This window comes from Pseudomonadota bacterium, from assembly GCA_018817425.1.
GTDB lineage: Bacteria > Desulfobacterota > Desulfobacteria > Desulfobacterales > RPRI01 > RPRI01.
Genome location: JAHITX010000063.1, coordinates 1 through 81,543, shown reverse-complemented (window position 1 = coordinate 81,543; position 81,543 = coordinate 1). Strand labels below are relative to the sequence as shown.

70 protein-coding genes and 2 pseudogenes are annotated in these 81,543 nt (G+C 40.4%); 34 read left to right on the top strand and 38 right to left on the bottom strand.

The genetic code is table 11. From position 1 onward, the window contains the following. The first annotated feature begins 424 nt into the window (after positions 1-424). Both KKC46_11270 and KKC46_11265 read left to right on the top strand, forming a co-directional pair. Entirely contained in the window at positions 425-2,011 is a 1,587-nt protein-coding gene (locus KKC46_11270; protein ID MBU1054394.1) for a peptide chain release factor 3, read from the top strand. 7 nt (positions 2,012-2,018) lie between these two features. Then, the gene (locus KKC46_11265; GenBank protein ID MBU1054393.1) at positions 2,019-2,723 is read left to right on the top strand and encodes a ubiquinone/menaquinone biosynthesis methyltransferase; all 705 of its coding nucleotides are present in this window, start codon (positions 2,019-2,021) and stop codon (positions 2,721-2,723) included. Positions 2,724-2,733: 10 nt separating this feature from the next. Here KKC46_11265 and KKC46_11260 read toward each other — a convergent pair whose 3' ends face one another. From KKC46_11260 to KKC46_11250, 3 genes are all read right to left on the bottom strand, one after another. Further along, entirely contained in the window at positions 2,734-3,624 is an 891-nt protein-coding gene (locus tag KKC46_11260) for a hypothetical protein (GenBank protein ID MBU1054392.1), read from the bottom strand. A gap of 135 nt (positions 3,625-3,759) precedes the next feature. Continuing rightward, on the bottom strand, positions 3,760-5,223 hold the full coding sequence (locus tag KKC46_11255) for a hypothetical protein (GenBank protein MBU1054391.1): 1,464 nt from the start codon (positions 5,221-5,223) through the stop codon (positions 3,760-3,762). Between the two features lie 481 nt (positions 5,224-5,704). Next, positions 5,705-5,983: a hypothetical protein gene (locus tag KKC46_11250; GenBank protein ID MBU1054390.1), complete on the bottom strand. Its 279-nt coding sequence runs from the start codon at positions 5,981-5,983 to the stop codon at positions 5,705-5,707. 821 nt (positions 5,984-6,804) lie between these two features. Here KKC46_11250 and KKC46_11245 point away from each other — a divergent pair. The 8 genes from KKC46_11245 to KKC46_11210 all read left to right on the top strand — a co-directional run bounded on the left by KKC46_11245 (position 6,805) and on the right by KKC46_11210 (position 14,625). Then, on the top strand, positions 6,805-7,332 hold the full coding sequence (locus KKC46_11245; protein MBU1054389.1) for a hypothetical protein: 528 nt from the start codon (positions 6,805-6,807) through the stop codon (positions 7,330-7,332). Positions 7,333-7,385: 53 nt separating this feature from the next. Further along, positions 7,386-8,627, top strand: a complete 1,242-nt coding sequence (locus KKC46_11240) for a tellurite resistance protein (GenBank protein MBU1054388.1) — start codon at positions 7,386-7,388, stop codon at positions 8,625-8,627. Positions 8,628-8,653: 26 nt separating this feature from the next. Next, on the top strand, positions 8,654-9,301 hold the full coding sequence (locus tag KKC46_11235) for a DUF4178 domain-containing protein (GenBank protein ID MBU1054387.1): 648 nt from the start codon (positions 8,654-8,656) through the stop codon (positions 9,299-9,301). Positions 9,302-9,337: 36 nt separating this feature from the next. Next, the gene (locus tag KKC46_11230) at positions 9,338-9,685 is read left to right on the top strand and encodes a hypothetical protein (GenBank protein ID MBU1054386.1); all 348 of its coding nucleotides are present in this window, start codon (positions 9,338-9,340) and stop codon (positions 9,683-9,685) included. Positions 9,686-9,706: 21 nt separating this feature from the next. After that, the gene (locus KKC46_11225; GenBank protein MBU1054385.1) at positions 9,707-10,255 is read left to right on the top strand and encodes a DUF2617 family protein; all 549 of its coding nucleotides are present in this window, start codon (positions 9,707-9,709) and stop codon (positions 10,253-10,255) included. Further along, on the top strand, positions 10,252-11,826 hold the full coding sequence (locus KKC46_11220) for a hypothetical protein (GenBank protein MBU1054384.1): 1,575 nt from the start codon (positions 10,252-10,254) through the stop codon (positions 11,824-11,826). The genes KKC46_11225 and KKC46_11220 overlap by 4 nt, the downstream gene beginning before the upstream one ends. Before the next feature lie 72 nt (positions 11,827-11,898). Further along, a complete protein-coding gene (locus KKC46_11215) occupies positions 11,899-12,750 on the top strand; it encodes a DUF350 domain-containing protein (protein MBU1054383.1) in 852 nt (283 codons plus the stop codon). Between the two features lie 183 nt (positions 12,751-12,933). Continuing rightward, complete coding sequence (locus tag KKC46_11210) at positions 12,934-14,625, top strand: polyamine aminopropyltransferase (GenBank protein MBU1054382.1); 1,692 nt, start codon at positions 12,934-12,936, stop codon at positions 14,623-14,625. A gap of 620 nt (positions 14,626-15,245) precedes the next feature. Here KKC46_11210 and pgi read toward each other — a convergent pair. From pgi to KKC46_11175, 7 genes are all read right to left on the bottom strand, one after another. Next, a complete protein-coding gene (pgi, locus tag KKC46_11205; GenBank protein MBU1054381.1) occupies positions 15,246-16,862 on the bottom strand; it encodes a glucose-6-phosphate isomerase in 1,617 nt (538 codons plus the stop codon). 213 nt (positions 16,863-17,075) lie between these two features. Next, positions 17,076-17,723 carry a membrane integrity-associated transporter subunit PqiC gene (locus KKC46_11200; protein MBU1054380.1) on the bottom strand — a complete coding sequence of 216 codons (648 nt, stop codon included), beginning with the start codon at positions 17,721-17,723 and terminating at the stop codon, positions 17,076-17,078. A 28-nt stretch (positions 17,724-17,751) separates the two neighbouring features. Then, entirely contained in the window at positions 17,752-18,729 is a 978-nt protein-coding gene (locus KKC46_11195; protein ID MBU1054379.1) for an MCE family protein, read from the bottom strand. Between the two features lie 18 nt (positions 18,730-18,747). Continuing rightward, positions 18,748-19,500, bottom strand: coding sequence for an ATP-binding cassette domain-containing protein (locus tag KKC46_11190; protein MBU1054378.1), 753 nt, complete (start codon positions 19,498-19,500; stop codon positions 18,748-18,750). Positions 19,501-19,511: 11 nt separating this feature from the next. Next, positions 19,512-20,657, bottom strand: a complete 1,146-nt coding sequence (locus KKC46_11185; protein MBU1054377.1) for an MlaE family lipid ABC transporter permease subunit — start codon at positions 20,655-20,657, stop codon at positions 19,512-19,514. 46 nt (positions 20,658-20,703) lie between these two features. Further along, positions 20,704-20,892, bottom strand: a complete 189-nt coding sequence (locus KKC46_11180) for a hypothetical protein (GenBank protein ID MBU1054376.1) — start codon at positions 20,890-20,892, stop codon at positions 20,704-20,706. A gap of 725 nt (positions 20,893-21,617) precedes the next feature. Continuing rightward, a complete protein-coding gene (locus KKC46_11175; GenBank protein ID MBU1054375.1) occupies positions 21,618-22,022 on the bottom strand; it encodes a hypothetical protein in 405 nt (134 codons plus the stop codon). Between the two features lie 291 nt (positions 22,023-22,313). Between KKC46_11175 and KKC46_11170 the strand changes: the two genes are divergently transcribed. Beyond that, positions 22,314-24,266: an ATP-dependent helicase gene (locus KKC46_11170; protein ID MBU1054374.1), complete on the top strand. Its 1,953-nt coding sequence runs from the start codon at positions 22,314-22,316 to the stop codon at positions 24,264-24,266. Positions 24,267-24,378: 112 nt separating this feature from the next. Here the strand turns inward: KKC46_11170 and KKC46_11165 are convergent, their stop codons facing one another. From KKC46_11165 to KKC46_11155, 3 genes are read right to left on the bottom strand one after another with little or no spacing between them, the layout of a single operon-like run. Then, positions 24,379-24,609 (bottom strand): zinc ribbon domain-containing protein, encoded by a 231-nt coding sequence (locus tag KKC46_11165; GenBank protein ID MBU1054373.1) that lies wholly within the window; start codon positions 24,607-24,609, stop codon positions 24,379-24,381. 29 nt (positions 24,610-24,638) lie between these two features. After that, positions 24,639-26,537 carry a SurA N-terminal domain-containing protein gene (locus tag KKC46_11160; protein ID MBU1054372.1) on the bottom strand — a complete coding sequence of 633 codons (1,899 nt, stop codon included), beginning with the start codon at positions 26,535-26,537 and terminating at the stop codon, positions 24,639-24,641. 49 nt (positions 26,538-26,586) lie between these two features. Next, on the bottom strand, positions 26,587-26,832 hold the full coding sequence (locus tag KKC46_11155) for a cytoplasmic protein (GenBank protein MBU1054371.1): 246 nt from the start codon (positions 26,830-26,832) through the stop codon (positions 26,587-26,589). A gap of 271 nt (positions 26,833-27,103) precedes the next feature. Between KKC46_11155 and KKC46_11150 the strand changes: the two genes are divergently transcribed. The 6 genes from KKC46_11150 (at position 27,104) to KKC46_11125 (ending at position 35,520) form a co-directional block, all read left to right on the top strand. Next, positions 27,104-27,460, top strand: a complete 357-nt coding sequence (locus tag KKC46_11150; protein ID MBU1054370.1) for an STAS domain-containing protein — start codon at positions 27,104-27,106, stop codon at positions 27,458-27,460. Next, complete coding sequence (locus KKC46_11145; GenBank protein MBU1054369.1) at positions 27,447-28,169, top strand: MBL fold metallo-hydrolase; 723 nt, start codon at positions 27,447-27,449, stop codon at positions 28,167-28,169. Before KKC46_11150 ends, KKC46_11145 begins: the two co-directional genes overlap by 14 nt. A gap of 33 nt (positions 28,170-28,202) precedes the next feature. After that, a complete protein-coding gene (locus KKC46_11140) occupies positions 28,203-29,474 on the top strand; it encodes a putative porin (GenBank protein MBU1054368.1) in 1,272 nt (423 codons plus the stop codon). 292 nt (positions 29,475-29,766) lie between these two features. Further along, positions 29,767-32,307, top strand: coding sequence for a DEAD/DEAH box helicase family protein (locus KKC46_11135; protein ID MBU1054367.1), 2,541 nt, complete (start codon positions 29,767-29,769; stop codon positions 32,305-32,307). Positions 32,308-32,320: 13 nt separating this feature from the next. Continuing rightward, a complete protein-coding gene (locus tag KKC46_11130) occupies positions 32,321-33,001 on the top strand; it encodes a four helix bundle suffix domain-containing protein (GenBank protein ID MBU1054366.1) in 681 nt (226 codons plus the stop codon). An 8-nt stretch (positions 33,002-33,009) separates the two neighbouring features. Then, positions 33,010-35,520, top strand: coding sequence for an N-6 DNA methylase (locus tag KKC46_11125; protein ID MBU1054365.1), 2,511 nt, complete (start codon positions 33,010-33,012; stop codon positions 35,518-35,520). Positions 35,521-35,618: 98 nt separating this feature from the next. On the opposite strand, the gene KKC46_11120 is transcribed toward KKC46_11125, so the two are convergent. The 9 genes from KKC46_11120 to KKC46_11080 form a co-directional block, all read right to left on the bottom strand. Further along, positions 35,619-36,614, bottom strand: a complete 996-nt coding sequence (locus tag KKC46_11120; protein MBU1054364.1) for a DUF4065 domain-containing protein — start codon at positions 36,612-36,614, stop codon at positions 35,619-35,621. 23 nt (positions 36,615-36,637) lie between these two features. Continuing rightward, on the bottom strand, positions 36,638-37,000 hold the full coding sequence (locus KKC46_11115; GenBank protein MBU1054363.1) for a type II toxin-antitoxin system MqsR family toxin: 363 nt from the start codon (positions 36,998-37,000) through the stop codon (positions 36,638-36,640). Positions 37,001-37,424: 424 nt separating this feature from the next. Continuing rightward, positions 37,425-38,081 (bottom strand): phosphate signaling complex protein PhoU, encoded by a 657-nt coding sequence (gene phoU, locus KKC46_11110; protein MBU1054362.1) that lies wholly within the window; start codon positions 38,079-38,081, stop codon positions 37,425-37,427. A 15-nt stretch (positions 38,082-38,096) separates the two neighbouring features. Then, complete coding sequence (locus KKC46_11105) at positions 38,097-38,876, bottom strand: phosphate ABC transporter ATP-binding protein (protein ID MBU1054361.1); 780 nt, start codon at positions 38,874-38,876, stop codon at positions 38,097-38,099. Positions 38,877-38,907: 31 nt separating this feature from the next. After that, positions 38,908-39,807 (bottom strand): phosphate ABC transporter permease PstA, encoded by a 900-nt coding sequence (gene pstA, locus KKC46_11100; protein ID MBU1054360.1) that lies wholly within the window; start codon positions 39,805-39,807, stop codon positions 38,908-38,910. Positions 39,808-39,827: 20 nt separating this feature from the next. Continuing rightward, positions 39,828-40,721, bottom strand: a complete 894-nt coding sequence (pstC, locus tag KKC46_11095) for a phosphate ABC transporter permease subunit PstC (GenBank protein MBU1054359.1) — start codon at positions 40,719-40,721, stop codon at positions 39,828-39,830. A gap of 12 nt (positions 40,722-40,733) precedes the next feature. After that, complete coding sequence (locus tag KKC46_11090) at positions 40,734-41,549, bottom strand: phosphate ABC transporter substrate-binding protein (GenBank protein ID MBU1054358.1); 816 nt, start codon at positions 41,547-41,549, stop codon at positions 40,734-40,736. A gap of 1,148 nt (positions 41,550-42,697) precedes the next feature. Next, entirely contained in the window at positions 42,698-43,495 is a 798-nt protein-coding gene (locus KKC46_11085) for a PEP-CTERM sorting domain-containing protein (protein ID MBU1054357.1), read from the bottom strand. A 418-nt stretch (positions 43,496-43,913) separates the two neighbouring features. After that, the gene (locus tag KKC46_11080; protein ID MBU1054356.1) at positions 43,914-44,630 is read right to left on the bottom strand and encodes a PEP-CTERM sorting domain-containing protein; all 717 of its coding nucleotides are present in this window, start codon (positions 44,628-44,630) and stop codon (positions 43,914-43,916) included. Positions 44,631-46,146: 1,516 nt separating this feature from the next. Here KKC46_11080 and KKC46_11075 point away from each other — a divergent pair. Continuing rightward, positions 46,147-46,896, top strand: coding sequence for a heme-binding protein (locus tag KKC46_11075; GenBank protein MBU1054355.1), 750 nt, complete (start codon positions 46,147-46,149; stop codon positions 46,894-46,896). Between the two features lie 43 nt (positions 46,897-46,939). Here KKC46_11075 and KKC46_11070 read toward each other — a convergent pair whose 3' ends face one another. After that, positions 46,940-47,107 (bottom strand): hypothetical protein, encoded by a 168-nt coding sequence (locus KKC46_11070; GenBank protein ID MBU1054354.1) that lies wholly within the window; start codon positions 47,105-47,107, stop codon positions 46,940-46,942. Beyond that, complete coding sequence (locus KKC46_11065; protein ID MBU1054353.1) at positions 47,100-48,821, bottom strand: helix-turn-helix domain-containing protein; 1,722 nt, start codon at positions 48,819-48,821, stop codon at positions 47,100-47,102. Before KKC46_11065 ends, KKC46_11070 begins: the two co-directional genes overlap by 8 nt. Positions 48,822-49,396: 575 nt before the next feature. On the opposite strand from KKC46_11065, the gene KKC46_11060 reads away from it, so the two are divergent. From KKC46_11060 to KKC46_11020, 9 genes are all read left to right on the top strand, one after another. Beyond that, complete coding sequence (locus KKC46_11060) at positions 49,397-50,719, top strand: DUF1329 domain-containing protein (protein ID MBU1054352.1); 1,323 nt, start codon at positions 49,397-49,399, stop codon at positions 50,717-50,719. A gap of 100 nt (positions 50,720-50,819) precedes the next feature. Further along, positions 50,820-52,451, top strand: coding sequence for an FAD-binding protein (locus KKC46_11055; protein MBU1054351.1), 1,632 nt, complete (start codon positions 50,820-50,822; stop codon positions 52,449-52,451). A 15-nt stretch (positions 52,452-52,466) separates the two neighbouring features. Then, positions 52,467-52,913 (top strand): SRPBCC family protein, encoded by a 447-nt coding sequence (locus KKC46_11050; GenBank protein MBU1054350.1) that lies wholly within the window; start codon positions 52,467-52,469, stop codon positions 52,911-52,913. A 39-nt stretch (positions 52,914-52,952) separates the two neighbouring features. After that, positions 52,953-54,947, top strand: a complete 1,995-nt coding sequence (locus KKC46_11045) for an FAD-dependent oxidoreductase (GenBank protein ID MBU1054349.1) — start codon at positions 52,953-52,955, stop codon at positions 54,945-54,947. Positions 54,948-55,016: 69 nt separating this feature from the next. Then, the gene (locus tag KKC46_11040; protein ID MBU1054348.1) at positions 55,017-55,505 is read left to right on the top strand and encodes a VOC family protein; all 489 of its coding nucleotides are present in this window, start codon (positions 55,017-55,019) and stop codon (positions 55,503-55,505) included. Positions 55,506-55,516: 11 nt separating this feature from the next. After that, complete coding sequence (locus KKC46_11035; GenBank protein ID MBU1054347.1) at positions 55,517-55,909, top strand: nuclear transport factor 2 family protein; 393 nt, start codon at positions 55,517-55,519, stop codon at positions 55,907-55,909. A gap of 37 nt (positions 55,910-55,946) precedes the next feature. Next, the gene (locus KKC46_11030) at positions 55,947-56,711 is read left to right on the top strand and encodes a glucose 1-dehydrogenase (GenBank protein ID MBU1054346.1); all 765 of its coding nucleotides are present in this window, start codon (positions 55,947-55,949) and stop codon (positions 56,709-56,711) included. Between the two features lie 110 nt (positions 56,712-56,821). Then, positions 56,822-58,324 carry an FAD-dependent oxidoreductase gene (locus tag KKC46_11025; protein MBU1054345.1) on the top strand — a complete coding sequence of 501 codons (1,503 nt, stop codon included), beginning with the start codon at positions 56,822-56,824 and terminating at the stop codon, positions 58,322-58,324. Positions 58,325-58,378: 54 nt separating this feature from the next. Further along, entirely contained in the window at positions 58,379-58,534 is a 156-nt protein-coding gene (locus tag KKC46_11020; GenBank protein MBU1054344.1) for a 4Fe-4S binding protein, read from the top strand. Here the strand turns inward: KKC46_11020 and KKC46_11015 are convergent, their stop codons facing one another. The 5 genes from KKC46_11015 to KKC46_10995 are packed head-to-tail and all read right to left on the bottom strand — an operon-like array spanning position 58,535 to position 61,520. Then, complete coding sequence (locus KKC46_11015; GenBank protein MBU1054343.1) at positions 58,535-59,701, bottom strand: TraB/GumN family protein; 1,167 nt, start codon at positions 59,699-59,701, stop codon at positions 58,535-58,537. 8 nt (positions 59,702-59,709) lie between these two features. Continuing rightward, on the bottom strand, positions 59,710-59,982 hold the full coding sequence (locus KKC46_11010) for a Smr/MutS family protein (protein ID MBU1054342.1): 273 nt from the start codon (positions 59,980-59,982) through the stop codon (positions 59,710-59,712). Further along, complete coding sequence (locus KKC46_11005; protein ID MBU1054341.1) at positions 59,979-60,869, bottom strand: DUF1848 domain-containing protein; 891 nt, start codon at positions 60,867-60,869, stop codon at positions 59,979-59,981. Before KKC46_11005 ends, KKC46_11010 begins: the two co-directional genes overlap by 4 nt. Positions 60,870-60,908: 39 nt before the next feature. After that, on the bottom strand, positions 60,909-61,286 hold the full coding sequence (locus KKC46_11000) for a type II toxin-antitoxin system VapC family toxin (protein MBU1054340.1): 378 nt from the start codon (positions 61,284-61,286) through the stop codon (positions 60,909-60,911). Continuing rightward, positions 61,287-61,520, bottom strand: a complete 234-nt coding sequence (locus tag KKC46_10995; GenBank protein ID MBU1054339.1) for a type II toxin-antitoxin system prevent-host-death family antitoxin — start codon at positions 61,518-61,520, stop codon at positions 61,287-61,289. 190 nt (positions 61,521-61,710) lie between these two features. Here KKC46_10995 and KKC46_10990 point away from each other — a divergent pair, with 190 nt between their 5' ends. Continuing rightward, positions 61,711-62,595, top strand: a complete 885-nt coding sequence (locus KKC46_10990) for a DUF4384 domain-containing protein (protein ID MBU1054338.1) — start codon at positions 61,711-61,713, stop codon at positions 62,593-62,595. A 28-nt stretch (positions 62,596-62,623) separates the two neighbouring features. Here KKC46_10990 and KKC46_10985 read toward each other — a convergent pair whose 3' ends face one another. The 8 genes from KKC46_10985 to KKC46_10950 all read right to left on the bottom strand — a co-directional run bounded on the left by KKC46_10985 (position 62,624) and on the right by KKC46_10950 (position 73,226). Further along, positions 62,624-64,012 carry an MATE family efflux transporter gene (locus KKC46_10985; GenBank protein MBU1054337.1) on the bottom strand — a complete coding sequence of 463 codons (1,389 nt, stop codon included), beginning with the start codon at positions 64,010-64,012 and terminating at the stop codon, positions 62,624-62,626. Between the two features lie 94 nt (positions 64,013-64,106). After that, positions 64,107-65,243 carry a S1C family serine protease gene (locus KKC46_10980; protein MBU1054336.1) on the bottom strand — a complete coding sequence of 379 codons (1,137 nt, stop codon included), beginning with the start codon at positions 65,241-65,243 and terminating at the stop codon, positions 64,107-64,109. 87 nt (positions 65,244-65,330) lie between these two features. Continuing rightward, positions 65,331-65,729: a TM2 domain-containing protein gene (locus KKC46_10975; GenBank protein MBU1054335.1), complete on the bottom strand. Its 399-nt coding sequence runs from the start codon at positions 65,727-65,729 to the stop codon at positions 65,331-65,333. Positions 65,730-65,750: 21 nt separating this feature from the next. Then, positions 65,751-66,671 (bottom strand): MBL fold metallo-hydrolase, encoded by a 921-nt coding sequence (locus KKC46_10970; GenBank protein ID MBU1054334.1) that lies wholly within the window; start codon positions 66,669-66,671, stop codon positions 65,751-65,753. Positions 66,672-66,753: 82 nt separating this feature from the next. Continuing rightward, positions 66,754-67,611, bottom strand: a complete 858-nt coding sequence (locus tag KKC46_10965) for a hypothetical protein (GenBank protein MBU1054333.1) — start codon at positions 67,609-67,611, stop codon at positions 66,754-66,756. 227 nt (positions 67,612-67,838) lie between these two features. Continuing rightward, entirely contained in the window at positions 67,839-72,425 is a 4,587-nt protein-coding gene (locus KKC46_10960) for a hypothetical protein (GenBank protein ID MBU1054332.1), read from the bottom strand. 295 nt (positions 72,426-72,720) lie between these two features. Beyond that, on the bottom strand, positions 72,721-73,014 hold the full coding sequence (locus KKC46_10955; GenBank protein MBU1054331.1) for a type II toxin-antitoxin system RelE/ParE family toxin: 294 nt from the start codon (positions 73,012-73,014) through the stop codon (positions 72,721-72,723). Next, positions 73,011-73,226 carry an addiction module protein gene (locus tag KKC46_10950; GenBank protein MBU1054330.1) on the bottom strand — a complete coding sequence of 72 codons (216 nt, stop codon included), beginning with the start codon at positions 73,224-73,226 and terminating at the stop codon, positions 73,011-73,013. Before KKC46_10950 ends, KKC46_10955 begins: the two co-directional genes overlap by 4 nt. A gap of 392 nt (positions 73,227-73,618) precedes the next feature. Here KKC46_10950 and KKC46_10945 point away from each other — a divergent pair, with 392 nt between their 5' ends. From KKC46_10945 to KKC46_10920, 6 genes and pseudogenes are all read left to right on the top strand, one after another. Further along, positions 73,619-73,972, top strand: a complete 354-nt coding sequence (locus KKC46_10945) for a hypothetical protein (GenBank protein MBU1054329.1) — start codon at positions 73,619-73,621, stop codon at positions 73,970-73,972. A gap of 32 nt (positions 73,973-74,004) precedes the next feature. Then, complete coding sequence (locus KKC46_10940) at positions 74,005-74,826, top strand: helix-turn-helix domain-containing protein (GenBank protein MBU1054328.1); 822 nt, start codon at positions 74,005-74,007, stop codon at positions 74,824-74,826. A gap of 270 nt (positions 74,827-75,096) precedes the next feature. Further along, positions 75,097-75,406, top strand: a pseudogene (locus KKC46_10935) (hypothetical protein). A 345-nt stretch (positions 75,407-75,751) separates the two neighbouring features. Continuing rightward, positions 75,752-76,510 carry a hypothetical protein gene (locus KKC46_10930; GenBank protein ID MBU1054327.1) on the top strand — a complete coding sequence of 253 codons (759 nt, stop codon included), beginning with the start codon at positions 75,752-75,754 and terminating at the stop codon, positions 76,508-76,510. Positions 76,511-76,734: 224 nt separating this feature from the next. Further along, a complete protein-coding gene (locus KKC46_10925) occupies positions 76,735-78,639 on the top strand; it encodes a sulfatase-like hydrolase/transferase (GenBank protein ID MBU1054326.1) in 1,905 nt (634 codons plus the stop codon). Between the two features lie 264 nt (positions 78,640-78,903). Next, a complete protein-coding gene (locus KKC46_10920; protein ID MBU1054325.1) occupies positions 78,904-81,189 on the top strand; it encodes a CHAT domain-containing protein in 2,286 nt (761 codons plus the stop codon). Positions 81,190-81,319: 130 nt separating this feature from the next. Here the strand turns inward: KKC46_10920 and KKC46_10915 are convergent. After that, positions 81,320-81,429 (bottom strand): annotated as a pseudogene (locus KKC46_10915) (PEP-CTERM sorting domain-containing protein). Positions 81,430-81,543: the final 114 nt, after the last annotated feature.

Genomic DNA, 81,543 nt, shown 5'->3' with positions numbered 1-81,543 from the left:
CAGTTTCAAAACGCCCCATTTTGGCCGATCTCTGCGTTGGGCTCAAATTTCAATCCTCGAAATACTCAATGTATTCCTGCGGTTGAAATTTTCGCCCGCCTTGAGCTTGACCAAACTGAAACGTTTTGAAAGTGGCTCAGTGTTTTGAAAAAAGTTATTTTTTGTGCTGATGATAAGGTACGTTCAAAATTCGGCTGCAACACGTCAATAAATGTGGATGTCTTGCTAACCTGATGAAGTTGGTTTTTAAGTTTATTCAAATGTCCATATGCAACAACTAATAATGAGATGCCTTTTTTATTTGTTTAAACCATATTCAAGGTATAAAATCCTGCGATAAATATTAAAAAACCTTCCATCCAGCATGTTCAATAATAAACATCGGAATCTTTTTACGACTTTATAAGGTTATAAAATAATTTTTATGAACAAACAGCATAAAAAAGAAGTAGATAAGCGGCGCACTTTTGGTATTATAAGTCATCCGGATGCCGGTAAAACAACACTTACCGAAAAGCTTCTCCTTTTCGGAGGCGCAATACAACTTGCCGGAGCAATAAAAGCACGCAAAGCATCCCGTCATGCTACAAGCGACTGGATGTCTATCGAAAAAGACAGAGGCATATCGGTAACAACTTCTGTTATGAAGTTTAACTATAATGATTTCGAAATCAATCTGCTTGATACACCCGGGCACCAGGATTTTTCCGAAGATACATACAGAGTACTTACGGCTGTAGACAGCGCTCTTATGGTTATTGACAGTGCAAAGGGAGTTGAACCTCAGACAATAAAGCTGATGGAAGTATGCAGAATGCGAAATACTCCCATCATAACTTTCATAAATAAGCTTGACAGAGACGGCCTTACGCCCCTTGATCTTCTCGCAGATATTGAAGACAGACTCCAGATCGAATGCGCCCCTTTATCATGGCCCATAGGTATGGGGAAAAATTTTAAGGGAGTATATAATCTACTCAAAAAAGAACTTAACCTTTTCACACCCGGAAAAACCACTAGAACTACTGAAGGAATAACAATAACAGACCTTCTTGACCCAAGGCTTGATGAAATGCTTGGAAGTGATGCAAACAGGTTAAGAGAAGATATTGATCTGTTAAACGTAGCATCCACTCCTTTTGATTATGAACATTATCTGAAGGCCAACCAGAGCCCTGTATTTTTCGGAAGCGCTGTAAATAATTTTGGTGTAAAAGAACTTCTTGATGCATTTGTAGAAATGGCGCCGGCTCCACAACCAAGGGATACTCTTTCGCGAACCGTTTCACCTTACGAAGATTCTTTTGCCGGGTTTGTATTTAAAATTCAGGCAAACATGGACCCTGCCCATAGAGATCGTATCGCTTTTGTCAGAATATGTTCAGGAAAGTTTACACGCGGAATGAAGGTAATCCACCACCATTCAGGCAAGGAAATGACTCTGTCAAATGCTACCATATTCATGGCACAAGACAGGGCCAATGTCGAAGAAGCATATCCGGGAGATATAATAGGCTTGCATAACCACGGTAAAATAAAAATCGGGGATACTTTGACTGAAAAAGAACCTCTTAAATTTACCGGCATCCCAAATTTCGCTCCTGAATTTTTCCGTCGTGTACGCCTTTTAAACCCCATAAAAAACAAGCAGCTTCAAAAAGGACTGACCCAGCTCTCCGAAGAAGGAGCAGTTCAGTATTTCAAGCCTATTACCGGAAGCGGATATATTCTTGGAGCGGTAGGCGTACTGCAATTTGATGTTACAATGGCCCGTTTAAAAGACGAATACGGGGCTGATGCGATAACAGAACCCATTGATTACAAAAGAGCCCGCTGGATTGAGTGTGATGATAGAAAAAAGCTTGAACAATTTGAACTGGAAAACAAAAACAACCTTGCTATTGATGCCGGAGGCCACCTGACATTTCTTGCCCGCAATGAATGGGCTTTGGATTATGAAATGAAACAATGGCCCGATATCTCATTTTTAAAAACAAGAGAGCAGGATTGATACAATCATGGCAGATAATTCAGATAAAAATAAAGCCGGCAATATTCGTACAATGTTTAAAAATATTTCCGGCCGCTATGATCTCTTAAATACTATTATGACTTTTGGCAGGGACAAATCATGGAGAAAATATGTTGTAAAAGAAGCTTCTCTTAAGCCAAATGCACTTATTCTTGATGTAGGCACCGGAACCGGTAAGATTCTGCACGAAGCTCTTTTATCAAATAAAGGCATTAAAGCGTTCGGCGCTGATTTTACTTTAGAAATGATGCTTTGCGGAAAAGAGCAAAATGATAATATTTCATGGTGCTGTGCTGATGCCTTAAACCTTCCCTTCCCTGATTCCGTTTTTGATGCAGTCACATCAGGCTATTTAATCAGAAATGTAACTGATATTCATCGCGCATTTGCAGAGCAGATGCGTATAGCAAAACCGGGCGGAAAAGTTGTATGTCTTGATACATCGCCGCCACCGCATAACCTTCTTCGTCCTTTTATTTTGCTTTATTTAAAACTTATAATTCCTCTTCTTGGCCTTATTTTTGCCGGGGATAAAAATGCTTATAAATACCTTACAGCAAGCACTGAGGCGTTCAAATCACCGGAAGAACTATCTTTGATAATGAAAGATGCCGGGCTTGAAAATATAAGGTTTCGCAAATTCATGTTCGGCACAATTTCAATCTTATGCGGCACCAGCCCTTCTAAGTAGAAGCTGTTGGCTATTTTTTTTGTTTTCTTCTTAATCCTGCAAATCCAAGAAAACCCGAACCAAGCAACCATACTGCTCCAGGTATTGGCGCAGACATGGGGCCGGACTGTAATACGTTATAAGCCTCGGCTGCCAATATTGTATGCCCTATACTGTTTGGATGAAAATCGTCATAGAATAACGAACTCAAATAAACAGGGTTGATTTCCCCATTATCCATGAGCAATAAATCGGAAAACAGAGCATATACATCTAAAAAATAGATATTCATAGATGAATTTTCACCTGCAAACGCCTGCAAGCCACTATGGAGTTGATTGTTAAAACCCTGAGTCCATGCACTGGCCTGGGCAGTTGTGACATTTGGGTCTGTATTATTATAAAATCCAGGTGTCATGCCAAGGTCGGGAAGATTCGGAACAAGTATGTTTTGAGCCCCGTTCTCTTTTAATTTGCCCAGTGCGGTCACTATATTTGTTGCTGCGAGTGAAAAATCTCTTACCTGAAAAAAATCATTGGCGCCGGCCCATACAGTAAAAAGGGTGTCATTCCCGCCGACGGAAGGATACGCATTCTCCAGCTGCCACTGAAGACCATAGATTAATGAACCAAAGGCTTTAGGATTATCATAGCTTGTTGTTGCACCACCATATGCATGGTCGTAAAGGGTACTACTACCCATGGTACTGGTAAGTGTTTCCACCCATACGGCCCCATCTGTAAAATATCCAAACCCATGGACATCATTGAGATATGTATTCCTTTCAGTTGGATACTTGCCATTATCCGTCAAGCTGTCGCCAAAGGCCACAATATTTTCGAATGAAGTTGAACCAAAAGCTGAAAAAGGAATCGCCAGAAATATAATAAAACTTGCAACAATCAAAATTCTTTTATTCATTTGATCTCTCCCCTTAGTATCTATACTTTATTTATTAAAAACCAAAACAATACTCGTGCTCTGACAGTTTATGGTGTTTTCCTTAAGTCTGTCTCCAATCCCCACTATTAAAACCACAGTTTGAATTTTTTGAGTTTATTTTTCAAACTTTCTCCTTACCCCTACCAGTCCAATCAGCGCTGAGCCAAAGAGCCAGATGGCGGAGGGCAGGGGTACAGTAGATGATACTTCCAGGGAGCCCAGGTTATAAAGTTCGTCGGTGTTCCAGAATAATCCGGAATCAAGACCCGGCAGCAAGATGTCGGCAAACCGGCCGGAGACCAAGGCGTTTCCAAAATCAAAAAGAGCAAAGGTATCGTCGAGTTCTGGCGTAAAACCGTCCGAGAGAATAATTTTCAGCACAATACCGGTTAAATCTATGTCTCCATTGAAGATGATCCGGTCATAATCAATACCGGCCAGGCCGTTTCCGGCCAGCTCCATGTACAGGGTGCTGCCTGATAAGTCTACATCTGTCATCTCAATGGTGCCGGGACTGTTGCCCACGTAAACATCTCCGAGAATGGTGGTGTTACTCACACTGCCGGAGCCGTAAAGATCTCCCCAGAGTTTGAGGCCGGTTTCCGTACCGATCAACGACCCACCCTGACCAAGGTTCAGACCCTCCTCACCTGTGAAGATTTGTCCCCGGCCGGTAATGCGGCCTCCCTGAGCAAGATTAAGCTGGTGGAAGACATGGTTTAAAAGGCCGCCGGTTATTTCCAGCTCGCTGTTGGCCCCGAAATCAAGCTCCCCGCCGGTGGAGACAAAGGAAGTGCCGGCCTGCATGGTCAGTTTGGCGTTTTGGCCTATTTCAAAAATTTTATTGCTTCCCAGGATCGTGTTTTCTATCACACCGCTTTCAGTCAGGGCCAGCCGGCCTGAAGTCCAGTTAAAGACACCGGGACCGGTGGGAAGAGCGCTTACCCGCAGTTCACCACCATCAAGGTTTACCTGCCCCTGGTCCCATATTTTCAAGGTCCCTGCCACTTCCACACGACCTTTGTTGAAAATGTTCAGGGTACCGGTGCCTCCGGCATTGGTTGAACTTCCGCCAACGTATATTGATTCGGAATTGGTCCAGCCTGAGCCCACACCGTCTACAGTTACCGTGCCGTTGGAGCCTGTATCATAGCCCACAAAGCCGTCTATATTGGACACGATACCCCCATTGTTCACGTTCAGGGTTCCGCTCCAAATATAGCTCACATACAAGTCATTGGAATTGCACCAGCTTGAACCCACACCATCTACTGTTACCGTGCCTTTGGAACTCCAATAATAGCCCACATTGCCATCATTATTGGAAACCACAGCGCCGTTTGTTATGTTCAGGGTTCCGGTTCCATTTTTACCTACGTACAAATGATTAGAATTGGTCCAGCTTGAACCCGCTCCATCCACAGTTACCGTGCCTTTGGAACCCGGATTATAGCCCACATTGCCATCAATATTGGAAACCGCAGCGCCGTTTGTTATGTTCAGGGTTCCGGTTCCACTTTTACCTACGTTCAAATCATTAGAATTGATCCAGCTTGAACCCGCTCCATCCACCGTCACCGTGCCGTTGGAACCCGATCCATAGCCCACATTGCCATTCCCATTGGACACCGCCGCGCCGTTTGTGATGTGCATACCTCCAATACCATTGTCGCCTATCCTCAAATCGTTAGAAGCTAAATCCCAGTCCCCGGTTCCAAAGTGATCATGACTGTTGTTGCCCCAGTTCCAGATGTCCGACTCATAAATTATAAGATGGCCCATGTCAAAGTAGGTGTTGTTGTTGGTACCCTCTTTATGTTCGCCTTTTACCTGAAAGGTCAGTTTTGTAGTATACTGATTCAGGCGGGCCATCCCGGAGCGACAGATCCAATCAGTGTCTGATTGCAATCCCAGATTTGAATCGCCATTGGCAGAATTATCGGCGTTTTTCTGATACAAGGAGATCAAAACATCATCATAACCTCCGCTGCGGTCATAACCGCCGTATCGCACATAGTAGCCACCGGTGTTAAGCCGGTAAGATTCGTATCCTAACGCTTTAAGGTTGATGTCCTTGGGAGACGGTGGACTCGAAAGTGTTGCCCGCATGCCACATGTAGTTACCCGAATAGGGGCTGATGCCGGAGTCTTCGGTTTTTATGTGGTCGGCGCCTGCTCCGTCTGAAAAATACCAACCGGTCCCGAGAGGTAATTCCTCAAAGCTTCGGTTGACCAACAACTGGTCAGCCGCACCGGCCGGGCTTACCCCGGCGGTCAGGAATGAAAAAAGGACTGCAAAAATAAGCAAAAAGCGATCTCTAAAGGTTTTGAAACACATTATATCTCCTTCAATATGAATATTAGTATTATAAATCAACATTTAAGCATTACTAATTTAAGCAATTATCATACCGTAATTATTAATTACAATTTATGATATTATCCTCGAAAGCCGGCAAAACATCACTTAAATTTACTGATAAGCCTGCCCGGCAAGCTGTGAGGGGGTATCAGGAACCCGTTTGCAATAAAAGAAACCGGCCTTCGCAAGTATTATAAAAAAAGAAAATATCCCGAATTTAAATAATGTATCAATTCATATACAGAACCAGTAAAACCGGACAGCTTCATAACTTTATATACAAATCGTAAACTAATCCGACACTTATAAAGAGCGGTGGTATTACATCACGCACACATATATATACATTTATATATCAAAAGGTTATATAATATTGATAAAAATTTATCATTTTAGCAAAACATCTATCTTATAAATAACAGATTAATATAATTGATATTTCATAGATATTTGCCGGAATTTAAAATTGTAAACTATTCCGACACTATATTATGAAAACAGGGTGTCTAATCCTTATATGCGGCCATCTTTCTTTAGCCCCCTCAGGGTAACCGCATTTTGATTTAATATGTTGAACCAGTTTCCAAACGCAGTTACTCTGGCGCAATGTTGCATCAGCGAAAACACTGTTAAATAGGTTATCTTTCATTTGCCAAAAAATGGAATTGGATGTATAAAGATCAAATATTTAAGAATGAATCTGATACAAGAAGGCACCAACAAAGGCTTAATCAAATTTAATGCTGAGCACATATTTCCCACATCCATAATATAAAACAACAAGGCAGAGAGGACTTATGATCAAGATTATCATAGGATGTTCATTGGCAATTCTCATAGTGGGCGCATTGGCCGTTTATATTATCCGTAAAAAGCGCAAAACAAAAGAGGCCATGGAAGTAGTTGAGAAAATCATCAAGCCGGCGCCTGAGCAAAGTAAACCGGAGGATGCAATTGAAGGATTGGTCGGATTTAATGTTTTTGTTCGCGATAATATCCACCAACTTAGTGACGAAGTTGTTTTGTTGTGTGAGCAGATTGTGGATACCTTCAGGGATATATTGCCGAAAATGATGGAGCGTTACCCCGAACAAGCATTAACTTATGAACTGCGCAGGGCAAGCGAATCGCATTTGCTTCGTAAGCTCAAAGAGTACTGCGATATGTCGGACACAAATCGCACTGAAAGATCCGATGTTCTTGTAAACCTTCTTAGAGAATTGCTCAAACACGCAGTTCATGGCGCTGATATTATCGAACGTAACGAATTGGATGAATTTGATACTGTAGCCAACTTTATGAAAATGAACCTCAGCGGCGTTTAACGATGCCTGTTTTGGTCTGATAATATAATAAATTTATGGGAGATAAAAAGAAAATGACTACTGCATCCGAAGAAATAGAAATCAAACAAATCAAACAGACCATTGATCAATCTCAAGTCCCGGAAACCCTGGATGTTGTGGAATATGAGGGGCAGGGGGCTCTCACAGTAGTCCAGGAACCCGAACATATAATTCCTGTGCCCCCCTCTCATATTGATGCCGCAAGGGATCAGGAAATCGGTCGCGACGCAAAGCAGTTTGCGGAATCAATTATCAGTGACCCCTCAAACTATGAACTTGGTGATCGGATCTTTGATCTTGGATCAAGCGCCCGCAACCTGATTGATACGCAAGTGTCGCTCTTTGATACCGCCATTGGTGTCGTTCTTAAAGATATTAACGACAAAGGAGAAAATACCTTTCAGGGCAACATGATGCAACTTAAGATGAACATCGATCAGATCAATCCTGCCATGGTTGCCAGGGAAGAGTGTATTTCGGAGAAAGTCGGAAGAATTTTCAAAAAGACAATCAAGCGGCTTCCCAAAGGAGAGGAGATACTTACTATTATTTACGAACGTCGCGAGACAACCCGCTCTACCGTCCTGGGGCTTCAAAACCATTTGCGAAGGCATGGTGAAACCGTAAATATGCATGCGGCTGAGCTGATAACCATCTGCAATACCTTAAAGGACAGCCAGCCTCTTTTGCACGAAGACATTTATTGGGGGCAGTTGGCCTGGAAATTTATCATGGAACGTATGGATAAAATAACCGATCCAATGGCACGGGAGAATATCACGATGCTGACTGCGGATTTGGCAACTGCCGTGGTTGACAGTCAACAACTGGACAACATGAACCTTCAAACACGTTATGGTGGCGGTCTGACCATACGCAATGCACGTCATGTCGGTCGGGTAATTCGAAGCACCAGTACGCTTCTCGGCGGTGTTGCCGGCGCCCTGGCTGTAAGGGCTGCAGCGGCACAACAACTTCAGACCATGCAAGTTGCAAACATGATGCAAGATGCCATAGGTCAAACCATGGTCGATACAGCCGATCAGGTCGGCAAGGCTGTTGTCGCCAGTGCAGAACAGGCGACAAGGATGGACAAGAACATCGCTTTTTTGCAGGAGGCATGCAACAAATATGAGTTTGCCGCACAGGCGCTTACGCAAGTGTGCGCCAACACTATCAAGGTGGCAAGCCTGTCTACAAATAAACTAAATGAAATGAACACGCTGCTTCGTTCCCGCGCTGATGCGGCTGCCGCCTTTCATGGAAAACAATAACCCTCTTTATTAAAAAGGATACCCGCATGGAATTTGCTTATCTGAAAGGCGTTCAGGACCGACTGGATGTGATTCGCACATTGACAAGACAATCCAGGATACCGGCGAACGACCGCTTTAAATATTCCATCAAAGACATTAAACCCGACGGATTCGTTCGTTTAAATGGTGATATATGCCATGTCATGAAAGGCGGCCGTTATGATGAATGGGATGAGAATTACAAGGCAAAAAAGGAATACTCATCCCATGAATTCAGGCTGCTCAATCTGCGAACGGGTCAAATTGTTCTTTTGGAATGGGATGAAGATGACCAGATCGTCAGTGCATGTACCGGTGTAAAAAAACTCAAATGGTCGGATCTGGCCGATGAAGCGGGTGAAAAAATCGATGAGGATGATCTGGAAGAGATGGGATCGGATGACGGCATAAAATACAACGGCAAGACCTATTGGTATGAAGATGATTGGGCCGCTAAATATGTTCCGTCCGGAAAACGCAATAGTGAGAAAGCCTGGATTTACGAATTTGAGGCTGACGACAAAGAAATGATAACCATCGAAGAATGGGGCGGTGGCGAAAAGTCCGATGACTATGAAATATGGCATTGTCTTTCAATTGATCCCAACTCAATTGAAATTATCGCTATTACTACCAAACAAAGCCCTGCCTGATAAACAGGCGCACGAGAGGGCGATTTTGAGGATATTATGGCAGAGGAAAATAAATTAAACGATTTGCTTAAGGATAAAGTTATTAACATCGATGGTGTTGATTACCGGCTTGATGATGTTGCTTTTAATAAAGATAAGGACGGCAAAGACCTCGAGTCTTTGACGCTCATGTTTGCGGCTGTCGAAAACCCTCAAAAGACCATTAATATGGTTATTTCCGATTCAACCCTGTTATTGCTGCTGTCTTCTTTGTTTTCGTTTCAGGATATTTCAGAGTGTTTCGTCGATGAAGTTGAGTCTGTTGCCAATGAGATTTCTGAAAAGTATAAACCCAAAATAATAAGGGGCTTAAGTGCTTTCATTGAAGAATTCAAAAAAAAATAGGAAGGGAGCAAGTCTGTGGAAATGATACCGGTGCTTCAAGCAGCCCGTGACTTGCGCCTCAACCTTATCGAAGGCCAAATGGCTGACTGGTCACAGTTTAGAATACTTAAAGCACAGGGCATGGATAGGAACCCATGGAATGTCAAAGCTCATGTCATTGGCGCAAGTCATCTCATATCAGTCAACTACAATGGTTCGCTTTTTCACGAAATTTTTGCTTGTATGGAAGTAAAGGCCGATGCAAAACCGATTTATTACGGTCCGATCATGGATATTGGAAACCTGACGCATAAATTTGTCGATAAACTGTCATATAAGTTTGATTCGAAAATACTAAAATGGGACACCGGTGAACCCCTTATGTTGGATCTCGAACATATGGCAAATACGGCAGGAGACAACAAAATCGGATTGGTGGCGGAATTTCCACCAATTAATACCGATATTATTACAAAAACCATCGTCTTGATAACTATGGACGACAAAATGCTCAAATTTGAGACCGTACACAGCTATCCTAACGAAGATTGCATCGTCTTTACCCAAACCAGAATTAAGGAGACGTTATGAAGTACAAAAGGTATTGGGCAATAATCATCACACTGATGTTTATTGCCTCCTGCGGCATAAATGGAGATCTCAAGAAGACCGCAAAAAGCCGAAAGCAGGCCTTGGAAAATACTCAGAGCCAGATTGACTCCGCGCTAAATAAGTACACCGAATGGAAAAAGTCTTCGGAGTACGACCGGTTCGAACGTTACGACAAGACCTACAGTTGGGCTAAACAGTTCGATGAAGCCCTGTTGGAAGTTGAGTCGGCCCGCACTGTTTGGACAGAAATTGAACAAATACTTGATAACAATAATCCAAAAGAAGAAGGCAAATTAAATCAAAAGATTCGTCAAATAAACAGTCGGTTTGTATTAGCCTTGAAAAAGTCCAGGGAGCCGAACAGGCAGATAGGCGTATTGAGACAACTGATGGAAGACGCGCCGAAATATATCAATGCGGCTGACAAGCAAGTGTCTGAGATGAAAACTATAATATCGGATATCAGGCCGATTGTTGATAAAGCGGTGGCCGATTCCAAAAGCTTTGGATGGAATAAGGAAAAAGACATAAGCAACCGCTTTGGCCAGCTGGAAGGTATCTATAACACAGCAGCTGATATGCTTAATGGCGCCAAGGCCCAACACAACTCAGATGATCCCGATTATGCGGTGATCGCCACCAACCTGGATATTGTGCAAAAAAAATTTCCTGAACTTAAGCAGGCTGACACCCATTTGCGAAAGCTGCTTGGCGAATTGAACCGAAGTTATACAAAACGACTGATCGATATGAAGTATGTTTACGCTGTTACCCCAGGCAGAACCAGTTGGGCAAATTACTATGAATATCCCTCAGAAACCGACTATGAGTATCGTCCCCAGCAAGTCGATGAGGCCACGTTTAAATATTTTTCACAGAAAACCGGTGATATCGCCAACGGATTACAAAGGGTCAGGTTGTATATCGAAGAAAGCATGTGGTATAAGCTTAACATAAATGTTATAGAAAGACTCCCCCGTGGTGATGACAGCGCAGTGTTTTGGATCAGCTCGACGGATATCGAATACTATCACCGGTATCTTGTAATAGAAAACGGTACAGAAAAGGAGTCCGGCTGGGAAGAGGTCGATGAAGACGACTTTGCCGCCAACATAAACAATCTCGGCATGGATATAGTGTCTAAGCCTTACGGTCTGTATGCGTCTGAGGTCATAGAGGACGCCGCTCCACCCGGTATGGCGTATGTGGGTAACAAAAAATACGGAAACTGGGAAAAAGATTCATCGGGCGGCTCTTTTTGGGCGTTTTATGGCCGATACGCCTTTTTAAACGCCATGCTGGGCGGCCACCGCTATTACTACAACGACTGGAACCATTGGAACCGCAACTACCGTGGGCGTGCGCCGTACTATGGGAAAAACGCCGACGGGTCCACAATTTACGGAACATCGGGCTCTACAGTTCGCAGCAACTCCCAATACAGATCATCCACTTTTTCAAGACAGGGTGGTATAAAATCAGCCCCGGCAAATGTTCGATCTGCCGCCGGCAGTGTTCGTGGTCGGGGCCCAGGAAGTCGCGGTAAGTAAACACTTTAAATCCGCTAAAATACTTCGTAAATTACTCTTAGGAATAAAGGAGCTTTTAATATGGATAATTTGATGAATGCTTTCACGATCATGGGGACAAGCCTGGTCTACATTCTAATTTGTATAGGTTTTACTTATATTGCCTGGCTGATTGCCGACTGGCGGACTAAAGATATGGATGACTTGCAGCAGATCGAAGAGGGCAACATGGCTGTTGGGATGCGGCGTTTTGGCCTGCTGACCATGCTCGGTTTTGGTTTTTGCGGTGTATTGTCAGGCAGTGGTTCCGGATTTGTACATAATATACTGGCCTTGTTGGTAGATGGTGTGCTTATAATTATTTTTGCCTTCGCATGCCGACACATCAATGATGTTATCATGATGGGCCACATAGACAATGACGAACACTGCAAAAACGGTAATGTAGCTGTCGGGATTGTCGAGGCTGCAAATTATATGGCTACAGGCCTCATACTTTGGGGGGCGTTTGCCGGTAATGGCATGGACATTATTGATGGGGCATTGTCTTCGCTGATCTGGTTTTTGATAGGTCAGTCAACATTGCTTGTTATCGGATGGATCGTCGAAGTCTTTTTTACAAAATTCAACATCCGGAACGAAATAAAAGATGGCAATGTGGCTGCCGGAGTATTTCTTGCCGGTGTGTTGGTACCGCTTGGTATTATCATCCGCTCCAATCTGATGGGACCAAGCAAAGGTTTGGTGTTTGATATCGTATTATTTGCCGCCTATATGGTATTTAGTCTTTTGCTGCTGGTCTTGTTCAGTATCGCTTTCGATCATAAGCTGCTCCCTAAATCCACAATCAAAGAAGTAGTTGAAAAAAATCGAAATGTGGCTGGGATCTCGGTCGGCGCTGCCGTGAATGTTCTGGTTGCACTGGTTATTTCCGCCACATTGTAGCCTATAAAAGGGTGTTACCATAATCACAACATCTCACGAAAATATATCGATCAACAAATCTACTGAGCCAGTTTCAAAACATTTCAGTTTGGTCAAGCTCAAGGCGGGCGAAAATTTTAACCGCAGGAATACATGGCGTATTTCGAGGATTAAAATTTGAGCCCAACGCAGAGATCGGCCAAAATGGGGCGTTTTGAAACTGGCTCTACTGTTGCATGGGCTAAGTTTTTACTTGTAACCTGTACTTTTTTGACAGGCGCGTGCGGTTTGGTTTTAGAATATATCCAGGCCACCATTGCTTCTTTCATCTTAGGCAATTCCATTGAACAATGGTCTGTGGTAATCGGGCTCATGCTTTTCATGATGGGAATCGGAAGCAAGGCACAACGGTTCGTCATCGGCGATAAACACTTAGTGAATGCTTTCATCGGCATTGAGATAACCCTGGCGGTTGTCGGCGCATGGGCCCCGCTGGGCACTTACGCTGCATACGCTTATATAACAAGCCACTTCATGCTGGTGCAGTATGGGTTTATAATGTTAATCGGGTTTTTGATCGGTCTTGAGATACCGGTAGTAACCCGCATAAACAAAGAATATACCGATGAACTCAAAATTAACTTAGATTACATTTTGAGCGCAGATTATTTCGGCAGTCTTGCAGGGGCTTTGTTATTTGCATTTGTTCTTTTGCGCTACTTTCCGTTAACGGAGAGCAGTTTTATCGCATCCACTCTTAACTTCATACCGGCTATGCTGGCCTTTGCATTCTTTTACAAGCACGGCAAAGTGAGTGCGCCGGTTCGGCTTTTGCTGGTATCGTTTTTGGTTTTTATATCTTTATTGGTTGGATTCAAATATAATCACGCCTGGAATTTTAAGCTGGAACAACACCTGTATGATGATCGCATCATCTACTCAAATACAACCCGTTATCAGCATCTTGTTGTAACACACAATCCCACGCTTAATGAACATCGCTTCTATATTAATGGGCATATCCAGTTCAGCAGTACTGATGAAGCCAGATATCACGAATCACTGGTGCATCCCGCCATGAATGTGGCCACATCAAGAAAAAATATCCTCATACTTGGGGGCGGAGATGGTATGACGCTACGTGAAGTCTTAAAGTATAATGATGTGCAATCAGTAGATCTTATCGACCTTGATCCCGAGATGGTAAAGCTGTGTGCAAACAATCCGGTGCTTCGACGGCTAAACCACGGTGCGTTTGACGATGCACGCGTTAAGGTCGCCGATTCTAAGGGCATTGAAACCGGAGACTGGTATTATCTTTTTCAAGAAACCGGAAAAGAAGATGAGCACAAGCAGCCAGATGCCGAAAAGGTGGCAACGCTTAATGTTATAAATATTGATGCTGAAAAATTTGTCAGTAATGCCAAGGGTCGATATAACATCATATTAATTGACCTTCCTGATCCATCTACAATCGAGCTTAACAAATTGTATACCAAAGGCTTTTACAGCAGGGTAAAGCGATTGCTCACAGATGGTGGTGTTATCGCAATTCAATCCACCAGCCCATTTTTTGCCCGAGAAAGCTATTGGTGTATAAGCCGTACAGTCCGGGCTGCGGGCTTAGACGTGGTGAACTACCATGTAAATATTGAGAGCTTCGGCGACTGGGGCTTTGTTTTAGCAACCAAGAGCCTGAAAAAAGGCTATGTGGACAAGCTAATTTTAGAGATGGACCTGAATAATATTGATACAAAATTTCTGACAGCCGATGTATTCAGGGCGTCAATGGTTTTCGGTAAAGACATGATGAAGATAAAGAAAAAAGAAATTAACACTCTTATGCGGCCCGTTCTTCATATGTATTATCTCAAAGAAGATTGGCAGTACGAATAAAGGAGATGTGATTTAAGATGCTGCATTTTCTGTACTATTTTCGTATCAATAAGTTTATACAAGTGTTCAGGGAGATTAGACAGATAATCAAAAGGATGGAATGGCTTATGTCAGTATATAAATACCCGTTCCCAACTACCAACCTTAGGTTAAGGTCTCATATTTGTGTCTTGTCTGCTGTCAAATACGAAATGTGCTACAATTTCATCATGTTCAATTGAGCCAGTTTCAAAACGTCCCATTTTGGCCGATTTTAAGCGTTGGACTCAAATTTCGCACGAAGTGACACGTAGTGAAGCATAAACGCGAACGTTTTGCGCTATCCTCGAAATACTAAATGTATTCCTGTGTGACGAATAAAATTGTAAAGAAGCCCGACAGTATGATGATTATTATTCAGAAATCGAATATTTTCGCTGAGTCTTTCAAACGGTAATCGTTGTTATTTTTGGAAATTCATTTTGTTTACTTGTAGGTAAGCAAGTATAGTATTGTTTTAGCTACCGTGCCACGGGTGCCACTCACAGCATTGATCTCAATTCCAGTAAAACGTATTCTGGTATCAGAATGTCGGATAATTCTAAAGCATAGAAATGAAAACAATTTTTATATCCGTAAACTTATGAAAACAGCTTTTCCAGATAAAACTTTGTAATCGGATCTGCATCATCGAAAGTATATTTTGGGTTTGTATTTTTCTCCACCATTTGTTTTCTGATACCTGACGCAAGATTTTTTCCAAGCTCAACCCCAAACTGATCAAACGGGTTTATACCCCATATAAATGCTTCATATACTGTTTTTGCTTCATAGAAGGAAAGAAGACGGCCGATATTTTCGGGGGATAGATCATCCAACAGTATAGTAGATGATGGCCTGTTTCCGGAAAAGCATTTTGCCGGATCTTTATCGTCTTTGCCTGTGGCAAGTGCTGCGGGTTGAGCTATTAAATTGGCCCAAAGCTCCTGGTGGTTTGTAACTCCTTTTGATTTATTTTTGTACTTCTCATAGCAGGGATTTATTACGCCTATGAAATCTATGGGAAATGGCCGCCCCTGATGCGCAAGCTGAAAAAACGAGTGCTGAGCATTGGTGCCGGGTTCACCGAATATAATGGTTCCAGTTGGCACAGAAATATTTTTCCCTTCTTTTGTAACAGACTTTCCGTTGCTTTCCATATTCAGCTGCTGAATGTGAGGAGCAAGCTTTGCCAAAGGAGAAGCATAGGGTATTATTGCCTGTGCCGGATAGTTAAGAAAATTGTTGTTCCATACTGATATCAGCGCTGCTGTTAGAGGCAGATTTTTACTTATTGTGGCTTCTTTTGCATGCAGATCCATTTCTTCGGCCCCTTTTAAAAACCGCTCAAAAACATCATATCCCAGATAAAGACTTAAAGGCACACCGCCTACTGCCGAGGTAACGCTGTATCTTCCGCCTATAAAATCAAACATGTGAAACGATGCCAGTACCGGATTTGATGCAGGATCATCTCCGGGACTTCCCTTGCTTGTTACCGTAACAAAATGCTTTGCCGGATCAAGCCCTTTTTGTTTCATGAATTCATAGGCCTGCTTTGTGTTTGCAGTTGTCTCGGCAGTTGTGTAGGTTTTTGAAACCACAATCCAGAGAGTTTTTTCAGGATCTATAGATGCAACTATTTCTCCGAAATTATGGATATCAACATTTGCAAGGAAATGAATTTTGATCTTATCTTTTGCAAGATGCTTTAAAGCTGTGGATACAAATTCGGTCCCAAGATATGAGCCCCCTATTCCTATTACTACCAGATGCTCAAACGCTTTTCCTGTCTGGCCTTTGATCTTGCCGGAATGTACTTTGCGTACAAACTCTTTTATCTTGTTATTTACCGCCAGCATTTCCGGCATTATATCTTTTCCGTCCAACATTAACGGCAAACCTGAAAAAGATCTTGTTGCAGTGTGAAGAGCTGCTCTGTTTTCAGTAGTGTTAATCTTTTTCCCGATTGTCATATCTGCAAATTGTTTTTTTATTTTCCTTGCACGGGCCAGGTTAATAAGAAGCTTCATTGCTTCTTTATCAACTCTTTGCCTTGAGAAATCATAAAAAATACCGGCTCCGTTTAAACAATAATTATCTATCCTGCCTTTTTCAGTTATCAGATGTTTAAGATGATTCTTTCTACTATTTATCAAACCGGCATGTTTTTTAAGACTTTTCCATTCGATAAGATCTGCTATGCTTTGAAATGCCATAGTGAATTACTCCTGTATTATAAATTTAGAAATCTTAACCGAGCCCGATTAATGAATTGCAATTGCTTCTTCTCGATATAGTTTGACAGGGTTCAAGGATTCGATGATTCAAGGATTCAAGTGCTTATTATTCCCCGGATTTTAATAAACTTTTCACTTGAATCCTGGAACCCCTGGCCCCTTGAATCCTAAAGACAAGCCATAAAACTACATCTATTGCACTTTCTCTGAAAGGCTTTTATATATATCATTTATAATCTGACCCGATAACTCATGCATCGCCTTACTCATTGCTTCTGCAAGAGCCTTGGGGTTTTTTTTGGCGCATACTTTTCTTGTTGCATACTTTCTCTGGAAAATAATTTTTCTGCTAAGATCAGGCTCATTTTCGGCCATAAGCACAATATCTAATGAAAGCACAGCCTCCCATGTTTTTCCTCTGTCATCTTCAAAAAATCCGTCAACAGTACCTGAAACAGAATGTGTGGCGGCAAAACCTGCATCGAAAGTGAAAACCCCTTTAAAAAGTCCCGAGTTTTTGAGATCTCTGAAAAGAAAATAAGAAACTAATCTTGCAGGATCTTTTTCCCATCTGTGATAAACGTATTCATTGGTCTGGAAATCATTTATTCTGTAAACGATTTTATCAGAGTTATATAATGGCGACTTAAAACGTCCGATATTTATAACAAAAGGAAGGTTATTTGATCCGGCAGGCAGTGGCGCAGAATATTCAAGTGTATAATAATCAATTTTCTTTTCAGATCCGCCAAAACCACCGCATCCGCTTAAAATAAAAAATATACTTAAAACTAAAAATACAAAATAAATCTTTGGAAAAGCTTTCAATGAAATCTTCATAATAACTCCTGTAAAATTATTGCCGCTCTTAATCCTTTTCAATTTCTTTTTCAGGCTGTGGGTCACCAAAAAGAAGAACTGACGGCTGATCCGAAATTTGATCAACTGAGCGGTTTAAAGTTTCACTGGTTTTTTCTATGCTTTGCATGGTGGAAAGGATCTGCTGTTGCATGGATGAAAGATTCTGATCCGTGTTTTTAATAAATTCCGTTCCTTCAATCACCAGCGATCCTGCATTGTCAACAGCATGATTTAAATTTTTAATTGCTTCAGCAACGCTGTCCTTGTTTCCGGTTATTATATCATCTATTTTTGTAACAGTATTATTAAAATTTGATACAGCATTGTCGGTGTTTAATGTAAATGTTTTAAATGTACCTGCCGCATCATCCACAGCACTGACTGCTCTGTTCCATTTATCTAAAGATGTTCTTATGTCGGAAGATAATTTGGCAAGTTTTGCTTCGCTAATTGCACTGTTGATTTCATCCAAAGTAAGTTTTGTTTTAACTGATATCTCTTCCAAACCAAGCTTGTTAATTTGATCTAAAACATCTGTTAATTTGTCTAAAAAGCGGGTTATCTCAGATGGTTTTGTATCTATAACCGTATGATCGGGTACAAAGCTTAGCGATGGAGAAAGATCAGGCTCATCTTGTTTCTTTAAATCCAGTTCCACAAACATAATGCCTGTAATACCGACAGATCTTAATTGAGCAACTATATCTTTATCCGGTTTCGTATCGGTTTCAATTTTTAATACAACTTCTATAAGCTTGCCATCCGGGGCAACACCAATATAAGAAACCCTTCCAATCGTGACTCCTCTGAATTTCACAGGCGAATCTTTCGACAGTCCCTGTACCGAATCATTGAAATAGGCTGAATACAAACGCCCCTGTTCAAAATAGTGTGACATGCCAACCCATATTATCGCAACAAAAGCGAGAATCATCCCTATCAGAACAAAAAGCCCTACACTGAATTTTGTTTTTATTGTAGCCATGTTGTTTCCATTGGAAGTCTATACTTTTGCATTACGGTTAAAAAATTGTCTTACAGAAGAATCCTGACTGTTATCTTGTAAATCTTTCGGATCACCTTCGGCAATTATACTTTTTGTTTTTTTATCAAGCATTATAACCCGTTTTGCAACTTTAAATATCGTATCAAGATCATGAGTAACAATTACTATCGTTGTATTATATTTTTTATTGATTTGCAGCACAAGTTCATCAATTTCGGATGAAATAACCGGGTCCAGTCCTGCTGTTGGTTCATCAAGGAATAATATTTTCGGATTTAATGCAAGCGCACGCGCAAGCCCGGCTCTTTTTTTCATCCCGCCACTTAACTGGGAAGGCAGATAGTCTTCATAACCTTCAAGCTCAACCGAATTAAGCTTTAAACTTACAAGAATATCAACATTGTTTTTGGGAAGTCCGGAATATTCGGTAATTGGTAAAGCAATATTTTCTCCTATAGTCATTGAGCCCAAAAGAGCACTGTTTTGGAACAGAACGCCGATTGTCTTTAAGATGTCGTGGAGTATTTTTGTATCGCATTTAGCAATATCGGTTTCATCGATATAGATACTTCCGGAAGAAGGTCTGGAAAGTCCTACCATATGCCTTAAAAGGGTGCTTTTTCCGCAACCGCTTCCTCCTAAAATAACAAGAATCTCACCTTTATAAACATCCAGACTGATATTATTCAAAATCAGTTCTTCGCCATAACGGGCAACAAGATTTCTTACTCTGAGAATTATATCACCCATAAACGATAGTTTTACCTCCAGTAGCTTCGTCCTATAGCAAATATCGAATCAAACAGGATAATAAGAAAAATACTGCTCACAACAGCGGATGTGGCAGCATTTCCTACTGCATCTGCCCCTCCTTTTGCCTGAAAACCTCTTAAGCATCCAACCCATGATATTATAATGGCAAACACAATACTTTTGGAAATCCCCCAGCATATTTCAAAAAGATCCAGCACTTTCATTGTCTGTGTCAGGTATGAACTTGTTGTAAGATCTAAGATAAAAACTCCAACCACAAGACCGCCTGCAATCGCAAAAATGTCAGAAAAAAGTGTAAGAAGCGGCACCACAATTATTGATGCAAGCATTCTGGGAATCGCAAGAAAAAGAGTGGGATCAAACCCCATAACAAACAGTGCATCAACTTCTTCCGATATTTTCATAGTACCGATTTCAGCAGCAAAAGCAGATCCTGATCTTCCGGCAACTACTATGGCAGTCATTATAGGACCAAGTTCCGAAACCATACCGATAGATACAAGAGAAGCAACATATAAATTAGCACCGAACTGCTCAAGCTGAAGAGAAGACATAAAAGCAATAACAAGGCCTAAGAGAAAACTGATAAGAGCTATTATGGGCAGTGCATTTACCCCTGTTTTTTCCATTAATAATATCGTGTCATTAATTCGAAGAGACTTCGGATGACGGCATATATGATAAAATGATAAGACAACAGAACCTATAAAAGAGGTACCCGCACTGAAGCTTGAAGCGTTGTTTAATACAGACTCACCTAAATGCTCAATAACTCTTTGCAGCCCCTTCTTCTTAACAGTTAATGCTGGCCTGATAAAATTCGATTCCAGCAGAGAGAGCATATTTTTTGCTTTCCCGCTGTTATCAGTGATAGCAAAAGTGCCTTTTTTCTTTTTTACGGTTTTTTTTAACTCTATAAGAACCAACAGGCCAAAATCATCAAAATATGATACATGATCAAGATCGGCTGTAACGTTTATAAAAGGGAATGAATCTATTTCGACAAGGAGTTGCCTGATTATAGCGGGAGATGTTTGCGCATCCATTCTTCCATTAAAATGAACGGTAAATAAGCCTTTCTTATCTTCTGATATATTGTAGCTTCTGGATTTGTTCTGCTCCGGTTTATTCATTGTAAAACCTGATTATTTAACAATCATGGACAAAAACAAGCTGGCGTTAGATTCTTCTAGTGCAGGATATACCTTCGGATAAAATAGACTGAAGTCTGCCTAAAACAATGCATGTTTCGGCGCATTCAGGAAAATTTACTATCTCCTGGCATTCTCTGCATGGGCTTTTAACAAGGTGACCGATTTCAAAGTCAAACTTATAACTCATGGCATCTAATTTTGGAATGTATTTCAAAAGCACTAATCCCGATTTTGATTATTTAATCTTGGTGTAATATGGTTTATATATTTTTGGATTAACTCTTCATTCTCCATAACACAACAATATAATAGTAATAATTTGTTATACCTATCATAATGTTGCCACTATAACAAGATAAACATGCAATTATTTTCCAGCAGCTTTACCGGCAATTTTAAACAATAGAGCCAGTTTCAAAAGGAATCAATATGAAGTGAAATATGGATTTTAGAAATAAAGGTACAGTGTAAAAAAGAGAGGGCCGAAAAAAAACGGCAACAGACCAAAGGAAGAACCCACTTGAAATTCAAAAGCAAGCATAACAACTCCCGCTTATTTGCGGGAAATGCAAGCAAAATATTTCCCTGCTTAAAAGTCATGCTTTTACTTTTAGCGAATTAAACTTTACGGCTTCGCAAAAAAGTCCATCTGCCAAGTTTGTACTTCATTCCCACGCTATGCAAATATTTTTTTAACGAAGCCTGTAAATTACGATTCTTATAAGTCCTTCAAAACTTATTTAAGGCAAAAAAACAAACATTGAATGCTCTATATATAAAGCGCAAAACTCTCTTCCGTTCCTACGCACAAAAAATATAAAGCAAATTCGTTAAAACAAAAAATTAATAAAGGATATATCATTCTGCTCTTTTATCTTTTAAAAAACGTAAGAATAGCTCCCCCGACAAAAAAAAGCGGAAGAGAAAATACCATACGGTTTAACTTGCTGCAATATATACGCCGCGTTCTTTCAGTGCTACTTTGCCATTCTTTAAAAGCTTATAAAGAGCATTGCTAAGTTGTCTTTGCTCCAGACCTGTTTTTTCCTTAATTTTTGCAATAGCTATTCCGTTTTTGCTCCTCTTGACAGTTGTAAGTACGGAACCAAGAATGGTTACCTGAGGGTTGGAAGGTTTTTTTGCAACTATTGCTTTTACTGTTTTAACTGCTGTTTTCTTTACGGCTGGTTTTTTTGCTACTGCTTTTTTAACGGCTGGTTTTTTTGCTACTGCTTTTTTAACGGCTGGTTTTTTTGCTGCTGCTTTTTTAACGGCTGGTTTTTTTGCTGCTGCTTTTTTAACGGCTGGTTTTTTTACCGGTTTTGCTTTTTTTACTGTTTTCATAATTTTGTTCTCCTTTGTTTGTTTTGAAGGCATTGCTTACAGCCACGGCATTTTAAGCGTCCTTTTAAATCCTTTCTTTTCTTTACTACAATATTTTTTTATAAAAGTCAACAAATAAAGTCAACAAATTCTGTAGGATAAGGACAAATATTGACAAAGAAGATTTCTTGTGAAAGAAATTTACATTCAGAAGATTGATCATTTCCTGATTATAGTTCTTTTGTACTACTATATTATCTGGCTTTAAGACATATTTAATAAGATAAAATAATAAGGATAGAGAATAATATTATGCAGCAAAACTATTGTATTAATTATAAAAATGAGCTTAATCCTTCACAGTATGATGCGGTAAACCATACAAAAGGACCTCTTCTTGTAATTGCCGGAGCCGGAAGCGGTAAAACCAGAACACTTACATACCGGGTCGCACGTCTAGTTGAAGAAGGAACAGAGCCAGATACTATTTTACTTCTTACTTTTACCCGCAGAGCTGCACAGGAAATGTTGAAAAGAGCAACAAATCTTCTTGATAACCGCTGCGAAAATGTCTCAGGTGGTACTTTCCATTCATTTGCCAATTATAATCTCCGCAAATACTCTCGTTACATAGGATTCGATTCAGGGTTTAATATTTTAGATCGGGATGACTCTGAAACACTTATCGGCCTAGTCAGGAAGGAATTACTGAATACTTCCAAACATTCTTCCTTTCCCAGAAAACAGACCCTTGCAAATATTTTCGGCAAAGCCGTAAACAAGGTTTTGACTATCGAGGATATTGTACTAAATGATTATATCCATTTTACAGATGATACACAGATGATCACAAAGATCTACAACGAATATATCAGTCGAAAACGTCTGCATTCATATCTGGATTATGATGACCTGCTGATATATTTCAAAAGACTTATGGAGGAAAATCCCGATTTGAAAGACAAGATTTCTTCCTCTTATGAACATATAATGGTTGATGAATACCAGGATACAAACAAGATACAGGCAGACATAGTATGCCTTCTTACCGGTAGCAATAAAAACATAATGGTTGTCGGGGATGATTCCCAGAGCATATATGCTTTCAGAGGCGCTAATTTTAAAAACATTTTGGAATTCCCCAAATTATTTCCTGGCACCCGTGTTATTGCTCTTGAAGAAAACTACCGAAGCGATCAACCTATCCTTGATTTAACTAATATCATTATTGACAGAGCATCTGAAAAATATTCCAAAAATCTTTTCACAAAAAAAAAAGGTGGTGCAAAGCCACTTCTTATCAGAAGTTCAACCGAAAACGGCCAGTCAATATATGTTGTTGAAAAGATAAAAGAGCTTATAAAAGACAATGTTCCCTTAGACGAAATCGCCGTTCTTTTCAGAGCCGGTTATTATTCCTTTGATCTTGAAATCGAGCTTGCAAGAAATGGCATCTCATTTAAAAAAGTGGGGGGATTTAAATTTGTTGAATCCGCTCATATAAAAGACATTCTGGCTCACATGAAAGTTATTGCAAACCCTAAAGACAGGGTAAGCTGGCAAAGGCTGCTTCTTCTTATAGATAAAATAGGCCCTAAAACGGCAAAAAACATATTTGATGCAATACAGGCGGAAAATTCAGGGCATATGGGTCTTTTGACTGCCAAGCTACAAAAAGGTGTTTCGGAAAATTTTAAACGTTTAAAAGAACTTTTCGGTAAAATTGATCCGGACAATATGTCTGTTTATGAAATGGGAAAAGAAATAGCCGAATATTACCTGCCTGTTTTAAAACAGCGATTTGATGACTACCCGAAAAGAGAAAAGGACGTTGAACAGCTTATCCTGATAATGGAAAGATATAACAGCCTGGTGGAATTTCTCACGGATATGGCGCTTGAGCCGCCAAACACTGCTGTTGATAATTCCTTGTCCGAAAATTCAACCAAGGATAACCTTCTTGTCCTTTCAACCATTCATTCTGCCAAAGGCCTTGAATGGCACACTGTATTTATAATATGGGCGCTTGACGGAAGGTTTCCTTCGATGCATTCAATCAATAACCCGGAAGAGCTTGAAGAAGAACTGAGGCTCATGTATGTTGCGGCTACCCGTGCGAAAAAAAGTCTTTACTTTACTTATCCCAGAAGAGTTTACGACAGAAGCTCCGGAATGGTTCTTAATCGCCCTTCCCGATTTCTTGATTTAATAAACAGCAATGTTCTTGGCAAATATTCGCTCAATACCTACGATTATGATTTCTAAAATAAACAATACCAAAACTGTTTTTCATAAAGGCATATAGCGATAGCCAAAATAATATTCCGATTCAAGTTGTAGTTGTTTGGTTATGACAATTGCTATCGGTATCCTCTGTTTAATCTCTGATAAAAGCCCACCAGATATACAAAGTGAAGGCGGCAACTGCAATAATGAGCATCACATAAGAATACCAGTTAGTAGGTCTCCCGGCCATTCCGGTCATGGTAACTTTCCCAACCCGTTCTTTACATGCAGGACATATTACCACATCAAGTGGGATATAAGTCAGGCATTCAGGACACTTTTTTGATAGATGCCCATAAGTATCTTCTTTGTCAGTGCTCATTATTGCTCACCATAAATTATATAAATCTGTTATTCCTGAAATTCTTTTTCAATTATTATTTCACTATTACTTTTAACCTCGGAAAGCCATGAACTAAAAGTAGTCTCTTTTTTCTGCTCAAGCAAAGCTTTTTCAATTTTTTCCTTTTCTTTAGCAAAGTCTTGCTCCAAAGGATACTTTCTTTCTTTAAAACGTATTACATAAAAGCCGTTATTACCCTTTACAGGGCTTTCGGTATATTGTTTGTTGCCTGAAAGTTTAAAAGCAGTCTCTGATAGTTGCGGCTCATATCCGATACTTCCTATGGTTCCGTTGCGCCCGAAAAACCCTGTTTGAGAAGGTGTAAGTCTGTATTTTTTGCTTTCCTTTATTAAATCATCATCCTTTTTAAGAGCAGCAAGCAGATCTTCGGCGTCTTTTTTTGCCTTTTCCCTCTTTATCTCTTTTATGAGATCAACTTTTACTGCATCTTTTACATCATCGAGATCAGGTATTTTAGGCAGCATTGTTTCCATAACCTGAGCAACACAATATCTATCTTCGATTTCTTTAACATCACTTATTTCCTTGTCCGGCATAACAAAGACTCCTGATTCCACTAAAGCCTGCTTATCGGCATCTTTTGCATCGGAAGCATCATCTTTAGAAAAGAAATCGGTTGTTTTAATTTTAATACCTAATTTTTCAGATGCCTTTGATAAACTTTTTATGTCTATTGCCATACTGCATAATTGTTCAGCTTCATCATAAGCAAGTTTTTTTGCTTTTTCATTGATCAGTATTGTTCTGATTTTATGCTCCTCTTCTTTCAGAGAGAGCGTTTTTTCTTGAATTATTTTTTCAACTTTTATGATATGCCATCCGAATCGTGTTAAGATCGGCTCACTTATTTCGCCTTCCTTCATAGAAAAAGCCTTGCTGGCAAAAGGTTCAACCATAGCTTTTTTTTCAAAAGCTCCCAGATGGCCTCCGTTTGCCTTGCTTGGACAATCCGAATATTTTTTTGCAAGTTTCGGAAAAGGTTGCCCTTCCTCTATCATTTTTGAAACCTTATCTGCTTTTTGTTTTGCAAGTTCAATCTGCTCCGGGCTTGCTCCCTCATCAACCTTGCAAAGGATGTGGCTTGCATCAACTGTTTTGGGTTTCATAAATTCTTCAATATTACTTTCATAATACTCTTTTATCTCATCATCTCCAACTTTTACCTGGTCAAAATAAGCATCAGGGCCAAACAAAGTATAAGCAACTTTTACTTTTTTTTCGGTTTTATAAGATTCCTTATTTTTATCAAAGAAATTATTTAACTCTTCTGTCGAAGGATTAATATCCTTATATTTATCCTGATCAAAAAAAACATAATCAACATTAACTAAAGCGCCTTTCCAGTTAAACCACTTTAGAGCTTCATTTTCTGTAACTTTAACACTACCGGTTATAAAAGACATTAATCTTTCTATAATAATAGATTCTCTAACCGAAGCTTCAAATTCATCGGGAACCATATGATTGAGGCTTAATACTTTTTCATATACATTTTTATTAAAAGCCCCCCCTTTTTGGAAATCTCTAATACTGACGATAACCTGCCTAAGCTCACTATCCGAAACACTGAATTTCAGCTTTTTTGCTTCCTGGATAAGAAGTCTTTTAAAAATTATATTGTCTAAAGCTCTTTTCTTGATATTAAGGGCCTTCATTATATCTTCATTAAAATTACTTCCCAATTTAGCCCGTACCTGCTCAACAAGTTTATTATATGCTTCCTGATATTCCCGGATATCAATAACCTCTCCATTTACCTTCGCCACTCTGTTTGTACGTTTTGAGCTAAAGCTTCCAACTCCCCAGAACACAAACACTATAACAATAATTCCCAAAATGGCTTTTATCATCCAGGAGCCGGCATTTTTCCGCATAAAGTCGAGCATATTAATCCCCTCACTTTTTATCTTGTAAAATTTCGATGTTTATTAAAGTTTAATCAATTATTGTAACAGGTTTAGTGTTTCTGTTTATTTTTGTTCCAAGCGTCTCTGCACAAAACACACACAGATATTCATATTTATCTCCTTCGGAAAGCACAACAAGCAGGCGCTTACGCACGGAAACAGCCTGCTTGCATTTCGGACAATATAATTGCGATGCATCAAATTCTTCAAACGCATCCAAATTATTTTTTTTCTTTGCCCCCGTTCCGGGTTGTTTTCCATCAAAATCTATCATGGCAAGTAACACTCACAATAAAACAATTTGCCCTCAACACAAGTTTGGTAATTTTTTTCAGATAATATTTTTTATACGATATTTTGTCAACAAGTTAACTCCTCTGTTTATTAAGAGTAATTTACGGACTGATATTTGATACCTTCTTAAAAGATCTTGCAGGCCAATCAATTTAACTAAATTCTAACTTGCCCGTAATAAAATCATAATAAAAGTCCAATATAAATCAATCTAATTAAAAAAGAAGCATACAAGAAGGGTTTATAGCGAATTGAAGTACCATATTACTAAAGAAGACGGTTTTTGCCTGATAAAAATTTCCGGTGATACCAGAAAGAATGAAGCAATACAGGCAAAGGAAGTTCTCTCTCCTTATTTGAAAGAAGAAGGGATTAAAATTATTGTGGATCTTCAGGAATTAGAAAAGTTTGAACCGGCTAATCTTTTTGGAGTTTTAAATAGCATAAAAAAAGAAGTTCATCTTCTAAGAGGAGATATAAAGTTATGCTCTTTAAATTCAAAGATTTTAAATTATTTAAAACAAAATCGTATGGACCATTTCTTTCAGATTTGCGAAGACATCGAAACAGCCAAAAAAAGTGAGTTTAATAAACGTGCCGGAAAATAACCGAATTACTGAATTACATCCCAATATCTTCTGGTTTAAGGGAGAGGATACAAGCAGCCACAGCTACCTGATAAGAGGTGATTACAAAAATGTTCTCATCGATTCCGGGGTAGACAGAAACTTTTCAAAATTACAGGAGTATTTGCTCGCAATTAGACTCAAGGTTAGTGATATCGATATAGTTATTAATACCCATGAACACTTTGATCACTTAGGTGCGAACCGTTATTTTCAGGATTATGCTCTTATTGCCGCTCATCGATTTGCCGCCACTAAAATCACAACAGAAGACAGATACGTCACCATGTATAAATCAGGAGACTTAAACGAACCTCCTCTTCGAGTACATCTCTGGCTGGAAAACAGATTCCGTTTTGATCTTGGGAACTATAGTCTGGAGGTGGTGCATACGCCGGGACATACTTCAGGATCAATATGTATCTATGAATTTACCCGAAAATTACTTTTTACCGGAGACACCCTCTTTTCGGGTGGAACTCTCTCATATATCGGAGAATCAGGAAGCGTTGGCGATTATATAAACTCAATCAGTCTATTGGAAACAAGAAAAATAAACGAGCTTTACCCGGGTCACGGAGACATATCAATGTCTCCTGAAGAAGATATGAACAAAGCGATCATGAATGCAAAAGCGCTTTTGAAAAATAATGAGGGGGTGGAAGTTACCTCATTTCTTGAGGTTTCTTAAATTTATAATAAACTATATAAGGAGTAAAGGAAGATGAAAAAATTATGTTTAACGGTATTATCTTTAATTGCATTATCGGTATTCGTCATCAGTCCATCATGGGCGGGTAGTAATGACAAGCTGATAAACAAACTGGTTGAAAAAAACATTCTTACAAGATCCGAAGCCGAAGAACTTATAACACAAATGCAGGCAGAGGAAGAAAAAAAGGTGGTTGCAGCCTCAGGTTTTGACCTGCCCAAATGGGTAGAAAACACAAAATTCAAAGGGGATGTAAGAGCCAGATATCAGCACGAAGATAAAACAAATGATAGTAAAGTTGACCGGAACAGAGGTCGTGTAAGATTAAGATTTGGAGTTGAATCAAAAGTAAACGATCAATGGACAGCTGGCTTTGGCCTGGCAACCGGATCAGATGATCCGCGTTCAACCAACCAGACTCTCCAGGATGATTTCAGCTCTAAGGATATCATGCTTGATTACGCATATGCTAAATACAGTCCGGTCAAATGGGCAAACCTGTGGCTTGGAAAATTTAAAAATCCTATATGGGGAACAAAAGATCTTATGTGGGACGGTGATATAACTCCGGAAGGAGCCGCAATTGCTTTTAATTATGATGCGTCAGAGACCATAGAAATATTCGGAACATTAGGCGGTTTCGTATTGGAAGAATTCAGCAGTAAAGCCAATGACCCTTATATGATTGTTGTCCAGCCTGGTATAAAAGTGAAGCTGCCCGCCAGCATGTATATTAAAGCAGCAGCAAGCTATTATGAATTTCAGGATGTACATGGCAATGACTGGACTGCAGGTGGTGCTGCCGGAATCGGCACTAACTCAACAGATACAGCCGGAAACTGGGAATATGACCATGACGCATTGGCAGCGGATCTTGAATTCGGCATAACTAAGATACCCGGCCCCATTCCTTATGCGGCAGTATTTGGACAATATGTTCAAGCCATAAATGTGGATGATAAAAATATTTACGGCAAAAAAGATGACAAAGGCTGGCTGGCCGGTTTTAAATTCGGCCATAAAAAGGTAAAAGAACTTGGTGACTGGCAGGTAAAATATAATTACAGACGTCTTGAAAGAGATGCATGGCCTGATTTTATGCCTGACAGTGATTTTTATGGCGGTGCAACAAATGCAAAGGGACATGAAGCTGAACTTGTATTCGGTATAAGCAAAAATGTCAGCTTGGGTCTTGATTACTACAACACAAAAGAAATCAAAAAATCCGCAGCAGATGATAAAGACCAGCAGATACTTCAGGCTGATCTTGTTGTAAAATTTTAAATATAAGAATAGTAAAGATGTGCCCTTGACGTACTTTAAAAATCCCGTGTATCGGTTTACACGGGATTTTTTATTATAGCGATTATCATAATAACCCTTCCCCCTTACCTTTATTAGTTTACCAACCTATAGCTATCATCCTCTTTCAATAGAACTTATTTGCTTATAATTTAATATTGGTGTAAAGAACAGGCTGCTCTATGAACATATTTTTTCAGAATCTGATTTGAAATACTATATATATTTAGCATGTTATACGCTTAAGCAAACATAGCAACAACTGGGAAACCGAATGGCAAACAAAGAAGCCACAGCCCGTATCAAGATAAACAAGCTGCTCGAATCAGCAGGTTGGCGTTTTTTTGCGGAGGGGAATATACCCGCCAACATCTGCCTTGAACCAAGCGTGACAATCAAGTCCTCAGATCTTGAAGCGCTTGGAGAAAACTTCGAGAAGACGAAGAAGGGCTTTATTGATTTTTTGATGCTGGATGCAAAAGGCTTTCCTCTCATTATTCTTGAGGCCAAATCAGAAGACAAGAATCCACTCATTGGTAAGGAACAGGCCCGCAAATATGCCAGATCCATGAATTGCCGCTTCGTGATCCTTTCAAACGGCAACCTGCATTACTTCTGGGATCTGGAGCGAGGCAACCCATACATTATTACATCCTTTCCCACACCGGATTCTGTGACCGGCTATCAGCAAGTGACCCCCAACCCGAAACGCCTCGTCAATGATCAGGTCGGCGATGACTACATCGTGCTGACCCAACGCCCGAACTACCAATCTGAAGCAGCGTGGCGTAACGAGGCTGAGCGTCCCGGATATATCCAGACCAACAAATTGCGTTTTTTGCGGCCCTATCAATTGAAGGCTATTTATTCCCTGCAAAGGGCAGTTAAGGATGGTAAAGACCGATTCCTTTTCGAGATGGCTACAGGTACGGGAAAGACGCTCACAGCCGCCGCAGTAATCAAGCTCTTTCTTAAGTCCGGCAATGCCAGGCGCGTTCTTTTTCTGGTGGATCGTTTAGAACTGGAAGACCAGGCCAGAAAGGCCTTTAAGGCGCTGCTGTCTGCCGATTTTCAGACAGTAATTTACAAAGAAAATCGTGATGACTGGCGGCGGGCTGAAATCGTTGTTACCACGGTGCAGTCGCTGCTCTTCAACAACAAATACCAGAGGCTCTTCTCACCGACCGATTTTGACCTTGTAATCTCTGATGAGGCTCACCGTTCCATCGGCGGTAATGCCCGTGCCGTATTCGACTATTTCATTGGTTATAAACTCGGTCTAACCGCCACTCCACGCGACTATCTCAAACGATTTAACAAGACAACTTCCACTACCCGAGATCCGCGCGAAGCAGAGCGACGGCTGATGCTGGATACATACCGCACATTCGGTTGTGAAAATAGTCAGCCTACTTACCGCTATTCGTTGCTTGATGGAGTAAAAGAGGGTTTTTTGATTAACCCAACAGTAGTGGATGCCCGTACCGAGATCACTACTGAATTGCTTTCCAAAGAAGGGTTTATCGTCTCTTTCACCGACGATGCCGGTGAAGACCAAAAGGAAGCCTTCAAACAGCGTGAGTTTGAGAAACGCTTCTTTGCCGAAGCCACCAACCAGTTATTCTGCAAGACTTTCCTGGAAAACGCTCTGCGTGATCCGGTCAGCAGCGAAATAGGAAAGTCCATAATCTTCGCTGTAAGCCAGGATCATGCATCTAAACTTGTGCAGATTCTCAACCAAATGGCCAACCGTATGTTTCCAGGCAAATACCAGTCTGACTTTGCCGTGCAGGTCACCTCAAAGATTCCCGATGCCCAGCAATTCACCATCAATTTTACCAACAACAACCTGCTCGGTTCAGCTAATTTTTTGCCCGCATATAAGACCAGCAAGGCACGTATCTGCGTTACAGTCGGTATGATGACTACCGGGTATGATTGTACTGATATCTTAAACCTTGGTCTGTTTCGGCCAATTTTTTCACCAACCGACTTCATTCAGATCAAAGGCCGCGGAACCCGCAAGCACAATTTTCTTGAACAGCTTTTCGACGATAGCTTCAAGGATGGCATAGTGCAGCCGCAGAAAACCACATTCAAGCTCTTCGATTTCTTCGCAACCTGCGAGTATTTCGAGGAGAAATTCAACTACGATGAGGTTCTGAAGCTTCCCAAGTTCAAAAACAAAAGTAAAGAAAGAGAAGGAAAAGACGGTCCGGTGGTGGTTTGCGGCGCTTACGAGCATTTGGGTGCGGACATTCTCGCATCTATAAAGGAAGAGGTTATCGGTTTTGAGGGAATGAAAATCGACCGGATGTTCTTCGAAAAATTCGGGGATACGGTGCGGGAAAATGATTTCATAATAAAAAGCGTAGAAGCAGGACAGTGGGATCGTGTAATTGACTATGTAAACCGCGAGGTATTCGACAAACCTGAGGAATATTATAATCTCGATAAGTTGCGCAAAGCCGCTGCTGTGGATCGCCGTCTGACATTGCGGGAGATTCTCGAAAAGATTTTCGGCCTCATTCCGAGTTTCAAATCCAAGGATGAGCTACTTGAAGAAGAATTCGCCAAGTTTGTTGCCGATACTAAACCCGAAGAACCTGAAGCTATCCCGGCCATTAAGACCTTCTTCAAGGCTTACGTTACCAGCGATCAGGTGCGACATATCATCGAAAGCAAGCATTTCACAGATCTGGCCACCAACCCGGTCTTTTCCACCCGCGACTTTCGCGCCGTACCTGAAAAGTACCGCAAAATCATACCGGAATACGTCAAGGACTATGTTTCCCTGAACCAGTTTGCGGCATGAGAGATTGAAAGATATGGCTACCAATGAACCTTTAATTCCAAAGCATGGCGGCTACCGAAAACTCAAGAGCTTTCAGGTGGCGCAACTGGTTTTCGACATCACAGCACGTTTTTGTGACCGTTATATCGACAAGTACAGCCGTACCCGCGACCAGATGGTACAAGCCGCACGATCTGGTGTCCAGAATATCGCCGAAGGAAGCCAGGCTTCCGGAACTTCGAAGAAAACCGAACTCAAGCTCACTAATGTAGCGCGCGCCAGTCTGGAAGAACTAAAGCTTGACTATGAAGATTTTTTGCGCCAGCGCGGTCTGCCTATATGGGATCGTAGCGATCCCCGCAGGCAGAGCCTGATTGACCGCAGGTGTAAAACAGCCGATGAAGTGGCTGCCTGGGTGAAGGAAGAGCATGATTGTAGACGAAGTCGACACAGTGGACAGAATGGACTGAAACAACCGTCCACCCCGTCAACAAAGTCCACAATGTCCACTTATCCCGAGCTTGCTGCCAACGCTGCTCTGGTACTGCTTGCGGTCGCCTGTAGCCTGCTTGACCGCCAAATTGCCGCACAGGCAAAAGCCTTCGAAACTGAAGGTGGTTTCACCGAACGACTCTACCGCGTGCGTTCACAAAAACGGTCATCACGCCCTGTGTCCATCCGGTCCACTAAGTCAACTCCGTCCACTAATGATTAAGGAAAACCATGCTTGATACCGACACCAAACGCCGAATTGATACAGCCCGAGACATCCTCGTGGGAAAAGTGCCCGACCCCAAAAGCCAGGTAGAACAGATCACCATTGCTCTGATTTACAAATTCATGGATGACATGGATGCTGGGAGTGAGGAGTTAGGCGGCAAGCGCAAATTTTTTGAGGGTGAGTTTTCCCGATACGGATGGGCCAAGCTTATGCACTCCGGCCTGGGGGGCTTTGAGATCCTGAACCTCTATGCCGAAGCCATTACCAAAATGCCGGAAAATCCCGGCATACCGCTCCTTTTCCGCGATATATTTAAAAACGCCTATCTACCCTACCGCGACCCTGAAACTCTAAAGATGTTTCTTAAGGTCATTGATGAGTTCTCTTATGACCACAGCGAACGATTAGGAGATGCATTCGAGTATTTACTTTCTGTGCTTGGTTCCCAGGGTGATGCCGGTCAGTTCCGCACCCCTCGTCACATCATAGATTTTATGGTCGAAATTATAGACCCGAAGAAGACTGAGACCGTGCTTGACCCGGCCTGCGGCACCGCCGGATTTCTGATCTCGTCCTACAAGCACATCCTCAAGGCCAATACTGATGCAAAGGGCAATACTAACCTGACACCTGATGACAAAGGGCGTCTGGCACAAAACTTTAAAGGCTATGACATTTCACCCGACATGGTTCGCCTGTCTTTGGTAAACCTCTATCTGCATGGCTTTGCCGATCCGCATATTTATGAGTATGATACTCTTACCAGCCAGGATCGCTGGAATGAATACGCTGACGTGATCCTTGCTAATCCGCCTTTCATGTCACCAAAAGGCGGTATCAAGCCGCACAACCGCTTTTCAGTGCAGTCCAAGCGTAGCGAGGTTTTGTTTGTGGATTATATGGCCGAACACCTCACGCCCACAGGCCGCGCCGGTATCATTGTGCCGGAGGGAATTATCTTCCAAAGCCAGAATGCTTACAAACAATTACGTAAGATGCTGATGGAGGAGTCCCTTGTCGTCGTGGTTTCACTCCCGGCAGGTGTATTTCAACCCTATTCAGGCGTTAAAACCTCGATTCTGATCCTCGACAAGTCATTGGCTAAAAGAATTAACACCATCGCCTTCTTCAAAGTCGAAAATGATGGCTTCGGCCTTGGTGCACAACGGCGTGAGATAAATAAGAACGATCTGCCACAAGCCCAAGCCGAAATTGGAGAATACCTGCAACGCCTTCAGGCCGGAGAATCGGTCGAAGATCTTCAGCTCTCGTTTGGGCTAATCGTGGAGAAGAAAAAAATCATGGCGAATGGGGAACACAACCTAAGTAGGGAAAGGTATCGGGATGCTTTAACCAATGTGGGTTTGAAGTGGCCACTTGTTTCAATCGGCGATCTTTGTGTGGTGGAAAGAGGAGCTTCCCCCCGGCCAATTCACGACTTCATTACCGATGCCCCTAACGGCGTGAACTGGATCAAGATAGGAGATGCTGAAATCGGCTCTAAATACATCACTACAACAAAGGAGCGGATTACTCCAGACGGTGCAACGAAGTCGCGACGTGTAAAACCGGGAGACTTTATCCTCTCTAATTCAATGAGTTTCGGGCGACCCTATATCATGGCCATAGAGGGGTATATTCATGACGGTTGGCTTCTTCTTCGCGATCAGTCTGAAAGTTTGGACCAAGACTTTCTCTATAACATCCTCGGTTCAAAACCAATATTCGCCCAATTCGAGAGGACTGCCACGGGTGGGGTAGTCAACAATCTTAACAGCAAAATTGTGCGTGAAGTTAAAATCCCCCTGCCGCCGCTGGAGGTGCAGAAGGAGATCGTGGCGGAAATCAAGGGTTACCAGAAAGTCATCGATGGTGCCAAAGCTGTCATAGACAACTACCGCCCCCACATCCCCATCCATCCCGACTGGCCGATAGTAGAGCTTGAGACAATTAGTACCATCGTACGCGGAAGTTCTCCGCGCCCGCAAGGCGATCCGAAGTTTTTCGGAGGCCCCGTTCCACGATTGATGGTGGCAGACATCACTCGCGATGGCATGTATACTACCCCAAGAATAGACTCACTCACTGAGGAAGGGGCCACAAAAAGCCGCCCAATGGAGAAGGGCGAGGTAATCATTACTGTGAGCGGAAATCCTGGGCTACCTACGATATTGGCAATCGACGCGTGTATTCATGACGGTTTCGTGGGCCTTCGTGAATTGAGAAAAGATGTGCTCCCTGAGTATCTCTACTTTGCGTTGTTAGCTCTCCACGCCAGCCATGGTTCTCAATCAGTAGGAGCAGTATTTAAGAACCTAACAACCGATCAGATTCGCAAGTTCAAGATTGCACTCCCACCCCTCGCCACGCAACAAGCCATTGTCACTGAAATCGAAACCGAGCAAAAGCTGGTCGGTGCCAACCGTAAGTTGATTGCCTGTTTCGAGAAAAAGATCCAGAACACCTTATCCCGAATTTGGGGCGAGGATAAACCGGCCCAGGCAAAGGCGTGAGCCATGGAAGAAGCATCAGAACTGAACAATAATCTTCCACTCTCTTTCAAAAGCCAGAAGGAGCAAGAATATATTGCCTTTATGTGAGATGCCATATGTTAAATTTGAAGATCATCCGCATATTTATATGAAATTGTTTCCCCGTTTTCGGTCTCTTTATATCCTCTCTCGTTGTGCGAAAAATCTCTAATAGCTTTGGTAGTATATTTTTTGAAATAACTTTTTACAAAGCCAAGTATCTCCAATTCACTTGTTTTAAAAACAGATGTATCCGGTTCCTTTTGTGAATGCAATTCTTCGCCGACAAAATCATCGTATTCAACTTCTCTGGGTTGGATTACTTTTTCATTATGAATTAAAATTGCAAAATAATGTTCGTAATTATCCGGAACAGGACCATGAGGAAGATGTTTATATCTTACACCGGTAATTGAAACAGCATATTCTTTATAATGTTTGAAATCTGCATAGTATAATAGCTTATTAAGCTTTGTTTTAAATACACCTCCAGTTGCGAAAAACTTTATCGCTTCAAACAGTTTATCCAAATTCAGTTTATTAAATCCGCTATCAATTTCAGGCTCATATTTACTAAAATGTTCATTTACAAATTCCGGTATAGAACACGATTCTCCAATTTCAGATGAAAGCACTGACAAGATATGTTCTTTTTTTTCATCAAGCAGTAAATCAATATTATTTACAATAAGACTTTGCAGATTCTCCGGTTTTTTTAATAGTTGCAAGAATCTATCATGTGTTACATCTTGTAGTGCGCCATTTTCATAACGGCTTAGTGTAGCGCCTCCCCATCCGATTATTCTACTCAATTCTCTTTGTGTCAGACCATAATGCTTTCGTAAATTACGAATTTCTTCAGGGTGTACCATTTTATGCCTATTTCTATATTCTCTGTAGGCTTTTTCTAACGGGTCATTTTTCGCACGGGGATCTTCAAATTCTTTTTCACATTCCATACATTTGTAGTATTCAACATCAACTTCTATAGGTTCATTTTTAACATTGAATGTTTCTTTTGTTTTCATTACATTCAAATCAGTAATTTTTTCACAATTTGGGCACAGACCTTTCATCTCTACCCTCCTTTCTATATTTATTATTTCTTTTCCAATGGAAAACTTAATGGTGATTTTGCCTTATGAAATGAGATGCACTTGGCAATTTTTTCAGTACCCACCGCAGCTATTTTTAATTTGATATAAATCTTATCCCCATCAATTTTTTTGCCAAATTTCCAGATAGTTCCAGGTCGATCTGTATCTTGCTTAGGACCACCATAATAATTTTCCACAGAAAGACTTAAAATTTCCTCTACACAATGCTTTTTGGTAAGCCCAAGCTCCAATAAAGATTTAATATTCTCCCGGCGGTCAACGATGTCCAAACCTCTTCCTGTCGTAACTATCTCTTTGAATTCTTTTAAAAATAGTGCAACTCTGAATTCGAGCGGTATTTCCAAAAAGCAATCTCCGTTTGATTGAATAATGTGAACGTTTATTATGATAATATATCATATGATAAATAAGTCAACAGATTTATCATATGATATATTATCATATATTAAATTATGTTAAGGATGAAGGAATAACTGATAAAATCAGATTGATATCAGAGTCCTATTCGATAAGTACCGCAATTTCAAGGTTGCATTAAAAAGGTAAAGCTTCCCTGTATTAACGGTGGTTCCGAATCGAAGATCATTTCGTTGGCGTCACCGAAATGATCACTACAAGGAAGAAGTAGCAATGATGTGAAGACATCAACTTGGCACAAAGAGATATAAAATACGACTTTGCTTACATGGTCGAAGTGAGCTTTGAAAAATCCAAGCCCTCTTCATTCCGGCAATTACTGGAGGGATTCAAGGAATATAAAATATGACGCTAATATCTCCCGTGCCTTACTATTTCACCCTCAACAAGATAGATTACTTCTTCTGCAATATTTGTGGCATGATCTGCAATTCTTTCAAGATGACGTGAAATTAAAAACTGATTAATTAAATAAGCTACATCATCGTTATTTTTTTGCAGGGCCTGTTTTGTAATCCGGTAAACCTCACTTTGAATAGCATCAACTTCATCATCTTTTGTCAGTACTTTAAAGGCTATATCTATATCCAGATTTACCAGCGCATCCAGGCTCATTTTTAACATTGTTTCAACTTTTGCAGACATTGTAGAATAATCATAGTAATAGCTTGTGCTTTTACGTTTTGCCAGACTTTCTACACGCTCGGCTATATTGACTGCTTCATCGCCAATTCTTTCAAGGTCATTATTTATTTTTATCACTGCTACAATAAATCGCAAATCAACTGCCACAGGCTGATGCAGTGCCAAAACTTTAAGGCATTCTTCTTCAATCTCTACTTCCATATCATCTATTTTATAATCATTTTTAATAATTTTTTGGGCAATTTCAGCATCCTTTAATTCGATGGCTTTAACAGCCATCCGAAATTCTTCTTCAGCCATGGCGCCAAGAGAAAGAATCAGTTTTTTAATCTTTTCAAGTTCTTTTTCAAAACGTTTAGTCATTTAATCACCTCATTTTCAACCGAATCGACCTGTAATATAATCTTGCGTTTTTTTTAATTTCGGCCGGGTAAAAAGTGTATCCGTATCTCCGACCTCGATGAGTTCTCCCATATAAAAAAATGCGGTAATATCGGAAACTCTTGCAGCTTGCTGCATGTTATGGGTAACAATTATAATGGTAAAGAATTCTTTTAATTCATTAATCAGTTCTTCAATCTTCTGTGTGGCAATCGGATCTAAGGCCGAACAGGGCTCATCCATAAGCAGTACTTCAGGCTCAACCGCTAAAGCTCTTGCAATACATAAACGCTGCTGCTGCCCGCCCGATAGCCCTAACGCAGATGCATGCAATCTGTCTTTTACTTCATCCCACAATGCCGAGCGTTTGAGAGATTTGATAACACTTTCTTCGAGAAAAGCCTTATCGCGAATACCCTGGACTCTGAGCCCATAAGCTACATTTTCAAAAATGGTTTTGGGAAAAGGATTTGGCTTCTGAAAAACCATACCAATGCGGCTTCTCAGGGAAACCACATCAACAGAAGGTGCATAAATATTTTCTCCGTCCAAAAGCAACTCGCCTTCCACACGCGAATGCGGAATCAAATCATTCATACGGTTTAAACACCGAAGAAATGTACTTTTCCCGCAGCCGGACGGCCCTATAAGGGCAAAAGCCTGATTTTCATAAAATTCCAGTGATATGTTATTAAGAGCTTTAAATTTACCATAAAAAAAATTAAGGTTTTTTGATGCTATTTTTAAAGTCTTATTCGTATCTGTTTTATCAGTTATACTCAAAATTCCGTTCCTTATTTTATGATTACTATCTTTTTCGCCTGAGACGTGAACGGTAAATAATTGCCACAAGATTTATCCCAAGCACAAGCGCTATCAGCACTAAAGAAGTACCATATTGCAAAGGCCGGGTTTTTTCAATTTCCGTTCCGGCAGTAGCAAGAACATAAATATGATAGGGTAATGCCATGATTTCATCAAAAACCGATTTGGGCAGGCGCGGTGAAAAAAAGACGGCGGCTGTAAACATAATCGGGGCAGTTTCACCTGCCGCCCTTCCTATTCCAAGTATCGCGCCTGTTAAGATGCCTGGTAGCGCCGCAGGCAATACTACTCTAAATATTGTTTGCAGTTTAGTGGCACCCAAACCCAGCGAAGCTTCCCTGTATGATTTCGGAACACCCTTTAATGCTTCTTCTGATGCTCCGATAACTATGGGAAGATTCATCACGCCCAATGTAAGAGCACCAGCCAGCAGGCTGACTCCAAGTTTAAGATAAATTACAAAGAATGCAAGCCCGAAAAGTCCGAAAACCACTGATGGCACACCTGCAAGATTATTAATTCCAAGGCGGATTATTCTTAAGACGCGCCCCGGTCGTGCATATTCATTAAGATAAATAGCAGATGACACCCCGATTGGAAAAGAGAAAATCAAAGCCCCGATACTTAAAGCCAATGTACCTACAATACAGGGGAATATACCTCCTTTTGTCATGGAATCCATAGGCGGCTGTGATAAAAACGTCCAGTTAATAGCCCTCCAGCCATTGGATATAACAAAATAGAGTATAATAATTAACGCCAATCCATTAATCAATGCAGCAGAGCGAAAGAAAAAAAACGTGATTGTTTGAGTAAGTACACGTTTTCGCCTTAAATAGGGTGCTGCTTTTTTGGCTATGTTCCGGTCTGCTTTGGCATCCATGCCTGTTTCCTATTATCGGTTTATAGGGATGCCTCACCCGTTTGCCTATACTTATTTGCAATATGATCGGCAATCAGGTTAAACATAAGAGTAAAAAGAAAAAGCACGATTCCGGTTGCAAAAAGGGCATAGTAATGATCGCCGCGAAATGGCGCTTCCGCCATTTCAGCTGCTATACTTGCCGGCATCGGTCGAACCGGATCAAAAATGCCGGTTGGAATCATTGCAGCGCCGCCTGCTACCATTAATACAACCATAGTTTCTCCGATTGCCCGTGACATACCAAGTATAACTGCTGTACTGATCCCTGAAATTGAGGCCGGCAAAATAACCCTGATAATCGTTTCCCAGTGTGTGGCGCCTAAAGATAATGAGGCTTCTTTTAATGCTACAGGAACACTGAAAATGGCATCTTCGGATATGCTGCAAATTGTAGGTATCGACATAAAGGCAAGCATTAAAGCGGCATTAAATAAATTCAAGCCGGTTGGAACATCTAAAATGTTTTGTAAAAATGGAGCAACAACAACCATTCCAAAAAATCCAATTACTACAGAAGGTAAAGCGGCAAGAAGCTCTACAACAGGTTTTACGATTTCTCTGACTTTACTTGAAGCTATTTCGGCCAGATATATTGCAGTCATCACCCCTAAAGGGATTGACATCATGGCCGAAATAACAGTAACTGCAATTGAACCTATAATTAATGGGAATATTCCAAAATCCGGTGGATCTGAAGTGGGATACCAGTATTTACCAAATATAAAATCGGTGACACTTACCTTTTGAAAAATTGGCAGCCCTTCCATAAAAAGAAACAATGAAATCATAACAAGAATTGCAATAGATGCTGTCGCAATACAAAAAAACAAGCGATGCAGCCATTTATCTTTAAATTGCCGGATATTTATCATTTCCATAATTCTCTAATATAAAGGTACAAATCCAACTTCTTCAACCAGTTTTTGACCTTTTTCCGGATTTAAAACATAGTTGATAAAATTAGCCACATCACCTTCCGGCCAGCCAGGCGTAAACATATAAAGAGCTCTGCTTATAGGGTATGAACCTTCAAGAGTGGTTTTGGGATTGCCTTGTATACCGTTTACCGTCAAAGGCTTTACATCCTTGTTTATATACCCTACACCGATGTATCCGATAGCATTTTTATTTTTGGAAACAGCCTGGGCAACAGCGCCATTGGAGGCCTGCAATAAAGCGCCGGGATACACTCTTTCCTTTTTCATTACTTTGTCTTCCCATACTTCATAAGTACCTGAAGAAGTATCGCGGGAAATTACCACTACCTTCCTGTCGTCTCCGCCTAATTCCTTCCAGTTCTTAATTTTGCCCTGATAAACATCTTTCAGTTTATCTATGCTGATATCTTTAACCGGATTTGAGGTATGTACTACAGGCACAATACAATCATAAGCAACTGCAAAAGGAACCGGATAAACGCCTTTTTCCATAGCCAGCTTTACTTCTTTATCTTTAATAAACCGCGAGCTGTCTGCAATATCTGTTGTTTTGTCAATAAGGGCTTTCATGCCGTTACCTGAACCACCGCCTGAAATTGAAATGGAAACCTCAGGATTTTCTTTCATAAAAGCTTCGGCTGTTTTTTGGGCTATCGGCAAAACCGTTGTTGAGCCTTTGATAACCACTTTACCGGCAAAAACAATACCGGCTGTACAAAACAACACTACTAAAATAACACTTATAAAAACTGATTTTTTCATAATAATTTCTCCTCCAATTATTTAGATGGCAATATTACAGTTATTTGTTAGAATTTTGTTAGAATAGTATTAGATATGAGTTAAAATCATTACCACCCCCCTTATTTCATAATATCATTGCCTATAACAGGGTAACCGCAATTGGAATTAATATGTTCTTTAATAGTTTTTCCGATTTTAAATGAACCCAACAATAATAAGTTAATCAAATTAATTTTTAAGAAAAAGCTAAATGCGGTTACCCTGTTGCTTATAATCCCTCTGGTTTCAAAATCCAAAGTGATTTGATATCAATGAATATAGAGTATGATTGTTAGAAAAGAATTAAGGTATAGTTAGAAATTAATAAGTTTATAGCGATTGTCATAAATATGCTTTGTGATCACCACGCCCTCGATTATGTTGCCCGGATTCCGTTTAGGCAGAAATTAAGCTGATGATTCATAAAAACGGCGCCGACACCGACGATCAGGATGCTGAAAGACATCGAAAGCTGTGAGTTTGGATTCCGCAGTCCGGTGAAAATTACCATTATAATCAAATAGCTGTGATTATATAATTCATGGTGCTGGTAGACAATCTCTGCCAGGGACCAGGGGGATTCAATGTCCTTAACCCAAGTTCGACAAAAACAGACAAAAATCCATTGATTGCAACACTTGCCAAACACTATTCCAAAGTAATCATCAAAGAACAGCTTCGTTGTGCCGAAAACAATAAAACAGTTTATAATACGGCTCCTCTGTATGAAACACAAGGTCATTCCAGCATAACCTTTACATCCCGAATAACATGAATTTTACTTATAAATTGATTTGAGTTTGCAGGTTATGGCGCTCAGTTAATTGCTTGAGCCACTTTCAAAACGTTTCAGTTTGGTCAAGCTCAAGGCGAGCGAAAATTTCAACCACAGGAATACATTTAGTATTTCGAGGATAGCGCTAAAGGTTAGCGCTTATGCTTCACTACGTGTCACTTCGTGCGAAATTTGAGCCCAACGCTTAAGATCGGCCAAAAAGGGGAGTTTTGAAACTGGCTCATTTGATTAACCATATTTTAGAATCTAACGCAGGGGCTTATGAGACGCGAGGTTACGAGCGGTCTCAATCAAGCCCCATGTTAGCTCACAACATAATAATGACATCTCTCTAACGCTTATTCCGCTTAGAAAACATGAATACTAATCCAGAGCCTAATAAGAGCAGAGTGGAAGGAATAGGGACAGCTTGCACTTCAAACGACTCTGCACCAAGATACCAGTTGGGAGCCGAACTGGCATCACTCGGGGCAATCGGTGCGAATGGTTCGAGAAACGTCGCGCCACCATCGAGACTATATGTTCCTGTGTAAAGTTTATCAACATCATCAAAGCTTAATCGTAGTAGAATGTTACCTGTGATATCACTTGGCATGACCCGCATCGCTTGTGTGTCAAAGTCCCCAGTTTCAACATCTTTGAATCTGTCAAACAAGATCACAGGACCTGTGGGAATGCCAAATAATTCCGACATCGCAGGGCCAAAATTGGCAAAGCTAATACTAATATCTTCTTCAGAGCCACTCATACCCATAAGGTAAAATTGGTTAATACCAGGAATACCATTCGTCCATGTTGAGGTCCCTTCATAGTCGCCGGCTCCGTCTTCCATATTGAACATAGAGCCAATATAGCTCATTTCTGAAGAGATATTGGGGGTGATTTGACCAACAGTTCCTGGATTTCTAAAGGTTACCATGTCGCCTGATTCAACCACTGTAGGATCATAAACCTCCCAATTGGGGGCGATACTCTCATCATTGAACTCATCAATGATGTTTCCAGGGAGATTACCTATAACCTGGAAGCGATCCAGACTATAGGCATATGGAGATGGGGCAGCCATAACACTACCTGCAAAAGAAACGATAACTAATACGAAGCAAAAGCACACAAATTTCTTACACATATCATTCCTCCTTTCAAAGGCTAACAATAAAGATTATATACGGAGTGAAGCTAAATAAATATATTATGCAATACTATAACTGTAATTACTTATGTGCAACCCAAGAGTAACCAGTGGCGTCCACTGAACTTGGACGCGACTATCGCAACGCTGCTTCCCGCCGTCTGCGTTGACCCGCTCGGCAATGCCGATAAATACGAAAGGCAGGGCTTCCTTGAGGCTGCCTTTGGGTTAAAAATATTTCTACTTTTTCTTCCTGCGTTCGCCGATGAGACCAGCTAAGCCAGAACCAAATAGCCAGACCGCTCCAGGTATGGGCACGGCGGATACATCGCCGGGACGAACTGCCATCGTAACGGCTAAAGCGTAGCCGTAGTTGTTATACCCTTTATCGCCATAGCCTTAGTTGCTATTACGATTATTTACAATTATTCTTAAATTTTTTTCTGAATCCTATAAGACTAATTAGCCCAGAACTCAAAAGGAGCATAGTACCAGGCACGGGTACTGGGGTATAGTTCAGTTCCAGAACTGCATGTGTATCGACATAACCATCAGCTGCAATATTTCCCCAGCTAACTATATCTACTATGTTTGATGCGTCATATACAACATTAAAACCAACTAATTCCACTGTAGAGCCGTCTGGGGCTGAGAAAATCGATGAGCCAGGCGCAATGTCCGGAAACATTCCACCGTTTGCGCTTCCCGAAATAGTTGTGCCTGCCGGAGTCACTGCAAAAGGTCCTGATGAACCATTTGAATTATAAACGGCCATATCAGGAGGGGAAGCATTATGATCAAAAAACAATGCTAAACCGTAATAATCGCTTCCACCGGTACTTGACGTCCCGAAAAGCTCAAAAGTGTTAAGTCCCGGCAATAGATCAATTGAAATTTCACCGAGATCAAGCCCGTTTCCAGGAGTGTTTAGGAAAACCCCATTTTGCCTCACACCCAACTGAGCAAAAGGATCACCAAGGTTTGACGACCAAATTCCGCCAGGCGCGTTAGTCCAGGCTCCTATAGCCGTTGATTTCTCCAGTGTAAGACTGGTTAAATTAACTGCAAAGGCAGGGGAAACAACACCGATAACCAAACTAGTTAGAAATACTGCCATTATCAACTTTTTCATTTTCTTCCTCCATTATATTTAAGATTTACATTCAGTACATTGGTAGTCCCTCCAAAACAACACAGGTTTGGAAATACCTGATTTTTCGCCATGTGCTTAAGTATACATAATACAAAGGTACCTACAGATAGCTTACAGATTAGCAAAAAATGGGAATTTTTTTATCAATGAAGATTATATTGCTCCATATGGTCAAGGGCATCACTCCAACCTCAAAGAAGATTATTACTTCCAAAATTCCTATTTTTCCTTTATCTTTCAGTGAATATTACGGATAAAAAGATTATACAAAACAGGCAACACAACAAGAGTCAACAGATCTGAAACAAAAAATTCCGTTAGTTTCAGGCACTTCTGCGGATAGCAACTAATTCAATAAGCCATGTCCCCAGAAGCAAGATAGCCGGTGAAATCGGCACTCAAATAGAAGCATTTTCTGAAGCAGGCGGCCTCAGCAGTTTAAGCAGGCCTGGATGTTACAAAATCTGAAACTAATGGTTTATACTTCTGATATTTACGTTTGGATCTCATAGATTGTCTTATAAATAAGACGTGGGTTTTCCATAATAACGGTTGTATCAGGCTTTATAGATTTGGTTACCCCTTTCTCAATCTTTTTCTCAATCCTACAAGACTGAGCAAACCCGAACCAACGAGATATATTGTAGCAGATACAGGCACAGTGGTTGAGGGCATACTTCCAATAATGCAGGCATTTGGATCGATGTCCGGAAAAGATACTATAAGATTTCCGCTGGCATTCCTTGATAAATGCCAAGAGAAGAAATATAACCCGTTGGATCATTCGTATAATCCACAGGAACAGTAAATGTCGCTGTAACAAGGGAAACCGATGCACTTGCGGAATAGAACAAAAACATGCCGATGAGCATACCTCCTAAGAAACAACACTGATAGACCGTATTGAAAGAGCAAGTTTCTTCCATTAATAACCCGGTAATAACCCAGTACGTAGCTTCGGGTTAAAATGCTACAAACAAATATCTTTTCATACAACCTCCTTTTGGGTTTTGTTGCAAACTTCACAATCGAAAAGGGCAAAGCCAGCCATGGCAACAAGAACGGTTTTCAACTGATGTTTTACCCTATCCACTATGCTTCCTGCAGAGCTGTCTTTTTTAAGTTGGATTCAGGCTATCAGCCAACTTAAAACCGGAAAACTTTGCTGTGCTCAGACATATTGCCTTGAATATGATTAAAAAAGAAGCAACACCGAAAAAGAGCATAAAATCAAAACGACATAGGGCTGGTTGGGATAATGATTATCTTATGAAAGTCCTGGCAGGTTGATTTCTAAATGCGGTTACCCTGAGATGCTTTCACGCAGATATTGACAAAAGAAGTAGAATGCGGTTATAGCGGCATAAAGGAGTAAAGGAGGTGATGAAGATTATAGCATAAGAAAATGTTAATAAAATAATGTGATTCTATAAAAAATATAAACAGATAGGGTTTGATATTAAATATATTAATAAATTAAAAGGAGAAATGATTCATGCGGTTAAAGACAATTGCGAGTTTTGTTGTGGTAGCGTTTATTTTTTTGGTATCAACCGGTTATGCTGGTGAATTACCAAAATATTCCAAACTTCAAAAAGTTCTTAAAGATGTTGTAAAAGAACAAAACGGCGGGTTTAGTTTAAATATGTGGGCAACGATAGTTGACAGGGATGGTGTCGTAAAAGCAGTTGTGTTCTCCGGTAATGACAGAGGCGACCAGTGGCCGGGAAGCCGTGCCATTTCAGCACAAAAAGCAAATACTGCAAATGGATTCAGCCTTCCTGGCTTATCATTATCTACAGCAAACCTTTTTACTGCCGTTCAGCCTGGTGGCAGTTTGTATGGCTTACAGCATAGTAATCCGGTTGATACTAAAGTAGCATATGGCGGGGCATCGGATGAAATCGGTACAAAAAAAGATCCTATGGTTGGCAAGAAAATCGGAGGAGTTAACGTTTTTGGCGGCGGTTTGGCTCTGTATAATAAAGATGGAAAGCTTATAGGAGCAATCGGGGTTAGTGGCGATAGTTCATGCGCTGATCATAACATTGCATGGAAAGTCAGGCATAATCTCGAATTAGACTATGTGCCTGCTGGTGTGAGCCCAAATAAGGATGATAATATAGTTTATGATATTACTGATGGTGTTAGTTCAGGCGGATGGGGGCATCCTGCATGCTCACCTGAAGCAGTAGAAATAGCCAAAGGTTTGCCAAAAACACGCCCTGTTCAATCGAAAAAGTAAGCCGCAGAAAATAGATATCGGGAACATCAATATATTAGTTGGTTTATTTCAAAAATAAAAAGCGTCTTTTTGCTTGGTGGGAAAGAGTTTTCTCTTTCCCACCGCTTGTTAGTCCCGCTGCAAGCGGCTGAAGAGTAGCTAATGATGCGGCAAGCATGGAAGATAATATTGTTGGTGCTGTTAATTGCTTTGTTCCCTCTCTGCTATTCAAAGACTTTGCTCTTCGCCAAAGAGAGTTGCTTTTCGTAAAAAGCCCAAAAAGCATCCAGTTCATCCTGAGAGACATCCGGTTCTTTTATGAGTATGGTGTTTATTTTTTTATTTTGTTTGGAAGCAACTTTGAGCCATAAACTTACGGTGCGGAACTCAACCCCAATAGTTTTTGCCACGCCTCGTAAGGACATTCCTTTAATTAAAAGTTTGAGAGCGTTCAAAATTTTTTCATCGGGAGACCTTAATCCATAAAAGATGCCCGATGTTTTACTGCAAAATGATTTGCCGCATTCTTTGCAAATATATCGGCGTAAGTTGGTTCCATCTTTTAATCGGAATGTACCATTGGAAATAATATTCGCTTTATCTGATTTAGCATATAGTGCGCATTTTGTGTTAGGGCATACGTTAATTCCAATCTTATGTTTAGGCAGTTGCGGTTTTAATTTTTTTTGGCAGTTTCGTTTTTTACTATTTGAAGAGGAAGCGTCAACAGTTAATACAGCATTTTTATCAACAGTTAATACAGCGTGCTGATCAATTTTATTTGGAGAATGTTCCTTAAAGGAATGGATAATATTTTTTTGTTTATTACTGGGATTTGCTGGTGACCATAATTGTTTGGTTCTTCTTGCTACATTCATTGCATGACCTTCCGCTGCAATCTTCTCAACATCCCATCTGTCAGGCACATTTATTTTCGGATGAAAATCCAATCCCATTTCATAGATTGCAGGACAAAGTTCGTTTTGCAAATGCCTATAGTCCCTTCCTAAGCTCATGCCCAAATTATTCTGGATTATAGCCGATTCTTTTATGACCGTATGGCTGGCAAGCAGGTATCGTTCTTTTTGTTTTATTTTGGAGAGGGCTCGCATAGCATCCATGATTACCCAGAAAGAGGCGCTAATGTTGCTAGCGAATGAAGAATAATAGAAAAAAACCCCTTCACCCTGAGCGATAATATCACTGATCATTTCACTTTTTAGGTAATTTTCAATGTTATCTTGTTTCTTAAGCTTGTTATATGCATCCAATGTTATGGGCAAACATACTTCATGGGCTATATAATGGTTCCAGTAATCTGTTAAAATGTAATTCAAATCAGGAAGAATAAAACTAGCGGCCTTAAACACATCTCGTTGCAAAGGCCTTTTGGGATCGTAAAGATCCTTGTGACATGAAAGAATCAGGTCAATGTGCTTGTTTTTTGTAATAGCAACTTTCTTCAGCAGGGTATTGTCTTCGGATTTTTCGCTGTATTCGAGTAAATCGAAGGAATAAAATTGCGCTTCTTCTAACGAAGAATACATGAATAGCCTTTTTCGCAGTGAATACCAAATGGGCTGATCTGCATTGAGAGCTAGGCAAACCTGCATCGGGATGCCGGTAACTTCTGAAATATCGTGAAGATTTTCAATACCTGCGCGGCGGCGACCTGCTTCCCAATTCCGCAATTCACGAACACTCACTCCTATCGATTCTGAAAGGATTTCCTGACTTAGTTTTTGCCATTTTCGATAATCCTTCAGCAGAAAACCGAGTGATTTATAAAGGACGATATTATTGGGGGAAAACATTGTTCCTTGTCTCTGCTCCATGAAGTATCTATAATCTCGCCAACTACAAGCTCGCAGGTTTAATTCATCAGGAACCTTTGGCAATATACGATAATTCATAATAATAGTATTTAGCAGGTCAACAATAATCAATTAATTTTTATATATTATAATTTGCTGATATTTTATTGTCAAGAATCCAATAAACGAGAAGTATGGAAAGGAGCATATGGAGAACAAATTAATAATATTTTTTTCCATCTCAAGATCGGTTCAATAAAGGTAACAGGAAAACAATAATGCCTGCCATGTCTTCTTATTTAGAAAAATATGAGATTTGTTATGCAGGAAGAATGCTTAAAGTGCTTTAGAGCAAGTTCCTATTATACTTCTGCCATAAGGTAAGGTTGGTATCAGTTTGGTACAATAGACGTTCCGGAATATATCCCTGCGCCGACTGACCCGAAAGTGTTTGCAACGTCCAGTAATATAACGGTTGAAAACGCTATCTCCCTTCTTGCTTTTACATCCGGGGATATGTGGAAAATTTCTACAATTATCAGCTAAAGTCGTGTTAGAGACGCTCTCGGGCACTAAACAGCCCTTTTGTTGCTTCATGTCTTGCCTGACAGCGCTTATAAGTTAATGCGATCCTCAAAAGGGCTGTTTAGTTCCCAAGAGAAAGTTAATTATAACAATTGAAAAGGGAGAAGGAGGAAAAGGTGAAAATGAAAAGAAATAGAATATTAAAGTATATAGGGGGCTCACTGTGTTCCTTGCTTGTTCTGTTTTTTTGTGGAGCTACAGTTCAGGCTGTGTATCTACCGAAAGTGATCGACAAGACCAACTGTGCTCAGTACAAAGATCTTCTAATTCCGGCTATGTACCGTGCTGTTGAAAGGGGCGATTTTATTATTACGCCGGGGGCTATAAACTTTAAATACAAGCATCAGGACAGTTTTATTGCTGCAGGCATGAAGAATGCCGGGAAATTCGACATAAGTCCCGATGGTGATTTAGTTGAAAAGAATACGGGGAAGATTCCACTATACAATATCTACGGGTATCCTTTTCCCAAAATTGATCAAATAGATCCCAAGGCCGGAAGTAGAATTATATCGAACTTTGATTATCAGTTATTTCGTTTTATGGGTACGCGCGTACTTCAGCATACAAGGTGGATAACTACATCAGGAGAGGAACGTTATGTTGGTGGTTATGATTACCGTCTTTATGCAACAGGCAGACCGCCGGGTCAGGAAATAACCAGGAATACTGATCATGTTAAATGGTATGAACTTCTAAATGCTTTGGTGCCGATGAGTATGAAAGGAACTAACACACTGGCATACATCTTTATGGATGCGAGGAACGATACCAATTATGCCTATGTCCCTGCCATTCGGAGGATTCGACAGACACCCTCGACGGCAAGGTCGGATCCATATATGGGTTCTGATGCTTGGCTGGATGTTAGTTACGGGTGGAGTGGCAAAGACCGTTCCATGAAATGGAAGTGTGTGGGAGAGAAGACAATACTTGTTTCGTTTACAAGCACTGAAATGATTCCTGCGGAAGAATTACCTGATGGAAGACTTACTATGAAATATCCTTTCACAGGCTGGTTTTTCAAATTAAATTATGAAGTACCGGGATTTAAAGGCGCTGCCTGGGCGCCTGCGCCGGGTGTTGTAACCTATGTTCCCAGAAAGGTGTGGGTCGTGGAGCAAATGCCTAAAGATCCGTATTATAACTGGGGATTGCACGTAAATTATATTGATCAGGAGACTTATACTATCTGGTATAAGGAGATATATGAAAAATCCGGTGAATTTCGTACCTGGGTAACTTTTTTCGTGCATTATAGTGAGGCTCCGACCGGTAAAAATAATACAGGGGATTATGATTCTGTGCTCTTTGTAGATGAAAAAATCCGTCATGCTACAATATCATCCCGTGCTCCCGATCCTGAAGTTTTTTTATATATGCCAGCTTCAAAACTGGACCCCAGTTTTTTTAGCGTAAGTAATTTCTTGCTGCTGTCTAAGTAGTGTCTGAGCAAACATAATGTTTGCACTTGTAGTAAAAACTCAAAGCAGAATTTCAATGTAAGCATGAACTATTAAATGAGATGATAAGAAAGGAAAATTTATGCTGAATACAAAAGATTCTTGGGATGTGAAAACCGACATTATCGTTGTGGGTTCGGGAAGTGGGGCCTTAACTTCAGCCATTGTTGGCCGGGAATGTGGGGCAGAAGTGTTTTTGCTGGAAACTACCGATAAAATAGGCGGTGGAACCGCATATTCCGGAGGCATGCTGTGGATTGCCAACAATCCACATATGTTAAAACTTGGCATTAAAGATTCAAGAGAAAATGCTTTGACTTATATACGCCACACGGGCGGTGGACATCATGTCGAGGATCTTACGGTGGCTTTTATCGATACCGCGCCGGAGATGCTGGAGTATATTGAAGAGAAGGCAGGCATGGAAATGGAAGTAATTCGCCCTTGCCCTGACTATTATCCTGAGCATCCGGGCGGTACCACTGAAGGCAGAGCCCTCCAACCCAAAATCTTTGACAGCAAGCGTTTGGGAGATTGGCAAAATAAATTACGACTTTCGCCCCATCTTCCGATACCCAGTAATATTCCCGAACTGATTAAATGGGGTGGTTATTGCAAGATAAGCAATTGGGATTGGGGGCTCCTTGCAAAACGAATGGAAGATGGCATCGTCGGCTTTGGTTCTTCTTTGATAGGACATCTTATGAAAGCATGTCTTGATCGAGAAGTAAATATAATGTTGCAGACGAGGGGCATTGAACTTGTCCGGGATGATACCAACCGGATTGTCGGGATCAAAGCGGAACAGGAGGGCCGAACAGTATTTATTCAAGGGCGGCTTGGTATTATATTGGCATGCGGGGGTTACGAGTGGAATGAGAATTTGAGACGCCTTAATTGTTCACCGACACTCGAAGCTTCAACTCCACCCTCAAACTGCGGTGACGGCCATATTATGGCTTTGGAGGCAGGAGCGGCTTGGGCACATCTGGATGAATCAGCAGGAACCTGTCTTGCCATTCCCGGTGAGACACATGAAGGCAAAACTCTTTACCGTATTTTTGTTGAAGAGCCGGCTCGCCCGGGCATGATTATGGTTAACCAACAAGGTAAGCGGTTCACGAATGAAGGTATGTACAAAACCGCTGAGGAGGATATGGTAAGGTTTGATGGTTCAAAGCAGATCTATCCTAACTTGCCCTGCTACCTGATCTACGATCATAACCACAAAACAAAGTATGTCTTTGGCTCTGTTATGCCTGATGACAATGCCCCGGAGTGGATGAACTGTTCATCGAGTCTTAGGGAGCTTGCGCTGAAACTGGCAATTAATCCTGATACACTTGATGAAACAGTGAATAATTTCAACTCTTATGCCAGAAAAGGAAAAGACCCGGAATTTCATCGGGGGGATTCTGCCTATGCTCGATTTTGGGGGGACCCTTTCCATAAGCCGAATCCTTCGCTTGGAACAATTGAAAAACCACCTTTCTATGGGTTTAAGGCAATTCGATCTGTGTTGGGCACCAAAAGTGGTCTTGTCACTAACGCTAACGCTCAAGTTATAAATGTTCGCGGAGAGCCGATCCAGGGTTTGTACGCTGTACCGAACACGGCAGCACATCTGGCATTAGGTCGTGGAATGACAAGCGGTCAGACTCTTGCACAGAGCATGACTTTCGGTTACATCGCCGCAAAGCATATGACAAAATGAACAGGAGGTTATTGTATGCCTTGGGTTGAACATAAAGCGTTTGTGAAGGCGCCATTGAAATCGGTATGGGATTTTATTTGTGTGATGAATAATTGGGCAAAATATTTGAAAGGTTACCAGAAGCACGAAGAGCTTAACGAAAAAGAATCTGTATGGACGCTGAAAGGAGATGTAGGTGTTTTGTGCCGGGTGGTGCACTTCAAAGTGTTTATAACGGAGTGGTCTGAACCGGAAAAAGTAAAGTTTATACTTGAGGGAATAAATGAACGTTTAACCGGAGAAGGCAGGTTCTTAGCTTTACCCATTCCGGATAATAATACTGAACTAAATTTCAAGCTTACTCTTAATGCAGGTGGGATGATAGGACCGCTTGTTAATGTGATGTTAAAACCAATGCTCAAGCCTGTAACCGTTGAGATGGCAGAAAATATTTCGAAAGAGATAGAGAGGCTTCAAGCATAAGTCTTAAGAAGATAATCAAAAGATGGAAGGAGTAAATAGATGGTACATGAAAATTATAAGCGCGTTTTGTCGCCTCTCACAATTCGGGGGCTGACCATTAAAAACCGTATTGTTCGTACTGCTCATGCCACCTTTTTTGCTGGTACCGATGGACTTATCAGCGATCAGTACATTGCTTATCATATGGCTAGGGCTGAAGGCGGAGTGGGGTTGGAAGTTTTGGCTCCCGGTTTTGTGCATAAATCTTCAAACTTCGTTCCGTGCACAATATTATGCTGGAGTGACGATGTTATTCCAGGTTACCAAAAGTTGATGAAGGCGATCAAACCGACGGGCATGAGAATTATTCAACAAATCTGGCATGGTGGTGGCATTTATGCAGACTGGCGCGATGTGAAAAAGGGACCATCTGCATTGCCGGGCATGTACACGGGAATGCCGACAAGGGCATTCAATCATGAGGAAATCCGTGAACTGGTGAATGCTTATACTTCAGCGGCAGTACGCTGTGAAAAAGGAGGCCTTCATGGTTGTGAGATAGCCGGTTCTCACGGTTACCTGGTTATGCAATTTCTTTCTCCATGGAGCAATCGACGGACAGATGAGTATGGCGGCAGTCTGGAAAACCGATCCAGGTTCCTGCGCGAAATCCTGACCGGCATACGCAGATCGGTATCGAACAGCTTTATTGTTGGTCTGCGCCTAGGTCCCGAAGCTCTTGAAGGCGGTTTGATCATAGACGAAATTGTCGATGTGCTTAAAATGCTCAAGGCTGACGGACTGGTTGACTATATTAATATGTCTATGGGTGGATACCACAACCCGGAAGCTATGGTTCCTGCCGTCCATACTCCAACCGGAGTGGAACTGAACTGGAACAGTGGTGTACGGGAGAAAACCGGACTGACAACTTTTATCTCGGGCCGTTTCCGCACTTTGGAAGAAGCGGAGCAGGTTATTTCTCAGGGTGAAGCCGACATGGTAGGCATGACCCGTGCTACCATTGCTGATCCATACCTGGTTAAAAAAACTATAGAGCAGGGAGCAGAATCGGTTCGGGCATGTATTGGCTGTAATCAATTGTGTGTGGGTAATATTTTTTCCGGACAACCTCTGCAATGCACAGTAAATGTCCAGGTAGGGCGGGAGTCGGAATTTCCTCAAACAGCGATCCCAAAAACGAGTACTCCTAAAAAGGTGCTGGTGGTTGGCGGCGGCCCTGCGGGTATGGAGGCCGCGCGAGTGGCTGCCCTGGCAGGCCATCAGATACACCTGTATGAGGCGACTCCTACTCTTGGCGGTGCATTAAAACTGGTGAAGACTATCCCTTATCTGGGGGGCTTTTACGACGTGTGTCATTGGTTGCAAGACCAGATTTACAGTCTGGGGGTTAACGTTCATACCGGTACCTATATAGATCTCGATGACATACTGGCAGCAAACCCCGATGTTGTTTTGCTGGCAACCGGATCGAGGCCGCGTGATGATGTATGGCAAATAGGGGCACCAGTTGTAGTACTGGAAAACCTTAAGACGCCGCTATTGGTAAATGTTCCCGACCTTCTGGAAAAACGCGCTGTTATTGATTCCGGTAAAACTGTGGTGCTTGTGGATGATAGAGGTCATTATGAAGCTGTGGGTGTGGCTGAATATTTGCTTCAAAATAAAGTTTCAGTAGAATATGTTACCCGTTTCGGCGATTTGGCACCGCAGATGGCAGTATCCTGGCGATCACGCCCTGCATTGCGTCGGCTCAATGCTTCTGGACGATTTACTTTGCATACCCACAGTTATTTGGCTGATGTCTCGGCACATGGGGCTGTAAAAGTTGGCTCTTTTGTTGGCCAAGCTGCAAAACTTATAAATGCAGATCATGTGGTATACGCAGGCTATAATCTGCCCAATGACGAATTATTTGAACAGCTTCAAAAATCCGCTTTCAACGGGCGGGTTGAACTCATAGGCGATTGCAGCAGCCACCGATACCTGCATTCATCGATCCATGATGGATTTAATATAGCCTGTAGTATCTGAAACTTATAACATTTATACTATTTTTACCGTTAAATAGTTTAATGCTTCTTCTAAAAGGAAGGTGATAAAATGACAACTACGTCTGTACTTAACGCTACTTTTTCCCATATCGGCATTTGTGTTTCAGATATCAAGCGTGCCAAACATTTTTACAAAGATGCCTTTGGCTTTATGGAAGGCGCTGTTTTTGAATCGAAAAACGATATTAATGATCTATTGGGCCTTTCAGGCAAAGTGGAAATGACAAGCCAAATGCTGACTCTTGGAAGTATAATAATAGAGTTAATCTACTTTAAGGAACCCGATGCCTTTGCATCCGGCAATTTAAGGCCGATGAACCAGTGTGGGCTAACTCATCTGTCCTTTATTGTGGAAGATGTAGACAAAGCTGCGGCGCATCTTGAAGCCTGTGGCGCCCGGATTTTACATACAACCAGAACTGTTCTTGACTCTACTACCGGTGGTGATCCCGCTGTGTTGATTTTCTGTACCGATCCGGATGGTACCCGTATAGAACTATATAAACCCCCATCCGGTTGGCAGGCCGACAAACCTTAAGGAGATTGGATATGAGCATAGAAGAGAACAAAAGTATTGTATTGGCTTTTATCGGAAACATTTCAAAGGGCAACTATGATAAAGCGTTTAATTTGCTGGCAGACGATGCCACATGGTGGGTTGCCGGAAATCTTCCCGGTTCCGGTATATATCCAAAAGAAAAAATTCCGGAAATAATGTCTTTTTTAAGCTCGGCTTTTCCTAAAGGTATAGAGATAACTGTTACCCACTTAATCGGAGAAGGAGATTATGTTGCGGTTGGGGGCAGCTCATACGCGGAGATAGCGAAAGATAAGATCTACCAAAATACATATCACTGGTTATTTGAGGTTAAGGAAGGAAGTGTTCGGGCGATCAGGGAGTATATGGATACCTTGCATGTTAAGGAGATTTTATACGGATAACAAGAAGGGGGTTAACAATTTATAACGAGGTATTAACATGAGTTTAAAATTTCAAGATAAAGTAGCCTTGGTAACGGGGGGAGGCTCAGGGATTGGTAGAGCCACCAGCCTTGCCTTCAGCAATGAAGGAGCAAATATCGTTGTCGCAGACATAAATGTGACAGGAGGTGAAGAAACCGTAGCAATGATCAGGGATTCCGGCGGAGAAGCAGTCTTTTTTGAAGCCGATGTCTCGCAGGAAAAAGATGCTGAGGCAATGGTTGGAAAGGCTGTTTCCTCCTATGGCCGTCTGGATTGCGCTTTTAACAATGCAGCCCACAACTCGGCAATTGTTCCAACGGCCGAACGCACGGTAGAGATGTTTATGCGTACCATAAGCGTAGATCTTATAGGAGTCTGGTTGGGCATGAAGTATCAAATCCTTCAATTTCTCAAACAAGGGGGAGGAGTAATTGTCAATACCGCATCGGCTGCAGCTTTGGGATTCCCTTCACCTGGAGCATCCGATTACGTGGCTGCCAAGTATGGGGTGGTTGGCCTTAACAGGACCGCTCAATTGGAATATGCCAAGGATGGAATCAGGATCAATGTGGTATGCCCTGGTGTTATCCCAACAGTTATGATGAAGGAGTATATGGCCAGTAAACCTGAAGTTGAAAAATGGCTCATGGATAGGACTCCCGCAAAGCGGTTTGGTACACCGGAAGATATCGCCGAAGCAGTAATCTGGCTTTGCTCCGATTCGGCATCCTTTGTTTATGGAAGCGTGCAGGCAGTTGATGGCGGAATGCTTTTATCCTGATGAAAGGAATAATTAAGATATTTTTTTTAAGAACTATTAACTACCAGAATTTTATTAACGTTACCAAATAATTAATTAATGTTTCAATTAGGCTTTAAAGAGGGAGAGCTATGGAAATAAAATCTTTTGAGGAAGAGGACATAACAAAGAAGAGTCAGAAAACTTGTGTGATTGTTGGTGCCGGCATGGGCGGCTTAGCTTGCGGTGCAGTTTTGGCCAAAAATGGCTTTAAAACTTTAGTATTTGAGAGAAACAATACTGTTGGCGGTGTTGCCCGTGCAATAGAGTTTAATGACTACTGGCTGGATGAAGGCGGACATTATGTGATTCACGTGCCTGGCCAGACTCCGGATAGAGACAAAGTAGCGAAGCTTGCCGGGATAACTACCACATGTAATGTAATTAAAGGCCAATCCATGTTCCTGCTTTGGAAGGGTAAGGAGATGCCAATTACAAAACTATGGCCATTGTCTCCAGATTACGACAGAGCGACTCTAAAGAAAATCTATACTGAGTTGATTGATGAAGACATTAATGAAATAGAACGCTTTGTTGCCTTAATGATGGTCGATCTCGGAAAAGCCATTGCAACAGTTAATTTTGAGACATATAATGACTTGTTGGAGAACCTTCCCTATATCCCCATTGAGGAATTCATCAGGCAAAGAACAAGCAATGAAAAAGTCGTGTCATGGGTCATCAATCTTGCAACTATATGCATTTTAATCCCGGCAGAATCAGTTGCCACATGTTCAACATATCTGGTTCTTGTGCTTTTTGCCGGTCTTACCACAAATCAATTTTCGTATTGTTATCCAACTCATCCGCGGTATGGTGGTTTTGCTGCTATGTATGAGCCCTATGCAGATGTCATAAGAGAAAGCGGTGGTGAAATACACACGCGCGCTTTGGTAAAGAAGATTACAATTGAAGGTGGTAAGACCACAGGTGTCATTGTGGAGCGTGGTGGCAAAGATCAGTTCATTGCTGCCGATTCTGTTGTCTGCAATGTTTCGCCGCAAGTTGCTTATAGAATCGGACTGTTGGATATGGGAAGCTTCCCAAATCCATATCGTGACGATTTTACTCAGCGAGTCAAAACGATTGAAGATGGCGCAAAAAGATATGACGTGCAAATTGTCAATGTACACATTGGCTTAAAGCATAAGCTGGTAAATACCGAAGCCTGGATTGTAATCCTTGATGACCATGGACATGCGATCGGAGGTATACAAACATACTCGAATCTAAATCCTGCTTCAGCTCCAAAAGGTAAGCAATTACTTTACATAAATACGTTTCTCTACAAGGTACCGAGAGAGTTTAGTGTTGTTGAAAAATATGCAGCAGATACCGTGCTTCCTGTTTTGAGAAGCTGGATTAGTGATTTTGATGAGAATGTCGAGTGGATGATGGCAGGCTTTTCGCCTGTTGTTTACGCAGAATATAATCAGCAAATGTTTTCAAGTCATGCAAAGTTTGAAAATGTTACGCCTGTAGATAACTTCTATTTTGCAGGAATGTTTACCGGAAGGGTAACGGCAGACGGTGCATTGCGAACCGGAGCTGAAGTAGCCGAGCGCGTTCTTGGGCGTAAACTTTTTGTAAAATAAAACAACATTGCGGAGTTGCCTGTGAAAATCGATGCGGATAAGTGCACATGCTGTATGCTGTGTGTGAAACAATGCCCAGAGGGTGCAATTATTGGCTGTGAAGTTAAACAGCCGCCTGTTATCGATATATCCCGTTGCAGTGGATGCAATGCATGCCGTTCGGTCTGTGAGTTCCAGGCGATTACTGTGGTAGTTTACATAACGAAATGATTAAAGCATTTTTATCATCAGAGGTACCGCAACAAACGTTCCTATAGAAGCGCCTAAGTTCGTAAAGGCAACTACAAGAAGTATTCTGGTAACTTTATTTTTCCAGAAGCCTCGTATAGAAAGAATATCTTCAGGTAAGCTTTCTATATCTTTAACTTTAGGTTTGCTGAAATAGGCTTCCACCAGCCCTGAAACCCATCCAACAGCTATAAGCGGATGCAGAGTAGTTAATGGTGCAGCAAGCATGGAAGATAAAATCGTAAGAGGGTGAGCCATGGCGACAACTGCGCCTATCCCTGCAAGGACACCTGTTATAAGTATCCACCAGGTTATCATATCCGCACCGGCCTTTGCTCCGCCGTAATAAAAACCATAAACAAACAGTATTAAGATACCGGCTGTGAAAATCCATTGGAAAGCATTTGATATATTACTTTTGGGAGGAATTGTTTCAAGTGATTCTATATCAATATCATCGTCCCAATTAGCTTTTATACCTTTTACATGACCGGCTCCTACTACAGCTACAATTTTGTTTCCCGGAGCTGTTTTAATTTTTTCGGCAAGATACATATCTCTTTCATCTATCAATATCTTTTTTAAAGCAGGAAGAGATTGCCCTACTTCTGCAAGAAGAGTTTCAAGCACGTCTTCCTGTTTCATCTTTTCAATATCATTTTCCGTGATATCTCCAACATCTCCTAATGAAAGAATCAGTTGGAAAATAAGCTTTGCTTTTCCCCAAAATCCGATATTACGCCATACTCTTGTAAGAGTTACTCTTATATCCCTATCTGCTGTATGTATCTTGGCACCGATGGATTTTCCCGCTATGATGGCCTGAACCATTTCCATTCCCGGAATTATATCAAATTTTTTTGCAATTCTTTTCTGAAATGATGCGAGAATTAGATTTGAAAGAAGAAGAAAAGTCTTTTTTTCCTTTATAACTTTTACAATATTGGTATTTTGCCACATGTCCTTTTTTTCTATAGCCTGATACCTTGATTCACATAGTTCTACACATACGGTATCGGGCTTTTCTTCGTTAATTACCGAATTGACAAGTTCAGCGCTATCTTTTGACACATGAGCGGTTCCTACAAGAATGATTTCCTTATCTCCGGCAAACAGGCGATGCACCATATTGTGGTTGTTGGATTCCATTATTATATTTATTTACTCCTTTTAAGTTCGGCTATAGTAGAGCCCCAGCCCCCTCTTTCAGGCGGCGAATCGCTAAATGATACAACATAAGGACTTTTCTTTAAAATTTGCGCAACATTATTTTTAAGTATTCCTTTGCCCTTACCGTGTATTATACGCACAGTATAGATGCCGTTTGCAATACATTCTTCGAAATATTCGGAAAGAAGATCGGAAACATCCTGGGGCCTGAATGTATGTAAATCGATTGAATCTTCAATAGGTATTTTAACCGGTTTCATTTTATATCAGTTTTAAGCAGCGAAGATGCACAAGGGTTATGGCTGCGATAATTAATTCCCGCTTTTTCGAAGCTGGTTGTTGCATAACAATATTGGCATTCATAGAGACAGGAATTATACATTCCAATATCTTTACTTGAAACACATCCGCATTCTTTTCTTTGAGAAGGATCTTTTTTCAGATCAAGATCTATTCCAAAAACTTTTTTAATATAATCATCATCTATACATTTACCAGGAAAAATGCCGAATTTTTTAAGATCTTTTTTTAAGGCACAGCTTTGTATTTGCATATTATTTTCAGCAGCAATTTGAGCTAAAAAACCGGAAAGATCAAATATATTATCATCGCATTCATTGAAAATAAAACCGTTATCAGACAGCTTGTTAAGCCTGCCCTTTATCTTTCGGTAAATATCTAAATAACTTATTATGCAGCGTTGCGTATAACCGCGCAAAGATTTTGCTATATTTTCATAGTTGTTTTTGTGAAAATTAATATCTGTAATATTGCTTAAAACAATTGGGTCATAGCGCCAAATAATCTTTTGGGGGCCGATAAGATCGGACAGCTTTTTGAATATATTAAGCGAGTGTTTCACTGAAGGAGATTTAGGGTCAAGAAGTTTCGGGTTATTCATAAGAGTATATAAAAAATAAAAACGATAGCCTCTTTGATTAAGTTCTTTTAGATAAGGAATAATTGGGCCTGGATTGCGTGTCCAGAACACAATAAGATCAACGTTTTCAGGAGATAGAGAAATATTTGAAATTTGAGCCGGATTGAAGGGGTTTGCAACTGTGCAAAATTCAGCACGAATGCGATTCATAAACCATCTGCTGTAAAAAGCCGGGATATCAGTTCTTCTGCTTGCGCTTATTATCATATGGTTGCTTTAGCACTAACAAAAACCCATGTTTCTTTGTTAAGGCCGGAATTTTTTGATTTGTAAATTTTTGAATATCTTATAATGTTTGTCGTTTCCTGTTAGAATTGGAAGCCCATAAACAATTGCTGTAGCACCTATCAAAGCATCCGCAAGTTGAATAGAATGGCTTAAATAATGTTGTTCTACAAAAAACATTGCTTTGGCGGATATCTCTTCTGAAAGATAAAGAATTTTCGAGTTCCAAATATGCAGGGCCTTACGAAGATGGTTAAGCTCAATCTTGTTTCTCATACCCTGGACTAATTCCATGTATGTGATTACTGAAATAAAGAAATCCTTTGAGCCTTCAATAGCTTTAAATGCTTTTTCATTTCCTTTCATATACCAAATGAGGATATCCGTATCGAGAAGCATTTAATATCTTCCTTTTCTTAACTTCCTGACATATTCATCTACGTCTTTAATTACATCATTATCTTTCCAAATTCCAAACAACTCATTTTTAGTGATTTCCTTCTTTTTCTCTGTATAGGGAATAAGTTTGGCGCGAGGTTTGCCGCGAAAGGTAATTATAACTTCTTCACCCTTCTTGACGGTATCAAGCAGTCCTTTTGAATGAAACCTGAGATCTTTTGCAGTTGCTTTCATAACACCATCTCCTTCTATCAAAGTTTACACTATGAAATATAAACTATGAGAAGATATATGTCAATATAGAATGATATATGAATATTATTCAAAATATACCAAGAATATAAAATACGGGATTGATCTGTAAAGTAAATTATGACAAAAAGAAATTATGAATATCAATTGATTCTTATCGATTCCAAAAAGGATGGTTTACATGAAATTTTATGCTGCTAAAAATTTTGCAATAATTTTTTTTCTGTTGATAAGCACTTGCATTATATCCGGTAAATCAGTTTATGCCGCACAGTCCTTTATTACGGAAGCAGAGGGCTATGCCTGTATGGGAGATGACAAGTCAAGAAAAGAAACGGAACAAAGTGCTGTTGCCGATTCCAAACGTAACGCAGCAGAAACAGTAATGACACATATTAGCAGTGAAACAAGCATTAAGAATTTTGAACTCGAAAAGGACGTTATTTCTGCTTACAGCAATGCCAAAGTAAAAATAATTCAACAGATAAATGGTGTCTGGTACAACAACGCTTCTGCCGGTGATTGTTTCAAGGTTAGTGTTAAGGCTGAAGTTATTCCTGATGTAAAAATTCTTAAAGCCACAGAAAAAGAAGATAGCCTTGAAAATCCCGATATGCCGCTTAAAGTTGCTGTTTGGACAAATAAGAAAAAGTACAGCTTAGGTGACAAAATTATAATTTATATCAAGGGAAATAAACCGTTTTATGCTTCTGTATTATACAAGGACGTAAATGGGGCCATGCTCCAGCTTTTACCGAATCCTTACAGAAGAGAACACTATTTCAACGGTGGTGCAGTCTATACCCTGCCTTCCGGAGAAGACAGGTACGATCTTGAGGTAACCCCTCCTTTTGGCGAGGAAAATATAATAGTATATGCAAGTACATCACCTCTTGGTGGACTTGATTTGGCGGCTACGGGTGGTGTCTACCAGGTAAAAACAAAAGATACCGGAATAAAAACCAGAGGTGTGAAAATTAAAGCAAAAACAAATGAGTCAAGGGCCGAAACCGCCGAATTTTTTGAAACAGGTACACCAGTTAAAACCGGCAAATAATAACGATCAAAGTGTTGCATATTAAGCCCTATGACGAAACAGGGCTGGACTCGATTATCCGCATTTTTTTCCACTTGCCGTGGCGATAGCGCAGCATAAAAGCCATTCCAAGGAGGCAGGCATAGAATGCGGCAATTGTCCACGCAGTATAAATCCCCGCACCTAAGAATTCTATTGCAATGTAAACCGGAATAATCATTCCCCCCAAAGAAAGAGCTGCAATGGTCCACATGATAAATCGTGTGTCGCCTGCCCCCTTTATTGCTCCGGAATAAATAAGGTTCAGAGCATCGAAAAAGCAGAAGACCGCTACAAAACGTAATAGAACTATACCCAGATCCATTATTGCTGCAAATTGTTCAGGGCTGTAATTCCTTGCCTTAAAAAGATAGAGTAAGGGCTCAGGCAGAAATACGAAAAAGAATGAAATGATTGCCATGTAAACAAGAGTGACATGCAAAGAGCTTGTGGTTGCATATACTCCATCTTCCGGATAGCCGCGACCGATTGCTTGGCCCACCAGTGTGGCATTACCGATGTGAAATCCTACCATCGGCAAAAAAGCAAGCGATTCTAAAGAAAGCACGATGTTGGATGCAGCCATCTCCAGATCCCCAAGCCGCCCCAGCATCTGAATGAAGAAAGTGAACCCGAATATTTCAAGAAAAAACTGTATGCCGCTTGGCAGACCATACCGCATAAGGCGGCTAAAAAGCTCTTTATCAAAACCTCTGTTATTCCATGTGCCGAATCGAGACCGATTATATGAGCTGAAGAAAAAAAACCCAAGGATCAGTACAATAACGGCTGAAGACGCAACTGTGGCTATGGCAGCTCCTGTAATACCCATTTCCGGAAAAGGGCCGATACCGTTTATCAGGCAGTAATCCAAAGGTATGTTTACCATTGCACCTGCCATGTGGATAAACATAACCACACGCGTCAGACCTCTGCCCGTATAAAAACATGCCATGGCAGAGCCCAGTAGAGGAAATACAGCACCCAGTATAAGAATATTAAAATATTTTATTTCAAGAGCACGGACATGCGGAGAATGACCAATCATATCGAAAAGGTGACCGGATATAAAAACAAATGAAGCCACTAGTAAAGCGGCAAAAATTGAGAAATAGATACCCTGCCAGACCGATGCTCCTACACGATCAAGGGCGTTTGCTCCGGTATACTGAGCCACGAAGGCGTTGGTGTAATGGACAGCGCCCAGAAAAATTGAAAAGCAGGTAAAAGATGCTAAGCCGGCAGGCAAAGCAGCCGAAATACTGTCTACCGAATAATTGGACAGAAATATCCTGTCCGTAAACTGCATAAGCGTAATAGAACCCATGGAGGCCACCAGAGGAAGACTGATGGCCATAACACTTCGATAGCCATTGGGCTTAGACCAGCGCTCGATCATGTTCTGGAGATCTCCGGGAAATTGTTAATCAAATAAAACTTTACATCATCAAAAATAGTGCTGGAAAATAATATCATTTTTTATCTTAATGTTGTTACGGATTGTTTAAATAACTTTCAAATTCTGAAACAGCTATTTCAATGGGTATAGCAAAACCAAGACCTTCAAAGTTGCGAGTAAGCATTTTTAAAGTATTTACGCCGATTACTTTTCCATCATCAGTTATAAGCGGGCCACCGCTGTTGCCAGGATAAATTTGGGCGTTGGTTTTAATATAACCATTTTCATAGCCTGAAATAATGCCTGAGCTTACGGAATCTCTTAAACCAATTGGACTCCCAATCGCATATACATCTTGTCCTTGACTTGTTTGGCGAGACATGGCCGGTTTGATAAAGGGTGTTATAATATCATCTATCTTAAGCAGTGCCAAATCAGCATCTTTGCTTTCTGCAACTAAGTAAACATCGAATTCACGGCCATCCTTGATTATAATAGTAAAATTGCTTGAAAGAGCACCAACTGCAACATTATATGAGTAATCATCTTTTGCGTTTGAATAGGAATCGAGATTTGAAAGAAATTCCTGTTTTTGAGAACTGAAATTTTCTTTCCGCCTAAGATAGTTATCGTAAGCCATTTTATATTTTTCAGTTTCGGCTTCTTTCAGCGGTATATAAGTCAGCTTGTCAATCTTTTCTTTGTAGTCTTTCAGTTGCTTTTCGCGCTTTTCAAGCAATTTTTCCTCGGCGGCAAACAGCTTTTTGTACTTTTTTGCGTCTGAATCTATTTTATTAATATGCTTCTTAGCTTTAGCCAGTTGGTTTTTATCACCACGCAGAACATGTTTATTCGTTATAATATAGCCGTTTGAAGTTATAAAAAAACCCGATCCGGTTCCCATAGATGTTTTGACGGTAACGGTAGCTATAGATGCCTTTTCTACAGCTCCGGTCGGATTATAGCGGTCAAATAGTTCTGCCTCCAAATCTTTTGCTCCCGAGTTGACTGAGAAGGAGTCAGACTGAAAGGATATATCATCAACGTCATCTTCTTCTGATATTTCTTCATAGTCGTCTGCTTCTGATATTTCTTCATAATCATCTTCTTCGGTTAAGTCTTCAGAGTAATAATTATCATCATCACCTTGTGAACAATAGATTTTTGTAAATGTGGTATCTGCAACAAAAAATACAATAATTATGCAAAAGATTATTCGGATAGTTTTCACATAGCACCTCTTATCATTTTATCATTGTATAATACGAAAAACTTATCTGCCTGAATAAATACCCAGCCAGTTCTTCCGATTATAAAGTCAGGTTTCGGTATTTATAGCTGAAACCTGATCATTAAGTGTCCATAGATCATAAAGATAACCTATTCCGAGTAAGCCGCCCGTAAGCAGGTAAATTATTCCGCTTATCCACTTTCCCATATAGAAACGGTGTATACCGAATAATCCAAGAAAGGTTAATAGAATCCAGGCGATAGTATAATCGAGCTTTCCGGCTGGAAATCTTAGATCGGCTTCTCGGTCCATAGACGGGATAAGAAAAAGATCAATAATCCAGCCGATAAAGCAAAGCCCTAAGGTGAAAAACCATATTGTCCCCGTAACGGGTTTTCCATAGTAAAACCGGTGGCCGCCCATGAATCCGAAGATCCAGAGGATGTAGCCGATAGACTTGAGATGTGTGTCGTTTGAATTGTTCATGAGCTTTTCTCCTATCATATGTTATGGCAATTCCGGTGATAGATCCATATATACTAAACCGGCGAATTTATCCGGCGGCAGAAATCCTTTTCCCCATTTTTCATCATATGCCTGAGTAGGTTTTGCGGCAACAACTTCTTCCGTTGTTTTGCCTTCCTGCATAAGCTTGCTCACGTTATCTCTGATTGTGGTCAACATTGAAACGTACTGCTCAAGTTTTGCTTTATTTGACAACGGGCCATGACCCGGAACAACTTTGGTATTTTCATCAATCATCGGAAGAATTTGATTAATGACCTTAATCATACCGTTGATTGTTCCGCCGGAATAGATTCCGATATAAGGATAAATCCCTTCAAAATAAAGATCGCCCGTGCAAAGTACATTAGCATTTTTAAAATATATTACAGAGTCGCCATCAGTATGTCCGGCTTCCAGATGAAATACTTTTACTACTTCGCTGTCCATATGAAATGTTATTTCTTTCTCATACGTAAGAAGCGGCAGTGCTATCTGTGATGCAGGCGGAACCTTCTTGTTAAATATTTTCATCTCGTGCTCTATGCCCATTTGCTTTCGAACATTTTCATGGGCAAGAATAGTTGCTCCGGTTTCAGCGACTTTTTGGTTTCCCCCAACATGATCATAATGCCAATGGGTAATAATTGCAAAACGGACAGGTTTACTGCTTAATTCCGCGATTTTGGAAAGAAGCTTATCAACAGAGTCTGCAACTTTAGTATCGATCATCAAAACACCGTCATTACCCGCTAAAACAGTACTATTGCCCATGCCGCCGGAATCGGTAAACATATAAATATTATCAGCAATTTTCTGGGCACTTACCTGAACTTCAGCTTGCTCTTTAGCATACAAAAAAGAAGTAAATACCAAAAAGGTAACAAGGGTTGAGATTATTGTGAAAATATTTTTGTGTTTCATTAACATTTTATATCCTCCTTAATCATGATAACTTATAGGGTGTAAGCTATTATATAACCATATTAAACTGTGAAACGAATCATTATTCGTTTTCTGCAATATCCGTTTTTCGTTGTATTTGTTTTTGTTTCTTTGCTGGTGGCAGAAAGTTTTCAGAAGTAACGACACTTTTGCCTGTTTTTGATTCCAATTCCAATCGGGCTTTCTTTGCTATTTTACCACCCTTTTTTCCCGCTTCTGCATTTTCTGCCATTCCGGTTGCATCAATGCTTTCAGCGATCTGCCTTGTCGAAAGTTCCGCCAGTGCAGTAAAAATCAGCTCCGCTTCACTCATATGATCACGCAGATTCTGAGTTTTAACCCCTTTGATATCTTTATGCTTCTTAACTGAAACACCACTCCATTCCTTATGGATGATATCTGTGAGAATGGCATATTCATTTTCTTTGGTTATTTCGTGGTCTTTCCAGTAATCAGTGAGTTTATTGCGGGTTTCCTGTCCCATCATTCTCTGCTGGATCCATTTTTCACTTCTACCATGTTGCTGCCAGTATTCACGGGCGCGATCGAGGGAGCGCTCGGGGTCACTCATGTCCTGCAAACGCTCATAACCCACCTTTGCCAACCATTGCTTGAAAGGTTCAGCTTTTGGCGATGGTATGGATTGAACGAGTCGCAAAATATGTTGAACCGATCCACCAAGAGTCTTTCTCTTTTTTCCTGTTTCTGTTTCCATTTCTACCTGGGGACAATTTGTCCCCAGGTAGAAACCAAGCTCTGCATCCCTTTTTCTGAGTTTCTTCAGATAATCGGTCGGATTTATTGAATCGGTAAGCACTGCTACAACATCAACCACAGAAAAATACCAGGTTTCAGTAGTTTCGTCATAATATCTTCGGATTTTTTTATTTTCAAAAACTGCTAAGGATTTTTCCTGCATACTTATTCTCCGGTTTTGTTGCCAACCAGCTCAGGGCTTATTGGTGATTAATTCTCTTCAAGCTTTTCATCAATAGTCTGATCCTTTGAATAAAAAAAAGAAGTAAATAATAATATTGCAATAAGATTTAAGATGATTGAGAAAATTTATTTTGCTTCTTCAATACGTATTATAAGCATAATGTTCTACCGGTTATCTTCAAATTAATAATACTTACATGGATAAAATTATATTCGGTCATGGACAGCAGTTATACTGTCTATTCCGTAAATTTCATGATAAAGCATGAGATCGATTAGATCGAGAATTCTTTTTCTTGCATCAGGGTTAAATTCGGATGATACATATTCGCGTTTTAGAAGATCCGGAAGTCTATATGCATCAATTCTAAGCTTATGCTTTTCACCTTTTTCCGTTATATCTGTGATGATTTGTTGTGTTGCTTCCAGGACAAGACATAGAACATCACAAGTAGCATCTTCAAGCATATGCAATATAGGAAGGCTATTATCAGCAAACGCTGGAGATTTCAAAAATACGGTAGCAAGATCTTTATATAACTCAACGTCTTTCGCTTGAGCATTTCCAAAAACACGTGCAGCTATTTTTCGGACATCAGAATCGTCATCAAAGAAGAAATTTATTAAAATAGTATCAACACGATGCCTATTGTCAGCCCACGCTATTGTATCACATGCAACTTGAGCTAAGAGGCGTTTATGGTTTATACTTTTAGTAGCAAGTTCATCAGCTATAAAAATATATTCATTATTTTTGAAACTTTCACAAAATATAAGCCATGCACCTATCAATTTTTGGGTTTCATTTTTGCTTTTTAATAGTTCTGCTACAAGTTTTTCAGCAAGCTTAGGCAACCAATAAAAAATATATGGAAATAAGTGAATAGCTTCATAGGTTATAAGCGGCGAAAGCCGTAATGAATCATATTTGTATGGTGAACCATCAGGAAGAATTAACAATCTGCTAATTGAATCGGAAAAACGATCCTTGTTCATATTAAATAAAGGTATTAGAGGTTTCATCATACAGCAACGAACGCTTATTAAATTTTCTTTATTAAGTGCTATTTCAATTGCATCCCAAATATAATTTTCTGCTTCTTTAACTTGCCATAAAATAGATCCCAATGCTTTCCAGGCGGAGCCGCGAGTATTATTGGTACGAATGCAAAAACCTCGGCCCTGTTTAATTAGTGTTTCAATAGATACTGTTTGGTTTTCAGTCTTTTCAGTATCTGAACTTTCGTTTTCAACCGCTTCTCCATTTAAAGCATACCATATAAGTATTTCTGTTACTCTTAAATCGGTGGCAATATGAGGGTGCTTTTCTATCAACCTGGCTATATTTTTGCCAAAAGGCCTATCTGGGTGCTGATGAGCGCTTTTTATAACCTGAGTTATTAATTCCTCAGAGGGAAGCTTTTCAGTATCTGCCAATCCCCATAAAACATGATTAATATATGCATGATGAGCGGAGTCAGGAATTTTCAGGCAAAGATTACAAAATCTTTTAGGATCTTTTTTAGTTGCCTCTTGTAGTTCATTAGCAAGTTGTCGTGCTCCTCCATCTATAAAATCGTGACCATAGCGTTTAAAATCATCATTATCATAGCAACTTATAGCAGATAACCAATGGCTATCTTTCATTTTGGCACAATGATCATGCTTGATAGGTGAACCAACTAAATGCATTTCAATATTACTTGGCCCTTTAATTTTTGCTTTTGGAAATTTTTTACGAAGTTTGTGAATTTGTGATAAAGCAACCGAACTGAGAAAATTCTCACCGATAGTTTCTAAAATGCATAATTGCTCATATCCTGAACGATTAAGGTAGTATATGACACTCTCTTTTGCGCCATGTTTTTCCCCCTGCTCGTTCTTATTAATTGTTCTTATAAATTGAGTAGCATTGTCGATTTCAGGGGTGTAATTAAGAATTGCCTGTTCAACCTCATTTTTTTCTTCAGAAGTCAAGTGAGGCATTGCCTCGCGGCAAGCATAAGCAAACAGCAACCATTCCGCTCCATTCCAGCCGGAATCAAATAGTATTTTGTTGGGGGAAAGCGCAGGCAAACGATTCGCAAAAAATTTCGGGTTATTTCTAATTGATTCTAAATGTAGATGCATGAAGCATTGATGCTTATAGGGGTCAAGTGTTTCAAGATATTTGATAGCAGCTTCCGGAGCATCTTGAACGATTTTATTAAGTGCTGAACGGTATATATCTAAAAATTCATCAAATCCAAAATGATGTCCAGAATATGTCCTATAATTAAAATCGTAGCGATTTTTTCCGTTTTGAACTTCCGCAACCGCCATATTAATTAAGTGGGCAAAAGCATTAGTAGTTCCTTGTAAAAATTTTTGGGGCATTTTTTTTGCAATCTGGGCAAGTGAATGAATATCAATTGCCTTTAATTCATTACGATCGAACGGATTCCTTCCGGGATTAATTGCGAACCAAGCTTCGAAGATTAAATTAAGAAGACGCCCACAATTTTCAGGTGATTTTTCTCCCCATGTGTGCAGAAGCATAGTAACGCGACCATCCTTATGATTTTTAAATAAATATTTTGGATTTAATTGAATTATATCTTCACATAATAGGAAAAGATCATTATCAGGTTTGGTTCTCCTTACTAAACTAAACCAGTCAAGCAGATATTCTGAACGTTTAGTGTCATTATTCCACCAAAAACGTAATAATTTAGCAACTTCTGTAGGTTTTTCTCCTGCAATATTCCGAAGCCACCAAAGCACCTCTTCGGAACGCACTTCATCTTTTCCTTCGATTTGTTGCCTAATCCAATTTTTTTCATTTAAAAAATCAAACCATATATAAGTTGATAAAACTGCTTTATGGAAAAATTGATCAAACTTTCCGCTTGGGTTATTAAATTTAGTTATTATGTCAAATTCCTGCTCAGTCGGGTTATCAATAGAATTCAACCATTGGCAGATAGCAGCTTTTATGTGGAAGCGTATATCGCTACTTTCAAGAACCATAGAAAGTTCCTTTATATAGCGATTAAAGTCATTTTGCCTCAAAGCTTCGAGAATTTGTCTAACCTGTGTTCGCCGGAAAAGATGTTGTTCTGTTTCTGTGAGCAGATCAAGTAGGTTTTGGTTGTTGTTTGCAAAAGCCCTTGCATAAACATGGTCGAAAAAGCTTTCATGGAAAAAATTGACTTGACCACGGGATGATATAATCATTCCTTCGGAAGATAGAATATCAGCAGCATTCTGATAATCATCAATAACGGATACAGGAGCATTTAGCCTTTGCCTTTTGCTCATCCAATCACATAAAGCTTTTAAAGGACGGATCAAAGGCCAAGATGTTTTTCGCTCCTTTGTTAAGATACGTTGTTTTTTCTCTATCAATTTTTCATATAAATTTGAACGAGAATGAAATGAAAGTTTGGGGTCATCTATTTCCATAAAAATGGCAAGATTAATCGGAAATAGAAGTAATTGACTCTGTGATTTTGTTAGCGAAGCGACATCAATGCCTTTCTTCTTTAAAAGTGGTTCAACTTCTGCACTCCATTCGAATAAAGGGATATCTATTGTTTTTGCCTGATTAGATTCTTTTAATTTTTTTAGCCGCGGATCGCTATCCAGATCGAATGTACGGCAAGCAACCACAACCGTGACACCGCCAAAATTATGAGCATCAGTTATTAGTCGAAATAATACTTCTTTTACCTGCCCATCTCTTCCGGAAACCTCGCTGATGGCATCCACTTGATCAATAAACAGAATTGATTGAACGGTTGGAAAGGTTCCCTTTAAAGTGCTGACAGAACTTTCTTCTCTACCTGTAAGATTTTTGCCGAGTTCTTCTTTGGTACTACATGATAAATAATGATCAATCCGAAAAGCCAAATGAGGGATATTTTTATTACGAAGCAGATCTATTGCACCTCGTACAATTCCGGATTTCCCAGAACCTGCAACACCTGTAAGCATTATTAATTCCGGACAATCGGGTGTAAGTATTTCATCAATTAACTTATTTGTTTGATTTCTTTTAATTGTTTCTCCACCTGTTCCAAAAGGTGTATATGTTTGGAGATAAGCATCTGTTTCTTCGATTAAGCGCTGTCTAATCGTCAGGTCAAATGACCATTCTTTGAATTTCAGTTTTTCACTTAGCTTGATAGCGGAACGTGCAGCTTCACAGGTAAGAGTTTTATTAAAGTGATTTTCTAAAATATCACGTAAATTTGGGAAAGCAGTTTTACTGCCATTATGGAAATATAGATCACCATAGGATTCAATTAGTGATTCTAATTCTCTTTCAGGAATTATTTCAACATGGCTTCGCTTAAGCCAGTCGAAAATAATTTTATCAGATTGTTGCCATTCTTTTTTTAATATCTGCAGAGAATCTTCTTGTTCCTTCGAAAGAATTTGCACATATTCATCATAAGAGTTTGATAATTGCGCTTTGCCTGTTAGTCTTCTAAAATCGTTAGCATTGTCTTGGGATATAAAATAACAATGATTAATTTCATCGGCCATTAATCTCTTTAAAAAAGCTTTTAACACACCTTCTTTTTTAAGAGCATTAATTGTCCAGTTTCCGGAAGGAGAATTTATCTTGGTTTGATGCCACTCAATAATATCTTCACGTGCAACAGCAAATTCGAACCCCCGATATTCAGTTTCAACACTTTCAAATTTCAACCAATGTGCCTTGTTTGAAATGACATCCAAAAAAGAACGAACAAGCCACTTTGCTTCATATCGATTACCTAATTTATCTGCTATTCCGCCTGGTATCATTTTTAACACACCAAATTATTTATTTTCTAAAACTTAAGAACAATTTAGGGTTTTAAATCTGAATAGATCAAAAAATTATCACATTTCTTTTAATCAATCAGCAATCAATTAAATTAATTTGAAAATTTACATAACCTAATGACATGTTTTTTGCAATAATATTTGGATTACCTGCGAAAGAGGTGGGGATTTTATGAGGATTTAAGTGATCCATATTACAAGGATTGTAGAAATTCAAGCATTCCTTCTACTCGGCTGGTTCTAATCGATAGGCGTATTTAACCTGATGGCAAATTTACTTGATTCTATCTTTGTAATGTTCCGGATCTCTGTGTAGATGCGCTACAGCAGTGATGATAATTTCTTCTGGATCTACAATATAGAGAAGAGCATAAGGAAAACCCTTTAGAATGCAGCGTCTTGTTCGTTCACCTGTTTTCGTCCACGCTTCCGGCATAAACTCTATTCGTTCGATAGCTGCTGCAATTTCCTGAAAAAAGCGAAAGCCTAACCCGGGCAATTGGTGGTTATAGTATCGCACTGCTTCATCTAATTCATTATTTGCAGGAGATAAAAAACGGACTTTCAAACTTCATACCTCTTTTTAATTTCATCCCAATCAATAGCCTCAAGCTCTCCTCGCTTATGAGCTTCATATCGGGCTTCGGATTCGGCAATCCAACTTTTTTCGATATCCGGATCAGGTTTATCGAGGCTGTATAAAATAGCCTCAACCAAACGAATTCGTTCTATCGGTCGAAGTTCTATCGCCTTTTTTGCTAATTGATCTATTGATTCCATAGTATTGCTCCATATTTTTACTGGTAATTCTAAAGTATTGGAGATGTTAACATTAAAGGAGAATAGCCAGAAAGGTAAAAACTAATATAATTCTCCTGAACAATCATCAATCATTTTAATTTATTTGAATTTTTTATACCCTAATGACAAAGTTTTTGCAATAATATTTGGATTGCCTTCGATAGAGGTGGTGATCTTATAAGGGTTCAAGGATTCGAGGGTTCCAGGGTTCAAGCGAAGTGCATAAAAATTAAATAAATCTAGTAAATACGATTAAACTTGGCAAAGTTTTTTCTTGACATAAGTATCAATTGATACCATTATGTGAACAAAGGTATCAATTGATACTTAGCGTTCTTAATCCTTTATTCGAAGGAGATACGTTCAATTAAATGCAAAGACCGTCCAAAAGGGAGATCCATCTTAAAATAAAGCGGGCAAAAGCCATTGTTGAGCAGGTGGACATATTAATAATAGAACCAGATGTGATTGCCGAGGATGCCATTGAATTGGGTTATAGAATTGAAAGCCTGGAATCAATTTTAATGCAGATTTTAGACGAACTTGAGATTCAACATTATGCCGGAGATCATCCTCCACAGAGGTCTTATGAAAGAGAAATTATAAATTCTGAGCTTTTCGCGTTTAAATGGAAGAGTAAAAGATTAGGTTGTAAGGTCTATCTTAAATTTTGCATAAAGAACGATAAGTTTTATTTGGTTTCATTGCATAAAGATAGAGTATAGGAAGAGTAAAACAACGAAGGGAGGAGGGCAAAATGATGAAAAGTACTGTTAATTGCCCAAACGATCATGGGAAGATGTCACTAAAAAAAGTTGAAAAACAGAAAACATTTAGGGGCATAAAGATTAAATATCAAGCAGAAACTTATATATGTGATGAATGCGGAATCAGTGTTGGGACAATAGAACAGGCTGCTGCAATACAAAATACAATAGCTGATGCTTATAGAGAGACAAAAGGTTTATTAACCGGCAATGAAATAAAAAGAAAAAGAAAAGAGTTAGGGTGGACTCAAAAGGAACTGTCAAGAAAAGCCGGAGTTGGTGTTGTAAGCATTAAAAGATGGGAAAATGGTATTATACAAACCAAATCAATGGATAAGGCACTCAAGAGCGCTTTCGATGGAAGACAAGTTGGAAACCCCTATACCGGTAACAGGGCTGCGATATCGATCCCAAGAATTAAACTGGTAATGATAGCGCTTGAAGAAGAAGTAGGCTGTAAATTCCTTGTTGATGGGGATAAGCTGTTATTTGATGTAAAGTATTTGTGGTATGTTGATATGCTTGCATTTAAAGAGATTGGCCAGAGTGTTACCGGTGCAACCTATGCAGCATTGCCATTTGGGCCACAACTTAATAATTACAACGAACTGATAAGTTTAATCCGAGCCGCTGATGAAACAAAAGCTGAAACTTTGACAGAGGAAGAAAAAAGAATAATTATTAAGGTTGCTGCTGCCTTCCCACGCAAAAAGATGGCTTATGATGCTGCCCACCGAGAGCAAGTTTGGAAAAAAAGAAACACTGGGGCTTTGATTCCCTATACGGATGCATCAGAGCTGACAGAGATATAAACATAGTTGGATTGTCTGTGAAAGAGATGGTGGTTTTAAAGGGTTCAAGGATTCGGGGATTCCAGGGTTCAAGTGGAATTTTGAGTACATAATAAATTTTTCTTTTTGATACTGTAAAAAGTATATTTTATAAACGCTCTAATGTTCTACCCTGGTTGGGAGCAGTCTGCTTAGAATCCAATAACTCTTTTTTTTGACGGCAGCTTCGGGCCCATCAGTTGCTTGATCACTTCTGTCGCAACAATAATTTTGTTACTGAGAAAGCGACCCCATGGAAAAAGGCCTTGCCAAGGTAAACGGAAAGATAATAAACCGTGGGCTTAAGTATTCCGGTGTCAAAGGTTATACTCTGGATATAGATGCAACCGGAATTGAGGCACAAAAGCAAGCATTTCGTTTGATAGTAATCCGCCAACCCATTCAGAAAAAGTTATTTGATGAAAAAGAAAAATACACAGTAATAGCGACAAACCTCACAGAAGATATTGAGCAGGTAGTGCGGTGGTATAACCAACGTGGTCAGTGCAGTGAGAACATGATTAAAGAACTCAAGATCGGTTTTGGAATGAAAAGAATGCCATTTAAAATGGGCTGATTGCTTCTAATGCAAAGGTTTATAATAAGCGTTTTTTGTTTTCTTGGCTGATTTTTTATTAAATAATGCCAAAATTACACCTTGATAAAAATCAATAGCGGATTTTGGGACGCTAAAAAGTATTTCTTGCTTTCTTTTTCTGTTATAAATTTCTCGCACAAATATATGTAACACACTTATTACTCCGGAAATTGAACATCTTCATTAATTCTTCACGATGCCTGTGTTTATTATAGCAATAATCTACAGAATCGATATGGTATAATAATATGTTAAAGCAACTTCTAAGTAGCAGCATAAACCATTATTCCAATTGAATTGAGGAAAATTATGAATATAAAAGAGCAAGAGATTTTAAGTAAAGTTCCGGAAGTAACCCTGATCTTCTGGATTATAAAGATTCTCGCTACAACCATTGGTGAGACTGGCGGGGACGCCGTGTCCATGTCAATGCACCTCGGCTATCTCGTAAGTACCGGAATCTTTGCCGCGATATTTGCAATAGCGGTAACAGCTCAGGTTTACGCGAAGAAATTCCATCCTGTTCTTTACTGGACAACAATTATTGCAACAACAACAGTGGGAACGACATTGGCAGATTTCGCGGATCGTTCTCTTGGAATTGGCTATGCGGGTGGAACGACAATATTATTCACATTACTAATGGTATCATTATTTCTCTGGTATCGTACACTTGGTTCGATAGCCGTTGATACCGTAAGTTCGCCAAAAGCTGAAATGTTTTATTGGGTAACAATCATGTTTTCGCAAACCCTGGGCACTGCCCTTGGCGATTGGACAGCTGATACAGCGGGTATTGGGTATGTTGGTGGTGCAATTGTATTTGGTGCAATGTTGGCAGCAATCGCAGTTGCGTACTACCGAACAAACATATCCCGCACTACTCTGTTTTGGGCAGCATTCATCCTTACGCGGCCGCTCGGCGCTGTCATCGGCGATTTTCTTGACAAACCCATAAGCAAAGGCGGCTTGGAGTTAAGCCGCTACTCAGCGTCGGCCACCCTTCTTGTGTTAATCGTGTCGTGTATCTTTATCTTTTCGCATAAACCGGCAACACGAAAACATTGACAACCAAATATTTGTGGGTACAATTATATTAACTCAAAAGATCAATCTTTGTATAGTCCGTCCCATAAAAAGCGAATTCATTCTTTATATTATAATAAATGAAAATAAGCCCATTAAATCAACCCCGTACTTTATTTTCTGCATATCTCAAAAAGAGAAACAGCGGCATCGCTTTGTTATTTTTCCTTTTTTTCGGATTTGCATTCATAACCAGGATTGTGCTGATGATAAAGGCTGCTCAGGATATTTCATGGGACTTAAGCCTGTTGGCAGCTTTTGCATGGGGGTTCATATATGACATAGGCACGGCTTCCTGGTTAATTATACCCTTTATCCTGCTTCAGGCCATCCTGCCCGAACATTTCTTCGAACGCCTGTGGGGCCGTTTCGTGATGCAGGTAATCTTGTTTATTTTTCTTTATTCTTTGTTGTTCTGTCTGGTCGCCGAGTGGGTATTCTGGGATGAATTCGGGGTAAGATTTAACTTCATCGCTGTTGATTATCTTGTCTATACTAAAGAAGTAATTGACAATATTTTCGAGTCCTATCCAATGCCCTTGATACTGGGCGGTATAGCTTTATTATCATTGATATTACAGATATTCATCTGGCGCACGGGGGTTCCTGCCGCATGGGCTGCAAACTCGGCATCGCCTATCAAAAACCGTTATAAATTTGGCTCTGTTGCATGCGCTGTAGTCATTGTTGTGGGTTTAATCATCAATCAAAACTGGCTGCCTGATTTTACCAATAATTACAATAAAGAACTTGGGAAAAATGGCATATGGTCATTATTTGTTGCATTCAAAGAAAATGAACTCGATTTTGACCGGTTTTTCCCTACTATTCCTGTTGATAAGGCATTTCAATTCATGCGCAGTGAAATAGTGGAGGACGGGTCGGTATTATTGAAACCAAAAGAAAAAGACACACTAAGATTCTATTCAAAAAAAGGCCCTGAACTTAAGTTGAATGTAATTCAGATTACAGTGGAAAGCCTGAGTGCTAAATTCCTGGATAATTCAGGCGAATACGCAAATCTGACGCCAAATTTATCGGCCATTGAACAGAAAAGTCTTGTGTTTGATAATTTTTACGCCACGGGAACCCGCACGGTACGTGGAATGGAAGCTTTGGTCCTATCGCTGCCGCCAACACCGGGCCGCTCTCTGGTGAAACGCCCGCATAATGAAGGATTATTTAGCCTTGGTTCAATATTTCAATTGAAAGGGTATGATACAGCATTTCTTTATAGCGGATTCGGTTACTTCGATAATATGAACTATTTCTTCGGCAATAATGGTTATAAAGTCATCGACCGTAGTGCCGTAAGCTCAGATGATGTAACATTTGCAAATGTCTGGGGTGCCTGCGACGAAGATTTGTATCGCTGGACAACACGCGAAGCCGATGCAGTCTACGCAAAAGGGAAGCCCTTTTACTTTTTTTTGATGACTACATCAAATCACCGTCCTTTCACTTTCCCCGAAGGACGTATCGACTTGCCGTCCAAAACATCGAAACGCCGCGGTGGCATAAAATATACAGACTACGCCATCGGCAAATTCATCGAAGAAGCAAGATCAAAACCATGGTTTAACAATACGGTCTTTGTTATCGTGGCCGACCATTGCGCCGGAAGCGCGGGCAAAACGGAGCTGCCTGTTGAAAACTATCATATACCGCTCATTATCTATTCCCCCGGCGGACAGTTGCCGACCGGTCATATAAAGACCATTTCAAGTCAGATTGATTACGCACCTACCTTGCTAGGACTTCTGAATTGGAGCTATCCGAGCCGCTTTTTCGGCCATGATGTTCGTTCAATTCACCCTGACGATGGAGCTGCAATTATAGGCAATTACCAGAAGCTGGGACACATTGAAAAAGATAAACTCATCGTTTTAAAAACTGTGAGAAAGAATGTCGCATACCACTATGACTTTGCGACTCACTCAAGGATAAACATACCTCTTGATGCGGAAGCGGTTACTGAAACCATAAGTTATTATCAAGTTGCCAGCTATCTTTATAAATATGGGTTATACAATGCCATGAAAGCGGATGAGTTTGCCGATTATATGAAACAAGGTCGCACTATGGCAGAAAAAATGCAGTCGGCTAAATAAAACAGGAAGTAAACCGGATACTTCATCAGGTGATGTTTGGGGGTATTCTATCAAACAACTACATTCTTGAGCCACTTTCAAAACGTTTCAGTTTGGTCAAGGTCAAGGCGGGTGTAAATTTTAACCACAGGAATACATGGAGTATTTCGAGGATTAAAATTTTCACCCAACGCAGAGATCGGCCAAAATGGGACGTTTTGAAACTAGCTCACTTGCATTACTGTGGCATTGCCGAAAAACCTGCTGTCTAACGGATAAAACAATATGAAACTTAAAAATTATTTCACCATATCAGCCATATTGCTTTTGGCTTCTTTTTTTATGGCCTGCTCCCTGTCAAGGGATATAAGGTTAAGCAGTTATGCTCAAAAACAACAGATACATGAAATAATTAATACTCTTCAACCAAGAGTAGAAAATGGCGATTCGGTGTCTTCTTTTCAGCTTTTTTTGCTGGCATCCTCTTATAACGGAATTCGCAATTACAGCAAAGCACTTGCCATAACAGACTTGCTTCAAAAGCAGATTGATAATGGCGACAGTGCTTTTGTCGGCTCTGATCTCACAGTTTATCCCCAGATTTTGCGTGGCTCTGTTTATCTCGATCAGGGCGAATTTCAGAAGGCAATCAAAGAAGGCCATCTTGCTTATAAACTTTTGCATGAAGCTGGACGTGAAAAACAAAGTTTTTATACATCACAGATGATCTCCATTTACGATTTTCTTGGTGTTGCCTATGCTCTGTCCGGGAATAAAGCGGATGCTCAAAGAATTGTTAATTCACTGCAAAATGTAAGCATAACACTCATGAACGGTCCTGAAAAATACAGTGCTCTGGCGCGGATTTACATGGCTTTGAAAGAATATGACAATGCGCTAAAAGCCATAAGAAATCCTGATGCAAAAGTAACAGGTGCAATAACAGCTTTATACGATCAGACCTTTCAGGAGATACCCAATCTTTTTATTTTATCAAAAAGCCTTTACGAAACAGGAAACATAATAGAAGCAAAAAATGGATATGACCGGCTTTTAGGGCATCCGCAGATTGAGCAAATCGGGGGTATTTACTGGATTGTACTGCTGGATCGGGCAAAAATTGCTTTGGCCGAAGGCCGGAAAAGTACCGCAGAAGACATGCTGAAAAAAACAATCGAAGTTATTGAAAAGCAGCGCTCTTCGATTAATTCCGAAGCGGGACGCATCGGGTTTGTTGGCGATAAACAATCTGCTTACGCAGAATTGACGGCACTGCTTCTTGCTGACAACCGTTATGCAGAAGCATTTGCTTACGTGGAGCGTGCCAAATCCCGCGCCCTGGTGGACTTGCTTGCTTCGCAAAAGGACATAAAAGTTCGAGGCGGACAAGCTGAGCAGATCAAGATAACACTGGCCGAGCTTAGCAAAGCGGAAAATGACCTCACCGTTGTGGCGCAATCTGCTGAAGATAAAGAAAGCCAAAGTAAAACACGGGCGGTTGTCCTGAAACTGAAAAAAAACCTGCAGGAAAATGCGCCGGAACTATCCGCTCTGGTTTCCGTAACTACTCCTTCCACGACCGAAATCCAGGAAAAGATTAAAGACGATGAAACACTTCTGGAATATTATTGTTCAGGCAGTAAATGGTATGTTTTTATTTTAACAGACAAAACAATTGTGGCAAAGAAACTGCCGGTAGCGGATTTAGAAAATAACATTGATGCTCTGCGCAAAAACATTACAGCTCAAGACTTACCGGATTTCAAACAATATAGTCAGGCGCTATACCGCCAATTATTTTCTTTGGCAGCTCCTGTAATTAACACAAAAAAATTGATTATCGTTCCACATGGCTCTTTGCATTATTTGCCTTTTGCCGCCCTTTTCGATGGCAACGAATATCTGATTGACCGCTTCAGCATTCGGATGCTGCCCAGTGCCAGCGTTCTGAGCTTTCTTAAACAACGGGCAAAAGAAGAAGATAGAGGTGCTTTGATTTTCGGAAATCCTAAGCTGGACGACCCAAAATATGATTTAAAATTTGCACAGGACGAGGCTCTGGCCATTAGCAGAATAATTCCTGAATCCAATGTTCTTTTACGCAGCGATGCTTCTAAAACCAATCTGCAAAAATTTGGGAGCAAATATTTCATAATCCATCTTGCTGTCCATGGAATATTTGATATTGATAATCCGCTTAATTCAGCACTGCTGCTGGCCGCAGATAACATGAATGACGGACTATTGAGAGCAGGAGATCTTTATAATTTATCTTTGAACGCCGATTTGGTAACTCTCAGCGCCTGTGAAACGGCTCTGGGGAAAGTGGCTACAGGCGATGATGTTGTTGGCTTAACGCGTGGCTTTCTCTATGCCGGAGCGCGTTCGCTAATATCCAGCTTGTGGCAGGTTGATGACGAAACAACCCGAGATATAATGATCAACTTTTATACCAATTTATCGAAGATGAATAAAGATGAGGCTTTACGGCAGGCGCAGCTCAAAGTTAAAAAGCAATACCCGAATCCCTATTTCTGGGCAGCATTTTTACTTACCGGAAGTGCTATGTAAAAAAACAATGTGCATATTCTAACACTATTGTGGTTTGTGTAGCTTTTGCGGGGTTAGCAAAAAAGACAAGGCAGAACATTTTGAAATGTTCTGCCTTGTCTTTTTAATAATATGAATGGAAAGCTTAGTATCAATTAAATCGTCGCCTGAGCCCGACCAAACCAAACAGGCCTGATCCAAACAGAAGCAAGGTAGCCGGTACGGGAACAGGGTTACCCACCTCACTGTACTCAAAATCATCAAGAACAAAGTCTTTATAGTAATAAGATTCCCAGGCAAAGAAACTCACTTGGTCAACAAGTATATCTGAGTAACTTGATGTGAAATTAATAACATCAGGACTCCCATTATTAT

Excerpts from the sequence above, each read along its gene's own strand:
- KKC46_10920 (MBU1054325.1), top strand. The coding sequence starts at position 78,904 with ATGAAACTTAAAAATTATTTCACCATATCAGCCATATTGCTTTTGGCT.
- KKC46_11045 (MBU1054349.1), top strand. The coding sequence starts at position 52,953 with ATGGTACATGAAAATTATAAGCGCGTTTTGTCGCCTCTCACAATTCGG.
- KKC46_10960 (MBU1054332.1), bottom strand. The coding sequence starts at position 72,425 with ATGATACCAGGCGGAATAGCAGATAAATTAGGTAATCGATATGAAGCA.
- KKC46_11270 (MBU1054394.1), top strand. The coding sequence starts at position 425 with ATGAACAAACAGCATAAAAAAGAAGTAGATAAGCGGCGCACTTTTGGT.
- KKC46_11125 (MBU1054365.1), top strand. The coding sequence starts at position 33,010 with ATGCTTGATACCGACACCAAACGCCGAATTGATACAGCCCGAGACATC.
- KKC46_11230 (MBU1054386.1), top strand. The coding sequence starts at position 9,338 with ATGGCAGAGGAAAATAAATTAAACGATTTGCTTAAGGATAAAGTTATT.
- KKC46_11160 (MBU1054372.1), bottom strand. The coding sequence starts at position 26,537 with ATGCTCGACTTTATGCGGAAAAATGCCGGCTCCTGGATGATAAAAGCC.
- KKC46_10965 (MBU1054333.1), bottom strand. The coding sequence starts at position 67,611 with ATGCAGGAAAAATCCTTAGCAGTTTTTGAAAATAAAAAAATCCGAAGA.
- KKC46_11260 (MBU1054392.1), bottom strand. The coding sequence starts at position 3,624 with ATGAATAAAAGAATTTTGATTGTTGCAAGTTTTATTATATTTCTGGCG.
- KKC46_11200 (MBU1054380.1), bottom strand. The coding sequence starts at position 17,723 with ATGAAGATTTCATTGAAAGCTTTTCCAAAGATTTATTTTGTATTTTTA.
- KKC46_10930 (MBU1054327.1), top strand. The coding sequence starts at position 75,752 with ATGAATATAAAAGAGCAAGAGATTTTAAGTAAAGTTCCGGAAGTAACC.
- KKC46_11175 (MBU1054375.1), bottom strand. The coding sequence starts at position 22,022 with ATGAAAACAGTAAAAAAAGCAAAACCGGTAAAAAAACCAGCCGTTAAA.
- KKC46_10995 (MBU1054339.1), bottom strand. The coding sequence starts at position 61,520 with ATGAAAGCAACTGCAAAAGATCTCAGGTTTCATTCAAAAGGACTGCTT.
- KKC46_11050 (MBU1054350.1), top strand. The coding sequence starts at position 52,467 with ATGCCTTGGGTTGAACATAAAGCGTTTGTGAAGGCGCCATTGAAATCG.
- KKC46_11085 (MBU1054357.1), bottom strand. The coding sequence starts at position 43,495 with ATGTGTAAGAAATTTGTGTGCTTTTGCTTCGTATTAGTTATCGTTTCT.
- KKC46_10950 (MBU1054330.1), bottom strand. The coding sequence starts at position 73,226 with ATGGAATCAATAGATCAATTAGCAAAAAAGGCGATAGAACTTCGACCG.
- KKC46_10940 (MBU1054328.1), top strand. The coding sequence starts at position 74,005 with ATGATGAAAAGTACTGTTAATTGCCCAAACGATCATGGGAAGATGTCA.
- KKC46_11225 (MBU1054385.1), top strand. The coding sequence starts at position 9,707 with ATGATACCGGTGCTTCAAGCAGCCCGTGACTTGCGCCTCAACCTTATC.
- KKC46_11130 (MBU1054366.1), top strand. The coding sequence starts at position 32,321 with ATGGCTACCAATGAACCTTTAATTCCAAAGCATGGCGGCTACCGAAAA.
- KKC46_11020 (MBU1054344.1), top strand. The coding sequence starts at position 58,379 with ATGCTGTGTGTGAAACAATGCCCAGAGGGTGCAATTATTGGCTGTGAA.
- KKC46_11155 (MBU1054371.1), bottom strand. The coding sequence starts at position 26,832 with ATGATAGATTTTGATGGAAAACAACCCGGAACGGGGGCAAAGAAAAAA.
- phoU (MBU1054362.1), bottom strand. The coding sequence starts at position 38,081 with ATGACTAAACGTTTTGAAAAAGAACTTGAAAAGATTAAAAAACTGATT.
- KKC46_10925 (MBU1054326.1), top strand. The coding sequence starts at position 76,735 with ATGATAAAGGCTGCTCAGGATATTTCATGGGACTTAAGCCTGTTGGCA.
- KKC46_10945 (MBU1054329.1), top strand. The coding sequence starts at position 73,619 with ATGCAAAGACCGTCCAAAAGGGAGATCCATCTTAAAATAAAGCGGGCA.
- KKC46_11025 (MBU1054345.1), top strand. The coding sequence starts at position 56,822 with ATGGAAATAAAATCTTTTGAGGAAGAGGACATAACAAAGAAGAGTCAG.
- KKC46_11120 (MBU1054364.1), bottom strand. The coding sequence starts at position 36,614 with ATGAAAGGTCTGTGCCCAAATTGTGAAAAAATTACTGATTTGAATGTA.
- pstA (MBU1054360.1), bottom strand. The coding sequence starts at position 39,807 with ATGGATGCCAAAGCAGACCGGAACATAGCCAAAAAAGCAGCACCCTAT.
- KKC46_11135 (MBU1054367.1), top strand. The coding sequence starts at position 29,767 with ATGGCAAACAAAGAAGCCACAGCCCGTATCAAGATAAACAAGCTGCTC.
- KKC46_10990 (MBU1054338.1), top strand. The coding sequence starts at position 61,711 with ATGGTTTACATGAAATTTTATGCTGCTAAAAATTTTGCAATAATTTTT.
- KKC46_11250 (MBU1054390.1), bottom strand. The coding sequence starts at position 5,983 with ATGTGTTTCAAAACCTTTAGAGATCGCTTTTTGCTTATTTTTGCAGTC.
- KKC46_11170 (MBU1054374.1), top strand. The coding sequence starts at position 22,314 with ATGCAGCAAAACTATTGTATTAATTATAAAAATGAGCTTAATCCTTCA.
- KKC46_11195 (MBU1054379.1), bottom strand. The coding sequence starts at position 18,729 with ATGGCTACAATAAAAACAAAATTCAGTGTAGGGCTTTTTGTTCTGATA.
- KKC46_11185 (MBU1054377.1), bottom strand. The coding sequence starts at position 20,657 with ATGAATAAACCGGAGCAGAACAAATCCAGAAGCTACAATATATCAGAA.
- KKC46_11210 (MBU1054382.1), top strand. The coding sequence starts at position 12,934 with ATGGGGCGTTTTGAAACTGGCTCTACTGTTGCATGGGCTAAGTTTTTA.
- KKC46_11245 (MBU1054389.1), top strand. The coding sequence starts at position 6,805 with ATGATCAAGATTATCATAGGATGTTCATTGGCAATTCTCATAGTGGGC.
- KKC46_11240 (MBU1054388.1), top strand. The coding sequence starts at position 7,386 with ATGACTACTGCATCCGAAGAAATAGAAATCAAACAAATCAAACAGACC.
- KKC46_11075 (MBU1054355.1), top strand. The coding sequence starts at position 46,147 with ATGCGGTTAAAGACAATTGCGAGTTTTGTTGTGGTAGCGTTTATTTTT.
- KKC46_11010 (MBU1054342.1), bottom strand. The coding sequence starts at position 59,982 with ATGAAACCGGTTAAAATACCTATTGAAGATTCAATCGATTTACATACA.
- KKC46_11055 (MBU1054351.1), top strand. The coding sequence starts at position 50,820 with ATGCTGAATACAAAAGATTCTTGGGATGTGAAAACCGACATTATCGTT.
- KKC46_11265 (MBU1054393.1), top strand. The coding sequence starts at position 2,019 with ATGGCAGATAATTCAGATAAAAATAAAGCCGGCAATATTCGTACAATG.
- KKC46_11140 (MBU1054368.1), top strand. The coding sequence starts at position 28,203 with ATGAAAAAATTATGTTTAACGGTATTATCTTTAATTGCATTATCGGTA.
- KKC46_11000 (MBU1054340.1), bottom strand. The coding sequence starts at position 61,286 with ATGCTTCTCGATACGGATATCCTCATTTGGTATATGAAAGGAAATGAA.
- pgi (MBU1054381.1), bottom strand. The coding sequence starts at position 16,862 with ATGGCATTTCAAAGCATAGCAGATCTTATCGAATGGAAAAGTCTTAAA.
- KKC46_11080 (MBU1054356.1), bottom strand. The coding sequence starts at position 44,630 with ATGAAAAAGTTGATAATGGCAGTATTTCTAACTAGTTTGGTTATCGGT.
- KKC46_11005 (MBU1054341.1), bottom strand. The coding sequence starts at position 60,869 with ATGATAATAAGCGCAAGCAGAAGAACTGATATCCCGGCTTTTTACAGC.
- KKC46_11190 (MBU1054378.1), bottom strand. The coding sequence starts at position 19,500 with ATGGGTGATATAATTCTCAGAGTAAGAAATCTTGTTGCCCGTTATGGC.
- KKC46_10975 (MBU1054335.1), bottom strand. The coding sequence starts at position 65,729 with ATGAACAATTCAAACGACACACATCTCAAGTCTATCGGCTACATCCTC.
- KKC46_11060 (MBU1054352.1), top strand. The coding sequence starts at position 49,397 with ATGAAAAGAAATAGAATATTAAAGTATATAGGGGGCTCACTGTGTTCC.
- KKC46_10970 (MBU1054334.1), bottom strand. The coding sequence starts at position 66,671 with ATGAAACACAAAAATATTTTCACAATAATCTCAACCCTTGTTACCTTT.
- KKC46_11040 (MBU1054348.1), top strand. The coding sequence starts at position 55,017 with ATGACAACTACGTCTGTACTTAACGCTACTTTTTCCCATATCGGCATT.
- KKC46_11165 (MBU1054373.1), bottom strand. The coding sequence starts at position 24,609 with ATGAGCACTGACAAAGAAGATACTTATGGGCATCTATCAAAAAAGTGT.
- KKC46_11035 (MBU1054347.1), top strand. The coding sequence starts at position 55,517 with ATGAGCATAGAAGAGAACAAAAGTATTGTATTGGCTTTTATCGGAAAC.
- KKC46_11030 (MBU1054346.1), top strand. The coding sequence starts at position 55,947 with ATGAGTTTAAAATTTCAAGATAAAGTAGCCTTGGTAACGGGGGGAGGC.
- KKC46_11015 (MBU1054343.1), bottom strand. The coding sequence starts at position 59,701 with ATGGAATCCAACAACCACAATATGGTGCATCGCCTGTTTGCCGGAGAT.
- KKC46_11235 (MBU1054387.1), top strand. The coding sequence starts at position 8,654 with ATGGAATTTGCTTATCTGAAAGGCGTTCAGGACCGACTGGATGTGATT.
- KKC46_11090 (MBU1054358.1), bottom strand. The coding sequence starts at position 41,549 with ATGAAAAAATCAGTTTTTATAAGTGTTATTTTAGTAGTGTTGTTTTGT.
- KKC46_11220 (MBU1054384.1), top strand. The coding sequence starts at position 10,252 with ATGAAGTACAAAAGGTATTGGGCAATAATCATCACACTGATGTTTATT.
- KKC46_10985 (MBU1054337.1), bottom strand. The coding sequence starts at position 64,012 with ATGATCGAGCGCTGGTCTAAGCCCAATGGCTATCGAAGTGTTATGGCC.
- KKC46_11215 (MBU1054383.1), top strand. The coding sequence starts at position 11,899 with ATGAATGCTTTCACGATCATGGGGACAAGCCTGGTCTACATTCTAATT.
- pstC (MBU1054359.1), bottom strand. The coding sequence starts at position 40,721 with ATGATAAATATCCGGCAATTTAAAGATAAATGGCTGCATCGCTTGTTT.